The sequence below is a fragment of the Xanthomonas dyei genome, assembly GCF_002939865.1.
Lineage (GTDB): Bacteria > Pseudomonadota > Gammaproteobacteria > Xanthomonadales > Xanthomonadaceae > Xanthomonas > Xanthomonas dyei.
Genome location: NZ_MDEE01000017.1, coordinates 1 through 107,417, shown reverse-complemented (window position 1 = coordinate 107,417; position 107,417 = coordinate 1). Strand labels below are relative to the sequence as shown.

At 64.1% G+C, this 107,417-nt stretch carries 83 protein-coding genes, 1 other RNA gene and 1 pseudogene; 27 read left to right on the top strand and 58 right to left on the bottom strand.

Going from position 1 to position 107,417, the window contains the following annotated elements:
• Positions 1-298: 298 nt before the first annotated feature.
• The 3 genes and pseudogenes from XdyCFBP7245_RS24510 to XdyCFBP7245_RS12980 form a co-directional block, all read right to left on the bottom strand.
• Positions 299-487 (bottom strand): annotated as a pseudogene (locus XdyCFBP7245_RS24510) (protease); the annotation flags it as partial.
• A 1,017-nt stretch (positions 488-1,504) separates the two neighbouring features.
• A complete protein-coding gene (gene purL, locus XdyCFBP7245_RS12985; protein ID WP_104616012.1) occupies positions 1,505-5,623 on the bottom strand; it encodes a phosphoribosylformylglycinamidine synthase in 4,119 nt (1,372 codons plus the stop codon).
• A gap of 316 nt (positions 5,624-5,939) precedes the next feature.
• A complete protein-coding gene (locus XdyCFBP7245_RS12980) occupies positions 5,940-6,743 on the bottom strand; it encodes a DsbC family protein (RefSeq protein ID WP_104616011.1) in 804 nt (267 codons plus the stop codon).
• Positions 6,744-7,185: 442 nt separating this feature from the next.
• Between XdyCFBP7245_RS12980 and xerD the strand changes: the two genes are divergently transcribed.
• Positions 7,186-8,157: a site-specific tyrosine recombinase XerD gene (gene xerD / locus XdyCFBP7245_RS12975; protein WP_104616020.1), complete on the top strand. Its 972-nt coding sequence runs from the start codon at positions 7,186-7,188 to the stop codon at positions 8,155-8,157.
• Positions 8,158-8,484: 327 nt separating this feature from the next.
• Complete coding sequence (locus XdyCFBP7245_RS12970; RefSeq protein ID WP_104616010.1) at positions 8,485-8,958, top strand: RDD family protein; 474 nt, start codon at positions 8,485-8,487, stop codon at positions 8,956-8,958.
• Between the two features lie 166 nt (positions 8,959-9,124).
• On the opposite strand, the gene XdyCFBP7245_RS12965 is transcribed toward XdyCFBP7245_RS12970, so the two are convergent.
• The 3 genes from XdyCFBP7245_RS12965 to lptF form a co-directional block, all read right to left on the bottom strand.
• Positions 9,125-9,418, bottom strand: coding sequence for a hypothetical protein (locus XdyCFBP7245_RS12965; RefSeq protein WP_104616009.1), 294 nt, complete (start codon positions 9,416-9,418; stop codon positions 9,125-9,127).
• 138 nt (positions 9,419-9,556) lie between these two features.
• A complete protein-coding gene (gene lptG / locus XdyCFBP7245_RS12960) occupies positions 9,557-10,663 on the bottom strand; it encodes an LPS export ABC transporter permease LptG (protein WP_104616008.1) in 1,107 nt (368 codons plus the stop codon).
• Complete coding sequence (gene lptF / locus XdyCFBP7245_RS12955) at positions 10,660-11,742, bottom strand: LPS export ABC transporter permease LptF (protein WP_104616007.1); 1,083 nt, start codon at positions 11,740-11,742, stop codon at positions 10,660-10,662. The genes lptG and lptF overlap by 4 nt, the downstream gene beginning before the upstream one ends.
• Before the next feature lie 107 nt (positions 11,743-11,849).
• Between lptF and XdyCFBP7245_RS12950 the strand changes: the two genes are divergently transcribed.
• From XdyCFBP7245_RS12950 to XdyCFBP7245_RS12930, 5 genes are all read left to right on the top strand, one after another.
• Positions 11,850-13,322: a leucyl aminopeptidase gene (locus XdyCFBP7245_RS12950; RefSeq protein WP_104616006.1), complete on the top strand. Its 1,473-nt coding sequence runs from the start codon at positions 11,850-11,852 to the stop codon at positions 13,320-13,322.
• Positions 13,322-13,684: a hypothetical protein gene (locus XdyCFBP7245_RS12945; RefSeq protein ID WP_104616005.1), complete on the top strand. Its 363-nt coding sequence runs from the start codon at positions 13,322-13,324 to the stop codon at positions 13,682-13,684. The genes XdyCFBP7245_RS12950 and XdyCFBP7245_RS12945 overlap by 1 nt, the downstream gene beginning before the upstream one ends.
• A gap of 7 nt (positions 13,685-13,691) precedes the next feature.
• A complete protein-coding gene (locus XdyCFBP7245_RS12940; protein ID WP_005995970.1) occupies positions 13,692-14,117 on the top strand; it encodes a DNA polymerase III subunit chi in 426 nt (141 codons plus the stop codon).
• A 108-nt stretch (positions 14,118-14,225) separates the two neighbouring features.
• The gene (locus tag XdyCFBP7245_RS12935) at positions 14,226-17,066 is read left to right on the top strand and encodes a valine--tRNA ligase (protein ID WP_104616004.1); all 2,841 of its coding nucleotides are present in this window, start codon (positions 14,226-14,228) and stop codon (positions 17,064-17,066) included.
• A 428-nt stretch (positions 17,067-17,494) separates the two neighbouring features.
• Complete coding sequence (locus XdyCFBP7245_RS12930; RefSeq protein WP_104616003.1) at positions 17,495-18,760, top strand: multifunctional CCA addition/repair protein; 1,266 nt, start codon at positions 17,495-17,497, stop codon at positions 18,758-18,760.
• A gap of 428 nt (positions 18,761-19,188) precedes the next feature.
• On the opposite strand, the gene XdyCFBP7245_RS12925 is transcribed toward XdyCFBP7245_RS12930, so the two are convergent.
• Positions 19,189-21,765 (bottom strand): TonB-dependent receptor, encoded by a 2,577-nt coding sequence (locus XdyCFBP7245_RS12925; RefSeq protein ID WP_104616019.1) that lies wholly within the window; start codon positions 21,763-21,765, stop codon positions 19,189-19,191.
• Between the two features lie 566 nt (positions 21,766-22,331).
• On the opposite strand from XdyCFBP7245_RS12925, the gene XdyCFBP7245_RS23790 reads away from it, so the two are divergent.
• On the top strand, positions 22,332-22,598 hold the full coding sequence (locus XdyCFBP7245_RS23790; protein WP_146091672.1) for a hypothetical protein: 267 nt from the start codon (positions 22,332-22,334) through the stop codon (positions 22,596-22,598).
• A 318-nt stretch (positions 22,599-22,916) separates the two neighbouring features.
• Positions 22,917-22,993, top strand: a non-coding RNA gene (locus tag XdyCFBP7245_RS12920) — sX9 sRNA.
• A 107-nt stretch (positions 22,994-23,100) separates the two neighbouring features.
• Here the strand turns inward: XdyCFBP7245_RS12920 and nagA are convergent.
• From nagA to XdyCFBP7245_RS12825, 19 genes are all read right to left on the bottom strand, one after another.
• Positions 23,101-24,255, bottom strand: a complete 1,155-nt coding sequence (gene nagA, locus XdyCFBP7245_RS12915; RefSeq protein ID WP_104616002.1) for an N-acetylglucosamine-6-phosphate deacetylase — start codon at positions 24,253-24,255, stop codon at positions 23,101-23,103.
• Positions 24,256-24,257: 2 nt separating this feature from the next.
• Entirely contained in the window at positions 24,258-25,286 is a 1,029-nt protein-coding gene (locus XdyCFBP7245_RS12910; protein WP_055850722.1) for an SIS domain-containing protein, read from the bottom strand.
• 6 nt (positions 25,287-25,292) lie between these two features.
• On the bottom strand, positions 25,293-26,360 hold the full coding sequence (locus XdyCFBP7245_RS12905) for a LacI family DNA-binding transcriptional regulator (RefSeq protein WP_104616018.1): 1,068 nt from the start codon (positions 26,358-26,360) through the stop codon (positions 25,293-25,295).
• A 40-nt stretch (positions 26,361-26,400) separates the two neighbouring features.
• Positions 26,401-27,675, bottom strand: coding sequence for a sugar MFS transporter (locus tag XdyCFBP7245_RS12900; protein ID WP_104616001.1), 1,275 nt, complete (start codon positions 27,673-27,675; stop codon positions 26,401-26,403).
• Between the two features lie 43 nt (positions 27,676-27,718).
• Positions 27,719-28,441 carry a GntR family transcriptional regulator gene (locus XdyCFBP7245_RS12895; protein WP_211287694.1) on the bottom strand — a complete coding sequence of 241 codons (723 nt, stop codon included), beginning with the start codon at positions 28,439-28,441 and terminating at the stop codon, positions 27,719-27,721.
• Positions 28,442-28,843: 402 nt separating this feature from the next.
• Positions 28,844-29,560, bottom strand: a complete 717-nt coding sequence (gspN, locus tag XdyCFBP7245_RS12890; RefSeq protein WP_104615999.1) for a type II secretion system protein N — start codon at positions 29,558-29,560, stop codon at positions 28,844-28,846.
• Positions 29,557-30,015, bottom strand: coding sequence for a type II secretion system protein GspM (gspM, locus tag XdyCFBP7245_RS12885; RefSeq protein ID WP_104615998.1), 459 nt, complete (start codon positions 30,013-30,015; stop codon positions 29,557-29,559). The genes gspN and gspM overlap by 4 nt, the downstream gene beginning before the upstream one ends.
• Complete coding sequence (gene gspL, locus XdyCFBP7245_RS12880) at positions 30,012-31,100, bottom strand: type II secretion system protein GspL (protein WP_104615997.1); 1,089 nt, start codon at positions 31,098-31,100, stop codon at positions 30,012-30,014. Before gspL ends, gspM begins: the two co-directional genes overlap by 4 nt.
• A complete protein-coding gene (gene gspK / locus XdyCFBP7245_RS12875) occupies positions 31,097-32,089 on the bottom strand; it encodes a type II secretion system minor pseudopilin GspK (protein WP_104615996.1) in 993 nt (330 codons plus the stop codon). Before gspK ends, gspL begins: the two co-directional genes overlap by 4 nt.
• Positions 32,086-32,688: a type II secretion system minor pseudopilin GspJ gene (gspJ, locus tag XdyCFBP7245_RS12870; protein WP_104615995.1), complete on the bottom strand. Its 603-nt coding sequence runs from the start codon at positions 32,686-32,688 to the stop codon at positions 32,086-32,088. The genes gspK and gspJ overlap by 4 nt, the downstream gene beginning before the upstream one ends.
• Positions 32,685-33,062, bottom strand: a complete 378-nt coding sequence (gene gspI / locus XdyCFBP7245_RS12865) for a type II secretion system minor pseudopilin GspI (RefSeq protein WP_104615994.1) — start codon at positions 33,060-33,062, stop codon at positions 32,685-32,687. Before gspI ends, gspJ begins: the two co-directional genes overlap by 4 nt.
• On the bottom strand, positions 33,046-33,489 hold the full coding sequence (locus XdyCFBP7245_RS12860) for a GspH/FimT family pseudopilin (protein WP_104615993.1): 444 nt from the start codon (positions 33,487-33,489) through the stop codon (positions 33,046-33,048). The genes gspI and XdyCFBP7245_RS12860 overlap by 17 nt, the downstream gene beginning before the upstream one ends.
• A gap of 66 nt (positions 33,490-33,555) precedes the next feature.
• Positions 33,556-34,020, bottom strand: coding sequence for a type II secretion system major pseudopilin GspG (gene gspG, locus XdyCFBP7245_RS12855; RefSeq protein WP_104615992.1), 465 nt, complete (start codon positions 34,018-34,020; stop codon positions 33,556-33,558).
• A gap of 27 nt (positions 34,021-34,047) precedes the next feature.
• Complete coding sequence (gene gspF, locus XdyCFBP7245_RS12850) at positions 34,048-35,247, bottom strand: type II secretion system inner membrane protein GspF (RefSeq protein WP_104616017.1); 1,200 nt, start codon at positions 35,245-35,247, stop codon at positions 34,048-34,050.
• Positions 35,234-36,727, bottom strand: a complete 1,494-nt coding sequence (gene gspE, locus XdyCFBP7245_RS12845) for a type II secretion system ATPase GspE (protein WP_104615991.1) — start codon at positions 36,725-36,727, stop codon at positions 35,234-35,236. The genes gspF and gspE overlap by 14 nt, the downstream gene beginning before the upstream one ends.
• Before the next feature lie 4 nt (positions 36,728-36,731).
• Entirely contained in the window at positions 36,732-38,807 is a 2,076-nt protein-coding gene (gene gspD / locus XdyCFBP7245_RS12840) for a type II secretion system secretin GspD (protein WP_104615990.1), read from the bottom strand.
• A complete protein-coding gene (locus tag XdyCFBP7245_RS12835; RefSeq protein ID WP_104615989.1) occupies positions 38,804-39,625 on the bottom strand; it encodes a type II secretion system protein N in 822 nt (273 codons plus the stop codon). Before XdyCFBP7245_RS12835 ends, gspD begins: the two co-directional genes overlap by 4 nt.
• Positions 39,626-39,784: 159 nt before the next feature.
• Positions 39,785-42,439 carry a TonB-dependent receptor domain-containing protein gene (locus XdyCFBP7245_RS12830; protein ID WP_104615988.1) on the bottom strand — a complete coding sequence of 885 codons (2,655 nt, stop codon included), beginning with the start codon at positions 42,437-42,439 and terminating at the stop codon, positions 39,785-39,787.
• A gap of 78 nt (positions 42,440-42,517) precedes the next feature.
• Positions 42,518-44,002 (bottom strand): hypothetical protein, encoded by a 1,485-nt coding sequence (locus XdyCFBP7245_RS12825; RefSeq protein ID WP_170068634.1) that lies wholly within the window; start codon positions 44,000-44,002, stop codon positions 42,518-42,520.
• Between the two features lie 187 nt (positions 44,003-44,189).
• On the opposite strand from XdyCFBP7245_RS12825, the gene XdyCFBP7245_RS12820 reads away from it, so the two are divergent.
• Both XdyCFBP7245_RS12820 and XdyCFBP7245_RS12815 read left to right on the top strand, forming a co-directional pair.
• Positions 44,190-45,050: a 2OG-Fe(II) oxygenase gene (locus tag XdyCFBP7245_RS12820; RefSeq protein WP_104615986.1), complete on the top strand. Its 861-nt coding sequence runs from the start codon at positions 44,190-44,192 to the stop codon at positions 45,048-45,050.
• 192 nt (positions 45,051-45,242) lie between these two features.
• On the top strand, positions 45,243-47,288 hold the full coding sequence (locus tag XdyCFBP7245_RS12815) for a TonB-dependent receptor (RefSeq protein WP_104615985.1): 2,046 nt from the start codon (positions 45,243-45,245) through the stop codon (positions 47,286-47,288).
• 227 nt (positions 47,289-47,515) lie between these two features.
• On the opposite strand, the gene XdyCFBP7245_RS12810 is transcribed toward XdyCFBP7245_RS12815, so the two are convergent.
• Both XdyCFBP7245_RS12810 and XdyCFBP7245_RS12805 read right to left on the bottom strand, forming a co-directional pair.
• Positions 47,516-47,929: a VanZ family protein gene (locus tag XdyCFBP7245_RS12810; RefSeq protein WP_104615984.1), complete on the bottom strand. Its 414-nt coding sequence runs from the start codon at positions 47,927-47,929 to the stop codon at positions 47,516-47,518.
• Positions 47,917-49,170: a class I SAM-dependent methyltransferase gene (locus XdyCFBP7245_RS12805; protein ID WP_211287692.1), complete on the bottom strand. Its 1,254-nt coding sequence runs from the start codon at positions 49,168-49,170 to the stop codon at positions 47,917-47,919. Before XdyCFBP7245_RS12805 ends, XdyCFBP7245_RS12810 begins: the two co-directional genes overlap by 13 nt.
• On the opposite strand from XdyCFBP7245_RS12805, the gene XdyCFBP7245_RS12800 reads away from it, so the two are divergent.
• A complete protein-coding gene (locus tag XdyCFBP7245_RS12800; protein WP_055850677.1) occupies positions 49,169-49,906 on the top strand; it encodes a pteridine reductase in 738 nt (245 codons plus the stop codon). The genes XdyCFBP7245_RS12805 and XdyCFBP7245_RS12800 overlap by 2 nt on opposite strands.
• Positions 49,907-50,193: 287 nt before the next feature.
• Here XdyCFBP7245_RS12800 and folK read toward each other — a convergent pair whose 3' ends face one another.
• The 5 genes from folK to XdyCFBP7245_RS12775 form a co-directional block, all read right to left on the bottom strand.
• Complete coding sequence (folK, locus tag XdyCFBP7245_RS12795) at positions 50,194-50,703, bottom strand: 2-amino-4-hydroxy-6-hydroxymethyldihydropteridine diphosphokinase (protein ID WP_104616016.1); 510 nt, start codon at positions 50,701-50,703, stop codon at positions 50,194-50,196.
• Positions 50,704-50,792: 89 nt separating this feature from the next.
• Entirely contained in the window at positions 50,793-52,295 is a 1,503-nt protein-coding gene (locus XdyCFBP7245_RS12790) for an ATP-binding response regulator (RefSeq protein ID WP_104615982.1), read from the bottom strand.
• A gap of 3 nt (positions 52,296-52,298) precedes the next feature.
• Entirely contained in the window at positions 52,299-52,739 is a 441-nt protein-coding gene (locus XdyCFBP7245_RS12785) for a response regulator (RefSeq protein ID WP_104615981.1), read from the bottom strand.
• Positions 52,736-54,547: a sensor histidine kinase gene (locus XdyCFBP7245_RS12780; RefSeq protein WP_104615980.1), complete on the bottom strand. Its 1,812-nt coding sequence runs from the start codon at positions 54,545-54,547 to the stop codon at positions 52,736-52,738. The genes XdyCFBP7245_RS12785 and XdyCFBP7245_RS12780 overlap by 4 nt, the downstream gene beginning before the upstream one ends.
• 767 nt (positions 54,548-55,314) lie before the next feature.
• On the bottom strand, positions 55,315-55,686 hold the full coding sequence (locus XdyCFBP7245_RS12775; protein ID WP_170068633.1) for a BON domain-containing protein: 372 nt from the start codon (positions 55,684-55,686) through the stop codon (positions 55,315-55,317).
• A gap of 149 nt (positions 55,687-55,835) precedes the next feature.
• On the opposite strand from XdyCFBP7245_RS12775, the gene XdyCFBP7245_RS12770 reads away from it, so the two are divergent.
• The gene (locus XdyCFBP7245_RS12770; protein ID WP_104615979.1) at positions 55,836-56,894 is read left to right on the top strand and encodes an oxidoreductase; all 1,059 of its coding nucleotides are present in this window, start codon (positions 55,836-55,838) and stop codon (positions 56,892-56,894) included.
• Between the two features lie 340 nt (positions 56,895-57,234).
• Here the strand turns inward: XdyCFBP7245_RS12770 and gnd are convergent, their stop codons facing one another.
• The 8 genes from gnd to XdyCFBP7245_RS12730 all read right to left on the bottom strand — a co-directional run bounded on the left by gnd (position 57,235) and on the right by XdyCFBP7245_RS12730 (position 65,797).
• A complete protein-coding gene (gene gnd / locus XdyCFBP7245_RS12765; protein ID WP_104615978.1) occupies positions 57,235-58,176 on the bottom strand; it encodes a phosphogluconate dehydrogenase (NAD(+)-dependent, decarboxylating) in 942 nt (313 codons plus the stop codon).
• Positions 58,177-58,196: 20 nt separating this feature from the next.
• On the bottom strand, positions 58,197-59,510 hold the full coding sequence (locus XdyCFBP7245_RS12760; protein WP_104616014.1) for a hypothetical protein: 1,314 nt from the start codon (positions 59,508-59,510) through the stop codon (positions 58,197-58,199).
• Positions 59,511-59,686: 176 nt separating this feature from the next.
• Positions 59,687-60,064, bottom strand: a complete 378-nt coding sequence (locus XdyCFBP7245_RS12755; protein WP_055850660.1) for a glycine zipper 2TM domain-containing protein — start codon at positions 60,062-60,064, stop codon at positions 59,687-59,689.
• Between the two features lie 124 nt (positions 60,065-60,188).
• A complete protein-coding gene (locus XdyCFBP7245_RS12750; RefSeq protein ID WP_104615977.1) occupies positions 60,189-60,959 on the bottom strand; it encodes a DUF2242 domain-containing protein in 771 nt (256 codons plus the stop codon).
• 73 nt (positions 60,960-61,032) lie between these two features.
• Positions 61,033-62,097, bottom strand: a complete 1,065-nt coding sequence (locus tag XdyCFBP7245_RS12745) for a DNA methyltransferase (protein ID WP_104615976.1) — start codon at positions 62,095-62,097, stop codon at positions 61,033-61,035.
• Complete coding sequence (locus tag XdyCFBP7245_RS12740) at positions 62,090-63,190, bottom strand: hypothetical protein (RefSeq protein WP_104616013.1); 1,101 nt, start codon at positions 63,188-63,190, stop codon at positions 62,090-62,092. The genes XdyCFBP7245_RS12745 and XdyCFBP7245_RS12740 overlap by 8 nt, the downstream gene beginning before the upstream one ends.
• A 22-nt stretch (positions 63,191-63,212) precedes the next feature.
• Positions 63,213-64,616 (bottom strand): nicotinate phosphoribosyltransferase, encoded by a 1,404-nt coding sequence (locus XdyCFBP7245_RS12735; RefSeq protein ID WP_104615975.1) that lies wholly within the window; start codon positions 64,614-64,616, stop codon positions 63,213-63,215.
• A 125-nt stretch (positions 64,617-64,741) separates the two neighbouring features.
• Positions 64,742-65,797 (bottom strand): bifunctional nicotinamide-nucleotide adenylyltransferase/Nudix hydroxylase, encoded by a 1,056-nt coding sequence (locus tag XdyCFBP7245_RS12730; protein WP_104615974.1) that lies wholly within the window; start codon positions 65,795-65,797, stop codon positions 64,742-64,744.
• A 167-nt stretch (positions 65,798-65,964) separates the two neighbouring features.
• On the opposite strand from XdyCFBP7245_RS12730, the gene XdyCFBP7245_RS12725 reads away from it, so the two are divergent.
• Entirely contained in the window at positions 65,965-66,831 is an 867-nt protein-coding gene (locus XdyCFBP7245_RS12725) for an endonuclease/exonuclease/phosphatase family protein (RefSeq protein WP_104615973.1), read from the top strand.
• Positions 66,832-66,965: 134 nt separating this feature from the next.
• Here XdyCFBP7245_RS12725 and XdyCFBP7245_RS12720 read toward each other — a convergent pair whose 3' ends face one another.
• Positions 66,966-69,125, bottom strand: coding sequence for a carboxy terminal-processing peptidase (locus XdyCFBP7245_RS12720; protein ID WP_211287693.1), 2,160 nt, complete (start codon positions 69,123-69,125; stop codon positions 66,966-66,968).
• A gap of 489 nt (positions 69,126-69,614) precedes the next feature.
• Here XdyCFBP7245_RS12720 and XdyCFBP7245_RS12715 point away from each other — a divergent pair, with 489 nt between their 5' ends.
• The 4 genes from XdyCFBP7245_RS12715 to XdyCFBP7245_RS12700 are packed head-to-tail and all read left to right on the top strand — an operon-like array spanning position 69,615 to position 74,032.
• Positions 69,615-70,265: a TnsA endonuclease N-terminal domain-containing protein gene (locus XdyCFBP7245_RS12715; RefSeq protein ID WP_104615971.1), complete on the top strand. Its 651-nt coding sequence runs from the start codon at positions 69,615-69,617 to the stop codon at positions 70,263-70,265.
• The gene (locus XdyCFBP7245_RS12710; RefSeq protein WP_104615970.1) at positions 70,262-72,130 is read left to right on the top strand and encodes a Mu transposase C-terminal domain-containing protein; all 1,869 of its coding nucleotides are present in this window, start codon (positions 70,262-70,264) and stop codon (positions 72,128-72,130) included. Before XdyCFBP7245_RS12715 ends, XdyCFBP7245_RS12710 begins: the two co-directional genes overlap by 4 nt.
• The gene (locus XdyCFBP7245_RS12705) at positions 72,117-73,022 is read left to right on the top strand and encodes a TniB family NTP-binding protein (RefSeq protein ID WP_104615969.1); all 906 of its coding nucleotides are present in this window, start codon (positions 72,117-72,119) and stop codon (positions 73,020-73,022) included. Before XdyCFBP7245_RS12710 ends, XdyCFBP7245_RS12705 begins: the two co-directional genes overlap by 14 nt.
• The gene (locus tag XdyCFBP7245_RS12700; protein WP_158255511.1) at positions 73,019-74,032 is read left to right on the top strand and encodes a TniQ family protein; all 1,014 of its coding nucleotides are present in this window, start codon (positions 73,019-73,021) and stop codon (positions 74,030-74,032) included. The genes XdyCFBP7245_RS12705 and XdyCFBP7245_RS12700 overlap by 4 nt, the downstream gene beginning before the upstream one ends.
• A 25-nt stretch (positions 74,033-74,057) precedes the next feature.
• On the opposite strand, the gene XdyCFBP7245_RS12695 is transcribed toward XdyCFBP7245_RS12700, so the two are convergent.
• The 7 genes from XdyCFBP7245_RS12695 to XdyCFBP7245_RS12665 all read right to left on the bottom strand — a co-directional run bounded on the left by XdyCFBP7245_RS12695 (position 74,058) and on the right by XdyCFBP7245_RS12665 (position 81,440).
• Positions 74,058-74,903, bottom strand: a complete 846-nt coding sequence (locus XdyCFBP7245_RS12695) for a DNA adenine methylase (RefSeq protein ID WP_104615967.1) — start codon at positions 74,901-74,903, stop codon at positions 74,058-74,060.
• Between the two features lie 59 nt (positions 74,904-74,962).
• On the bottom strand, positions 74,963-76,255 hold the full coding sequence (locus XdyCFBP7245_RS12690) for a ParB N-terminal domain-containing protein (protein WP_146091671.1): 1,293 nt from the start codon (positions 76,253-76,255) through the stop codon (positions 74,963-74,965).
• 137 nt (positions 76,256-76,392) lie between these two features.
• Positions 76,393-78,117, bottom strand: a complete 1,725-nt coding sequence (locus XdyCFBP7245_RS12685) for a hypothetical protein (protein WP_104615965.1) — start codon at positions 78,115-78,117, stop codon at positions 76,393-76,395.
• A gap of 58 nt (positions 78,118-78,175) precedes the next feature.
• Positions 78,176-79,201, bottom strand: coding sequence for a lipoyl synthase (lipA, locus tag XdyCFBP7245_RS12680; RefSeq protein WP_104615964.1), 1,026 nt, complete (start codon positions 79,199-79,201; stop codon positions 78,176-78,178).
• A gap of 14 nt (positions 79,202-79,215) precedes the next feature.
• Positions 79,216-79,908 carry a lipoyl(octanoyl) transferase LipB gene (gene lipB / locus XdyCFBP7245_RS12675; RefSeq protein WP_104615963.1) on the bottom strand — a complete coding sequence of 231 codons (693 nt, stop codon included), beginning with the start codon at positions 79,906-79,908 and terminating at the stop codon, positions 79,216-79,218.
• Positions 79,896-80,174, bottom strand: coding sequence for a YbeD family protein (locus tag XdyCFBP7245_RS12670; RefSeq protein ID WP_046965075.1), 279 nt, complete (start codon positions 80,172-80,174; stop codon positions 79,896-79,898). The genes lipB and XdyCFBP7245_RS12670 overlap by 13 nt, the downstream gene beginning before the upstream one ends.
• A 276-nt stretch (positions 80,175-80,450) precedes the next feature.
• Positions 80,451-81,440: a CsgG/HfaB family protein gene (locus XdyCFBP7245_RS12665; protein WP_055850633.1), complete on the bottom strand. Its 990-nt coding sequence runs from the start codon at positions 81,438-81,440 to the stop codon at positions 80,451-80,453.
• Between the two features lie 303 nt (positions 81,441-81,743).
• Here XdyCFBP7245_RS12665 and XdyCFBP7245_RS12660 point away from each other — a divergent pair, with 303 nt between their 5' ends.
• Entirely contained in the window at positions 81,744-82,805 is a 1,062-nt protein-coding gene (locus XdyCFBP7245_RS12660) for a lipid A deacylase LpxR family protein (protein ID WP_104615962.1), read from the top strand.
• A 224-nt stretch (positions 82,806-83,029) separates the two neighbouring features.
• On the opposite strand, the gene XdyCFBP7245_RS12655 is transcribed toward XdyCFBP7245_RS12660, so the two are convergent.
• From XdyCFBP7245_RS12655 to XdyCFBP7245_RS12615, 9 genes are all read right to left on the bottom strand, one after another.
• Positions 83,030-84,235: a D-alanyl-D-alanine carboxypeptidase family protein gene (locus tag XdyCFBP7245_RS12655; RefSeq protein WP_104615961.1), complete on the bottom strand. Its 1,206-nt coding sequence runs from the start codon at positions 84,233-84,235 to the stop codon at positions 83,030-83,032.
• Positions 84,236-84,479: 244 nt separating this feature from the next.
• Positions 84,480-85,871 (bottom strand): septal ring lytic transglycosylase RlpA family protein, encoded by a 1,392-nt coding sequence (locus XdyCFBP7245_RS12650; protein WP_104615960.1) that lies wholly within the window; start codon positions 85,869-85,871, stop codon positions 84,480-84,482.
• On the bottom strand, positions 85,868-87,007 hold the full coding sequence (gene mltB, locus XdyCFBP7245_RS12645) for a lytic murein transglycosylase B (protein WP_104615959.1): 1,140 nt from the start codon (positions 87,005-87,007) through the stop codon (positions 85,868-85,870). The genes XdyCFBP7245_RS12650 and mltB overlap by 4 nt, the downstream gene beginning before the upstream one ends.
• Positions 87,008-87,440: 433 nt before the next feature.
• A complete protein-coding gene (locus XdyCFBP7245_RS12640; protein WP_104615958.1) occupies positions 87,441-88,832 on the bottom strand; it encodes a glycoside hydrolase family 28 protein in 1,392 nt (463 codons plus the stop codon).
• 317 nt (positions 88,833-89,149) lie between these two features.
• Positions 89,150-90,268 (bottom strand): rod shape-determining protein RodA, encoded by a 1,119-nt coding sequence (gene rodA / locus XdyCFBP7245_RS12635; RefSeq protein WP_104615957.1) that lies wholly within the window; start codon positions 90,266-90,268, stop codon positions 89,150-89,152.
• Positions 90,265-92,325: a penicillin-binding protein 2 gene (gene mrdA, locus XdyCFBP7245_RS12630; RefSeq protein WP_104615956.1), complete on the bottom strand. Its 2,061-nt coding sequence runs from the start codon at positions 92,323-92,325 to the stop codon at positions 90,265-90,267. Before mrdA ends, rodA begins: the two co-directional genes overlap by 4 nt.
• A 3-nt stretch (positions 92,326-92,328) precedes the next feature.
• A complete protein-coding gene (gene mreD / locus XdyCFBP7245_RS12625; RefSeq protein ID WP_104615955.1) occupies positions 92,329-92,814 on the bottom strand; it encodes a rod shape-determining protein MreD in 486 nt (161 codons plus the stop codon).
• Entirely contained in the window at positions 92,811-93,950 is a 1,140-nt protein-coding gene (gene mreC, locus XdyCFBP7245_RS12620; RefSeq protein WP_104615954.1) for a rod shape-determining protein MreC, read from the bottom strand. The genes mreD and mreC overlap by 4 nt, the downstream gene beginning before the upstream one ends.
• Before the next feature lie 172 nt (positions 93,951-94,122).
• Positions 94,123-95,169, bottom strand: coding sequence for a rod shape-determining protein (locus XdyCFBP7245_RS12615; RefSeq protein WP_003482734.1), 1,047 nt, complete (start codon positions 95,167-95,169; stop codon positions 94,123-94,125).
• A gap of 275 nt (positions 95,170-95,444) precedes the next feature.
• On the opposite strand from XdyCFBP7245_RS12615, the gene XdyCFBP7245_RS12610 reads away from it, so the two are divergent.
• From XdyCFBP7245_RS12610 to phnY, 8 genes are all read left to right on the top strand, one after another.
• Entirely contained in the window at positions 95,445-96,377 is a 933-nt protein-coding gene (locus tag XdyCFBP7245_RS12610; RefSeq protein ID WP_005990298.1) for a carbohydrate kinase family protein, read from the top strand.
• 493 nt (positions 96,378-96,870) lie between these two features.
• Positions 96,871-98,844, top strand: coding sequence for a sigma-54-dependent Fis family transcriptional regulator (locus XdyCFBP7245_RS12605; RefSeq protein ID WP_104615953.1), 1,974 nt, complete (start codon positions 96,871-96,873; stop codon positions 98,842-98,844).
• 1,196 nt (positions 98,845-100,040) lie between these two features.
• On the top strand, positions 100,041-101,006 hold the full coding sequence (gene aepX, locus XdyCFBP7245_RS12600) for a phosphoenolpyruvate mutase (RefSeq protein WP_104615952.1): 966 nt from the start codon (positions 100,041-100,043) through the stop codon (positions 101,004-101,006).
• Positions 101,003-102,220 (top strand): phosphonopyruvate decarboxylase, encoded by a 1,218-nt coding sequence (aepY, locus tag XdyCFBP7245_RS12595; protein WP_104615951.1) that lies wholly within the window; start codon positions 101,003-101,005, stop codon positions 102,218-102,220. Before aepX ends, aepY begins: the two co-directional genes overlap by 4 nt.
• An 8-nt stretch (positions 102,221-102,228) precedes the next feature.
• Positions 102,229-103,170, top strand: a complete 942-nt coding sequence (locus tag XdyCFBP7245_RS12590; RefSeq protein ID WP_228325245.1) for a diiron oxygenase — start codon at positions 102,229-102,231, stop codon at positions 103,168-103,170.
• The gene (locus tag XdyCFBP7245_RS12585; RefSeq protein WP_244907809.1) at positions 103,167-103,892 is read left to right on the top strand and encodes a phosphocholine cytidylyltransferase family protein; all 726 of its coding nucleotides are present in this window, start codon (positions 103,167-103,169) and stop codon (positions 103,890-103,892) included. The genes XdyCFBP7245_RS12590 and XdyCFBP7245_RS12585 overlap by 4 nt, the downstream gene beginning before the upstream one ends.
• A 10-nt stretch (positions 103,893-103,902) precedes the next feature.
• Positions 103,903-105,921, top strand: a complete 2,019-nt coding sequence (gene asnB, locus XdyCFBP7245_RS12580; RefSeq protein ID WP_104615949.1) for an asparagine synthase (glutamine-hydrolyzing) — start codon at positions 103,903-103,905, stop codon at positions 105,919-105,921.
• Positions 105,884-107,417, top strand: a 1,534-nt coding sequence (gene phnY, locus XdyCFBP7245_RS12575; RefSeq protein ID WP_342352090.1) for a phosphonoacetaldehyde dehydrogenase, incomplete at its 3' end; no start/stop codon positions are given. The genes asnB and phnY, both read left to right, overlap by 38 nt.

The following is a 107,417-nucleotide window of genomic DNA, read 5'->3' as shown; positions in this document are numbered from 1 at the left end:
GCGCTTGATCTGTTCTTCGTCCATCACTGCACTCATCGATGTCTCCTCTGAAAACTAACACCTGAGCAGAGTTTCAGTGGGTCATTACAGAATAGCCATGTCCGTTGCGGACAAAAAAAACCGCTGCGAGACGCCAGCGGGCTTGGTTGCGCAAAAATGCAGCAGGAATAGGTCAGTTGGCGGGTCAGCGCCTCGGGTGTCGGCACTGCCGCCTGGACGGCCCGCCAACCTCGGCGCCAGATGCAGGCGCGCCAAGGAAATGACGATCACCCGGGCATCGGTGCCCGGCGTCGACGCATTGGCGCGCCAACCGGCTCACGCCATCGAAGCTGGCACCCTCAAGCTTGAGTACGCAGGTACCTGTACGCGGCGCGGCGAAGCGCCCCGTCTGGCTGGTGCCGCTGCGCATGGAGACGGCGTCGTTATCCTCGACGCCGGGCACGCGGCACGCTGCCACGTACAACGATGCCTGTCCGCTGCCATCAAAGCATGGAGGCACGTCGTTGTCGTCTTCGGCCGGCATTGCCGCGTTGGACGAGAGCGTCGGCTCCACCGCACTGGCAACCGAACCCGTCGACGCGTCAGCGTCAGCGACAGCGGAGAACTGCGCGCACAGATGTGACCATCGACCACGCCCTACGGCGTCGCCGGACTACGCGCCTGTGCCATTGCGGTGAATGTGATGGCACTGCCAGCCAGCACTACGCAGATGGCAGCGCCCAAGCCGCGACACACAGGCAGACGACACCGCGCCGGCATGTTCGAGATAATCGAATAATGCATCGCCTTACCGCGGGGCGACCGCCACTCGAAATTTTCGATATTCTTCATTAAACACTCACCCTCCATTATGGCCTGGCGCGTGAGAACCGACCACCACACACCCGATTGACGCGCAGACGCCTGAGGTTTTATCAAGCGCAGTAGCGCCCCTTCACCGAGATTTATTCGGAAAAATAAGCGACACTGAGTGTTTAGAAGACGTGCGGCATGTGACGAAGATGCAACGCTGGGTAAATTTATTGAACACCCGAATAACTAAATTCAGAGCGCATCACGCACGCAAAAAATATTTTTATTCGAATAACTAAAAAATCTTACATTTACTTGAAGAAATCCTTATTTTTTACGGAACCTAGCCGTGACTGCACAGCCAAGTCGGCATGACCAGGCGCGACACCGTGCCCATCACCGAGTTGCTGCACAGCACGCGAGCCGCGTTGCCGCAACGCACCGCCGGGAACACATGGATAGACCGACCTGTACGCGCCAGCAGCCGGCCAGAACGCACGGGTTGCACACCTCTTTCAGCGACAGCATCGCCGCACCGCTGCATGGTGATGCGCGATGCAACCCAATCCCTCCAGACCGTCGCGCAGCCACCTTGCGACGCGGTGGCATCAGACCGGGGGCCTAAACGAAAACGGCCGCATGCATCGCTGCACACGGCCGTCAGGGAGACGCGTGACGCGCGCTTAGCGCGCGCGGCTCCGGATCACCTCACTCAACCGCACCACACCCGCGCATTACGGAACATGCGCAGCCACGGCGAGTCGTCGCCCCAGTCGGCCGGATGCCAGCTCAGGTTCGCCGTGCGCGGCGTGCGCTCGGGATGCGGCATCAGGATGGTGGCGCGGCCATCGGTGCTGGTCAGCCCGGTGATGCCGTCCGGCGACCCGTTCGGGTTAAGCGGGTACTGAGATGCCACCGCGCCGTTGCCGTCGATGAAACGCAGCGCCACGCGTGCGGCGGCCTGGTCCACGGCCGTGTCGAACTCCGCACGGCCTTCGCCATGCGCCACCGCCACCGGAATCCGCGAGCCGGCCATACCGCGCAGGAAGATCGACGGCGACTCCACCACTTCCAGCAGCGCGGTGCGCGCTTCGAACTGCTCGCTGCGATTGCGCAGGAAACGCGGCCAATGCCCGGCACCGGGAATGATGTCCTTGAGCTGGCTGAGCATCTGGCAGCCGTTGCACACACCGAGCGCGAACGTATCGCTACGTGCGAAAAACGCGGCAAACGCATCGCGTAACGCGGTGCGCTCCAGGATCGAGGTGGCCCAGCCGCGGCCGGCGCCCAGCACATCGCCGTAGCTGAAACCGCCGCAGGCGGCGAAGCCGGAAAACTGCGCCAGATCCACGCGCCCTTCGATCAGGTCGCTCATGTGCACGTCGAATGCACTGAAGCCCGCACGTTCGAAGTTGTAGGCCATTTCGATCTGCCCATTGACGCCCTGCTCGCGCAGGATCGCCACCTTGGGCCGCGCGCCGGTCGCCACGAACGGCGCGGCCACATCCTCGGACGGGTCGAACACCAACGTGGGACGCAGCCCGGGCGCCTGGAAATCGCGCGCCAGCGCGCGCTCTTCGTCGGCGCTGTCGGGGTTGTCGCGTAGCTTCTGCATGGCATGGGTCACCGACCACCACGCATCGAACAACTCCTCCCAACGCCACTCCGCCAGCACCCGCCCCTGCCCACTCACCCGCACGCGTGGCGCGCCGGTGGGCCGCGCGATGCGCTGCGCGCACTCGGTCAGTGCATGGCGTTCGACCAGATCGGCAAACGCGGCGCGATCTTCGCTGGCGATCTGCACCACCGCACCGAGTTCTTCATTGAACAGGCTGCGGAACGCGTCATCGCCCCAGGCATCCAGCGTGATATCCAGGCCCTGGCGCGAGGCAAAGGCCATCTCGCACAGCGCCGCAAACGCACCGCCATCGCTGCGATCGTGATACGCCAGCAACAGGCCGCTTTCGCGCGCATCGCGGATCAATTCGAAGAAACTACGCAGCCGTTGTGCGTCCTCCAGATCCGGCACGTCGCCGCCGAACGCCGGCAAGGCCGCATCGTCGGCATACACCTGCGCCAGCACCGACCCACCCAGGCGCTGCTTGCCGCCGCCCAGCCCGATCAACCACAGCTCGCTTTCTTCGTCGTTGCGCAACAACGGCGTCAGCTGCGTGCGCACATCGCCGACCGGTGCGAAGGCGCTGATGATCAGCGACACAGGTGAAACGCTTTTGTGGGTTTCACCGGGACCGGGGACCGGGGACCGGGGACCGGGGAAAGCGCCCTCTTCGGTGAGATCCAGCAAGGCGGCAGCTTGCTCTTCCCGGGTCCCCGGTCCCCGGTCCCCGGTCCCGGCCACAACCCACTGCGCCTGCATCGACAGCGAATCCTTGCCCACCGGCACGCTCAGCTCCAGCGCCGGGCACAGTTCCATGCCGATCGCGCGTACCGCGTCATACAACAAGGCGTCTTCGCCAGCGTGGCCGGCGGCGGCCATCCAGTTGGCCGACAGCTTGATGCTGTCCAGCGACTGCACCGGAGCGGCACACAGATTGGTGATCGCCTCGCCCACCGCCATGCGCGCGGACGCGGCGGCGTTCAACAGCGCCAGCGGCGTGCGCTCGCCGATCGACATCGCCTCGCCGGAAAACGTCTCGAATCCGGCCAGGGTGATCGCGCAGTCGGCCAGCGGCAGCTGCCACGGGCCGATCATCTGTTCGCGCGCGGTCAAGCCACCCACGCTACGGTCGCCGATGGTGACCAGAAAACTCTTGGACGCGACTGTGGGATGCGCCAGCACGCGCAAACCGGCCTGCTGCAGATCCAGCGTTGCGGTCTGCAACACCGGCCACTGCGGCGCCGGCGGATGCACCGCATCGCGATGCATCTTCGGCGCCTTGCCGAAAAGCACGTCCATGGGGAGATTGATCGGGAGGTCGGGACCGGGGACCGGGGACCGGGGACCCGGAACAGCGCTGCCAAGTGCTGCATCGAACGTGCTCTGCGCGTTTGTGGCATCGCGCTCACGCTGTTGCACTTGCTCCTCACCGGTCCCCGGTCCCCGGTCCCCGGTCCCGCCATCCAGCGTCCCGTATCCCACCACCAGCCGCTCCTCGGCCGTGGCGACGCCGACGGCGGCGAACGGGCAGCGTTCGCGGGCGCAGATGGCGGCAAATTCGTGCAGACGCGCCTGCGGCACGCCCAGCACGTAGCGTTCCTGCGATTCGTTGCACCACAGTTCCAGCGGCGACAACGACGGGTCGTCGCTGAGCACGCGGCCCAGGTCGATGATGCCGCCCACGCCGGAGTCGTGCAGCAGCTCGGGAATCGCGTTGGACAGGCCGCCCGCACCCACGTCATGGAACCAGCGGATCGGGTTGTCGATGCCCAGCGCCACGCAGCGGTCGATGACCTCCTGGCAGCGGCGTTCCATCTCCGGGTTCTCGCGCTGCACGCTGGCAAAATCCAGCGCCTCGGCACTGTCGCCAGCGGCCACCGAACTGGCCGCACCGCCGCCCAGGCCGATCAGCATCGCCGGGCCGCCCAGCACGATCACCGCATCGCCCGGCTGCAGGCGCAGCTTTTCGACCTGATTGCGATCGATCGCGCCCAGGCCGCCGGCCAGCATGATCGGTTTGTCGTAGGCGCGGGTCAGGCCCGGGCCTTCGGCCAGTTCGAAGCTGCGGAAATACCCGAGCAGATTCGGCCGGCCGAATTCGTTGTTGAACGCGGCGCCGCCCAGCGGGCCGTCGAGCATGATGTCCAGGGCCGGAGCCATGCGCGGATTCAGCGCGCGCGGCGCTTCCCACGGCTGCGGCAGGGTCGGAATACGCAGGTGCGACACCGTGAAACCGGTCAGACCGGCCTTGGGCTTGCCGCCGCGGCCGGTGGCGCCTTCGTCGCGGATCTCGCCACCGGCACCGGTGGCCGCACCGGGAAACGGTGCGATCGCGGTCGGGTGATTATGTGTTTCCACCTTGATGGCGAATGCCGACGGCAGCACCGCTTCGCTGCGGTACTGGCCGGTGGCCGGATCCGGGCGATAGCGCGCGGCCGGCACGCCTTCCACCACCGCCGCATTGTCGCTGTAGGCCGACAAGGTGTTTTGCGGGGTCTGCTGGTGGGTGTGCTTGATCATGCGGAACAGCGAGCGTTCCTGCGGCTTGCCGTCGATGGTCCAGCTGGCGTTGAAGATCTTGTGCCGGCAGTGCTCGGAATTGGCCTGCGCAAACATCATCAACTCGACATCGGCCGGGTAGCGCCCAAGCTCGGCGAAGCGCTCGCGCAGGTAGTCGATCTCGTCCTGCGCCAGGGCCAGGCCGAGGTCACGGTTGGCCTGCTCCAGCCCATCCAGCGGCACGCGCTGCAGATGGCCCGGGTCGGGCACGTTGAACAGCGCCTCGGCGGCGGCCGCAGAACCAAGCAGCGATTGCGTCATCGGGTCGTGCAGCAGCTTGGCCACGGCGCCCCTGGTCGCTGCGTCGTCCGGCCAACCGACTAGATCGATGCGGGTGCCGCGCTCCACGCGCTGGATCGGCTGCCCGGCGCCGCGCACCAGTTCGGTGGCCTTGCTCGACCACGGCGACAGCGTGCCCAGACGCGGCACCACGTAGTGCGAGGACGCCTGTTCGTCGCGCGGCGCGGGGTCCGCTTGCGCCTGCAGGATCCGCTGCAAGGTGGCCGGATCGGGCGACTGCCCGGCCTCGGCGCGGATGAAATACACGTGCCAGGCGCCGGTGATGCGCAGCGCGGGGACGAGGGTTTGCAGGCGGGTTTCGAGCCGAGCGCGGCGGAACGGCGAAAGGGCGGAAGCGCCCTCGAGGACCATCATGTCCGGGGAACCGTGTCAGAAACGGGGCCGATCATTGTAGCGGAGGTTGGTCGGTGCAGGCCGGGATTGGGGATTGGGGATTGGGGATTGGGGATTGGGGATTGGAGGTCGGAGGTCGGAGGTCGGCAATTAGCTTCGAGGTCGGAGGGGCTGCCTGGCATCGCGCCAGCCAGCCTCTGACCACTCTCTCCACACGGCAATCCCCCAAAACGACGAAGGGCCGGATGCCTACGCATCCAGCCCTTCCTCAACCGTATCCTGCCGTTGCGAAGCGCCTTACCCGCGCGCCACCGCTGCCAGGCTCACGTCTTCCCGCTTAGCGGCTGCCACCGGCGGTGGTGACGGCGCGCTTTTCCAACGCCTCGCGCAGCTGCGCCGGCGGGAGGTAGCCACCGAGCTGGGTGCCGTCCGGCGCAAAGATCGCCGGGGTGCCGTTGACGCCAAGACGCTGACCCAGTGTGTATTCCATCGACACCGGGTTCTTGCAGTCCTTGGAATTGACCGGCTGGCCCGACTTGGCCGCCGTCAAGGCCTGCTTGCGGTCGGCCGCGCACCACACGGCGATCATTTCCTTGTGGTCCTGGCTGCCCAGGCCCATGCGCGGGAAGGCCAGATATTCGACCGCGATGCCCTGCTTGTTGAGCTCGCCGATCTCGCTGTGCAGCTTGCGGCAGTAGCCGCATTCCACGTCGGTGAACACGGTCACGGTGTACTTGGGGTTGGCAGGAGCGAACACGATGCGGTCGGCCTTGGGCACGGTCTCCAGCTGCTTGCGACGATACGCCAGCAGGCCCGGGCTGGCCGCGAACTGCTTGTTCTGGATGTCGAACGGCTGCGCCTGGATCAGATAACGGCCGTCATCGCTGACGTACAGCACCTGCCCACCGACCACCACCTCGCGGAACCCGGGGAACGGCGCAGCGCCGATGTAATCCGGCTTGAAGTCCGGGTCCAGCGCCTTGAGGGCGGTGCCGACGCGCTGATCCACATTGCCGGTCGCGGCGGGGGCGGCAGCGGCGGCTGGCTTGGCGCCGGCGTTGCTTGCCGCAGGCTGCGACGATTGTGCGCAGGCGGTAAGGCTGAGCGCGCCCAGCAGCGCGGCGATAGCAAGACGATACATTCACGCATCCAGTCGAATCGGGTTACCCGATTCTCGCACAGGGTGGATGAAGCCTGGCAGCGGCCGCGACAGTTTATCGGTTGGCTTGCCGCTGGCTTGTTGGCGCTCCCAGTTCAGAGGAGCGGATTGTTACGCCTGGTGCAGCCAAGTCAGCGTTGACGCATTGAAGCGAACTGGCTGCGGCGGGACTCCCGGTGACGGCCGTCGTACCCGGGTGCGCTCCTACGTGTGTGATCCGGCTGCAATTCGCATGGTGGCTTGCGTGTAGTCGCCCTGGCCCGGGAGCCGGCCATTACGCTGTGGGCAGCCTCAGGCGGCGCGTGCGACTGCCTTTGGGAGCGCCAAACCTTGGGCGTGCTACGGCAGGGCACGCACTGGCGATACGTGGCCGATCACCAATGTGGCGCATCGCAATCCATGCGGCACGTTCTATGCTGTGGCGATGTCAGCCAGCAGCCCCGCCGAACGTCGCCAACTCACCCAACAGCTGCCGCCGGTGCAGGCGGCCGATGCCGCCGTCATCGAGCGCTTTCTGGATCGCTTGTGGGCCGAGCAAGGCGTGGCGCGGCAGACGCTGGACAGTTACCGACGCGATCTGGAAGGGTTGGCACGCTGGCGCGATGGTGCCGGCGGCGGCTTGCTGGGCATCGATCGTTCGGTGTTGTTCGATTACCTGCGCTGGCGGACCGAGGCCCGATATTCGCCGCGCAGCAATGCCCGGCTGTTGTCGACCTTGCGCGCCTTCTACGGCCTGTGTCTGCGCGATGGCGTGCGCAGCGATGACCCCACCGCCCTGCTCGACGCGCCACGATTGCCGCGATCGCTGCCCAAGGCGCTGACCGAAACCCAGATCGAGGCCTTGCTGGCGGCGCCGGATATCCAGACACCGCTTGGCCTGCGCGACCGCGCCATGCTTGAGTTGATGTACGCCGCCGGGCTGCGCGTCAGCGAGTTGGTGAATCTGCCGGCGGTGGGCGTCAATCTGCGCCAGGGCGTGCTGCGCGTGATCGGCAAGGGCAGCAAGGAACGCCTGGTGCCGCTAGGCGAAGAGTCGCAGCATTGGCTGGAGCGCTATCTGCACGAAGCACGCCCGCTGTTGGCCGATCACAAGGCCGTGGCGGCGGTGGACGGCCAGGTGCCGCTGTTCATCGATGCGGCACGCCAGCCGCCCAGCCGTCAGCACTTCTGGGCCTTGGTCAAACGCTATGCGGCGGTGGCCGGCATCGACCCGGCAACGGTCAGCCCGCACGGCCTGCGCCACAGTTTTGCGACCCACCTGCTCAACCACGGCGCAGACCTGCGCGCGCTGCAGATGCTGCTGGGCCACAGCTCGCTGTCGACCACCCAGATCTACACGCTGGTGGCCAGGCAGCACCTGCAGAAGCTGCATGCCACGCATCACCCGCGCGGTTAGCGCGCTTTGCCGGCAGACCTATCGCGCGCCCACGACCCAGCCATCCGCGCACATCAGACTCGTAGGAGCGCACCTGGGCGCGACGCCGTCGCCGAGAAGCCCGCCGCGCCCAAGCACGCCCCGAAACCCAAGCGCGACTTGGTAACGCGAGATGGGCCAATCCGTACATCAATTGCCTGAGAAGCTCCACCGCATCGGCGGCAGCCTCCACGCCAACTCCGCGCACCGGCCGCAGCCGCTTGGCGATTCGCACAGCCAGCGTCGGCCACGGCGTGTTCGATACGCCGTTAGCGTTGCTGGATCGCTGGCGCCAGCTATGCTCGCGCCATGACGTCGATCGCCGCATCCGATTCCCCACGGCCAGCCGCCTTGTTGCACTGGCGGCTGCTGTCCATGTGCTACGACGCCTGGCCGGTGCTGGCGCTGTGGATGCTGATTTCCGCCGGCTTCACGCTGGGCTTTACCCTGGCCGGGCATCCGGCACGCGAAAACATCGCACCGTTCAGCGCCTGGCAGTGGCTGCTCTGGCTATGCTGCTGGGTCGCCGCCGGCGGGTACGCCACGCTGAGCTGGCGCCGCGGCGGCCAGACCCTGGGCATGCGTCCATGGCGGCTGCAGCTGGTCGGCCCGCAAGCCTCCTGGCGTGCGCTGTGGATCCGCTATGCGGTGGGCACGCTGTCGTTGGCCCTGGGCGGACTCGGATTCTGGTGGGCATGGGTCGATCGCGATCGGCTGACCTGGCACGACCGCGCCAGTGGGACGCGACTGCAGCGCAGTCACAAGCCAATCCGCACCCATTGATTACCCGCACGCCAGGCTGCCATTGCATGCTGCACAGCATCGGTGTGTCATGAAAATCTGCAGTGCAAGCAAAGATCCCGTACTCAGCTCCAGCCCGCCAGCCATCGACACCCACACGCACGACACGCATCACCGCGTACCTGCGACGCCCTCACTGCAGAGCTGACTACAGATCCACAGACGGGCGTTCAATCAATACCTGAATGCAATAGCCAAGCAAATACAACGCCGCCAGCATCGGTGGGAACAGCAGCGCGTAGGCGCCTGCCCATGAGAGCTCGCTCAAAATGTGGGTGCTCCCGAAGCCACGCAATAACTCGTACTGCGGCGTCAGCGGCAACTGCAACATGACGAAGCGACCCTTGGGATCGGCACCGGTGTTGGCAATCCATACGCAAAGCATGGTCAATGCGAGGTAGGGCAGACACAACAGAAGCCCACCGATGCTCAAGCGACGCATACGATTCCTTTCGCAGATACGGATCATTGGATGCCGCAGAAGTGCCGTCGGGTTAGAAAGTGGCACATGCGCAAGTTCCGACACACTACAGGGCGCCCTACGGCGTCCCGCGACATCGAATCTTTTGACCAGCGGCGCCTAACTACTGCGCCGCCGGAACAACCACGCCGACACGCCCAGCATCACCATCGGCGGCAGTGCGTAGGCGATGCGATAGTCCAGCTTTAGCGCGCCAGCCATACGGCCGAAGAACAGCTGCAGCAGCCAGAAGCCGAGGGCGAACAGGATGCCCAAAAACAGGCGCTTGCCCAGGCCGCCGCTGCGCAGCGAACCGAACGAGAACGGGATCGCCGCCATGCACAGCGCCAACACGTTGAGCGGGTAGAACCAGCGGCTCCAGTACTGGTCTTCGTAATCGCGCGCGTCCAGTCCGTTGCGGCGGCGATATTCGATGCTCTGCTGCAGTTCGTGTGCGGAGAGATTGCGCGGCTTGGCCAGGCCGGACGCCAATGCCGCCGGGCTCAGCTGCGATTGCCATGGTAGCTCGGGGAAGGTTTCGCGCTGCACCGAACGTTCCTGGAAGGTATCGCGACGCACCTGGCGCAAGGTCCAACGGCCGTCGCGGTGCTCGGCCACGGACGCGTAGGTCAGCTGCTGCAGCCTGCCGTTGGCATCCAGGTGATACAGCCGCACATCGTGCAGATCGAGCGCGGTGCCGCCGCCGTCGAGCAGCTTTTCTTCGCCGCTGAGCGCGTTGAGGAAGGTGTCGCCTTCGCGTGCCCAAAGGCCCGAATAGCGCGAGGACGCCATGCTGTTGTTGTAGCGGGCGCTGGCCTTGAGGGTGTCGGCCTGGTTCTGCGCCCATGGCCCGACGGTTTCGCCGCTGATCACCATGCTGGCGGTCAACAGCGCCATCGCTGCCACCACCGAGGCGGACATGCGCTTGCGCGAGACGCCCAGCGCGCGCAAGGCGGTCAACTCGGAGGTGGCCGCAAGCTGGCCCAGACCCATCAGCGCGCCGATCACTGCGGCGGTGGGGAACAAGGTGTAGGCGCGACGCGGCACGGTGTAGGCCACATAGGCCACCGCGTGACCGAAGCTGTAGCTGCCCTGGCCGATGTTCTTGGCCTCGCTGGCGAAGGCGTTGACCAGGTCCAGACCCAGCAGCACCGCCCAGGTCAGCAGCACGGTGAACAACACCACGCGACCGACGTACCAATCATGGACCCGCGGGGTCAGCCTCATGCGCCCGCCCTCGGCCGACGCACGCGGCCATCGCGCGCATACGCCCACACCGCCACCGCCAGCAGCGGCAGCGTCAGCCACCACAGGCCCAGCGCAGCCGGCGTCTTGCCGTTGGCGATCCACTGGGTGCCGACGATCATCAGATTGGTGCCCACCATGTACGCCAGGAAGGCCAGCATGATCCTGCCGTAGCGCTGCTGCCGTGGCGCGCTGCGCGACAGCGGCAGGGTCAGTAGCGCGAAGGCCAGCGCCAGCAAGGGCGGCGCCAGGCGCTCATGCAGCTGCGCGCGTGCGGCCGGGCGCGCATCGGACAGCAGCTGGGTGGTCCACATCACTTCCGGGTCGTTGGCGTCGTGGGTGCGGGTGCGGTCGGGCAAGGCCACGTCGTTGCTGGCGAACTTCATCAAACGGTAGTCCAGGGTGTCGCCGGCAGCCGGGCCTTCGATGCGGTAGCCGTCCTCCAGGCGCAGGTAACGGTCGGTCTTGCCTTCGAAGAACATCGCGCCGCGCTGGGCAGTGACCACATCGAGGCGGTCGTCCTTCTGGCGCTGCATGAAGACCTTGCCCAGGCCCTTGCCATCGGCGGAGATGGTGGTCAGATAGACCACGCCACCGCCGGACAGCGGGGTGAACTTGCCCGACTCCAGGCCGGCCATCAGCACGCTGCGGTTGGCGTCTTCCAGCATGGTTTCGGCGGTACGGCTGGCCCAAGGGCCCAGCCAAAGCGAGCACAGTCCGATGATGATCACCACCGGCACCACCAGCATCAGCATTGGCCGCAGCATGCGCTTGGGGCCGACGCCAATGGCGGTAATGACCGCCATTTCTGAATCGCGGTACAGCCGCGCCAGCGCCAATAACAGGCCCAGCATCAGCGCCAGCGGCAGGATGATCGGCAGATAGGCCACAAATTGCAGGCCTACCTGCGACAGCAGCAAGCGAGCCGGGATGCGGCCGTCGGCGATATTGCCGAGGATATCCACCAGGACACCGCCGACGCTGACGACCAGCAGCACGATCAAGGTGGCCAGGAAGCTCTGGGTGAAATCGCTAAGCAGATATCGATCGAGCTTCGGCATAGGGTGGGCTTGTTTTAAACTCTCGGATTCGTTCGCGGCGTCGCCAGCCTAGTCAGGTTGGCGTAAACAGCCCGCGATTGTACGGATTTGCCTACGGAATCTGATCAATGGCCCTGCAATTCACCCTGAACCAAGACGCGCCGGCAAGCGCCGCCGTCGACTGCATCGTGGTTGGCGTGTTCGCCGACAAGACCCTGTCGCCTGCCGCGCAGGCGCTGGACAGCGCCAGCCAGGGCCGCCTGACGGCCCTGGTGACGCGCGGCGACGTGGTTGCCAAGACCGGCAGCACCACCCTGGTCCACGACCTGCCGGGCGTGACCGCCCCGCGCGTGCTGGTGGTCGGGCTGGGCGAGACCGCCAAGTTCGGCGTCGCGCCCTACCTCAAGGCCATCGGCGATGCGACCCGCGCACTGAAGACCGGCGCCGTCGGCACTGCCCTGCTCACCCTGACCGAATTGCCGATCAAGGCGCGCGATACCGCCTGGAATATCCGCCAGGCAGTCGTCGTCAGCGACCATGCGGCGTATCGCTACACCGCCACCCTGGGCAAGAAGAAGGTCGACGAGACCGGCCTGACCACCCTGGCGATCGCCGGCGACGACGCGCGCGCGCTGGCCGTGGGCGTGGCGACCGCCGAGGGCGTGGAGTTCGCTCGCGAGCTGGGCAACCTGCCGCCGAACTACTGCACCCCGGCCTACCTGGCCGACACCGCGGCCGCATTTGCCGGCAAGTACGCCGGTGCCGAAGCGCAGATCCTGGACGAGGCGCAGATGGAGTCGCTGGGCATGGGCTCGCTGCTGTCGGTGGCGCGCGGCTCGGCCAACCGCCCACGGCTGATCGTGCTGAAGTGGAACGGCGGCGGCGACGCGCGCCCGTATGTGCTGGTCGGCAAGGGCATCACCTTCGATACCGGCGGCGTCAATCTCAAGACGCAGGGCGGCATCGAGGAAATGAAGTACGACATGTGCGGTGGCGCCAACGTCATCGGCACCTTCGTGGCCACGGTCAAGGCCGAGCTGCCGATCAACCTGGTGGTGGTGGTGCCGGCGGTGGAAAACGCCATCGACGGCAATGCGTATCGTCCCTCGGACGTGATCACCAGCATGTCCGGCAAGACCATCGAAGTGGGCAACACCGATGCCGAAGGTCGCCTGATCCTGTGCGATGCGCTGACCTACGCCGAGCGCTTCAACCCCGAAGCGCTGGTGGACGTGGCCACGCTGACCGGCGCCTGCATGGTGGCCCTGGGCCACCAGACCGCCGGCCTGATGAGCAAGCACGACGACCTGGCCAACGAACTGCTGGCCGCTGGCGAGCACGTGTTCGACCGTGCCTGGCGCTTGCCCTTGTGGGACGAATACCAGGGCCTGCTGGATTCCACCTTTGCCGACGTCTACAACATCGGCGGTCGCTGGGGCGGTGCGATCACCGCGGGCTGCTTCCTGTCGCGCTTCACCGAAAACCAGCGCTGGGCGCATCTGGACATCGCCGGCGTGGCCAGCGACGAAGGCAAGCGCGGCATGGCCACCGGTCGCCCGGTGGGTCTGTTGACGCAGTGGTTGCTGGATCGCGCGGCCTGATGTCGCCACGCGCCGCGCTGGGGCTGATCGCCGGCTTCGCCGTCATCGACGGCGCCACCAGCGCGGTGCCGGGTTGGGCAGGCCTGGCCAGCGACCTGGTGCGGCTTGCGCTGTTGCTGGTGCTGATCTTCATCTGGCTGAGCGCTGACAGCCGCCGGCACGGCTATCGCCGCCATATGTGGCTCAACATGGGGATCGTGCTGGCCTGGCTGTTGTTCATCCCCATCTATCTGTATCGCTCGCGGCCTGCGGGCAGGCGCCTGCGTGCAACAGGCGGGTTCCTGCTGGCGATCCTGGCGTATGGACTGCTGTTCGCTCTCGGCAGTTTCGTCGCCGACTCCGTTTTCCCTTCCGTTTCGTGACCTGCCCATGCCCCGTGCCGATTTCTACCTGATCGCCAAACCGCGCTTCCTCGACGAACCGCTGCGGCTGGTCTGCGAGCTGGCGCGCAAGGCCAACGACGCCAACCTGTCCACGCTGATCCTGGCACGCGATGCCGCGCAGGCCGAGGCGCTGGATGACCTGTTGTGGGCGTTCGACGACGAAGCCTATGTGCCGCACCAGATCGCCGGCACCGATGAGGAAGACGAACTGGCGCCGGTGCTGATCGCCACGCCGGAGTTCGCCGCGCCCTCGCGCCCGCTGGTGATCAACCTGCGCGACGACCCGTACCTGGGCGCCTGCGACCGCGTGCTGGAAGTGGTGCCCGCCGACCCCGCCGCCCGCGAACCGCTGCGCGAACGTTGGAAACAGTACAAGGCCCTGGGCCTGGAACTGACCAAATACGATATGTGAATCGGGAATGGGGAATCGAGAATCGAACGTCGACTACCCCGTAGACCTTCACCTTTCAACGCACCCGCTTTCCCTATTCCCTATTCCCGACTCTCCATTCCCTGCCTTATGACCACCCTCGCCTCCAGCTACGAACCCTCTTCCTTCGAATCGCGCCTGTACGCGCAATGGGAGGCGGCCGGTTACTTCGTGCCGTCCGGCAAGGGCGAGCCGTACACCGTGTTACTGCCGCCGCCGAACGTGACCGGTACGCTGCACATGGGCCACGCGTTTCAGCAGACGCTGATGGATGCGCTGGTGCGCTATCACCGCATGCGCGGCTTCGACACGCTGTGGCAGGTGGGCACCGACCACGCCGGCATCGCCACCGAAATGGTGGTGTCGCGCAATCTGGCGCTGGAAGGCAACGGTGAAACGCGCGACTCGCTCGGGCGCGAGGGTTTCATCGCCAAGGTGTGGGAATGGAAGGCCGAATCCGGCGACACCATCGAGCGCCAGATGCGTCGCCTGGGCACCTCCAGCGATTGGTCGCGCAGCACCTTCACCATGGACCCGCAACCGTCGGCAGCGGTCAACGACGCCTTCGTGCGCTGGTACGAGCAGGGCCTGATCTATCGCGGCCAGCGGCTGGTCAACTGGGACCCGGTGCTGAAGACCGCCATCTCCGACCTGGAAGTGGAAAACGTCGAAGAAGACGGTTTTTTGTGGTCGATCTGCTACCCGCTGGCCGATGGCGTGACCTACGAACACGTCGAGCACGATGCCGACGGCAACCAGACCCTGCGCGAAACCCGCGATTACTTGGTGGTGGCCACCACGCGCCCGGAAACCATGCTGGGCGACACCGCGGTGATGGTGCACCCGGACGATGCGCGCTACGCCACGCTGCATAACGCGCGCATCGTGCTGCCACTGACCGGCCGGCACGTGCCGGTGATCACCGACGATTATGTCGACCGCGCCTTCGGTACCGGCGTGGTCAAAGTCACGCCTGCGCATGATTTCAACGATTACCAGGTGGGTGTGCGGCACGACTTGCCGTTGATCAACCTGTTCACCGTCACCGCTACCATCAACGACAACGCACCGGAGCGCTACCGCGGCCTGGATCGCTACGACGCACGCAAGCTGGTGCTGTCGGAGCTGGAAGAGTTGGGCCTATTGGTCGAGACCAAGCCGCACAAACTGCAGGTGCCACGCGGCGACCGCACCGGTCAGGTGATCGAGCCGTACCTCACCGACCAGTGGTTCGTGAAGATGGACGCGCTGGCCAAGCGTGGCCTGGAGCTGGTTGAAAGTGGCCAGATCAAGTTCGTGCCGCCGAACTGGATCAACACCTATCGCCACTGGATGGAGAACATCCAGGATTGGTGCATCAGCCGTCAGCTGTGGTGGGGGCATCGCATTCCGGCGTGGTTCGACGACGCAGGCAAGTGCTATGTCGGCCACGACGAAACCGAGGTGCGCGCGAAGCACGGCCTGGGCGCAGAGATCGCGTTGCATCAGGACAGCGATGTGCTGGAAACCTGGTTCTCCTCGCAACTGTGGCCGTTCTCCACGCTGGGCTGGCCGGATGCCGATGCAATGGCCGAGCGCGGTTTTGAGCGCTATCTGCCCTCCAGCGTGCTGGTCACCGGCTTCGACATCATCTTCTTCTGGGTGGCCCGCATGATCATGGCCACCGACAGCTTCACCGGCCAGGTGCCGTTCCGTGATGTCTACATCACCGGCCTGATCCGCGATGCGCAGGGGCAGAAGATGTCCAAGTCCAAGGGCAATGTGCTCGACCCGCTGGACATCATCGACGGCATCAGCATCGAGGACCTGGTCGCCAAGCGCACCAGCGGGCTGATGCAACCGCGGATGGCCGAGAAGATCGAAAAAGCCACGCGTCGCGAATTCCCCGACGGCATCATCGCCCACGGTGCGGACGCGCTGCGCTTCACCATCGCCGCACTCGCCACCCACGGCCGCGACATCAAGTTCGATCTGGGCCGCGCCGAGGGTTACAAGAATTTCTGCAACAAGCTGTGGAACGCCACGCGCTTTGTCCTGATGAACACTGAAGGCGCGCGCTTTGCCGGGGTACCGCAACCGCGTACCGAAGCGGAGAAGTGGATTCTGGCGCGGCTGGACAAGGTCACTGCGGAAACGCATGCGCATTACGCCAACTACCGCTTCGACCTGCTGACGCAGTCGCTGTACGAATTCGCCTGGAATGCGTTCTGCGATTGGTTCGTGGAGCTGGCAAAGCCTGCGCTCAACGGGGCCGTGCAGGACAACGACGCTGCCGCCAGCACACGCCACACCCTGCTGTATGTGCTCGAATCGCTGCTGCGCCTGCTGCACCCGCTCACCCCGTTCGTCACCGAAGAGCTGTGGCAACAGGTCGCTCCGCGCCTGGGCATCACCACCGCGACGATCTCCCTGCAGACGTTCCCGCAAGTCGGCGATGTGGACACCAGCAGCTACGCCAGCGCAGACGCCGATATCGAATGGTTGAAGTCGATGGTGTCGGCCTTGCGGCGCGTGCGCAGCGAGTTGAACGTGCCGCCCTCAAAGCAGGTGCAGCTGCTGCTGCAAGCCGGTACCGCCGACGACCGCACGCGCGTATCGCGCTTCGCATCGCAGTTGGCGTTCTTGCTCAAGCTCGAAGCCATCGACTGGCTGGACGCGGGCCAGGACACCCCGCCGGCCGCTGCCGCCATCGTGGGCGAACTCACCCTGCTGGTACCGCTGGAAGGCCTGGTCGACATGGAGGCCGAGCGCACCCGCCTGGACAAGGAGATCAAGCGCGTGGAAAGCGAGATCGGCAAGTGCAATGGCAAACTCGGCAATGCCACCTTCGTGCAGAACGCACCGGCGGCAGTCGTTGAGCAGGAGCGTGCGCGCTTGAACGATTGGACTGTGCAATTGACAGGTCTGCGGGAACAACGCGCCAAGATCTGACGCAGTGGAACGTCCAGATGCGCTGCAGCTGCACGGTCACGCGCCGTGCAAACGGCCACCGATTCGACGGCAGCAATTGACCTGGCACGTATCGCTCAGCTCGATGAAGCACGAATTGCGTTAACAGTGCACACCGACCATCGTGACGGCCCTTGCCCGCTCACCGTCGCGGGACCTTTGGCGGCATGGATGCCGCCAAAGCGCTGACATGGACGTACTTGCAGCGTGTCCCGCGATGGTGAGCGGGCAAGGGCCCTGCAGCGAACCGGCAGACCAGACGCCTTGCGCATCATCCATCTGCAGCCATCGCTTGCAGACGCCAGGATCTACGCGATACCCCCCCCGCCAGGCACCACATCCAAGCAAAACGCGACAGCGCACGCGGCAAGTTGTTTCGACGCGAGCACCGCATCGGGCATCATGGAGCGATGAAGATCTATCTCGTTGGCGGCGCAGTCCGCGATGCCTTGCTTGGCCAACCGGCCGGCGACCGCGACTGGGTGGTGGTGGGCGCCGACCAGGCGCAAATGCAGGCACAGGGTTTCAAACCGGTGGGCAAAGACTTCCCGGTATTTCTGCATCCGCGCAGCGGCGAGGAATATGCATTGGCCCGCACCGAGCGCAAATCCGGGCGCGGCTACCGCGGGTTCGTGGTGGATGCCGATCCGTCGGTGACGCTGGAAGAAGATCTGCTGCGCCGCGACTTCACCATCAACGCGATGGCGCGCGACGAAGACAGCGGCACCTTGGTGGATCCATACGGCGGTGCCCGCGATCTGCAAGCGCGCGTGCTGCGCCACGTGGGCCCGGCCTTTGTCGAAGACCCCGTGCGCGTCTTGCGTGCCGCGCGCTTCATGGCGCGGCTGGCGCCGCTGGGGTTCAGCATCGCACCGGAGACTGCCGCACTGATGCGCGAGATGGCCGCCAGCGGCGAGCTGGACAGCCTGGTGCCCGAACGCGTGTGGCAGGAACTGCGCCGCGCGCTGACGTGCGCGCAGCCCTCGGCCTTTCTGCGTACGTTGCACGACACCGATGCGCTACGCGTCATCCTGCCGGAACTCGATGCGCTGTATGGCGTCCCTCAACGTGCCGAATTTCATCCGGAAGTGGATACCGGCATCCATCAGGAAATGGTCAGCGACATGGCTGTGCGGCTGGCGCCTGGCGATGCGCTGATCGGCTTTGCCGCGTTGACCCACGACCTGGGCAAGGCGCTGACACCGCCGGACGAATGGCCGCGCCATGTGATGCACGAACAGCGCGGCGTTGCGCCGCTGCAGGCGCTGTGCGAACGGCTCAAGGTGCCGCAAGACTATCGCCAGCTCGCCGTCATCGCCTGCCGCGAGCACCTCAACGTGCATCGTCTGGCGGAACTACGCGACCGCACGCTGCACGAGCTGCTGGTGCGCTGTGATGCATTTCGTCGGCCGGAACGTATCGCGCAACTGGCGCTGGTCTGCGAGGCCGACAAGCGCGGCAGGCTTGGCAGCGAGCACACCGCATACCCGCAGGGCGCCGAACTCCAACGTCTGCATGCCGCCGCCCTGGCGATCAACGCACGCGACCTGGCCGCCGAAGGCTTGCAAGGCCCGCAGATCGGCGAGGCCCTGACAAAGGCGCGCATCGCCGCGATTGCGAACGCACGCAACCGCGACAAGCACAGCGGCAGCGAAGGGCCTTCTACACGCGCTTGATAAGCGGCTCTAGCGTGCGACGCGATATCCATGCGACTCAAGGGCACTGGCATGCAGCTGCGGCATCGCGGCGTTGCGTCCACACATTGCCATCTCTATCGAGCAAGATTGTGCGCGGTGTCGTTTGCGTTGCCGCGCTGCCCGTCGCCACCGACCTACACCTCATAGATGCCCGAGCGTGCCGAATCGTGACGCCCTGACCGCCAAAAGCAACGGACCGCTCTAGAACGAAGGACATCCTGTCGCAAGCGGTCGTCAGCTGGACGGCGCGGCGGAAACGTAAGGCAGGACGCGAACATGTCAACTTCGAGCACCGACCGCGCCAATCTGGCGGCCGCACTGTCGCCTGCTACCCAGTCGTAGTCGTCTATGTCGGCCAAAGCCTTCCCATCAGCGAGCGGCTGCATCGCGCAGCCGCTCGACATCCACTACATCTTGAAATTCAGACTCAGCATGAAGGAGCGGCCGTTTTTGTAAATGTAGTACGGCTGGTTCTTGTTGCCGATGTAGCTGAAGTAGGTTTCGTCCAGCAGGTTGGTGGCTTCCAGCGCCACGCGCAGCCGCTCGGTGGCCTGGTAGCCGAACGAGGCATCCACCTGGGTAAATGCATCGGTCATTTGCTGGCCATTGAGCCTGCCGATCTGGGTAAAGTACTCCGAGCGCCAGCCAAGATTGACGCGCGCACTCCACTTGCCCTGCTCGTAGTACGGGCTGATGTTGTAGGCATTGCGCGAGTTGTACGGCAGGCTGTAGTCGCCGTCGGTGTTGGAGTCGGAATACGTGTAGTTGGCGACCACGCCGAACCCGTTGCCGAAGTTGTGCTGCAGATTGAGCGCCACGCCCCGCACCTTGGCGTCGCCGGCGTTGGTCGGTACCGAGGTCTGATACGTGCTCGACCCGCCGGTAGCGTTGTTGAAGAACACGCGGTCCTGCACGGTGGTCAGGATGTAGTTGGAGATATCGCGCGAGAAGAACTCGCCGCTGAGCAAGCTGCTGTCGGAGAAATACCACTCCACCGACGCACCGAGATTGGTCGACTCGTAAGGACTCAACCCGGGGTTGCCGGTGGACGCGGTCAACGTGGTGTCGTCGGTGGCAACGTACGGCGTCATGTTGGTGTAGCGCGGCCGCGCGATGACCTTGGAGGCGGCAAAGCGCAGCATCAAATCATCGCGCAAGTCGTAGGCGATATTGAAAGCCGGCAACCACTTGCCGTAACTGCTGAGAAAATTCACCGGCGTGTAGCTGCCGCCCGGTGCATAGCTGAAACCATCGGTGGAGTCGCGCGTGTGCACGTAGCGCACGCCGATGTTGCCGCGATAGCGCTCGCCGGAGAAGTTGGCCTGCAGGAACCAGGCGCGATTCTGTTCTTCGATGCTGTAGTTGCCGGCGTAGCTGATCGGCAAACCGTCATCGCCCTCCAGGCCACCGATGTACTGACCGATGGCACCGCGATTGATGGTGGACCAACGCTGCATGTCGGCGCTGGTCGATAGTCCGTCCAGATAGCCGGACGGCGTGGTGCCCGGCGAGAAATCCGCCAGTGTGCTGCCGTCGTTCGGGTTCCAGGTGCGGCTGTACGACGATTGCCCGGTGGCATGGTTGGTGAGCTTGATGCCGGTGAGGAGTTGCGTAAACGGGCCCCACTCCACCGCATGGTCGAAGTCCAGCTGCAGGTAACGCTCTTTGTCGTACTGCGGGCTATGGCTGGCCGAGGCGTTATTGAGCTGCATCGCCGCTGCGTTGGTGGGATCGGTGCTGTAGTCCATCGCGGTGCGGCGCCCGTCGATGTTGTAGCTGTAGCCGGCAAGATTGCGGAACTGGATGCCGTAGATGCGCTCGGCACCGCCTTGCGAGCTGGTGTAGCCGACCTGGCTCGACGCATTCCAGCCATCGCCATGCCAGTCGGCACGCAAGTGGATGCTGCCGGTGGTGACGTCGCTATTGCGCAGGTAACCGTCCAGGAACGTGGTGGACTGATCGCCGAACGTGCCCGAGGTGGCCACGCCGTTTTCGAAGCCCAATGCCTGCGCATCGCCAGGGTTGGAACCCCAATAGCCGTAACGGCTCTGGTTGTAGTTGTCGAAACTTTCCTTGACGTACAGGCCGGTCAGGTTGAGCTCGAAGTCGGCATCGGGTTTCCACTGCAGCGCTGCGCTGACGCCATCGCGTTTGCGCGTCTGCTGAAACAACGCGGTGTTGATCGAAGTGGGAAACACGCCGGTGTTGTTGCCAACCACTGCAGGCGGAAACCCCGCGCCGGCGACATTGTCGTAACCGAAGATTTCCACACCATCGCGGCGCAGCACGCGCTGGGAATGCATCACCGAGGTGAGCACACCCAGGGTTTCGTCCTGGTTCTTCCAGCTATACAACGCCGATGCGTTGGGCTTGCCTTCCTCGGACCGGTCGTTGTAACCGTAGCTCACCGTGCCGGTCAGCGTATTGCGCTCCAGATCCAGCGGTTTGCGCGTATGTACGATCACCGTGCCGCCGATGGACCCTTCGTCGATGCGCGCTTCCGGCGTCTTGTAGACCTCCATCAGCCCCACGACTTCTGGCGCCAGCGTGCTGTAGTTGAACGAGCGGCTGTCCGGGTCGTTGGGATCGCCGCCCCAGCTTGTCGATGCGATGGTCTGGCCATTGAGCAACACGCGATTGAGTGCAGGGTCGGTACCGAGGATGCTGACCTTTTCGCCCTCGCCGAACTGACGGTCCACGGTGATGCCGGACAACCGCGACAGCGATTCGGCGACGTTGGTATCCGGGAACTTGCCGATGTCTTCGGCGCTGATCGCATCGACGATGGCATCGGCATTGCGCTTGACGTTAAGCGCCTTGCCCAGGCTGGCCTGATAGCCCACCACCTTGACTTCGTCCAGCGTCGAGACCGACGGGTTGGCTGGCGCCTGCTCCTGCGACGGCGCAGCGACGGGCTGTTGTTGTGCGGGCGCAGGTTCGGATTGTTGCTGCGCAGACGCGGGAAGCGCCAGTACGCCGCTCATTGCGGCGCCACCAATCAGCAAGCCGCGCACCGCTGCGCTCAATCGCGCGCGTCGCGGCCAATGCCTGGCTGCAGCAGTATTCAAGGAAGCGCTACGCGACTGCGCTGGATTGGCTTCCACAGCCTTGGTAAAGCGCGATTTAGAAGTGGCCTGCAACGCTGCGCAGAGACGATGGCGCACGTCGATTGATTGCGCGGTGGGTTGGCTTGTTGCGGAAACAGACAACGGGAACAGACGGGGAAACTGCATTACATTGACCTCGTGGCAGATACGTCAGGTCGCAACCGATGGGTTGCACTAAAGCGCGCTGCGCGCGCCATGCTGCGGTCCGTCCCCTGTGCCGGATCGCGAGCGGCGATCCGCGCGGCTCTATACAGCGCACGGATCGAAAGGCCACGCCGATGCACGGCTGGCTACAGTGATGTGATCGAGTGAAACAGGCTCCTGTTCGCTGACAACGTTATCAGCGAAGGTGCCTTCCGCAAGTTGCACTGTCAACTTGCTGCGAACTGTGTCTGCTTTTATGCGGAATGCATTACGACTGACGCAGATAATGGAATGACGGCATGACCGTAATCTCACTCTTGCTGACGCGCATGCAGACCACTGCGCCTTGCATTCACTTGCTGCAAGGCTGCGCAGCAAAATGTTGCGATGCAGAGTGTGATGTCTCCGTGGTGTGGTGTGGGCGTACGGCCGTCATGCAAAGCGCGATCCGGTGCGGTGCGACGGGCCTTGCATCCAACACGCAAGGCTTGCGCGCGATTGAACTGCCGGTGGATTGCTGCGTCAGTGCGACGCTGCCGAACGCACGCGAGCTCCGCATGGTGTGACGCGATGCGCCGTTTGACCTTGCATATGACGTCTTAATCAATGCATCGCATGTGGATTGGGATCAGCAGCGCCGTTGCTCTGCGCGCTTCATAGCGTCTGTGTGTATCGCCGTATGCGGCGCCGCCGCGCTGCGGCGTCACTGGCGTGTCTGCGTGCCCAGCACTCCGTCCGGCTGCAACACCCTCCACGCGCTGTCCGTTGCGATCCTGCGAACGGCACTGCGCGTCGAACCGCAGCGCACAGACACTCACCTTTAGAGCAGCTGACAAACCCACCAGGCTCACCGCCAGGCGGGCGTGGACGGTGCTCGGTGCGGCATGTACCACGCATCCACTCCGGTTCTGAGCGCGTCGTCCACACCCAGCTGACCGCTGCTCGCTACGTTCTGTTAGCCGCTCTTAGACTGAAAACTTCAGCTGCGCTCGCACGACCGCGAGCGCCGCCGCTTTCTTTGCCACAACGCCGCGTGATCGACGCGCCGATCCGTTGCTCGCGGCGCCCTCAGTCGCGCTGCCCGCCAACCCAGGTGCCCAGCACTTGCACGTTCGTATCCACCAGCACCAGATCGGCCTGGTAGCGGGGTGCGATGCGTCCCAGGCGGTCGCCCAGGCCGATGCATTGCGCGGGATAGGTGGAGGCCATGCGTGCGGCTTCGGCCAGATCCACGCCCAGCCATTGCACGCTGTTGCGCACCGCGGTGGCCATGTCCAGGGCGGAGCCGGCAAGTGCGCCGTCGGCATTGCGCACCACGCCGTCGACGGCGGTGATGGTTTCGCCGTACAAATCGAAGCTGGGGCTGTCGGCGCCGACCATCGGCATGGCGTCGGTGACCAGCAGCAGCTTGCCGCGCGGTTTGGCTGCCAGCGCCACACGCAGGCTGGCCGGGTGCACGTGCACGCCATCGACGATGACGCCGCACCACACCTGCGGGTCTTCCAGTGCGGCGCCGACAGCGTTGGGCTCGCGACCGGCCAGTTGCGACATCGCGTTGTAGACGTGCGTAAAACCGCTCACGCCGGCGGCAATGCCATCGCGCGCCTGCTCGTAGGTGGCCGCAGTGTGCCCGGCGAATACGATCGCACCACCGGCCACGAACGCGCGAATGTCGTCCAGCGGCACGCGCTCGGGCGCGAGCGTGATCAGGGTGACGCCATTGTCCAGCGAGGTGTCGACGGCAATTTCGTGCGCGTCCGGCAAACGGAACTTGTGCGCATCGTGGGTGCCCTTGCGTGCGGGGCTCAGGTACGGGCCTTCCAGATGGATGCCGAGCACGCCGGGCACGCCTTGGGCGATGGCCGCGCGGGTGGCCTCGATCGCTTCGGCCATCACCTGCGCGGTATCGCTGATCAGCGTGGGCAGCATGCCGGTGGTGCCGAAGCGACGATGCGCCGCGGCAATCGTGGCCAGTGCCTGGGGGTCGCGCGCGTTGTTGAACAACACCCCGCCGCCGCCATTGACCTGGATGTCGATGAAGCCCGGCAACAAGGTGGCGCCGCCCAACTCCACGCGCGTGTGCGCCTGTGCAACGCGCAGGTCGTCGGCCGGCACGACCGCCTGGATCTGCGCACCGTCCAGCAGCACGACCAGGCCCTCCTGCAAGCCGTCATCGGTGAGTACGCGTGCGTTGCACAATGCCTGAGTACGGGAAGCATCCATGTTCAAACGGTTTCCGTCACCTTGTTCAAATGCGGCGGTAAATCGGGATTGTGGCCACGCTGCAGCGCCAGCGCATTGATGGCGCGATAGAAGCTCTGCACGGTCAGCAGCGGCGCGCACGCCGGGTGCGCGGCATCGGCAAGCGGCAGATCGCCATCGGGCGCAGCCAGCCACACTTGCGCACCACGCGCACGGAATTCTTCGGCCAGTGCGCGCGTGCCGGCGCCGGTTTCGTCGGGCTGCGCAAAGACCAGCACCGGAAAGCCCGGGCCGACCAAGGCCATCGGCCCGTGTTTGACCTCCGCCGAGCTATAGGCTTCGGCATGCAGGCCGCAGGTTTCCTTGAACTTCAATGCCGCTTCCTGTGCCGCGCCCAGGCCCAGGCCGCGACCGAGCACGAACAGGTTGTGTGCAGGCGTCAAACCGGTGGTCAGTGCGGACCAGTCCGCCTGCCAGGCGCTGCGCAGTTGTTGCGGCAACGCATCCACTGCGGCGAGCAAAGCCGGGTCGTTCTTCCACACGGCGCCAAGGTGCAGCACCGCAGCGAGCGAGGCGAGATAGCTCTTGGTGGCGGCAACGCTTTTTTCCGGGCCGGCGCCGAGCGGAATCACCACATCGGCCAGCTGCGCCAGCGGCGAATCTTCCACATTGACCAGGGCCACCACGCGCGCGCCAGCGGCCTTGGCGGCTTCGGCATTGCGCAGCAGATCGGGGCTTTTGCCCGATTGCGAAATCACGATGTACAGCGCGCCACGCAGTTGTAGCGGCGCGGCGTACACCGAGCCCACCGATGGCGATGCGGAGGCAGTGACGATGCCCAGCTGCGTCTCGAACAGATACTTGGCATACGTGGCTGCGTGATCGGAGCTGCCGCGCGCGCAGGTCACCACGAACGGCGGCGGGTTGTCGCGCAACGACTGCGCAAGCGCAGCGATGGTGTCGGCGTTACGCGCGAACTGTGCGGCGACCACGTCGGCGGTCTGCGCCGCCTCGCGGAACATCAAGGTGTCGGTTTCCTGGGGGAGAGTCATCAGTACTCAGGCAGATTCGGGGGGAAGGGATTTGGCGGCCGGCGTCTGCGCCGGCGCGGTGGAACCGCGCACCACCAGCTGTGGCACGAAGCCGCGGTTCTGCAATTGCGCCGGCTGGTCGTCGTAGGCATCCTTGCGCAGCTGGCTGATCAACAAGCGTGCCGCGTGCCGCGCGATGTCTTCGGTGGCCTGCTTTGCGGTGGTCAACGCCGGCCAGGACTGCCGCGAGAACGGGCTGTCTTCGAAGCCGGCGATCGACAACTGATACGGCACATTCATGCCGGTGGACTTGGCTGCGGCCAGCACGCCGGCGGCGATTTCGTCGTTGCTGCCGAAGATGGCAGTGGGCGGCTCGCGCAGCGACAGCAACCGGCGCGCACCACGGAAGCCATCGTCGAAGGTGTAATCGCCGGGAATCACCAAGTGCTTGTCCAGCGGGATGCCGTAGTCCTTCAACGCCGCTTCGTAGCCGGCGTAGCGCTCGCCGCTGGAGCGATGCTGCGGGCCGCCCCACAAGAAGCCGATGCGCTGATGACCGAGCTGGATCAGATGCTCGGTGATTTCATATGCGGCATCGCGGTCGTCGATATACACGCACGGGCCGTCGCCGGGATCTTCGGTGGACGCGATGATGCGCACGCTCTTGATGCCGCGCGCGGCCAGGCCGGCGAGCAGCTCGGGGCGTTCGGACATCGGCGCGGTCAACACCACCCCGGCCAGACGCGAGCGCTGCACCCACTCGGCCAGTTCTTCGGCCAGCAACGGCGAAGTGGAATCGCAGGGATGGATCTGCAGGCCAAAGCCGGTTTCGCGGCAGGCGGCCAGCACGCCGTTCTGGATGCCGATGATGTGATACGGGTTGGGATTGTCGTAGACCAGGCCGATCACGAACGGCGTGCCGCTACGCAGATTGCGTGCGGACGGATCGGGTTCGTAATCGAGATCGGCGATGGCGCGCAGCACGCGCGCACGCGTTGCCTGCATCACCGAGGGCTCGTTGTTGATCACCCGCGACACGGTCTTCAATGAGACCTTGGCGCGCTCGGCGACGTCTTTGATGGTGGGCCTGCGCATGGAAGTGCCTTGTTCGTCGGAACGCATCATGCCGCGTCGCTCACTTGGCCTGGGCCGGAAGGCCCACGCGATGACCGCGCAGCGAATAGAACAGGATGTACAGATAGCACGGCACCATCAGCGCAGCGAACACGCCCTGGAAGTCGTAGTGCTGTTTGAGAATGGCGAACAGCTGCGGAATGATCGCGCCGCCGGCAATGCCCATCACCAGCAGCGCCGAGCCGATCTCGGTAAAGCGGCCGAGCCCGCGAATGGCCAGCGGAAAGATCGCCGGCCACATCATGGCGTTGGCGAAGCCGAGTGCAGCCACAAAGGCCACCGACACGTAGCCATCGGTGAGCAACGCGCCCAGCGAGAACAGCACGCCCAGCACCGCCGAGACGCTCAGGTAACGCGCCTGCGAAATGACGGTCGGGATCAGCACCAGGCCGGCGATGTAGCCCAGCAGCATCGCGCCCAGCGTGTAGGAGGTGAACAGCTTGGTGCTGTCCAGCGGCAGGTTGAAGCCATGCCCGTAGGTGCCGATGGCATCGCCGGCCATCACTTCCACGCCCACGTAGACGAACAGGCACAGCACGCCCAGCCACAGATGCGGGAACTGGAAGATGCTGGATTTCTGCACGTCGGCAGCGCCGGGCGTTGCGTTGGCTTCGGAGGCCTTGAGTTCCGGCAACGGCGAGAACAGCACGCCGATGGCCAGCAACAACAGCACGCCGGACATCACCAGATACGGTGCGTGGATCTTGGCGGCGAACGCAGTGAGCAAGGTTTCCTTGGTCGCGGCATCGGCGCTGGCCACCTGAGCGGACAGATCGCCGATCCCGTGCAGCACCAGCGAGCCAATCAGGATCGGCGCCAGGATGCCGGCGATCTTGTTGCAGATGCCCATCAGCGCGATGCGGCGTGCGGCGCTTTCGATCGGCCCCAGGATGCTGATGTACGGGTTGATCGCGGTCTGCAGCAAGGCCAGGCCGCTACCGATCACGAACAGCCCGCCCAGTGCGCCCGGATACCAGCGCTGGGTGGCGAACTGGCCGAACCCGGCCGCGCCCACCGCCATCACCACCAGGCTCAAGGCCAGGCCTTTCTTCATGCCGGTGCGCTTGAGAATCCACGACGACGGCAGCGCCAGAAAAAAGTACGACAGGTAGAACACCATCAGCACCAGAAACGCGTTGACCTCGTTGAGGTCGAACGCCAGCCGCACGAAGGTGATCAGCGGCCCGTTGATCCAGGTAAAAAAACCGATGATGAAAAACAGCACGCCGACGATGGCGATCGAGACAACGGGATTTGCGGGCCTGGCGGTAGTCATGGATCGGCTGGCTCTGAGGTTGTCGTAAGGAATGCCGTTGGCGTCAGCGGCGCAGTTCGGCGACGAAGTCGTAGAAGTCGTTATGGCAATAGGTATCGGTCAATTCGATTGCGCTGCCGTCGCGGGTGTAGCCCACGCGCACCACGTGCAGGATCGCCTCGCCGGTTTTCATGCGCAGATGTTCGGCCAGACGCGCCGGCAGATTGATCGCGCGGAAATACTGCAATGCGCGCACTACCGGCGTGCCCTGCGCATCCAGATAGCTGTAGAGCGAATCGCCCACCTGCTGCGGGTCGGCGACGATGCGTTGCGGCAGCACCGCGTGTTCGTAAGCCATGACGCGGTCGTCGGCGCTGCGCAGGCGCGTCAGCGAGGCCACCGACGCATCCGGCGACAGGCCCAGCCGCAGGATTTCTTCGCCATGCGCCGGGCGCAGACGCCGCTCCAGCCAACGCGTGCCGGGCTCGTAGCCCTTGATCCGCAGCGTCTCGCTGAAACTGGTCAGACCACTGAGTTGGTGCTGGATCTGGGTGGTGACGAAGGTGCCGGCCCCCTGGCGACGCGAGACCAGGCCCTGTTCGACCAGCACATCGACTGCCTGCCGCAGGGTGACCCGCGAGATCTGCAGGCGCTCGCACAGCTGGCGCTCGGCCGGCAGCGCTTCGCCGGCCTTCCACTGACCGCCACGGATGGCATCGGTGAGCTTGCCGGCCAGCTGCAGATACAGCGGGGTTGGCGCGGACGCGTCCAGGTGCAGGTCGTCCAGTCGCTTGTCGGCGTCCGCCTTGGCCTTGGCCATTGGTTTAGTCCCATCTGCCCGAATTCGATAGGTCCAATATAGTACCAATCGACGGCGACGCACCAGCCCTGTGCTGTGCCTCCACACGTGGACTGGTCTGGCGGGCATTGGGGTGGCCTGCGGGTGTATCTGCGGATTGGCCGATGCATGCCAGCGCGGCGAGGACTGGTCCGCATCGGACGGGCCGTCCTATCGGCAGCGGCCCTGGCAAGACGTGGTGGCGACCGGCCGATGTGTGGCCGGGTAGATCAGACCAATTTCGCCCGCGCCGAGGTCGGCAGCCGAGCAGTTCCGTTGCGCAGGTCGAAGTATTGGGCCATGCCCAACTGCAGCAACCCGGCCCAACGGCAAAGGCATCAGGCGTCTGCGCTACAGCTGCCCCTGATCGACACGCACCAGCCAACGCTCCGGCGTCTGCACGAAGCCGAGCAGTTGCAGGCCCAGCTGCAGCGCGGTGTCGTTGCCGGGCTCGACCTGGGTGCGCCACTGCCAGCGACCATCGCGCTGCAGGCGCAGCTCGGCGCTGAGGTCGACGCCTTCGGGCAGGCCACCATCGGGCGTCAGTGCCAGCACCACGGCATCGTCCATGCATCGCGGGCTACCGCGCAGACGCAACGGCAGCAGCCCGGCGGCTTCGCCACCGGCGTTGGGCAGCACCTGCACGGCCACATCGCCGCCGGCCTGCGTGCAGCGTGTGGCGTCAAACACCGCATGCACCTCGCGCAGGTCGATCGACAGGTCCAGCAAGGCCACCCCACCCGGCTTGCGCAGCAACAGGCGACCGTTGGCCTGCTGCACACCCTGCTGCGCGCCCTGCAACGCCACCAGCTGCGCGGTGGCCGAACGCAGCTGCACCTGGCGTTGCCCGCGCAACAAGGGCAGCGGGCGCACACGCACACCGACATCGCCCACGTCCATGCTGGTCCAGGTCACGCCACGCAGGGTGCCATTCCAGATCGAGCCCTGCGCTTCCAGCGCGGCAAACGGCAGCGTGTCGATCGGCAACACCAGGCGCAGCGGCAAGGTGGCGATGACGCCGATGACCAGCAATACGCTGCCCAGCAACAACCAACGCACTGTCCTCATGGCGCGATACCCGAGAACGTGCAGCGCACCTGCAGTTGCCCGTCGCGGCGGCTGATTTCAAGCGCCGAAGGCGTCAGACCGTGGCGCTGGCGCAGCTGTTCCAGCCAGGCGAACAAGACGGGGCTGGTGACGGTGTCGATCTGCAATGCAAGTGTTCCCGTCGGACTGCGCTGTTGGCGGGTGATGGTGATCGTCGCATCGCGCGCGCTTTGCGTGATGCGCGCCAGCGGAATGGCGGCCACGGTAGCGCCGGGCTGCGATGCGCGTGCCATGAGCAGCACCTGCGCAGCATGGTCATAGCGTGCCTGCGCGCTGCTGCGCCAGTGCCGCAGCGGCACCAGCAGCGCGTACCAGCCGATGAATGCAGCGATGGCAGCCACCATCACCGACAGCATGAGGCGCTCGCGTGGTGCGCGGGTCTGCCACCACACCGGCATGCGTTGCAGCGTACTCATTGCGGCGGCTCCAGTTCCAATGAAGTGGCGAGTCTGTCATCGCGGGGCTGGCCTGCGCCTGCGCGCACCTGCCAACCGGCGCGACTGAGCGGGGCAGTGACGTGTTGCAGTTGCGCGGCGTCGTTGTGCAGCAAGGTGACACGCAGCGGACCTTGCTGCTGGTAAGCGAGCGCGTCCAATTCTGCACCAGGTACCGCTTCGACTGCCGCGAACAGTGCGGCCAGTTGCGGGGCGAATGCGTTCTGCGAGGCGGCGGTTTTCCGGGTTGTGTCTGCGCTGGGCGTCATCACCATCTTGTCCAGCAGCTGTGCGCTGCGCCGCTGCAGAAGCTGCGCGCCGATCTCGTAACGCAGGCTCTGCGCCACCAGCAGAAACACCGGCGACAGCACCAGCAGCGCAAGCAACCACGCAAGCGTGCATGCGCTCAGCTGCGCACGCTGGCGCGTTGGCGCGGCGAAGCCTTGCTGGCGCAGATTGATCGGCGCGGTGGCGGCATGCCGGGCAAACTGCGCGATGGCGGGCGTTGGACCCGGATCCGGCGGCAGTGCCGGTGCGACCGGGAGTGTTGCAATCAGCATCTGCGCAAGCTGCGGCTCCAGGCTGCAGGCGATGCGTGTACCACGCACCACCCAGCGGCCATCCCAGTGCAGCAGCGTCGGCGGTTGATCCGCCGCCGCGTCGGGCAGCAGCAGACAGTCGGGCACCACTGCATCGGGCACCATGCCCAGGGCTGCTGCACGGTCAAGCCACTGCCGCATCACCGACGCATCCACTGCGGCAACCAGGCGCATGCCATCGCTCTCTGCATGGTCGGCGATCACCACATGCAGCGCCTGGGCATCGCCCGCCAGATGCTCGGCCAGCTGCAGCCGCGCCGCAGCCAGCGACTGCGCGACGCTGCGCCCAGGCAAGGTCATCCAGCGCAGATGCACGTCCATGCCTGGCACCACCAGCACCGTCTGCGTTGTTTGCGCCGGGCGCTCATTCGACGCGTCCTGCGCCAGCACATGGCCGTGTGCATCTACGCGCACGGCGATGGGCTGCGTTGTGGCATCGGCCGGCAACAACACCAGGGTGCTACTCATTCGTCGGGGCTCCATTGGCGTGCCACCAGCCGCACACGGCCGGCAGGGTCCTGTTGCAGCAATGCCTCCAGCAGAACCTGCGCACCGGCATGGTCCACCTGGCTGTAGAGGGAAAAATAGGACGTGCGTAATGCGATCTGCTGAAACACCGCGTCGGGCAACTGCGCCTGCATCAGTGCAGGTTGCTTCCAGAACGCCGCTGCATCGCTCCAACCTCCGACCGGCCGTGCGGCGATGATGCGGCGTGCCGCCGGCAACTCCACGGCGCCTTCGGTCAGGGCCACCAGCACCGGTGCATCGTCGGCGCGCAGCGTATTGATGTTGATCGGCGACAACCGCCCTTCGGGCAGTGCACACACATAGGGCTGCAGCTGCGCGACGAGCGCCGGCGTGTAACCGGCGATGGCGCGCAGCTCGCTGACGCCAGCCAACAAGGTCGCGCCAGTGCGCAGCGGCACCGGCGCTTGCAGATAGCGGTCGTCTTCGGCACCTTGCGCGCCCGGCTGTGCATCGCTATCGATCCAGTCCACCAGCGCATCGGTCAGGGCCTGCGACTGTTGCGGCGCGATGCCCAACGCGTCCAGCAAGGCCAGATACTGGTTGGCGCCATCTTCGCTACGTTGCCATTGCTCGGGTGCGCCCATCACCACGCTATTGAGGTTGAAGCAGCCGCCGCGATCGCGCAGCCGCACGCTCACCATCCCATCGTCCAACGGGAAGGTGATCGGTTGGTCGTTCCAGCCGCCCTCCAGCGTGGTGCGCAACGGGTCGCGCTTGACCAACGCCTGCAAGCGTTGCCGCGCGACGGTTTCGCTGCCCAGCGCATACCACTGCGCCTGCGTCATCGCCTCTGCGTTACCGCTGCGGCGCAGGCCAAAGCGCAGGTCGTTCAAGACCGCCACCATCAGCAGCGTCATCACCGCCACCAGCAACAACACCGTCAGTAACGCGACACCGCGTTGTTGCGCAGGCGCCTGCAGCGTTTTCATGCGCGTCCCTCCGGCAGCAGGAACAGCTGACGCACGCGGCCCCAGTGTTCCAGATCCAGTTCCAGCGACAGCGCATCCGGCAGTGCTTCCAGCCCGCCGCTCCAGCCATCGCTCCACTGCGCGCGATAGTGAAACGCCACCTCGGCCGAACGCACCCCACGCAGCAGCACCTGCGGCGCCCCGGCCACCGCACCATCCAGCATCGGCCGCGCACTGCGCTCCAGGCGGCCATCGACGATGCGGTACTCGACATATTGCAGCGACGCACGCGGCGCCTGATCCGGATTGCTCCAGCCGCGCCGAACAAAGCCGAACAACGGCCCTTGCGTTCCGGGCGCACGCGCAACGAACGCAGTGCGCGCGGTGCTGCCATCGCTGTTGCGGGTGCGGCGTACCACAGCCTGTTGCAGATCGCTGCGCAGCAGGCCATGGGCCAGTTGAAGATCGCGCACCTGCTGCAGGCGTGCACGCACCGCATCGCGCTGATCGATGCTTTGCCGCATCACCACCACTGCGGCGCTGGCCACCAGCGCGAAGACCGCCAGCGCCACCAGCAGTTCGATCAAGGTGAAGCCCTGCATGCGGCGCGTGCAGCTCATTGCACACTCCGTAACGTGCTCAGGGTGGCGATCTGCTGCACTTGTCCTGCGGCGCGCACGCGCACCTCGATACGCACCATGCCAGCGCTTGCCGGCACCGCCTGGCGCTGCCAGTCCCAACCACGGCCGCCCAGTGTGTCCTGGCCTTGCGCAGGCGCTACTGCGGCGTTGGCCGGCGCCAGCATCGCCTCGATCGCCTGATTTTCTGCAACCAACGCGGCCAACATGCGTTCTTCCAGCACCACCGCGGTGCGCGTGCTTTCGCCCGACAGATTCAACAAGCCGACCACCGCCATGCCGAAGATGGCCAAGGCGACCATCAACTCAAGCAGCGAAAATCCGGCACAGGCGCGGTGATTATCGATGCGGCGCATCGACCTGTACCACACCGGCGGCATCCACCGTCACCTGCAACTGTTGCTGCCCATCGGCCAGCGCGATGCGTTGCGGCGTGGCCGCGCCGGTCGGGTCGAAGCGAACGCTCAGCTGAGTGCCGCCAGCCGGAAACTGCGCCTGCACGCCAGCAGACCAGCGCGTTGCGGCGAACGGCGTGTCGTCCAGTGCCACCCAGCGCTGTTGCGCCTGGCGACGGAACGCATAACCGCCCGCATCGATGGTCACCTCGACCATGCGCAGGCTCAGGATCGCTTCGTCGCGGGCATTGGCCAGCGCGCTGGCCAGCATGTCCGCCTGATCGTGCAGATCCCGCCGCGTGTCCGGCAAGGTCATCACCACCAGGGTGCTGGCAAGCGCAGTGATCACCAGCACCGCCAACAGCTCGAGCAGGGTGAAACCGCGCATGCGTGCACGCCCACTGCGTAACGACGCGCGTTGCTCGCTGGGTGACGCAGTCAGCACAGCGGCACCTCAGCGCCAGTTGCCGATGTCGGCATTGTCGGCATCGCCACCTTCGGCGCCGTCGGCACCGAACGAGTAGACGTCGAAGCCGCCGTTTCGGCCCGGGCGACAGTACTGATACGCGTGGCCCCACGGGTCTTCCGGCAACCGGCGGATGTAACCGCCCTGCCGATAGCGCTCGGGCCGGGTCAGGCCGCTCGGCGGGTTGAGCAAGGCCTGCAAGCCCTGCTCGGTGGTCGGATAGGTCAGGTTGTCCAGGCGGTAGGTTTCCAGCGCCTGCTCCAACACCGCGACATCGGCGCGTGCCTTTTCGACCATGGCGCGGTCCTGGCTGGGCATCACGTTGATCATCACCACGGTGGCCAGCAGGCCGATGATGACGATCACCACCATCAACTCGACCAGGGTAAAACCGCGCACGCCACTGCGCGAGACAGGCGAGCCGGCGAGTGCACGAGATTGGGTGGACTGCATGTGGATCTCCGAAGAAAGCGACCGCGCTCAGCCAAGCGCGAGGGTGTTGAATTGCAGGATGGGCAACAGGATCGATAGCACGATCACCGCCACTACACCGCCGAGCAGCACGATGATGGCCGGCTCCAGCAGGCTCATCGCCGCAGTGGTGAAGGATTCGAACTCGCGCTCCAGATACTCGGCGGCGCGTTCCAGCATCGGCGCCAGGCGCCCGCTGTTTTCGCCGCTGGACGCCATGTACAGCAGCGTGGGCGGAAACACGCCGGCGCGCTTCATCGCCGCAGCCAGGCTGCCACCCTCGCGGATGGCGGTGACCATGTTGTCGGTGGCCAGCCGCAATGCGCGGTTGTCGACCGTGCGTGCGGCGATCATCAAGCCTTCCATCAGCGGCAGGCCGCTGTTGACCATGATCGCCAAAGTACGCGCCATGCGCGCGGCGTGCAGGTCGCGGATCAGCCGGCCAAGCAAGGGCGCGCGCAGGACTGCGCGATCCGCCGCCAGCCGCAACGCCGGGCGTTTGAGCAACCTTAGCGCTGTAAGTACCGCAATCACCAACGCAACCAATAACGGAATGCCGGCTTGCAGCAGGAAGTTCGACACCGCGATCACCGCGCGCGTCAGCCATGGCAAGGCGCGGCCCATCGAATCGAACTGGTCCACCACCTTGGGCACGACAAAGGTCATCAACACGATCACCACCGCACCGGCCGTCAACGCCAACGCGGCCGGGTAGACCAGGGCGGACTGCAGCTTGCTGCGCACCTGCGCCTGCCGCTCGAGCAGATCGGCTAACCGCTCGAGCACCTGCGGCAACGCGCCAGCGCTTTCGCCTGCGGCCACCATGGCGCGATACAACGGCGGAAACGCCTTGCCCTGGCGTGCCATCGCATCGGATAGGCGAAAGCCTTCGACCACCAAGCCATGCGTCTGGCTGGTGACGCGGCGCACGCCGCGACGTTCGGATTGCGTGCCGATGGTGCGCAAGGCTTCTTCCAACGGCGCGGTTTCCACCAGCGTCGACAGCTGGCGTGTGAACAACACCAGATCCTTGCCGCTGAAGCGCGCCGCCTGCACGGCGGTCGATGCAGCTGCTGCGGCAGCGATCCGCACCGGTACCCATTGGCGCTGCTCCAGCTGGGCGCGCGCACTGTGCACGCTGTCGGCGCTGATCACGCCCTGGCGGCTGCGCCCCTGCAGATCGAGCACGGTGTAATCAAACCGCGGCATGCGCATCGTCCTGCTGGCGAGTGACGCGCAAGGCTTCTTCCAGCGTGGTCAGCCCCTGCAGCACCGCAGCGCGTGCGGCATCGCCCAGCCGCGGCGCGCGTGCAAACGCGACTGCCGCCAGCGCATCTTCGTCGGCGTTGTCGCCGATCAGGCGGCGCAGCGCATCGTCCACCGCAATGGCTTCGTAAATGCCCACGCGCCCGGCATAACCGCTGTGATGGCACACCGCGCAGCCCACCGCTGCATAGACGGTTGCACTGTCATCGTCGTCGACCGCAAGCAGGTGTCGTGCGGCTGCATCCAGTGGCCGCGGCGTGCAGCATTGCGGGCACAGCCGCCGCACCAGCCGCTGCGCCAGAATCAGGCGCAGGCTCGACGCCAGCAGAAACGGTTCGATGCCCATGTCACGCAGGCGCGTGACCGCGCCCACCGCATCGTTGGTGTGCACGGTGGACAGCACCAGATGGCCGGTAAGGCTGGCCTGCACCGCGATCTGCGCGGTCTCGGCATCGCGGATCTCGCCGATCATCACCACGTCCGGGTCCTGCCGCAGGATGGCGCGCAAGCCGGCCGCGAAGGTCATGCCCACGCGCGCGTTGACCTGGGTCTGGCCGACCCCGTCGATGGCGTATTCCACCGGGTCTTCGACGGTGAGGATATTGCGCGAGCCATCGTTGAGCAGGCTCAACGCAGCGTACAAGGTGGTGGTCTTGCCCGAGCCGGTGGGGCCGGTCACCAGCACGATGCCGTTGGGCACCTGCAATGCGCGCTGCACGGTGTGCATCACCGCCGCCGGCATGCCCAACTGGGTCAACGACAAGCTGCCCTGCTCCTTGTCCAGGATGCGCAGCACCACGCGCTCGCTGTTGCGCGTGGGCAAGGTGGACACGCGTACGTCCAACGCCTTTGCGCCCATCACCAGCGACACCCGGCCGTCCTGCGGAACACGTTTTTCCGCGATATCCAGGCGGGCCATCACCTTGACGCGCGACACCAGCAGCGGTGCGATGCGTCCGGGCAACGTGGCCGCTTCGCGCATCACCCCATCCACGCGCATGCGCACCCGCAGCCGCGATTCGTAGGATTCCAGATGCACGTCGGACGCGCCCAGGCGCGCGGCCTCGGCGATGATGCCGTTGATCAGGCGAATGATCGGCGCATCGTCCTGGCTGTCGAGCAGATCGGCGGTGGGAATATCGTCGATCAACGCATCCAGGCTGCCATGCAGATCCAGCGCCTCGACCTGTGCGCCCTGCTCCATGCCAGCATCGGCATAGATCTCCGACACATGCCGGTCGAATACCGCCGGCGCCAGCGTGCGCACCTGCAACGGCCTGCCCAGCGCACGACGCAACTCGATCAAGGCCTGCACGTCGGCACCATCGCGCAGCCCGATCTGTGCAATGTCGTCGGCGCCAAGCAGCACCACGCCATGGCGCTTGGCGAACGCATAGGAAATGCTGGCGCGCGCAGTGCTCATGGCATCAGCGCTGCACGGGGCGTGCACTGGGTGCAGGCGTGGCTGCAGGTGCCGGCGCTACCGGCGATGGCCCGGCCGGCAACTGCGGCGGCTGCGCGCGCAGGTAGTCGCGTACCAGGGCATCGAGCGCTGCTTCCGGGTCGCCGTCGGCCAGCTGGCGGTCGCGTAGATAGCTGTAGCGTGGTGCGGTCATGCGCTGCGCATCGGCGGCATCGCGAATGATGGTGGGGCGGATGAAGACCATCAGGTTGGTCTTGTCGCGGTTACGCGACTTGTGCCGGAACAGTGCGCCCAGGCCCGGCACGTCGCCCAGCAGCGGCACCTTTTCCACGGTCTGGCGGTCGTTTTGATCCAGCAATCCACCGAGCGCAACGATGGCGCCGTTTTCCACCACCACCCGCGTTTCGATCTGGCGTTTATTGAAGACCAGCTCCGAGGACTGCGCGCTCACCGGCCCGGCAATGGCCGAGACTTCCTGCTTGATCGCCAGCGTAATGCCGCCGGCGGTATTGATCTGCGGGCGCACTTCCAGCTCCACGCCAACGTCCTGGCGCTGGATGGTGCGGAACGGGTTGTCGTTGGCCGCGCCCAGCACTTCGCCCGTGGTGATCGGCACTTCCTGGCCCACCAGAATGCGCGCCTGTTCGTTGTCCAACGTCATGATCGACGGCGTGGACAACAGATTGGAGCCGGTATCGCTCTTGACCGCATCGATGATCATGCCGAACACCGCATCGTTGCTTTGCCCGGCCAGGCCGATCAGGCCGCCGCTCAACCCCAGCAGCGATTGCGCGGCCACATTGCGCGCCTGTTCCAGCACCGAATCATCGTCGTCATTGCCACTGCGGGTACCGGCCGCTGCGGCGGCAAGCGGCACGATGCCCGGCGCTGCACCGCTGTACTGCGTGGCGATCAACGGCACGGTGCCGTTGCGGCCGGCCAGCAGCAGCTGCACGCCCAAGCGCTTGGCCGCGGTGTCGGAAATCTCCACCACGATCGCCTCCACCAGCACCTGCTCGCGATGCACGTCCAGCTGGCGGATGACATCCATCAAGGCGCGCTGGGTTTCCGGGTCGGCGTTGATGATCAAGGCATTGGAGCCGGGGTAGCGCACGATCACCGGGCGCTTGCCGGCGGCAGGCGCAATCACCTGGGTCTGTGCGGTGCCGGCGGCTGCCACATCCACGGCAGTGGAGCGCGTGTCCTGCCCGGCTTGCGCCTCATTGCCCGGCGTCTGCCCGACCAACTGTTGCAGCACCGGCAGCAATTGCTCGGCGCTGGCGTGTTGCAACCGCACCACGCTGACATCGCCGCGACGCTCGGCGCGCCCATCCAGATCCATCGCGGTGCGCACCACGCGCTGCACCAGCGCCGGGTCGCCACGCACGATCAACGAATTGCTGCTGTCCACCGGCAACACCGACAACACCGCGCTGCGTTCGCCTGCCTGGCCGAACAGCGAGGTCAATGTGCGTGCCAGCTCCTGCGCAGAGCTATTGCGCAAGGTCACCGTATCGATGGCCGCACGGTCGGTATCGATCTGCGCCACCAGCCCGCGAATGCGACGCAGGTTGTCCGCGTAATCGGCAATCAGCAAGCTATTGCCCTGCGGCAGCGCCATGATCACACCGCCGCGCCCGATCAGCGGCTTGAGGATTTCTGCCGCGCTGCGCGCATCCACGCGCTGCAGCGTAAAGACCTGTGTGGCAAACCCCAGGTTGCCGCTGACGGCACTGCCCGGCTGTTGCGCAGCGGTGTCGTCGGGAATGATGCGATACGTCGAGGGACCACTGGACACCGCAATCAAGCCATTGGCGCGCAACACCGCCAGCAGCATGCCGAGCAGATCGGCTTCGCTCATCGCCTGCGCGCGCGCCACGTTCACCGTGCCCTGCACGCGCGTGTCCACGATGAAGGTGATGCCGGTAGCGCGCGAGACGTCCTGGATGAAGGCACGCAGGTCCACATCCTGCAGCCGCACGGCAGGCGCATCGGCGGCCTGCAGCGACACCACCGGTGCGACGGCACACATGCACAGCAACGTGGCCGACAACAGCCACAAGGGGCGAACAGCGGTCATTGCGGGCGCTTCAAGGTCATGGTGTGGGTCTGGCCGTCGCGGCGATAGGTCAGCGTGGCCGCCTGGCCATCGCGTAGTTCGTCCTGCAACTCGCGCAGGTGTTCTGCATCGAGCGTGCGGCCGTTGATCTGGGTCAGCACATCGCCCGCTGCCAGCCCGGCCTGGCGCAACAGCGCGCCATCGCCGCGCGGCATGATGGTGAAACCGCTGCCGTCCGCGCTTGCGCGCAGCCCGGCGCTGCTCAGCAGCTGCTGCGGGTCGACTGCGGTTGCGCCTGCTGCTGCCGTCGCATTGCCCACGTTGGACATCACGCCGGATGCGCTGCCTGCTGCCGCTGCGTTCGCTGACGATGGCGTTGTTGCAAGCGCCGGCACTGCCGCATCGCGTAGTGCCAGGCGGCGCACGCCGCTGCCGGTGCGCAACAGCACATGGTCGGCGGCGACCGCTTGCAACACCACGCCGGGCACCACCGTATCGCCGACGCGGTAGGCACCTTGCCGGCCATCGCCAAGACTCAGGTAGGCCGCTGCCTGCGCAGCACCTGCGCGCACACCGTGCAGCACCACACCGTCGCTATTGCTATTGCTGTCGGCAACGCTGCGATAGAACACGTCGCGGCGTAATGCAGACAGGTCGGACGCCGTGGCAACGCTCGGCGGTGCATGACCCACCGGACCGACCGGCGTCAGCACCAACCACAGCAATCGCAGCCCTTGCAGTGCCAGCAACGCGACCAGCGCACAGACCAGTGCCGTGCGTGCGGCATGCGACGACATGACGGTGGTCAACGGGGGCAAGGCGCGGTGCAAAGCGGACATCCGTCTGGAGGATTTCGATCGGATGACAGAATGCGGCAGCAATGTGTCAGTTAGAAGAAATCGATGACACAAGCCGACACACTCCGACATGCGGCAAAACGCAAACGCCCGCCATGCGAAGCACAGCGGGCGTTTGCGTTTCTGCAGGCGTCTGAGGGATCAGAAACGCGCTGTCACACTGATGTCATAGCTGATGCCGGGCTGGTAGGTGTACAGATCCACCCGGTTGCTGCCCACGCGCTGGAACTCCTGGTATTTGGTCTTGAGCAGATTGCGTGCGGCAAAGTTCACCGACAGCGTATCGCCCGACCACACCAGGCCCTTCTTGATCACCAGATCCAGCGATGTACCCGGCTTGTCGATGTAGTCCGGCTGACCCGGACGACCGCGTGCAGAAATACGCTCGCCCACGTAGTTGGCGATCAAGGTCGCCTGGCTATGCGTGCTCTCGCTTTCCACACCGATCTGCAGGTTGGCGATATCGTCCGACTGCCCCTGCAGTGCCGACCCGTCGCGAATGAACAGGTTGGCCTGCACCGGTGCGCTGAAGCCGAACGGCTGCACGGTATCGCCGGCACTCGCGCTCACCTCGGACTTGGTGCGCGTGTAGTTGCCGGACACGAACAGGCGCTTGTCGCCCCACCAATCGGCTGCGACCGGCACGTCCAGATACTTCTTGGCTTCCAGCTCGATGCCGTACAGCGTGGCCTTGGGCGCATTGATGAAACTCTGCACGATGCCGCCGCCGGGTGCATCGTTGACGATGGCTTCGATCGGCTTGTCGATGTCCTTGTAGAACGCACCGACGGTGACGTACTGGCCCGGCTCGAAGAACCATTCGTAGCGCGCATCCAGATTGACCAGTTCGCTGTCGATCAGGAACGGGTTGCCGAAGAACTGGCGGTCGATATCCGGGTCCAGATACTGCTGCGGTGCCATTTCGCGGAATTGCGGCCGCGCAATCGTCTTGGACGCACCGAAGCGCAACTGCTGATTGTCGGCAAAGTTCCAGGTCACCGTGGCCGATGGCAACGCATAGCTGTTCTGCAACGGCGCCACGCTGTCCTGGCGTGCGCCGCTGAAGATGTCGTACGGATGCACCGCCTGGGTGGCGTCTTCGTAACGCACGCCAACGGTGGCGCGCAGGGTCGGCACGATCTCGCCTTCGGCCTGCAGATAGGCTGCCTTGACCTTCAACGTCGCGTCGTACGCAGCCGCACCGAAGCTGCCGGTGGTTTCGCGTAGCCGCAGCAGATCGTTGCTGAGGTTGTAGTCGGAGATCAGATAATCCACGCGCTGATACTGGTTCAAGAACGGCAACGGGCCGTCCAGCGCCAGAAAGCGGAACTCGCGGCTCCAAGCAGTGCGGTCGTTATCCAGATAGGCCAAGCCGCCCTTGATGGTGAGGTCGTGTTCGATCGGCAGCCGCCAGGTCATATCCACCCCGCCACTGGCGACCTTGTCATCGACCTTGCTGAAGCGTGTGTAGTTCTGCACGCGCGAGGCGTCGTGCGCCCAGTAGCCATCGAGCAACTCGTAACGGATGCCGGTTTCGTACGGCACATCGCGGCTGGCGTTGGCAACCGCAGCACGCCACTCGATCTTGAGGTCGTCGTACTCGCCGAACGCATGCGAACCAAGCAGCTGGTTGTTGATCAACTGACGCGCATACCACTCGGTGTTGTCGTCGCGCACATCGAACCCGGCCAGTTCATCGCGGCCGGCGCGGCTGCGCGCTACCTTCAGCGTGTCGTGCACATACAAGGTGGTCCAGCCGATCTTGTGGCGGCCATACTCCCAGCCCAGGCCGAGCATGCCGTTGGTGCGCACGTTGTTGCGCGTGGTCGCAAAGTCGTAGTTGGAATTGAACTCCACGCTATCGCCGACAAAGATGCCGTCCTGCTGCTTGCCGGTGCGCGTGCGCCACTCGTTGTCGTAGCTGGCCACGGCCAGAATGCCCAGCTTGGCCTCGCCGATGTCCATGCTGTAGCCGGCGCTGCCGCCGACATTGACGTCCGGGTCGATGCTGTCCTTCTCCTGCAGCACATACAGATTGGCGTTGTTCATGCTGCGGCCGATGCGGCGGATGTCCTCGCGCGAAAAACTGCCCAGGTCCACGCGCCGCCCGGTGCGGATCGCATCGCGCAACGCGGCAGGTTGCTTTCGCGTGCCATCGTCATAGCCCCAGTCGTCATCGCTGGAGCCGTAGTAGGTCAGGCCCTTCTCGCCGGTGCTGACGCTATTGGCGCCGCCGCCCACGGTGAGCGACAGAAACGGTTTGTCCGGCACCGTCATGGATTGCAGATCGATCACGCCGCCGCCGAATTCGCCCGGATAGTCGGCCGAATACGTCTTTTGCACGGTCACGCTTTGCAGCACATCGCTGGGAAACAGATCCAGCGGCACCACGCGCTGCATCGGCTCCGGGCTGGGCAGTGGCGAGCCGTTGAACAAGGCCGACGAATAGCGCTCGCCCAGGCCGCGTACGTACACGTATTTGCCGCGCGACAGGCTCAGCCCGGTAACACGCGTCAGCGCTACCGCAGCGCTGCTGTCGCCGGTGCGCTCCATGTCCTCGCGGGTGATGAACGAGGCCACTTCGGAGGTTTGCAGCATCGGTTCGGGAATGTATTCGCCGCGCACCACGACCTGGTCGAGTTGCTTGGGCGCAATGGCAGCAGCGCTGGAACTGCTGCTACCGCCAGCGGCATCGCTGCTGGTCGACTGCGCCATGGCGGCGCCGGACAGCAGCAAGGTGGAAATGGAAAGAGACAGGCCCGTCCGCGAAAGACGGGCAACAGCGAAGGTTCGCATCGTGGGAGCCCTGACAACAGAAAGATGAAGCTGGACGCATCACACGGCGACGCGATGGCCGCCGTGCGATGCCGTGCCTCAGCAGGGGCGATCGGCGGTCAGTCCGCAGGTCCAGCCCTGCCACCAGGTGTCGTTGAAATCACGCACGCCACCGATGTAGTTCACCTGCTGGAAGAAGCTGCTCACCCCGTTCAAGCCCTGGAACGCCGGCACTGCAGTTTCGTTGGCGCCATTGATGAAGGTGTTCTGCAACGTGGACACGCCGTTGGCGACATTGTTGGTGCCGGCGGCGAACTGGCTGGTCGCACGCGGGTCGCTGCCGAACGCGGTCGGGCAGGCGAAGAACACCGAGTTGAACGTCCCCACGGTATCGGTATCGGCCAGGTTGAAGCACACCAGACCATCGCCGGTGCCACCGGCCGGACGGGTGAACACCGAGTTGTAGAACGCGGCCTGCGTGCCCTGGTTGAGCATGATCGCCGCACCCGTGCGGGCATTGCCCACGTAAGTGAAGTTGGCCACCTTCGGGCGCGAATACGGCTGACGACGCAGGCTGCTCCACTCGTTCATGCGGTCGCCGCCGCCAGCACGCTGGACCACGATGCCGAACTGCAATGCGCCGCTCCAACCGGCATCGGTATCCAGCGAATCGTCGTCGGCGCCGGTGATGACCACGTGGCTACCGTTGACCGTACCGCCGAACCATTCGATCCCGTCGTCGGAGCTGTTGTGGATCTGTACGTAGTCCAGACGCGTGCCGCTGCCCACGCCGGCCAGGGTGATGCCCTGCAGCTCGTTGTTGGGCGAGATTTCGAAACCCGAATACATCACGCGCAGGTAGCGCATCGAGCCGCTGTTATCGGTGGCGCTATTGCCGCCGTAGAACGCGTTGGTGCCTTCGACCTGCGCCTGACATTCCGGCGTGCCCGACACGGTGGTGCCCGGGCAGTTGTTGATCGCTGCACGGCCCAGCACCACGATGCCGCCCCACAGGCCGATGGTGTTGGCGCTGACCGTGCCATCCAGCGCCTGACGCGCAGTGAAGACGATCGGCGCAGTCGCGCTGCCTTCGGCAAAAATCTGCGAACCGCGATTGACCACGATGTAGTCGCTACCCGCCGAGCCATACAAGGTGACGCCCGGCTCGATGGTCAACACGCCCTGCGTGCTGCCGGCCGCCGGCGCGATGGCGTTGCCGCCGCGATCGGTACCGACGTTGACGCGGCCGCTGATCGAATACGCGGTACCGGCGCGCGCGGGCACCACCAGATTGCCGTTGATGGTGTCCGGCAGCTGGCAAGCGCGCAGCGTGTTGTTGGCGATAGTGCCCACGTTGGAAAACCCGGTCGGGCAATCCGCAGCCGGGCCGCTCGGTGTCGGTGTCGGTGTCGGTGTCGGAGCCGGGGTTGGTGCAGGCGTGGGCGCCGGGGTCGGTGCCGGGGCGGGCGGAAACGCGCCTTCGCCGGGCGAAGCGACACGGTCGGCACCGCCACCGCAGGCAGACAAGGCCAGTGCGGTGCTAAAGGTCATGAGAAGTGTCTTGCTGCTGTTGCGAACGGACATACGGCTGATCTCCAGGTCAAAGGGTCCGGTATGAAGAGGAGTCGTCAAGAATTGGTTGCGTTCCGCTCACTGCAGTGGCGAGCACGTTCAAGATCCCCGTCACCTTTATAGGGGCCGTCTGTTGCATTTGTCTTACCACGACACATTTGACACATAGATGCCACACGTTGGCATGCACTGTAGCGGGATGACACTCACCGATATCCCCAGCGCCCTGGCCGACTGGATCGTGGCGCAGGCCTTGGCCGGCCAACCGCCCGAGCACGCGCTGCAACCGCTGCTGGATCGTGGCTGGAACATGCAGGACGCCATCGATGCAGTCGAAGCGCTGGTGCGTGCGCACATCCAGCAGCACGCGCAAACACATGGATTGCCGATGCCGGTGCGCGTGCCGGCGCTGCTGCAGGACAGCGATGCATCGCTGCTGGATCTGGGCGATCGCCAGGTGCGCGTGTTGATGTGCATGCAGTTGCCGCGCGTGATGGTGCTGGGTGGCTTTTTATCCGATGCCGAATGCGATGCAGTGATCGCCCTCGCGCAGCCGCGCCTTGCGCGCTCGCGCACGGTGGACAACGCCAACGGTGCACATGTGGTGCACGCCGCACGCACCAGCGACAGCATGTGTTTGCAACTCGGGCAGGATGCGCTCTGCCAACGCATCGAAGCACGCATCGCCCGTCTGCTCGACTGGCCGGTGGATCACGGCGAAGGCTTGCAGGTCTTGCGCTACGGCACCGGCGCCGAATATCAGCCGCACTACGATTACTTCGACCCCGACGCAGCCGGCACCCCGGTGTTGCTGCAAGCCGGCGGGCAACGCGTCGCCTCGTTGGTGATGTACCTCAACACGCCCGACCGCGGCGGCGCCACGCGCTTTCCCGATGTGCATCTGGACATTGCCGCGATCGAGGGCAACGCGGTGTTCTTCAGCTACGACCGCCCGCACCCGATGACGCGCAGCCTGCATGCCGGCTCCCCGGTCCTGGCCGGCGAAAAGTGGGTGGCGACCAAGTGGCTGCGCGAGCGCGCGGCGTGCCTGCCGGACTGATCGAGCATCACGCCCAACAGCCAGCTTCATCGCCCGACGCATCGCCCAGCGCGCCCATTGCGGTGCGCACCGCGTCCCGTCATGCCACCCGCTCCAGCGCGCCGCGAGGAGCACGCTTATCATATGTTATAATATTTCATTAGCTGGCACATGGGGTGATCAGCTCCTTTTCGCATCGGTGTCGTTCGATCCATGAAGATCCATATTCTCGTGGCGGCAGTGGCTGCCGTCCTGTTTGTCGCCGAAGCGCGTGCGCAATCGTCGGATTCGGCGCTGACGCTCGGCAAGGTCGATGTCCACCAGCAGGGCGAAGGCCAACTCACCGCGCATCAGGTGCTGACCTCGGTGGACGTGCTGGGCGCCGACCAGATCGAAGACAAGAACGTGTCCTACAGCTGGGAGCTGCTTGGGCAGATGCCCGGCATCCAGCTCACCGAAACCCGGCAAGGCGCCGAATCCGGCAAGGTCAGCTTTCGCGCGTTCAATGGCGAGGGCTACCTCAATGCGATCAAGACGCTGATCGACGGAATCCCCAGCAACGTCAACAGCGGCAACCAGCGCTTCATCGACATGCTGTTCCCGCTGGAAATCAGCTACATCGAGGTGGTGCGCGGCACCAACGATCCGCGCTACGGCTTGCACAATATTGGGGGCAACATCAATTTCGGCACGCGTCAGGGCGGCAATGACACCGATGTGCGCCTGACCTACGGCAGCTTCAATACCCGCGATGCACAGCTAGCCGTGGGCCGCGAGCGCGACGGCTTTGCGCAGAACTATTTCATCGGTGTGCAGGCCTCCGATGGCTACCGCGACCACGACACCTCCAGCAAATACTCGCTGGGCGGCAAATGGTTCTACGGCAACCTCGACGACGGCATGCGCATCGGCCTGACCGCCCGCATCTACCACAACCAGGCCGACGAACCCGGCTTCATGACCGCTGCGGAAATGCAGGCAGACCGTCGCAGCTCGGACCTGCGCAACCGCAACGACGGCGACGACCGCGACATGCGCCAGCTCGGCGTGCACATGGACCTGAAGCTGGCCGAGCACCTGTTCCTGGGCACCAAGCTGTACTACAACAGGTACGAAGACGACCGCAAGGTGACCTTCAGTGACCTACCCACCGGCAACGCACCACGCCAGCGCCGCAGTTGGGACGAAACCCAGGTCGGCATGCTCAACACGCTGACCTGGCGCAGCAGCGACACGCTCACCCTGGAAGGCGGCGTCAACTACGAGCATCAGGACAACGCCTACCGACGCGAACGCTTCCGCTATGCCGAGCCCACCAACTTCAACGCCACGCCGGCACGCATCCAGAACGACGACCGCCACACCTTCGACAACTGGGGCGCCTACGTGCAGGCGATCTATCAGCCGATCGAGGCGCTGAAGATCGTACCGGCCTACCGCGTGGATCGCTTCGATGGCGACACCCAACTGCCGGGCGGCGTGCATGCACCGCTGCAGCGCTACGGCACCATCGAGCAGCCCAAACTGAGCCTGGTCTACGCGTTCACCCCGACCACCAACGTCTATGCCAACTGGGGCCGTACCTTCCAGGTGCTGACCGGGTCCACCGCACCGGCCTACCTCACCGTCGGGCAGCCGGACGTGCGCCCGTCCACCAATACCGGCATGGAACTGGGCATGAAATTCAGTCCATTCCACGGCAGCCAGGCGCGCATCGCGGTGTGGCAGCAGGACGCGGCCAACGAAGTCTCCAACATGCCCGCCACCGGCACCACCGTCACCCTGGGCAAGACACGCCGGCGCGGCGTGGACGCGCAGATCAATGCGCAGCTGGGCGACAAGTGGACGCTATGGGCATCGCACGCCTATCAGGAAGCGAAGATCGAACGCGACGACCGCGATGCCAGCGTGTCGCTGGTCGGCCGTGAGGTAGCGGCAACGCCGCGTTACATCAGCAACATCGGTGTCGAGTACCGGCCAACCGATGCGCTGCGCTTAGGCCTGCAGGGCCGCGCGCAAGGCGATTATTATCTGGAAGAACGCAATATAGCCGGCAAATACGGCGGTTTCGCCACCCTGGATCTCACCGCCAGGTACACCATCACTCCTGCCTGGAGCGTGGACCTGCAGGTTCGCAACGCCACCGGCCGCGAGTATGCCTACGTGTGGTACGACAGCTTCTTCTGGAGCCAGGCGCAGCCGATGTTTTCGCCAGCGGCAGGACGCCAGCTCTATCTCGGTTTGAACATGAAGCTGTAACTCGCAGATCCAACGGCTGGGACCAGCGCCGCATCCGATGATGGTGGCATGGCTGCTGCGCAACGCAGCAGCCATGCACCGGATCTGAGAGTTGAAATATGCACTCGGCTGCTACAGCGATTCGGTGCGCGCTACCAACGCGTCAATGCGCCATCGCCAGCACATCAACCTGATAGCGATAATGCTTCACGCACGCGAGCGTTCGTACACGCAGGCGCACACGCAACTCAACGCCGCGCAAACAAGCGTTGATCGATCCGCAACATCACAAAGCGCAACGGTGTCCACGCCAGGCATAAACCGGCCACGATACCCAGCGTATCGGCCAGTGCGTCGTACGGGTCGGCGCTTCGATTGGTCGTCAGTGCGCCCTGCGCGATCTCGATGCCGATCCCCAACCCCACCAAACCGATGGCTGCAACGAGCTGCGTGCGACGGGTAGCAAACAACTGCACCGCGCCCCAGCACAACAAGGCAAATGTCAAAAAGTGCTCGCCCTTGTCGCTGTTATCCGGCAGCTCCGGAATCACCGGCGGCGGCCCCATGCAGACCGCAATCACCACCACGATCGCAGCGATCCACAACCCCACCCACAACCGCGGCCGATGAAACGGGCGCAGCGCCCGCGTTACAGCCGCCATGTAAGATCGCCGGCCAAAAATGCGGGCGCAATATCCACATCGCGTACGAAGCCCATCACCTGAAAACGCTCGCCCATTTCGCTGGGCAAGGTCAGCCGCTTGATCTGCTCGCGCAGGCGCATGCGCCCCACTTCATCGGTGCGCGTATCGGCCTGCGTCAGCAACGCATCCAGGCCGTTGCCCAGCAGGAAACTGGCCTGCGTGCAGTAACCCGCCAGCTCGAAACCGGCACCGGTACCGGCCTCCGCCAGCGCGGTGAAATCCACCGACGCGGTCAGGTCCTGCAGGCCGGGCCAGCGATATAGGTCCTCATGCATGCGATGGCGATAGAACGCACGCAAGGTGCCGTCCTCGCGCTGCGCGCGATAGAACTCGCCGCGCGGATAGCCGTAGTCGACAAACACCATCGCACCGCGCTTCAAACCGCCGGCCACCGCCTGGATCCAGTACGGCAGCTGCGGCAACAACTCGGAGCGATAACCATCGGCGAAGGGCTGCTCCAGATAGCGCTCCAGATGCCGCACCGCCGCGCTCAACAATGCATCGGCCGGCTGCTCGCCACGCGCAAATTGCTGCTGCGCATCGAGCACCACGGTTTCTTCGTAGACCTCGCCCTCGCGGATCGCAAAGCGCGGCGTGGGCAATGCATCGATCACCTCGTTGGCGAACAGCACGCCGTCCCAATCGTCAGGAAACGGGCCATCCAGCCATTCGACCAGATCGAACACCGGCGGGATCAGGCTGCGCCCCAGGCGCTCGCGCTGACGCTCGCGCAGGTCCGCACTGGGTTCGAGAATCGCGTAGCGCTCGGGCAGCGCATCCAGCTCCAGCAGCCGCTTGAGCGTGACTTCGGCAAATGCGCCGCTGCCGCCACCCACTTCCAGCATGCGCGCCTGCGGCCCAAGCTGCTGCAATACCGGCGCCAGCGCACCGGACACGGTGGCGGCAAACAACGGACCCAGCTCGGGCGCGGTGACGAAGTCGCCGGCCTCGCCAAACTTGCTCGACCCGGCGCTGTAATAGCCAAGACCCGGCGCATACAACGCCAGCTCCATGAAACGCGAAAACGGGATCGCACCGCCGGCGGCCTGGATTTCGGCGCGCACATGCGCAGCCAGTCGCTCGCTGTGCGCCAGCGCGTCCGAATCGGGGGTGGGAAGGTCGGCGTGCATGCGGGCACCGGTTGCGGGGACAATGCACAGGATAGCCGAGCCCTTTGCAACGCCGAGCGAGTACGCCATGACAGACAGTTCCAAGGTGGTGTTGATCACCGGCGCAGGCCGCCGCATCGGCGCGCAGATCGCCACCACGCTGCACGCCGCCGGCTACCGGGTTGCCCTGCATGCGCATCAGTCCGCCGACGCGCTGCGCGCACGCGTGGCCGAGCTGTGTGCGCAACGCGCAGGCAGCGCGCAGGCCTTGCACGCGGATCTGCGCCTGCCGCACGCACCGGCGCAACTGGTCGCCGCGTGCATCGACGCATTCGGCCGCCTGGATGGCGTGGTCAACAACGCCTCGGCGTTTTATCCCACCGCAGTGGGCGAAGCCACGCCGGCGCAGTGGGACGAGCTGTTCGCGGTCAATGCGCGCGCACCATTCTTCATTGCCCAGGCCGCTGCTGCGCAGCTGCGTCAGCACCGCGGCGCCATCGTCAATCTCACCGACCTGCATGCACAGCAGCCGATGCGCAACCACCCGCTATACGGCGCTTCCAAGAGCGCGCTGGAGATGCTGACCCGCTCACTGGCGCTGGAGCTGGCACCGCAGGTGCGCGTCAATGCTGTCGCGCCTGGCGCCATCCTGTGGCCGGAGGAAGGCAAATCATCCGACGCCAAGCAGGCGCTGCTCGCCCGCACGCCGCTGGCGCGCATCGGCACGCCGGAAGAAATCGCCGAGGCGGTGCGCTGGTTGCTGGACGACGCCAGCTTTATCACCGGCCAGACCTTGCATGTGGATGGCGGCCGTCAACTCAGTTGAGAGCCGCTGATAGCACGACCACGCGCACCGTCAGGCGGGCGCAGCCGGTGCGCGGTGCGCGACGTAACATCCGTAGATTCCGATCCTGAGTGCGCTAGCCACATCCAGCTGGCGACTGCCCGCGATGTTTCGTTAGACGCTCTGACACGAACATCGTACGAACGCACGCGTGTGCGGCATGCTTCGTCAGTGATCGGCATACGCATGCGTACAAGCCGATCCGCGCCGAACATGACGTCACTTTCGCGACGGTCATGCAGCACCGCCAGCTGCACCACACACCGGCACTACTGCGCAGCACTCAGCGCAGGCGCATCCAGCTCCACCGTGGTGAACGCACTGCCGTAGTGCGGATGCGCCTGCCAAAGCGCAGCCAGCGTCCGTCCGCTCAGCGGGTCGACGAAGTCCGGCGCGATGTCGGCCAGCGGCTTGAGCACGAAGGCATGCTTGAGCTCGGGACGCGGGATGCGCAGATGGCCGGGCCCTTCGACGATGCAATCGCCGAAGAACACCACGTCCACATCCAGGGTACGGTCGCTGAAACGCGGCCCGCTGCGATCGCGCCCGTGCGCATCTTCCAGCGCATGCAACCACTGGTCGAGTGTCAGCAGGTCCAGATCGGTCTGCAAGGCCACGGCGTTATTGACGAAGTCCGGCCCATCGAAGCCCACCGCCGGCGTGCGATACGCCGGGGAGACGTCGAGCTGGCCAAAGCGCGCGCGCAAGGCGGCGACGGCCAGGCGCAGGTAGTGGGTCGGCTGGACATTGCTGCCGAGGCTGAGAAGCACGGTGGTCATGCGGTATTCGCGCATGCGGCCGGCCTCAGCGTCAACTGTTGCTGCGCGCTGCAGGCGCATCGCTGCACGCGCAGCGTACATGCGTGGCCTCAGGCCACTTCCAGCGCGTGCGCCACCGCGCGAAACACACGGCGCATTTCCAGCGGTTTGCGCAACACGTGCACCGGGATGTCGGGCGGAAAATGCGCACGCTGCAACGGCGCGCCGACATCTTCCAGTACGATCGCCGGCCCCTGGTAGCCCAGCTCCTGCATGCTCAGCAGCACGCTCACCGCCGACAGCAGAATGATGTCGCTGTCGATGATCACCAGATCCGGCATTGCGTGCTGCTGCACCAGTTGCAGCGCAGCGGCGCCGTCGGTGGCCAGTTGCGGCTGATAGCCCTGGCTGGACAAGGCATTGCCCAGCAACGACAGCCGGGTGGCCTCGCCGTCTACCAGCAGGATGCGCTGCCCATGGCCCAGCGCCAGCGGCGGCTCGCTATCGGCAACTACCGTGGGTGCCCCACGCATCGGTACGATCATGTCGAAGCGCGTGCCTTCACCCAGCCGGCTGTCGACCTGGATGTTGCCACCGTAGCTTTCCACGATGCGCTTGCACGAAATCAGGCCCAATCCGGTGCCATCGGCCTTGGTGGTAAAGAAGGGGCTGAACAGACGTGCGCGCGTTTCATCGGTCATGCCCACGCCGGTGTCGGCCACGCTCATGCGCACGCGCGTGGCATCAAAGCGATCGGCCGACAGCACCAGGGTGCCGCCACCCGGCATCGCCTGGATCGCGTTCAAACCGAGGTTGAGCAGGCACTGCTGCAATTCGGTGTAGTTGGCTTCGATGGTCAGATCCGAGGCGATCGTGTCCATCTGCAACCGCACGCCATCGGGCAGGCTGCTCCGCAGCAGCATCTGCACCGCCTGGAACAGATTGGCGATGGACACCTGCTCGCGCGGCTTGTTGGAGCCACGCACGAACGACAACATCGACTCGGCCATCTCGTGCCCGCGCCGGCCGCATTCGGCCACCACGTTGGCCAGTTGACGCAGCTGCGGGTCGTCGGTGCGCCCAGCCAGCAGGTCGGGCACGATCAGCAACGGCTGCAGGATATTGCGTAAATCGTGGCTCAGGCCGGCTGCCAGCATCGCCAGGCTTTCCAGCCGCTGCGCACGCATCAGCTCGCTCTCCACACGCTGGCGTTCGAGCTCGGCACGCGCCTCGCGGATGGCGCGCATCACCGCGCTCGGTAGCCGCGTGGGGTTGTGCTTGATGATGTAGTCGTTGGCGCCGTCCTGCAGCGCCTTGACCGCAGTCTCCTCCCCCATGGTGCCGGAGACGAAGATGAAGGGGGTGGCGCCGTTCTGACGCACCAGGCGCAACGCCTGATAGCCGGAAAATCCGGGCATGCTCAGATCCGACAGCACGATGTCCGGGTGAAACGTCTCCAGCGCGCCGCGCAGCGACGGCTCGCTGTCCACGCGCTCGAATGCCGCATCGATGCCGGCATCGAGCAACTGATCGGACAACAGCTCGGCATCTTCCGGTGAATCTTCCACCAGAAGGATCTTCAGCTGCTCCAGTTTGCCACCCTCATGCGGCATGGGTCAGTCCAGCTCCGGTGCCTGATTGATCACCGCCCAGAACGTGCCGAGCGTCTTGACCGCAGTAAAGAACTGATCGACATCCACCGGCTTGACCACATAGGCGTTGACGCCCAGGTCCCAGCTGCGGGCAAGATCGCTCTCTTCGCGCGACGACGACAGGATCACCACCGGAAGGCGCTTGAGTGCCTCATCGCTACGCACCTGCTTAAGCACTTCCAGCCCATCCAGGCGCGGCATCTTGATGTCCAGCAGTAGCACCGCCGGCAGGCCTTCCTCGCGGTCGGCATACGCGCCACGGCGCAATAGGTAGTCCATGGCTTCCACGCCGTCTTCGACGTGCACGATCGGGTTGGCCAGCCGGGCGTCGCGCAGGGCGTCGACCGCCATCTCCGCATCGGCCAGGCTGTCTTCTGCCAGAAGAATGGTACGAATGGCGGTCATACAGTGAACTCTTTGTTGGGCGCTTCAAGCGCAGGAGGAAGCTCGAAATAAAACGTGGCGCCTTCATCGACGACGCCTTCAGCCCAGATGCGGCCACCGTGACGCGTCAACACGCGACGCACGCTGGCCAGACCGATGCCGGTGCCAGCGTATTCGCTGGCCTTGTGCAACCGCTGGAACACGCCAAACAGCTTGCCGCTGTACTCCATGTCGAAGCCTGCGCCGTTGTCGCTCACGCTGAACTGATGGCCGCCGTCGGCCATCGGCGTGTAGCTGACCTCGATCCTGGCCACCTCGCGCTTGGCGCTGTACTTGACCGCATTGCCCAGCAGATTCATCCACAGCTGGCGCATCATGTTTTCGTCGGCCACCAGCACCGGCAGCGGAGCGATCTGCCAGTCCACACGGTGGCCGGTATTTTCGCTCTGCACGTTCGAATCCAGGATCGCACGCGTCTCGGCCACCAGCGATTGCATGTCCACCGCCTGCAAGCGCAGCGCGCTGCGTCCCAGGCGCGAATACACCAGCAGGTCGTCGATCAGCGACGCCATGCGCCGCGCCGAGGAACTGATCACTTCCATGTAGTGACGCGATTTTTCGTCCGCCGCATCACCCAGGTGACGCGCCAACTTGTCCGAAAAACCGGCCACGTGGCGCAACGGCGCGCGCAGGTCGTGCGATACCGAATAGCTGAAGGCTTCCAGCTCGCGGTTGACCTCCGACACCTGCTCCACCTTGCCCTCCATCTGCCGGTTGAGCTCCTGGATGCGCAGTTGCGAGGCCTTTTGCAGGCTGATGTCGCTGACCGTCATCAGCACCACGTCTTCGTCGACGGTATCCGGCAACGGCATGCGGCGGGCGTTGATCAGCATGGTGCGCAACACGCCATCGGCGGCGCGCTGTTCATGCTCGAAGTCCCACAGCTCGCGGCCGCGCAGCAACACGTCGGCCAGGCGCTGATGGAACAGCGGATCGCGCCAGACCCCGTGGCCCACATCTTCCAACGCCATCAATTCGTTGCCGCGCTCCTCCAGGCCGTACAACTCGGCAAAAGCCGGGTTGTGCAGCACGATGCGTTGATTGGCATCCAGCAGCACGATCGGCTCGCGCACGGTCTGCAACACCGAACTGGCACGGCCGTTGGCGCGCAGATATTCCTGCTCGGCGGCAAGACGGCGGCGGATTTGCCGCTGCAGCAACCAGATGACGGTCGCCAGCAACAGCAGCTGCACCGCCAACGCGGCCCAGCTCAACACCGCATAGTGCAGGCGCTCGGTGTCTGCACGCCCGTTGCGCAGGGCCAGCAACCGGCCCTCGGCGCCTTGCAACTCGTCGATCAGCACGCGGATCGGGTTGTTCACGGTCATATCGTCGATCAACGCGCGGATCTGATCCTGCCCGGTGGTCACCGCGATGCGCTCGGCCAGCAACAGCCGGCGCTCGATGGTGCTCTGGATACGCCCCATGCGCACCTGCTGCGCAGGGTTGTCCTTGGTCAGTTCGATCAGCCGATCCACCGCGGCCAGCGACTCGCGCCGGCCACGCCGCATGCGTTCCAGCAAGGCCGGGCGCTCCACGCCATGCGAGCGCATCAACGCGGCCGATTCGGTGTCGCGCATCGCCGCTTCCAGCCGTTGCGCGGTCTCCTGCACTTCCTGGCTATGCGACACCCACACCGCGGCCTGATTGGCGTTGCGCGCCATCTGCTGCAGCAGCAACGACGGCACCACCACAATCAGGCACACGGCAACCGCCAACGAGGGCAGGCGCCAGCGATCCCATTTGTCTGCTTGGATCGTTGTCTGCATTGCTAGGTCTGTATCCGCTCGCTGCACGTGCCCAGGACGAGTCGGCATTGTCTCCGATCACGCCCCGAGCGAGATTAATGGTTCAGACATGCCGTGATCGCCATGACATAGCTGAATGGGCATATCATAAGTGCAGCAACGGTGAAAATGGCGCGAGAAACCCGCCGTTTGTCGGCGTCATGGCGAGCGATAGGCCCTGAGCGACACCAGCGGCCGGACAAATCGACACGCCCCGTTGCAGCCAGACTACGCCTACACCACAGCTGAGCACCTGCACACCTGGCTGTCTCCGATCCTGCGCGCCGCCACGCATAGGCGCTCACCCAATGCGATCGCGCGTCGATAGGTAAGTGAGTCGATAGGCACGTGACACGAAGCGATCCCCGCCAGTACCGAAGACATCCTTGCAGATCACGCCGATGGCGCGGTCGTCTTCGACGATCCGAGTCACGGCATGGCCTGATACCCACCCACTGCATCGCTGTAGACCGTGACCGCCGTGTCGATGTCCGTCACCGACAAACAAATCACCGCACGACGACAAGCCGCGTCGCTGATCCGAGCGGCCAGCACCACGTCGCGGGCAGGGGCTGGGCATCGCATCGAATCAGCGCCTGCCGGCAACGCACGGCAAGCCATCTTCCACCGCTGATCGCGCAAGCGCGCCGAGTAAAACGCCCCAATAAAAAAGCGCACTCCGTAGAGTGCGCCTGGTGCCCGGTTCAGCCGCCTCGCCGCAGCTGGCCCGGCATTCGCAGCGGCTGCGCTTACTTCTTCGCAGCGACGACCTTCAGGCCGGTCGACTTTACGCTCTTGACGCCTTCGATGCCCTTGGCGACAGCCACGGCCTTGTCGTGCTCAGCCTGGGTCGCAACCGAACCGGTCAACATCACGATGCCGTTCTTGGTCTCCACCTTGACGTCGGTGCCGGACACATTGTCGGTGGCCAGCAGATCGGCCTTGACCTTGGTGGTGATCCAGGTATCGGTAACCGGCTTCTTGGATTCATTCATACCGGCGGCGTGATCTTTGTGCGCGCCCATGTCCTGCGGTGCGGCGAATGCCTGCGAAGCACCCAGGGTCAGGCCGAGCGACAACGCCAGCGCCAACAGCTTACGTGCATGCATCATGTTCTTCATTCGAATCGCTCCTGTTGAATGTGGCTGCAGCTTGCGGTGGTGGTCGTCGCGTACACGTGACCGTTGCATGCAGAGGTTGTGAACCCGGCGCACACGGGTGTGTGCAATAACATGCACACTCCTTCGTTCGTTGCGATGAACCGTTTTCAATGGCTAAACCGTTCAATCTGGCTGTCGTCGGCTACGGCTATGCCGGCCACACCTTCCATGCGCCGCTGATCGCCAGCACGCCAGGGCTGCGCTTGCACAGCGTGGTCTCTTCCAAATCGCAGCAGGTACAAGCCGATTTCCCCGAGGTCACCGTCGTTGCCGACCTCGACAGTGCGTTGGCCGACCCCGCGCTAGACGCGGTGGTGCTTGCCACGCCCAATCAAACGCACGCGCCCTTCGCGTTGCAGGCGCTGGCCGCGGGCAAGCATGTGCTGGTCGACAAACCCTTCGCCCTGGACGCCGCGCAAGCGCGCGCCATGGTCGACGCTGCAGCAGCTGCCGGGCGCATCATCAGCGTGTTCCAGAACCGACGCTGGGATGCCGACTTTCTCACCGTGCGACGCCTGATCGACGAAGGCCAACTCGGCGAGGTAGTGGAATTTCATTCGCACTTCGACCGCTATCGGCCGCAGGTCCGCGACCGCTGGCGCGAAAGCGACATCCCCGGTGCCGGCCTGTGGTACGACCTGGGGCCGCATCTGCTCGACCAGGCTTTGCAACTGTTCGGCGCACCGCAGGCGATCGCTGCGGATTTGCAGCGCCAGCGCAGCCAGGCGCGCAGCGACGATTATTTCCACGTCACCCTGCACTACCCGCGGCTGCGCGCGATCCTGCATGCCGGCTCGCTGGTCGCCAACAACCGCCTGCGGTTTGCCGTGCATGGCACACGCGGCAGTTATCTCAAGCACGGCCTGGACACCCAGGAAGACCAGCTGCGCGCCGGGCGACGCCCGGGCACGGTGGGCTGGGGCGTGGATCCGTTGCCGGGCACGCTCACCCGCGTGGATGAAGAAGGCCGCGTACACACCCATCAACCCGAGAATCAGGCCGGCGATTACCGGCAGTGCTATGCGGCCTTCCGCGATGCGTTGGCAGGCACCGGCCCGGCACCGGTCGATGGCGCAGAAGCGGTACAACTCATGCACTTGCTGGAACTGGCGCAGCACAGCGCTGCGACCGGGCAGGTGCAATGGCTGGATGGTAAGCGCACGCTTTGATGACAAAGGCATCGGCTGCTTGCGCGCGTAAGGCGTGCAGCCGATGCATGACAATGTTTGGCCATCGTGCGCTGCCGACTTAAAACCGTGCCATACGCGTGACGCATGCACACGCAGCGTCGCTGCATCGCATTGGCGCACCGCGCCATGGCTTTTAGCCGCCGAACACGCGCTACATCAGGCACGCAGATCTGAAATAAAACCGTGGCCGCTGAGGGTCGAGCGACACACATCGTGAGCAGCATCGCCCACGCGTAGAACGCGCAGGCGGATCGAGCGCATTCCAATCGAGCAACGACCGCGATGCCGGTCGGCAATCGCGGCCATCTGTGCGACGCGCTTACGCGTCCTTGCTGCCGATCGTCGGCGCTGCAGCGGTGGTGGTCTTCACTGCATGGCCGCCGAACTGGTTGCGCATGGCCGCCAGCAATTTGTCGGTAAACGAATCCTTGTCGCGCGAACGCAGCCGCTCCATCAGCGACAACGTGATGATCGGCGCGGACACTTCCAGGTCGATCGCCTCGGCCACCGTCCAGCGACCCTCGCCCGAGTCGGCTACGAACGGCGCGATACCGTCCATGGTCGGGTTGTGTTGCAGCGCATCGGCGGTCAGGTCCAGCAACCACGAACGCACCACGCTACCGTCGCGCCAGATCTCCGAGACCTGGTGCAGATCCAGCGCAAAATCGGTCTTGTGCTGCATCAGTGCGAAGCCTTCGGCGTAGGCCTGCATCATTCCGTACTCGATGCCGTTGTGAACCATCTTGGTGAAGTGGCCGGCACCGCTCGGGCCCACCCGCCCCCAGCCCTTGTCCGGCGCAGGCGCCAGCGTGGCCAGGATCGGATGCAGCGTGGTCACTGCAGCCTCTTGCCCGCCCACCATCAGGCTATAGCCTTCCTTCAAGCCCCAGACGCCACCGCTGGTGCCGCAGTCGACGAACGCAATAGCGCTTTCCTGCAATTGCGCCGCGCGACGCTGCGAATCCTTGTAATACGAATTGCCGCCATCGATGACGATGTCGCCGGCCTGCAACAACGGCAGCAGTTGCGCCAGCGTGTCGTCGACGATCTTGCCCGCCGGCACCATCAGCCACACCACGCGCGGGCTCGGCAGCGCAGAGACCAGCGCTGCCAGCGCATCGGCAGTGACAATGCCCTTGGCCTGTGCGCCGCTACGCGCGCTCGCGCCCGGATCGTAGCCGTGCACACGATGCCCGCCGTGCACCAGACGCTCGGCCATGTTGGCCCCCATGCGACCCAACCCCACCATACCCAGTTCCATAACCACTCCTCATGATCTGATCAGTGCAGGGTGCCACGCCGGGCGTACGCCGGCGTGGCGGAATTTTCAATGGATTGTTCCGTGACGGTGCTGGCGCCGCACTGTTGCAGTTGCCAATCGATCCATCGCCAGTACAAGGTGGTGCGCAGAGTGTGCAAGGTCAGCTCGATTGCATACGGCGTGCGCGGGTTGCGATCGAGCAGGCGCGCGACGTGATAGCCGATCGGCTTGGTGCCTTTGGGGTGCACGTACACCAGAAAGCCTTGATAGAACGGGTCGTCCAGCAACGTCTGCAGTTCCTGCAAGCGCGCCTGTTGCTGCGGGTCCAGCGTTGCCCGCAACGCCGCGTCGCGCTCGTACAGCAACCGCTCGAACCGTCGTTTGCCGGGCCCGCGCAGCTGCCTGGAAAGCTCCCAGATCTGCCGGTTGAGCGCGTCGTAGTGCGCAAAGCCGCCGTGCCGGGCAAGCGCCTGCGCCGCCGCATCGCTGACATCCACCACCACAAAGTTTTCGGCCTGGTTATGGATGTCGTCCAGATATGCCTTGTCGAATACATGCGCGATGAAGCCGGGTGCACCGACGAACGCCTGGCGTCCGAGCCGGGAGGTCTTCACCGCCTTGCCGTCGGCAAAAAATTCGCCGGCATGTGCGCCGAGCAGGATGCTGTCGGTGTCGTGCAGGGTCAAAAATGTACCGATCGACAGTTCGCCTGGGGTGAATACCTGATCGAATCCGGCATCGCCATACAGCTCGCGCTGCGTGGCGAGCTGGGCGACCTGCCGCCCCACGCCGCATTCGGAACGCACCTGCCCGCGATAGAACGCGTCCAGCGCCTGCGCATTGCTGCCGCGTGGCTGATAGCCGCGGCCGAAGCTCTTGAATCCACTCCAGCCCTGTGCAGCGGCGCCACGCCAGCCGAAGCCGATCCAGCCCAGTTGCAGCGCAGAAAACCGGTAATGCGGATTGTCTTGCAACTGGGCGACGGCGCGCCGTGTGGCAGCGCCAACGTCGAATCCGTAGGCGCACTGGCTGGCGGTATCGTCCAGCAATGCTCTCAGCGCTGCGCCGCGTTGCTGCGTGTCCCAGCCGGCCGGCAGTGTGATCTGCAGATCGCCCGCTGCGCGCGCCTGGTCAAGCGAGCCCCGCGTGCAGGGTGCGCCGCGCTGGATCATTGGCGCGCTGACCGCCGCACTGTTGATGCTCCACCCCAATCGCCGCAACAGCGCTTCCACGCAATCGGGTGCGGCCGCGCTGGCCGTTTGACTTGGCGCAGCAGCGGCCACTTGCGACAGCTGCAGACCGCACAGCGCCACGGCACAGAGCAGCACGGTCATGCGGCGGCCTGCCGCCTGCGGCTCACGCACTGCGCGCGCCGGTCGCGGCAGCCATCGTCTGCTCTGCACCCGGGATGCACTCATTGATCGGAGAGGTGGATCGGCAGCACGGCGCTGCTCCTGCAATACAAGAAAGCCCCGGCAGGGCCGGGGCTCGTAGCGTCACTTCATCAAGCTCAGCGGCGTTCGCAGACGCGCTCGACCTGACGATTGCCATTGGCCTGCTGACGATTGCCCTGGATGGTGCGGCCTGCCGCGCCACCAGCCACCGCGCCTGCCACGGTAGCGAGCTTCTTGCCGTTACCGCCACCAACTTGGTTACCCAGCAGACCGCCGATGGCCGCACCTGCAAGCGTGCCACCAATGCGATTCGGGTCGGTGGAGTTCTTTTGCACCTCGACGTTCTTGCAGCGCACGCGGGTGCCGTCATTGAACCTGCGGCCTTCGTCTGCCGTCGTATAGCGGTGCTGCGAGTAGTTCTGCGCTTGCGCGAAGGTGCTCGTCGCCATCAGAGCGATCAGGGACATACCCATCAGGGAATTGCGCATTTTCATCGTACGTCTCCATCGTTCTCGCCGATTCGGCGAGCCATGGTTGCACTCTGGCCAGTCGGTCGAGAACACAACGTGAAGCGCAAACCCCTCTATTCAGGCTTTGGACCGGTGCGTGAATCGCGCGTCACGGCTGCGTGGCAGGTTCCTGCGGCACGTTGGCCGGCGCCGGCGGCGGGTCCTGCGCTTCGACCGGCAACGGCGCGACCGGCGGCTGCTCGACGGTGGTTGGGCTCGGTGCTGCAGCGGCTGGTGTACCAGGCGCGCTGACCGCCGGTGTCGGCGATGCGGCTGGTGCCGCCGCCGGCGGGTGCGGCGCTGCCGGTACCGGCGCAGGCATCGCGGTGGCGGCAGCAGGCGCCGCTTCGGTCACCTTGGGCAGATACGAATTCAGCCGTTCGAAAAAGCGCTTGTAGAAGGCCGCGTCCTGCACCGTGGTGCTGGACACGCGCACGAGCGAATCGCCGCTGCTGCCCACCGGCAACGACAACGAGCCGAGCACGCCGACACCGACGCTGGCCGAGGTCGAGCTCTTCTTCAATGCGTATCGATCCTGCAGCGCGCTGACGAAGATCTGCGCCTTGCCGCCATCCTGTGCCGCGCAGGAAATGCGCAGATTGAGCTGCTCGCTCTGGTCGGCTTCCTTCAGCTGGAAGTTCTTGCTGCCTTCCACCGCCGCAGCGTCGGCACGCGTCACGGCGTAGCCCTGGCTCAACAGCACGCGTCGTGCGGCTTCGCAGGCTTGCGGCGAACTGGCCGCCACGCTGCGCGAATAGGTGTCGTCGGAGTTGAACGACTCGCGCATCAGCATGCTGTCGCCCTTGCTGCCGCCGCAGCCGACCAGGGTTGCCAACGCGGCAAGCAGCGCGCCGCGCGCGATCAGGGAAGTACACGACATGGGAAGACTCCGGCATCCAAAACCGGCCAAAGCATAGCCGCAACCGATGTGCGCGCGGCGTCGCGTTACCGGCTCAGGGCATCGGCGGTTCATCCGTTGGCAGTTGCAGGTCGACCTGCAGGTGGCTGCCATTGGCGCCAATGCGCTCGGCGCGCAGGTAGTGATGCGCGCGCACCGCCGCCAGCGCCACTGGCGCGCGGCAAGGCTCGCCCCACAGGCTCAGGCTGAAGCCCTGCATCTGCAACCAAGCGGTCAGGCGGTCCCACAGCGGCTGCTCGGCGCGCAGAATCAGATCCAGATCCGCCGGGCCTTGCGGCACCAGCGCAGGCGATTGCAGCCAACGCGCATAACTGCCGTGCACCACCACCGGCACGCCAAGCGCCTGCACGGCCTGTAGCAGCTGCGCCGCCTGCCGTACATCCAACCGGACGCGGCGGTGTTGAAAAATCAGCGCATATTCGTGGCTACGATTGCTGTCGGTGCCTGCAAATGCCAATCCAGCAGCAGGACGCAGGTAACACAGCACCCGCTCCTCGTACAGGGTGAACAGGCTGCCCAGTATCCGGCCCAGATCCCAGGCCTGCGGGATCACGCGCCCGCCCACACGGACATTTTCGACCATGGCCACGCCGAACGCGCCCGGAAGCAACTGCCGCCGCAGCGCGTGAAACACCGCGCGCATGCCGGCCTGATACCCCGCGTAGTCCGCGCTGGCATACAGTTGCTCCGCCACCGTCGCACCGCGCCACTGGCAACCGAAATACGGCACGTTGGTCAAGCACAGATCGATCGGCGCAGCGGGTGCGGTGTGCACCAGGCTGCCGACCACGATTGGCGTATCCACGCCGTGCCGCTGCAACCGCGTACGCGCCAGCTGTGCACGCGCCGCATCGATCTCCATGCCATGGGCGTTGCGGCCTTCGAGGGACGCGGCCAGCAACGTACTGCCGAATCCGCAGAACGGGTCGAACACCTGCTCGCCCGGCTGGCTGAAATGGCGCACGAACGGCCGCATCTGATTGACCCAGCCACAGTCGCGTCCGTTGAGTGGGTCGCGCGCACGCAGGTCGTCGGGCAGTGCCCAGGCCGCATCATCGGCTGCCGGCGTCCACCAGCTGCGCTGATCGAACTCATCCATCTGCTGCGTCCCACAGCACATCGGCATCCGGGTCCCACCCCGCGCACAACCGACCATTGGCGAAGAACACCAGCTTGTACACATCGCCGGTGGCATGGCGCGCGTGCATCGCCGCGTAGTCGGCGCTTTCGAACACCACCTGCATGCCATCGTCGCTGCGCATCCGCACATTCCAGAAGTAATACCCTTCCGTCATGCCGTCCAGCTGCCAACGCGACCACCACGGCTGCTGCATGCACTCGGCCAGCAGGTGCTCCACACCGATGCGGTGCTGCTCGATGTAACGCAACGTGCCGTTGTTGCGATACGCATCATCCAGCCGCGACAACTCGCGGAAGATCACCTGACCTGCGCCGCAGCTGCGCGCCCACGCGATATACCGCGCGATCTCCTCTGCGCTGCACACCCCATCCCGTTGCACGATGCACACCAGCCGCACCGGCAGACGTGCAGCAATGCGACGTGCGGTCTGCACGAACGTCGTGGCATCGGCGATGGGCTCGCCCGCACGGAAGCGCATGATCGCGTCGTTGCGCGCCTGCAACGGGTGGTGACGCGACAGCTCGATCCAGGACACGCCGAAATCGACCAGCGCATCGAGCAGACGCTCAGCGTGCGCACGCGCCAGGCCTGCACCATTGCTGTACAGCACGCGCTGCTCGACGCGCGGGCCATTGGCGGTAGTGGCCAAGGTGTGCAGCAAGGTCAGCAGCCACTGCGCGTCGTCGGTCATTTCCAGGCCCGACAACGAATACGACAACGGCACCGCATGCAGCAGCTGCAGTGCGCTGCGCAACTGCGCGAAATAGTCCGGGCCCGGACGCAGCATCGCCCCCGCCAGACCGCCCGCGTGCTGCCGCAGATTCTCCGAACAAAACCCGCAGCGCGCCGAACAGGGCCGCACCGAGGCGTACGGCGTCAACGTGATCGGCAACGCAACCCGATAGCGGCGTGCGCCGACCTGCAAGGCATGCCATCGATTGCTGTCGCCCTGCAGCGGCACGCGCCGCTGCAGGTTGGGTGCCGTGGCGCGCAACTGTGCCAACAGCGGTGAGGCCGGCAGCAGCGGCACAGCGTCGATGGAAGCGGGCATGGGCATGCCTGCACGCAAGCCGTCAGCGCCGGGCGGCATCGGCACGCGCGCGCACCTGCTCCAACGTCCATTCCTGCTGCATCGCGCCGTTTTCCCACACCGTCACCAACGCATCTTCGCTGTCGGTGCTGGCAGCTACCTCGTCGAGCAACGCACTGCGGTAACTGCCATCGCGACGGTCGCGCAGCAGGGTCAGCCGACCACGCTTGCTCTGCTTGCCCTGGTCGGTGATCGGGTCCTTGTAGACATCGATCCACTGCCCATCTACACGCACCGCCGAGCACTTCAACGCGAACTTCTGCGTGTCGCGATCCACCTTCTGCAGCAACGCACCGCCCATGCCGAAGGCGACGTTGTCGGCGGCATAACCGGCCGCAGTGATGCGCTCCAGAATGGCACGCAACGACTGCGGATTGATGCCGTCGCCCTGGATCACGCGCACATGGTTGAGCACCTTGTAGCCCTTGCCGTTGACCTGATGCCCGAAGGCCTCGTCCAGCAATAGCAGGCACTGTTCGACCACATCCACCGGGTCGCCGGAATCGGGGCGGATCACCACCGTCGCGCCGGAGGCGATGATCTCTTCGCGCAAGGTGGTGCCCCAATGCTCGCGAATGGCGCGATAGATGTCGTAGCTGTCGGACACCACGGCCACGATGGAACCCGGCCGCGCGAATTGCGTGAGCATGTTGCGGTAGGCATCCACCTCGCGCTCGCGGCCCCAACTGGTGATGGTGCTGTGCTCGGCGGCGGGAATCGAAAACCCCGCCACCGGCGTGTGGTAATGCGCGCGTGCCAGCAGCAAGGCAGACAACGTATCGGTGCCGAGGAAGTTCACCAGATGCGCGGCGCCACCGAGGGCTGCCGAGCCCAGGCTGGACACGCCGCGCGCGCCGAAGTCATGCAGCTTGAAGGGCAGCTGGCCTTCCGGATCGTCGCTGGTGCGCTCCAGGTAATCGCGCACGATCTGCTTCACCTGCCAGCTCACCGTGGCCACCGTCACCGGGTACCACACGCGCAGCAACAAGGTTTCCAGATACGACGGCACCCAGAACGCCTTGGAGTCGGTGGATTCGATGGTCATCAACACGTTGTGCGTGGGCACCACCGCACCTTCGGGCACCGCACGGATACGGATCGGCAACTGTCCGCCAAGGCGGTCGACGATATCGCGCCAGCCGGCTTCGTTGAACGGCTCGCCATGCGCGGCCAGCAAGGCCTTGGCATCGTCGATGTCGGCGTGGGTCACCGGACGGTTGATGGCTTCTTTCAGGATCGACTGCAGACCGAAGAACACGGTCTGGTCGTACACGCCGCCGCGCGATTCGACATAGAAGAACGAGGCATCGGTGCCGGGCGGATACTGCAGCCAGTGGCTGGCCTTGTAGCTGTCGGTATTGATTAGCAGGTTATCGAGGTAATGCATGACGGAAGCTCCTTCGCGTCGGGGAAACCAGCGGTCTGTCCGCCAGTGGGAGGTCGTGATTCAAGCAAGACGCATCGACGTGACCGACGCCGGTCGGCAGCGGCACGCAGGCGATGACGTCGCGCTCAGCCACGACCCAGGAAGAATTCAAGAATATGCAGGTGGTCTTCGTACAGGCGTGGCCCCATCGCCATGACTTCGGCGATCGGAATCCAGCGCGCCTTGTCGGCATCGTCGCCACCGCGCACCGCGGGCAACTCGCCGGCCGGAAATTCGAAATGGAATGCATGGGTGATGGTGCGCCCGCGCAGGCTGCGCTCGGGGTGGTCGAACACCTGGCGTCCACGCAACGAGCCCTTGAGCACCGGCACCGGGACCTTGAGCCGTGTTTCCTCGCGCAGCTCGCGCAGGCAGCTGTCCAGCAGCCCCTCTTCCTGGGCAACGAAACCGCCCGGCAGTGCCCACAGCCCCTTGCCCGGCTCGGCGCGCCGCCGCACCAGCAGCACATGCCCGGAATGCACCACCACCGCATCGGTGGTCACGAAGGTCGGTGCGTACGGCGCGTCCTTCCAGGCGGCGCGGTACTGTTCGATGAAGCGGTACTCGGCCACCAGTTGCGCGTAGCTCGGCGAATTGCGGCGGAACGCTTCCAGCATCTCGTACACCGGCGCCGGCACATTGCCGCGCAGCATCAGCAACCCGCCATGAAAACCGATGTCGCCAGCCTCGAACAGATAACGGCGCAACTCGGTGGCCGACAACGTGGCGGTATGTTGCACGTCTTCCAGCGGCCACTGCGGAAACTCGCGCAGGTAATAACTGCTGGCGTCCTTGTCCATGCCGATCAGGCCGATGCGCGCATCGAGCGTGCCACCATCGGCTTTCACCACTTCGGCAACCTGGCGCTGCACTTCGGCAATCCACAGGCTTTCGTTGTACAGATGGTCGCGCAACGGACGCAGGATCAAACGCTCGCTCTCGCCCGGCAATGCGGACTCGATCATCACTGCGCGTTCGGCGACGGTCCAGGGGTTGCGGATGGTGCGTGGCGTGTCGGCCGAGCCGATCAACACAATGAGCTTGTTCGCTTTGCCCAGCGCGTGGCGGGCGACGGCAGCGTGGCCGTTATGAAAAGGCTCGAAACGCCCGATAAACACAAGATAGTCGTACTGTGTTGCCATGAGAATCCCTCACGGTTAAGTGGTCAGTCAGCGGTCTCTCCGCTGGCTTGATGCAAATGCTACGCCGATAGATGGCCACGTCAAGCGTGTTTGTTCAATCGCGCGCCGACACAATATGTCATGCACGCGGACTAGACTTGGCGGCTGGCCATTCCGGAATCCATCGCATGCCACAGCAGTCCATTCGCGCTGTCTCTCGGCCATTGCTCGCTGTCATCGCCGTGCTGTGCATGACGCTGTCTGCATGGGCTGCACCTGCACCTGCGCCATTGCGGGTGATGTCGTTCAACGTGCGTGTGCCGGTAGACACCGACGGCGACAAGCGCTGGTCGGTACGACGCACGGCCATGGTCGAGCTGATCAAGCACACCCATCCCGATGTCTTCGGCACCCAGGAGTTGGTGCAGGAGCAGGCGCAGTATCTGGCGTCGCAGTTGCCTGCTTACCGCTGGTTCGGCAAGGGCCGCCGCGCCGATGGCAGCGATGAGCATATGGGCGTGTTCTACGATAGCCACGCGCTGTCGGTCGTGGAATCGGGCGATTTCTGGCTGTCCGACACCCCCGACGTGCCCGGCAGCAGCAGCTGGAACACCGACCTGCCGCGCATGGTCACCTGGGCCTTGTTCGAGCGCCGCAGCGACAAGCGCCGCTTTTATTTGTTGAACACCCATCTGCCGCACCGCGACCAGGACGAGGCAGCGCGCGAACAGGGTGCGCGCGTGATCCTGTCGCGTATCGCAAGCTTGCCGGCAGATGTTCCGGTGGTACTGACTGGCGATTTCAACAGCGATCCCGATCAGGGCACCTACCGCACGCTCACCGCAACGCTTAAGGACGCACGCGCCAACGTGGCGACGCCGCAAGGTCCCGAAAAAACCTTTCAGGACTTCAGCACCCGCCCGACCCGCCGTATCGACTGGATCCTGTTCCGCGGTCTGACACCCACGCGTTTCTCTACGCTGGATATGCGCCCTGGCGGCATCCTGCCGTCGGACCATTACCCGGTGCTGGCCGAATTCGACTGGCCGCGCTGAGACCGCCAGGCGGCATCCGTACACGCCCGCAAGCAACGGGGCACGTAAACACCTCATTCGCATCTCGACGCATCTTTCGCACAAAAAAAAGCCACCGCATGCGGTGGCTTTTTTGTTTTGCAGTCTTGCTGTGATCAGTCAGCCCAACGTCCAGGCGCTGTGGACTGCGGCAACACCTGCGCCGACAGCGGCTGATCCTGCGCAAGCAGGCTCAGCGCATCGGCAAGAATCGCGGCCGATTCGTGCAGCAGCGGATCGGGACGCTTTTCCGCCGCCTTCTCGCGTGCCGTGTCCTTGACGATGTCGCGCTCGTTGCCGGTCAGGCCGTCGTCGCTGTCATCGGCAAGCGGGTCCAGCGGCAAGCCCAGCTGCTTGCGCACCTGCTGGCGGTCCTTGCGCTGCTGGTCCTGCTTCTGACGCTCGGCCACGCGCTCGGCTTCGTTCAACGAGATGTACTTCTTGGCCTTCTCGTCGCGGAACTGCTTGACGTCCTCTTCCCACCACTGGAACTCCTTGTCGGCAGCGATGCGCGCAGTGTGCAGCGTCTGCAACTTGGGCAGCAGCGGTGCGAAGTTGCCGTACTGGGTGTGCGGCGCGGCAGCGATACGCGTCCACGGCAGCGCGTTGTCGTAGGTGCTTTCGCCAAACTCGGTGGCATCCACGCTGGCCGGGAACGCGATATCCGGCACCACGCCCTTGTGCTGCGTGCTGGAGCCGCTGACACGGAAGAACTGCGCAATCGTCAGCTTGACCTGACCATAGCGCTGGCCTTCGGCAGCCGGCCAACGGTCCAGATCCACGATGTTCTGCACGGTCCCCTTGCCGAAGCTGGTTTCACCGATCACCAGGCCGCGGCCGTAATCCTGGATCGCACCGGCAAAGATTTCCGACGCCGAGGCCGAGCCACGGTTGATCAACACGCCCAGCGGACCATCCCAGGCGACCTTGGGATTGCTGTCGCCGTTGACGGTCACGCGGCCACCGGATTCGCGCACCTGCACCACCGGACCCTGCTCGATGAACAGACCGGTGAGCTCGATCGCTTCGTCCAACGAGCCGCCACCGTTGTTGCGCAGATCCAGTACCACGCCGTCGACCTTGTCGGTCTTGAAGCCAGCCAGCAGCTTGGCGACATCGCGCGTTGCGGACGCGTAATCGGTCGCATTGCGGCGACGGCCTTCGAAGTCCTGGTAAAAGCCCGGCAGCTTGATGATGCCGATACGGCGTTCCGGCTCGCTGCCCTTGGCCGGCAGGGTGATCGTCTCGCCCTTGGCCGCCTGTTCGGCCAGGCGCACCTTCTGACGGGTCAGGGTCACCGTGCGGTGTTTGCCATCGATGCCCGACTCGGCCGGGATGTACTCCAGGCGCACCTGTGTGTCCTTGCTGCCGCGGATCTTGGCCACCACATCGTCGATGCGCCAGCCGATCACATCTTCGATGGCGCCGTTCTTGGCCTGCCCCACGCCGACGATGCGATCGCCCGGCTTGAGCGTGCCATCCACCGCTGCCGGACCACCCGGGATCACCTCGCGGATCACCACCATGTCGTCCTGCTTCTGCAGTTGCGCGCCGATGCCTTCCAGCGACAGCGACATCTGCTGGTTGAACGTTTCGGCGGTGCGCGGGGTGAAGTAATCGGTATGCGGGTCGACGGCGTTGGTGTACGCGTTGACGAAGAACTGGAACACATCCTCGCCCTTGAGCTGCTTCACCGAATCGGCGAGCGCGGCGTAGCGCTTGTCCAGCGTCTTGCGAATGTCGTCGGGCTTCTTGCCGGCCAGCTTCAGGCGCAACCAGTCGTTCATCACCGACTGCCGCCACAACACATCCAGCTGTTTGTCGTCCGATGCCCACGGCACGTCCTTGCGGTCGTACTCGAACTTGTCGCTGCCGGTGAAATCGAAATCCTGTTTGAGCAGGTCGCGCGCGTATTTGACGCGCTGATCGACGCGCTTCTTGTAGATCGCAAACACCTGGAACGCCGGCTCCAGATTGCCGCCGCGCAGCGCGTCGCCCACCCCGGATTGCAGCGGCGCGAAGCCGTCGATGTCGGCCTGGGTGAAGAATTGTTTGCCGCCGTCCAGCGTTTCCAGATAACGCTTGAAGACGTCCTTGGACATCGCTTCGTCCAGCGTCCGCGGACGGTAGGCATAGCGGCTGTCGGACAGCAGGCCGTAGACAAGTTTGGTCGCCGTCGCCTGGTCCGGCGTGGCGGCCGCCGGCAGCGCTGTGTCGGCGCGTGCGAGCAAGGCCATCGGAGTGGTCAACACCAGCGCCAGCAGGCCGGCCTTCATGGACGCAGAAACGTTGTAGGTCATCGAATGGCTCTCGGCACAAGGCCGACGAAAGAAAGGCGGTGAACGGATCAGACAGCATGACAGTGCCCAAAGTTGCTGGCGTTGTCATCCGCTGGCTGAATCAGCCTAGCGCCGGGCCTGTATCGGATTGTGAACGCGACCGTACCTTGCGCCGGCAGCGCGGCAACCGGAGACGACACGGCCCCGTGCACTGCACAGGGCCGGCAATGAAACGGAGGGTTTGGCGACGCCGTCGCAATGGGGCGTCATGCGGACTTTGCGGCCGCGCGCGGCGTTGGCCACCGCGTGCCGCTGCTGCAGGGCGCGTGGAGCGCCGGGCCTGGCTCAGGCAGCGATGTCAATTCCAGCGCTTCCTTGTACTGTCGGGGCAATCTGGGAGCTATCTTACAACGCTCCATTGGACTGAGCGATACGGTTTTACAGGATCAGATGCGCCATCACAGCTTTCAATTGGACTGATTTGTCATGCCCGTCCGTAGGATTCCCAAAAATTATCGCAGCGTGACCGGGATTGCCGCCGCCAAGGCTGAAGGAGCGGCAGAGTTCGAATCCACCCTGGAACGCGATCTGCTGACCCTCTTGGAATTCTCCCCGGAGGTTCGACGGTTTGAAGTCCAGCCCATCACTCTGACCTGGGACGACGACGGCAGGGAACGTCGCTATACACCTGACGCCCTCGCCCACTTCCAGCCCGTACGCGGGACAGAACCTCCCCCGCAGCTCTACGAAGTGAAGTATCGGGCCGACCTCCAGACTAGCTGGGCGGAACTACGGCCGAAGTTCAAGGCCGCCGTCCGTTTCGCCAAAGCCCAAGGCTGGCGATTCAAACTCATCACCGAGCGGGAGATCCGCACGTCCTACCTCGCCAATGCCCAATTCCTGCTGCCTTTCGTGCGGCAGGGGCCACCTGCTGTCGAGGACATGGATTTGCTGGATGGCACCATGCTCGATCTACGGGAAGCCGATGTCGACGGGCTGCTACAGGCCACCTGCCGTGACGAGTGGAACCGCGCCCGATTGATGCCAGCGCTGTGGTACTTGATCGGAACCTTCCAGTTCGGCACCGACCTGCATATGCCGCTGACCATAAAAAGCCGTATTTGGAACAAGGAATGAGCCGGACACCTACCACTTTCGACATTCACCCCGGTGCAGAGGTGCTACGCAATGGCCGCCGCGCCTTTATCACCCATGTCCTCGACCTCGAATCGGTCCTGATCAAAGATGCCGAATCAGGTGAAGTCATTCGCGCACTTCTGGCCGAATTGGCTTCACCAGCTGCAGCTTCAACCCCGCCGCCTGCTGACCTCGAAGAGATTCCCGACGAAGACTGGCAAACCGCTCAGCGCCGTCTCGACATCATTCGCCCCTTGGTCGGTCGTAGAGACAGGACGCGACAGGAGGTAGCCGAGCGAGGCAAGGCATCCGGGATGTCGGCGAACACGCTGTACAACTGGCTCGCTGCCTATGAGGCAAGTGGACGTCTGACAGCACTGATGCCTCAGTCGCGACGCGATAAGGGCAAGTTGAAGTTGTCCTCCGAGATCGAGGCGATCATCAAGTCCGCCATTGACGATGTCTATCTCTCAACGCAGCGCAGGCCGATCACCAAGGTCTGCGATACGGTACGCCAGCGATGCATGACCGCCGGGCTGGAACCGCCGCACCCAAATACCATCCGCAACCGGATATCCCTACTATCCGAGTCGTTCCGGGTCCGGCGTCGCCAGGGCGCGAAAGTTGCCGAGCACATCTTTTCACCTATCGACAGCGAATTCCCCGGTGCAGACTGGCCGCTCGCCATCGTCCAGATGGACCACACCAAGGTAGATATCATCCTTGTGGATGACCTGCACCGTCGCCCGATCGGCCGTCCATGGATCACCCTAGCCATCGACGTCTTCAGCCGAATGATCGCCGGCTTCTACGTTTCGTTCGACCCTCCTGGGGCGCTCTCCACAGGGCTCTGCCTAGCGCAGGCGATACTGCCCAAAGAGCAATGGCTGGCCAAGCACGACCTGGACGCCGAATGGCCGCTGTGGGGCATCCCAAAGATGCTGCATCTCGACAATGCCAAAGAATTCCGTGGCTCTATGCTGCAACGAGCCTGCTCAGAATACGGCATCGACATTTCGTGGAGGCCGGTGGCACGACCGCACTTCGGGGGTCATATCGAACGACTGCTGGGCACGCTGCTGAAAGAAATCCACACGCTGCCAGGCACCACCTTCTCCAACCCACGTGAACGCGGTGACTACGACTCCGAAGCCAAAGCTGCGTTGACGTTGAGCGAATTCGAGGCATGGTTAGCCACGTACATCGCCAAGGTCTATCACCAGCGCAAGCACTCCTCCATCGGAATGCCGCCCTTGGCCAAGTATCGCGAAGGTGTGTTCGGCACCGCGCAGCGCCCCGGCGTAGGGTTACCTGCAAGGATCACCGACGAGCAACGCTTGCGCCTGGATTTCACCCCGTATGTCGAGCGGACCATTCAGGACTACGGTGTCGTCATCGATGAGGTCCACTACTACCACGATGTGCTACGCCGATGGATCGGCGCCAAGACCGGCAGCAGCAAGCAGAAACGCAAGTTCCTGTTCCGCAGGGATCCACGCGACATCAGCGTCATCTGGTTCTATGACCCGGAGCTTCGCGCGTACTTCGACATCCCGTACCGCGACACTTCCCACCCGGCCATCAGTATCTGGGAGTTGCGTGAGGCTGAACGCGTGGTCAAAGAGGCAGGCAAGCCGATCGACGAGCGGACCTTATTCGATGCGTATGACCGGATGAGGGAAATCGAAGCCTCTGCTGAAGCCAAGACAAAGGCTGCGCGTCGGGCCCAACAGCGTCGCCGCGACGGTATTGGAGCTGAAAAGCCGTCCACACCTCCCGCAGCGACTGTGTCCACTGCAAACGATCCTGTCGCAGAGATCGCGCCATTCGAAGAACTGGATGACCTGTCCGATGACCGCCGCTGATCGCTCTTCACACCTCAGCGTGTCGGCCGCTGAATGGCTGGCGCTACCGAACGTCGAGCGGATCGAACGAATCCGCGCTCCGAGATGGATTGGTTACTCCCGCACCCAAGCCATCCTCGCAAAGCTCGAAGATCTCCTGGTGTGGCCGAAGTCACATCGCATGCCGAACATGTTGCTCGTGGGCGATACCAACAACGGCAAGACCATGCTGGTTCAGCGATTCCGTACTCGGCATCCTGCACATGACAACCCTCAAGGTCAGGGCGTCCGCGTACCTGTACTGATGATCCAGGCACCACCCGTCCCGGACGAGGGGCGGTTCTACAATGCCATCCTTGAACTACTGTTCGCTCCCTACAAGCCCAACGACCGAGTCGACAAGAAGCAAGCGCAGGTCATCAAGTTGCTCCGCCACGTCGATCTGCGCATGCTGGTCATCGACGAGATTCACCACATCCTCGCCGGCAACCTGAATCGCCAACGCAGTTTTCTCAACGTGATCAAATACCTTGGCAATGAGCTGCAGGTTCCAATCGTCGGCATTGGAACAAAGGATGCGTTTCGCGCCATCCAGACGGATCCGCAACTGGCCAATCGCTTCGAACCGGCCCTGCTGCCGCGCTGGACATTCGATGCCGACTTCTTGCGCCTTCTTGCCAGCTTCGAGCGCATGTTGCCGCTGGCAGAACCCTCGCGCCTGCACAACACAACCCTCGCCACCCGCCTGTTCTCTCTGAGCGAGGGCTACCTCGGCGAACTGGCGACGCTGTTGAATCAGGCTGCGAGCGCCGCCGTAGAAACTGGCCGCGAACGCATCGACCTCAAGATCATCGACAGCCTCGGCTGGGTGTCGCCGTCGGAGCGGCGGCGGGCGGCGGAACGGATGACGTGAGCCCACTCACCGGCGAGCTCTGGCCAGCGCATCCCAAGCCCCTGCCGGATGAGCTGCTTACGTCCTGGATCGCCCGCGTCGCCAAAGCCAACGGCCTCAAACTGCAAACCTTCTGTGATCGAGTATTCGGTAAGGAACACCAACTCTGGAACCGCGACATCGATCGCTCAGCCCCGGACTGGCTTCTCGACACCCTCGCTCGCCACTCTGGCACACCGACCGATGTGGTACTTCACACGACCTTGGGTGTCTACCGCGGTCGGCTGTTTCGTGAACGCCACTCGTCCGGACAACTTCGCTGGATCCTACCGATGGGTATCTACCATCGCACTCGTCGCCGCTTCGGCCTGCAGTTCTGTCCGCAATGCCTAGCCGATGATGCAGAGCCCTATTTCCGAACCTGTTGGCGTGTCGCCGTGTTAACGTTCTGTCCCAAGCACCAGCTATACCTATATGACCGCTGCCCGAACTGCAGTGCCCCTGTCGCCTTTCACCGACGAGAACTCGGCCATCCGAAAGTCACCGACCCAGGGCCACTCTGTCTATGCCATGCCTGCGACTATGACCTTCGCAACGCCGAACGTAGGCCCTTCGTAGCCTATGAGACCAGCATCGCCACCGAACTGGCTCAACTGGTGGACTACATCTCTGGCAAGGATGACGTCTTCAGTATCGATCACACCGATGTACTGCACCAACTGTGCAAGGTTATGGTCGGAACTCGAAAATCATCGAACCTTGCCGCCTTCGTGATGAACACCATCGGCGCCGAGAACTTGGCCGTCTCGCACCGGCGCCAGACATTTGAGTCACGGCCCATCGAGCACCGCGCGCACATCATCCAGTTGGCAATCTGGCTCCTGGCCGATCCACAGGTGCGCATCCCTATGGCTTGGCGAGCGAAGGCTGTGCGTTACAACCACCTCGTCAGAGACTTTCCATCATCGCCTGCATGGTATCGTGCCATCACTGGGCCACTGAAACGGGAATGGATTCAACTAGGCGCGTGAACGACGCTGTTTCGTTTTCCGGCGATCAGGCCGCCTGCATAGCGACAGGAAGCTTCAGATGTTTCGGCGTCACCAACAATTCGACACCAACGCGCTTGGTTTGAGCTGAGTAGTTCAGTGCTTTACGAGCACAGCGGAACCGGCTGTACAGTTTGGCGATTTCGGGCGTGTCGTCATAGGTAACCATCCATGGCTGACGGATGCCGCCAACGGCACGTGCCAACGCGGCATGGTCATCATGCTGGTAGAAGCTGCAGTACAACTCCGGACCACGCCGGTAGTACGGTGGATCGATGTTGACCAACGTATTGCCGGGTAGTCCCGGCAATACGTTGCGGATGAAATCCTCCGCATCCATACGACTGAGGTGAACGCTCTCCCGATTGTCGGCGATGCGCTTTATCTTACGGATCAAGTCACTCTTGTTGAACCGACAGTCAATCAGGTAATTACCATCCTGTTTCAGGCCACCGATTACGCCCCCCTTCAAGATGCCTGAGCGGTTGGTTCGGTTCAGAAATAGAGTCGAGAAACCCAGGTCCAGCAAACGTGGGCGCGTCGCGTTCTGCACGGCTCGTTGCCGATGCCATTCCTCCAAAGTCACAGGCGTGCGTTCGATACGCTCGCACAAGTCATCGCTGTGCTTAAGGACACTAGCCCAGAATGCGTAGAGGGCCGGATCGATGTCGTTGATGTAGATCTCGGTGATATAGGTGTTCAAAAGCAGGGTCCAAGCGATGCCGCACCCACCGGCAAACGGCTCCACGTAGGTACCGTACAACAGGTTATTGGCCCGCAATACGTCGATGACGAACGGGGTCAATTGGGACTTTCCACCCGGATAACGTAGGGGGGAATCAGTTACGGGCATGGCCGTGCTCCAACTCTACTTCACCAGACTCTAGGCGAAAAGCAAGGCTTTGGCCAGCCCTACTTGAGGCCATCGATCAGCAGGTTGAATCCAGGCTCCAACGTGTCCCACCGGCTTTTTATTTCAGCGGACGTTGGGATGATGCTGCCATGCACCCAAGCACCGATTGTCTCCGGCGACAATCTGCTATCCCTGTCGCTGACCATGACGCGCCAAGGCTTCAGCAGATTGGTCAACTTCCTTTCGGTAAGCTGATCAATCAGACCTTGGTCTTTTGCCATATGCTCAACGCAGCGACTGATGACCTGATGTAGTTCGCCACCTTTCGAAAGGTTGTTATCTGTGGCGTACTGATGCACCAACTGTTCAAGGAATGCACGGAACAGGTAAGCGCTTGCGAAATGGAACTTTGGATCAATATCTCGCAGTTCGTCAAACACCCGCTTCAGCACTTGGTTTCTCAGTTTGGCCTTGAACGTGCTTGGGACAACATGGGCACCACGCATGAAAGGGGAGCGACTGTTACGCTCAGGTCGTGCCTTTTGCGGCGTCGGAATGACTGGAGTGCCCAGCTTGGTTTTGGGCGCCAAACCTCTGACCCTCAAGTTTGAAGCGTAGTTTTCACGTTCCTTGCCATTGCTCCGGGAATGGACAAGTGCATCTGATGCAGGAACTGCATCTGTCAGGAAGGTTTTGACAGCAACATTAAATTCCTCCGTCGGTACATCAATCAGCAATTGACCATTGGATGCAATACCCAATGTGTTTCGCATGACGGGGCTACTCAGATATCGCGTGAGAGTAGTGAGCTTCAGCACGGCTTGCTGATCCGGTGTAATCAGCCCGCTGTTGCTGGCATATTGCAACAGTTCGACAGCCAAGTTGTTGGGTGCAGGCCGATTACCCTGCTTGGCATTGCGGTTCTTTCCGGCTGTGCTCCAACTACGGGTACCTACACCGCCTTGAGCTCCTTCATGCCGTACTGCCTTCCAATGCCGCGCCTCCTCTTTGTCCGTCAAGATCACCACATTCAACGACTTAGGCAATTCGGATTTTGATTTTTTGGACAGCTCCTTGAACAGTTCGCGATGCTGGGCGGGTGCCTTGTCCGGATCATGCAGGAGATGTAGCGCACAAACTCGTCGATTTCCTTCCGCTATGACGAACTTTCCACGAATACTCGGGTGGGGTAGGACGCCGACGACCTCTAAGGGATTAAGTTGTTTGCGCGCTGCGATGTCCTTCGCAAGCGGAATTACCTGCTCCTTGGCGATCAAGGTGGCGATGATCTCAGCCTCATTATCGATAGGGTCATGCCGCGGATTTTCGTTGTCCAGCAGCATCTTGGACAACTGGATGTCAGCTCGTTTTGACACAGCCCACTCCCCTGATTGTTTTGCCACAGTGAACTCCCCTGTCAGTGCGCATCCCTGGCGCTCCGCCCATAAATTCGGATAGGTATGATTTCAAGTGGATAACTTGCAACTCACTACACGACCTTTCGCATCGCGTCACGAAGGTCTGCGGCAAATTTAGCCGCAGACGGACGACTATGGTTGAACAACTCTAGCCTTACATCTGTCGGATACGATTTCAAATTCACCCATACACCCTCGACTGCGACCAGCCCATACAGCAGCCGAATCAAGATACTCTCCGGCACCTGACCCGATTCTCGCGGCACGAAAAGGGCTATACGACTGCGCTCGCTATCGCGACGTTCGTACTCAACCAAGCAACCGAGCACGCCGTCGCAGTCGATATCAATGACCATCACCCGGCGACGGGTACGGCGAGCCGAATCCAAGTAGCTCCATTGCCTGTGGCCAGAGGGCTTAGTCAAGCGCAAGAATTCAGTACTTCCAGATAACTCACGAACATGCGCCTTGGTGCCACTATGATGGTTGAGCGCATCCACCACGGCCTGCAAGGATTCGAACGACGCAGGGAGCGATTCGCTCCGCTTAATCTCGCGCTGCCATTCGATGCTTGCTGGCGCACCGCCTTCTGCTGTTTCACTGCCCGATGGATCACCCGTCCCCAGCACGTCGACCTTCTCGGTACCCGGCACAGCTGCCTTCTTGTAACGGCATTGATCTTTTGGCGTCTTGATGATTTCCTTGCCCCGCAGAGCAGAAAACCGCTCTCCCGCAGAGGGAATAGCGACAGCCTGTAGATCGGCTCGCGGTGGATCATCGCTTTGGACTTCCGTCCCATTGGTGGTCTTTGTCGCCTTTTGTACCAGCGACCAAGCCGGTCGTTTCTCGTCGTCAGGAAGATCCGACTCCGGATCGGCCATGCGCCCATCGTTGTCGCGGACAACTTCCATGCTATCGAATGGGAACGGCGCGGAGCAGCCGGTCAACTCGTAGATCAGCCAGCGATGGCCCTTGCCGTCTTCTTTTGGGACTTCGATACCACGTGTCGTCCAGTTCGTGGTGCCAGCAAACGGCAGGCCACACTCGGCAAAAGCCGTCTTGTAGTTCGCCGTGTCTCGCAGTAGGGAGTTATATATCCGGTCGATTCCGTCCTTGGCATTTGCGTCCGCAAGAACGCGGCCGATCACCCACGCGTCGTCATCCGCCAACCATTGGCGCAAGTGGAGCACCATCCGGCCCGAATCGTGCAGGCGACTGTCTACTGTGCTCTGCGTATTGATGACGCTATCCAGATCGAGCTGCAATGTCCCATTGAACGCGATATGAGCCATATCGCTCGAAACCACATAGTAGAAGCGGATCACCTCGATCATCGGCAGCAGAATGCCATAGGGATCGCCTTCGTGTTTTATCGCGAACAGAGGGGAGAACCAGCAGGACCTGTCAAGTTGATGACAAAATTTGGGAATCAGCCAGCGTGTGTCGGGTTCCTTCTGCACGATCAGACCGGCAGTCGTCGTACCTACCGTCTCCGGGATATTGATGTTCCGGAAATTGCGGGGGTACCCGAAATCCTTACGCTGCCGCCTCCCATTTCGCCACAGGGATCCGATAACTAGGAACGGCAGCAGACCTACGCCAACCCGGAGCTTGACTGTTGCATGGGCATCGAAGTCGCTCTGTTCCCGCAAGAACATAGTCTCCTTGCGGGCAGGACTGAGATGCACATCGATCAACGCCTCCGCCGAGGTCCGCTCCACTCGTCCGAGCCAATCGACCCGCCAGATCCTGCCGTCCTTTGGGAACTCCTGGATAGGTGGAACTCTGGTCGGCATTGGCTGATCAGTCCAATTAAGTGATGTAACAACTCACTAAAGCGTTGTAGAGTCCAATTTATCGTTGGAATTCACAAGCGACGCCCGCGCCAGCGGCCTGGCGATCGGCGTGATACGACGAGCGCACCATCGGGCCGGAGGCCACGTGGCTGAAGCCCAGCGCGTTGCCGTAGTCTTCCAGCGCCTTGTATTCCTCCGGGGTCCAGTAACGCATCACCGGGTGATGGTGCGGCGTCGGCTGCAGGTACTGGCCGATCGTGATCATGTCCACATCGTGCGCGCGCAGATCGCGCAAGGTGGCCTGCACCTGCTCCATCGTTTCGCCCAGGCCGAGCATGATGCCGGACTTGGTGGCGATGGACGGATGCTGCGCCTTGAAGCGCTGCAGCAGTGTCAGCGACCACTGGTAATCCGCACCGGGGCGCACGTTCGGGTACAGGTCCGGCACGGTTTCGATGTTGTGGTTGAACACGTCCGGCGGGCTCAGCGCCAGAATCTCCAGCGCACGGTCCATGCGGCCCTTGCCGCGAAAATCCGGGGTCAGGATCTCGATACGGGTCTTGGGCGAACTGGCACGGATGGCCGCGATGCAGTCCACAAAGTGCTGGGCACCGCCGTCGCGCAGGTCGTCGCGGTCCACGCTGGTCACTACGACGTACTTCAAGCCCATATCGGCCACCGTGGTGGCCAGGCTGGCCGGCTCGTTCGCATCCGGCGGCTTGGGCCGTCCATGCGCCACATCGCAGAACGAGCAGCGCCGCGTGCACACCTCACCCAGGATCATGAAGGTGGCGGTGCCGTGGCTGAAGCACTCGTGGATGTTCGGGCAGCTGGCCTCTTCGCACACCGTGACCAGGCGGTTTTCGCGCAACTTGGCCTTGAGGTTCTGCACCGCGTTGCCGGACGGAATCCGCACGCGGATCCACGACGGTTTGCGCAGCACCGGCGCATCCACAAACTGCACCGGCGAGCGGTTGATCTTGTCGCCACCGATCTGCTTGACGCCGGTCTGCAGCGGCGCAGGTGCGGCGGCGTCGCCGGAGACGACCTGCAAGGGGATGGAACGGGCGATAGGCTGGGTCATGGCGGTACGGGCGCTCAGGCCGGAAGCGAAAGGTCGGGCATTGCGGAGGCGGGGTGCAGCGTCAGGCCGAACTGGCGGGCCAGCTGATCGAGCAGTACTGCCTTGACGGCATCCATCCCGGAGGGGCCACCCAAGTCTAGCACCGAGGTCACCCGCAGGCCCTCGTAGCCGCACGGGTTGATGCGGTGGAACGGTTCCAGGTCCATGGCCACGTTGAACGACAAGCCATGGAAGGTGCAGCCCCGGCGCACGCGGATGCCGAGCGCGGCGATCTTGGCGTCGCCGACATACACACCCGGCGCGCCTTCGCGACGTTCGGCCACGATATTCCACTCGTCCAGTGTGTCGATCAGCGCCTGCTCGATCTTGCAGACGTAATCGCGCACGCCGATCTTGAGCCGGCGCAGATCCAGTAACGGGTAGACCACCAGCTGGCCGGGGCCGTGGTAGGTCACCTGACCGCCGCGATCCACCTGCAACACCGGGATATCGCCCGGGGCGAGCACGTGCTCGGGCTTGCCTGCCTGGCCAAGCGTAAACACCGGCGCATGCTCGACCATCCACACCTCATCGGCGGTCTGCTCGTCGCGTGCATCGGTGAAACGCTGCATTGCACGCCACACCGGTGCGTAGTCTTGCTGGCCGAGGTCGCGCAGCTGCGCGGGCGCAGTCGCAACCAGCGCGGATTCGGCCGCTAAAGCGTCCACTTCACTTCCGGATGGTCGCGCAGCGCCTGATGCGCGGCGTCGAACTGCTCCCGGCTCTCGGCACGGAAGCCGATCTTGACCGAGACATATTTGCCGTTGGAAGAATGCTTCCAGCTCACGCTTTCCTGCAGCAGCTCCACGCCGGTGGCAGCGAGCAGGCGCGGCAATTCGGTTTCCAGGCCACGCTCGGCCGCGCCCATGGCGCTGAGCTCGAAGGTACCGGGAAACTGGAAGCCGTGATCGGGGTTGTCGGTGCTGATATCCATGATCCCATTATCGGGCCGGTGGTGCGCAAACCCAAGTCTGCATTCCCCGAAACCACAAGCGGAGCCACGTGCATGGCACGGGCTCCGCGTGTCCCGCCAGGCAGTGGGCGACTGGCGGGGTTATTCAAAGATGGCGTTCGACAGCGAAGCGATACATCAGCTAAATCAGACCGCGCCCGAAGCCCAAGTGCACGCACGGCACATCTGGATTTGGAACGCCAGCCTGACGCTCTGAGACAGGGCAATCAGCCGAAGAGATCCGGCCGAGGCCCGCGCTTACTTGGACAGTTCCAGCATGGCCGACGACACCCAGCCGCGATTCCCCATCTCGTCTTCGACTTCCCACATGACGCCTTCCTTGGTGCCGGTGGGGTACAGCATCATGCCCGGCTCCAGCGTACGCACTGCTGCGCCGGAGCCCTTGGCGTTGGCCAGCAAACGCCCTGCACGGGTCACGGTAACCGCCTGCTGGGTGTTGGACGCCGCCGCATTGCCGGACAGCCCGCCAAGCTGGGTAACGATGTCGGTATAGGCCTGCAGATACGCCAGCGTGATTACCTGGCCAATTTCGGTATTGGCATAACCGCCAACGCCAGCCGCGCCTAAACCGCCGCCAGTGAACAGGCCGCCCGCCCCGCCCCAGCCCATGTCGGTCTTCTTGGCGTTACCTTCGGCCATGGCCACCTGTTCGGAGGAGCGCACATCGGTGACGGTCAGCGCGACGTCAGCAGTCTTCTTGGTGAAATTCAACCCTCCCACCAGAGCGCCCGCATTACCGCCCACCAGGCCGCCCAGCAAACCTGCAACCGCGCTGCCGCCAGCATTGCTGTTCTGCGAAATGAGGTCTGGCGTCATTACATAGTCGGCCGCGCGGATCTGACCTTTACCGATGTTGGAACGCGCACGCAGATCGCCACTGGCCGCCATCTCGCGCTCGCGCTGCGATGCAGCCATGCCCGCGCCACGGTCCACCAGGGTGAAGCAACGTGACTTGTTGACAAACACCTTGATCAACTTGGATGGCGCCGGCAACTGCTGCCCCGTCCACCAGTTGACTGCGTCTTCCGGCTCGATGACCGACAGGCTGCCCAGCGGCTTGGTGCACACCGGGATCTCCGCAACGCCTTGTTTGCGTTGGTCCTGCGCTGAGCCCTTGCCCTTGAAGGCATCCTTGAAGCCGGCCGATGCCGGCGCGCTGACGCTGGCCAATGCAATGCCCAGCACGCCGGACAGTACTGCTGCGCTCACAGAAATCGTCTTGCTCATGTTTAGTCCCCTGACACCTGCGCTGCCGTCGGCGAACGCGATCCGTTGGTGATGAAATGGCCTGTGAGGGCCGCCGTTCCTTGGGGCTTCTTTCCCCGGGGGCGGATCATATGCTATTCGCGCGCGCTTTTCATCGCTACTAGGTCGCAGTGTCGGCATGCCTCGGACGGAACGGACCGGTGCCTGGGACAGCGTCGCCCAAGTGCAGCCCCCGGGGCATCATGACCGGTACGTTCACGCGGCGCAGCCGCAGGCGCAGGCACCTTTGCCCATCCCGTCCCTCCTTACTCCCCCAGGCCTTCCATGCTCCGACCGCGCGCGCTGTCTGCTGCCTTGCTGTTCTCTCTCACCGGACTTTCGATGCCGGCCTTCGCGGCGGATCAGTGCGATTCCAGCCGGCTGGGTCAAACGCCGCCGGCGGTCAACTTCCGGGTCGACAACGACTTGTTCGGTGGGGAGGACCAGGATCAGGGATATTCCAACGGTGCGGTGCTGACCCTGGTTTCGCCCAATCTGGTCGACTACACCGACGACCCGTGCCTGCCGCGCACCGCACGCTGGGTCAATAGTTATCTGGAGCGGCTGCATCCAGGCGAGTTCGACCAGCAGAACATGGTGTTTTCGATCGGCCAGGCGATCTTTACGCCCACCGATTACACCCGTCGCGACGTGATCCCGGAGGACCGTCCATATGCGGGCATCCTGCTGGCAAGTTTCGGCTACAACGCGCGTAACGAAGCGCACCTGCGGACCACCCAGCTGCAGCTGGGCGTGGTTGGCCCGTGGTCGTTCGCACAGGAAGCGCAGGATGCGATTCACGACGTACTGGGCGACGAGAAATTCCAGGGGTGGGACAACCAGCTGCATAACGAGCCGCTGATCAACCTGGTGCACGAACGTATGCGCCGGTGGCCGGCCGATGCCAGCGGCAATGCCGATGGATTCGGTTGGGATTTCATCTCGCACTGGGGTGGGGCGGTGGGCAATATGGCCACGCATCTGAACGCCGGTGGCGAAGCGCGTTTTGGCTGGAAACTGCCGGACGACTTCGGTAGCACCCCCACCCGCCCGGCGGGCGAAAACACCGCCCCGAGCCGGTTGGGACGTGCCAATGGCTGGTCGGGTCATCTGTTCGTGACCACCGACGCGCGCTGGGTGATCCGCGACATCACCCTGGATGGCAACACCTTCCGCAGCAGCCACAGCGTGGATAAACGCCCGTTCGTGGGCGATGTGGGCTATGGCCTGGCGGTGATGTACGGCCGCTGGAAGTTCGCCCTCGCCCGCTACCACCGCACCCGCGAATTCGAAACCCAGCGCGAAACCCCGGTGTACGGCAGCTTCACGATCAGTCGGATGCTTTGAGGGCTGGGATTGGGGAGTTGGGATTGGGGATTCGCAAGAGCGGGCTGCTGGGGATTTGCGATGGTCGGTAGCCCGATCAAGGGCGCGGATTAGGGAGTCTGGATTAGAGATTCTTTAGAGCGAGCTGCTGGGGCCTTGCACCTGCTCCGTCTTTTGCGAATCCCGAATGCCTGATTTCTAATCCCACAAACAAAAAGCCGGCTTTCGCCGGCTTTTTGCTGCACTTATTCCGATTCCCACCACATCCAGAACGCATCCCAGAGGCGCTTGAAGAAACCGCCCTCCTCCACTGCGTTGATGGCGACCAGTGGGGTCTGGGCGATGATCTTGCCGTCGAGGCTGACCTTCACGGTGCCGACCTGCTGGCCCTTCTTGATGGGCGCTTCCAGGTTCTTGGCCACGTCCATGCTGGGCTTGAGGTCGTTGTAGCGGCCGCGCTGCAGGCTGACCTGCAGCGGCTGCGCCACCCCCAGCTGCACTTCGTCCTGCGCACCCTTCCAGACCTTCTGCTTGGTCACGACCTTGCCGGGCGCGTACAGGCTGTGGGTTTCGAAGAAGCGGAACCCCCAGTTGAGCAGGGCCAGGCTGTCGGTGGCGCGTTGTTCTTCGGAGCTGTCGCCCATCACCACCGCGATCAGGCGCTGGTCGCCGCGCTTGGCCGAGCTCAGCAGGCAGTAGCCGGCCTCGGAGGTGTGGCCGGTCTTGATGCCGTCCACCGCCGGGTCGCGCCACAGCAGCCGGTTACGGTTGCTCTGCTTGATGGTGCCGACCTGGAATTCCTTGATCTTGTTGTAGGCGTAGGTTTCCGGGTAATCGCGTACCATCGCACGGCCCAGCATGGCCAGGTCGTAGGCGGTGGAATGATGGCCTTCGGCACTCAACCCATGCGCGTTGACGAAGTACGAATTCTTCATGCCGATCTTGGCGGCATAGCTGTTCATCAGCGAGGCGAAGGCTTCTTCGCTACCGGCCACATGCTCGGCCAGCGCAATCGCCGCGTCGTTGCCGGACTGGATCGCCATGCCCTTTTCCATGTCTTCCAGACGCGCGGTCTGGTTGACCGGGAAGCCGCTATAGCTGCCGTCGGTGCCGGCACCGCCCTCGCGCCAGGCGCGCTCGCTCATCATGACCTGGTCGTCGCGCTTGACCTTGCCGTTCTTGATTTCCGCAGCCACTACGTAGGAGGTCATCACCTTGGTGATGCTGGCCGGTGCCAACTGCTGATGGATGTTTTCGCCGGCGAGCACCTGCCCGGTGGCGTAATCCATCAGGATCCAGGATTTGGACACGGCCGGCGCGGGTGCGGGCGGAACCGGCAGTGCAGCCGGCGCGGCAGCCACAGCGGGAGTCGGCTGCGGCGCAGGTGTCTGGGCGCAGACCAGGCCGAAGGCGAACGTGGCCAAGGCAGCGGCGGCGAAGCGGAATTTCATTGAAGAACGACTCCTGACGGGCCCGAAGGCTGGGTAATACGAAATTGTAAGGCGCGATGAAGATTCAGGCGACGCGCGCCGGGACGGACGCGCCTGCGCAGTTCAGTGTTGCGGTCGGCTGATCGGGCGTATGACGTCCCAAGCCGCCGACTGCGGCCCGTACTTCAAAGCGGTTGGTAGCGCCGGCGCCGCGCATCGGGTCGCTGACCTCGATGGCGGCGCATGACGGCACGACGGTTTGCGCTCAGTTGGCAACGATCTGCGGACGTCCAAAACCCAGGCCGGCGATGCGCTGGGCAATCTCCGATGCATTGGCATGGTCGCGTGCGTTGACGCGCAGGCGCCACAGGGTGCGGCCACCGCTGACGATGTCGCTGACGCTGGCACCGGCGATGCCAGCCGAGGCCAGCTGCGACAGCGCGCGGTTGGCGTTTTCGCGGCTGGCAAAGCTGGCGACCTGCAACAGGATGTCGCCAAGCGCAGCCTCGGCCACGCTCGGCGCCTTGGCCGGCATCGGGTCCGGCTTGAGCGGACGCGATGCCACGCTTTCTGGTGCCTTGACCACGGCAACGGCCACCGGGGCTGTTGTCGCGCCTGCCGGTCGCTGCTGCACGGCAGCGGCGGGTTTGCCGGTGGCCACACGCACGCCCTGCGTCTTCATCCAGGCATCGAAGTTGTCGGCATTGCCAGGCTGGCGGGAATCGGCCACGCGGTAGCGCCAACGCTCGCCGGCCGCAGTGACCGGTGCTGCGGCAGTTGCTACTGCAGCCGTGGCAACCGCTGTGCCCGCAGCTGTCGCCACCGTGCGCGGCGGAACCGTGCGCGTGGGCAGACGCTGCACCAGGCCATCGATCTGGCTGCTACCCGACGCCGGCCGCGCGGTGGCAACCGCCGAAGTGGCCGGCACCTGGCCTCGATTGCGCTTGGCCAGCAGGTTGCCGTTATCGGCTTCGGTCAGCCCGCGCACTTCGACATTGCCGGTGCCTTTGCCGGTGATGCCCAGCTTGACCGCGGCGGCGTAGCTCAGATCGATCACGCGGCCATCGTGAAACGGGCCACGGTCGTTGACGCGCACCACCACCGAATCGCCGGTGTCGGTATTGGTCACCAGCGCGAAACTGGGCAGCGGCAGCGTCTTGTGCGCGGCGGTGAAGGCGTACATGTCGTAGACCTCCTTGTTGGAGGTCAGGCGGCCGTGGAATTTGCTGCCGTAATACGAAGCGGTGCCGCGTTCGACATAGTCGCCCGGGTTGTCCATCACCACGTAGCGCTTGCCCAGCACTTCATAGGGCGAGCGATTGCCGACTGCCGAGCGCGGCTCGTCGGTGACCAGCGGTTCGGGGATGCAGGCCACATTGGGGACGTGGTCGGGCGTGGTGTCCTTGACGCCGGGTTTGTACAGGCCGCCGGCGGTGTAGTCGCCGCGCGTGGACGGGTCTTCCTTGGCGGCCGCATACGGCGAGGTCGACGGGCATCCGGTGGCGACGTACGCCGGTCCCTTGCCGTCAACCTTGACGCCCTTGATGGCGCCGCCACCCTTGGCACCGACGTTTTTCTTCGGAGCGCTGCTACAGGCCGCCAAGCCGAGCATCAGCGCCATCGGGATCAGCCACTTGGGGCCTGTCATGCTGTTCATGCCGGGGGTAACTCCTTACCGGCGATGGCCTCGGACAACTGGAACACGGCCATCGCATACATTTTGGAAATGTTGTATCGGGTGATCGCGTAGAAGTTCTGGAAGCCCAGCCAGTACTGCTTGCCGTTGGCGTCGTCCAGGCTGATCGGCGTGGCGGTGCTGCCGGCCACCACCGGCGCGCTGGGGTGATACCCGCGCGCGGACAGATCGGCCAGCGTGTATACCGGCGACCAGTCGGTGGGATTGAATTCTTCTTGGCCGGCAGTCAGCGTGGCTGGTACGGCGACCTGACCGCCGCGCACCCAGCCGCCCTTCTTGACGAAGTAATTGGCGATCGAGGCGAACACGTCGTTGTAATCGGTGAACAGATTGCGCTTACCATCCGCATCGCCATCGACACCGAACTGGCGGTAGCTGGAAGGCATGAACTGGCCCATGCCCATCGCGCCGGCGTAGCTGCCGATCAGGCTGGTGACATCGAGTTGCTCTTCCTTGCCGAGCGCGAACAATTGGCCGAGTTCGTCGCGGAAAAACAGCTCGCGGCGCACTTCGCGCTCGAGCTTGGCCGGGTCGCCGCTGCGCGGGTAGCGGAACGCCAGCGTGTACAACGCATCCAGCACGCGGTACTTGCCGGCATTGCTGCCGTAACTGGTTTCCACCCCGATGATGGCCACGATCACCTGCGCCGGCACGCCGGTAGCGGCTTCGACCTTGCTCAGCTCGGCGCGATGCTGGGCCAGGAAGCTGCGGCCGCCATCTATGCGCGCCTGGGTGATGAACATCGGTCGGTATTCGTTCCACGGTTTGACCCGCTCGGCCGGCCGCGACATGGCAGTGACGATGGCATCCTTGAATTGCGCCTGCGCCAGCACCGCTTCGATCTGTGCGGCGTCGATGCCGTATTTGGCGGCGGTGTCGCGCACGAAGTTGGCGCGTGCGATCTCGAACGGGACCGGCGTCAGGTCGACCGGCGGTAACGCGGGCGCTTCGGCGGCGGCGCTTGCAGGCGCGACCGGAGCCACTGGCGGCTTGGCCGGAGGCGCGCTGGCGGCCGGCGGCGGGGACGGAGGGCTGGGCTGGGTCGCGCAGGCGACAAGGCCGAGGGTGAGCAGGCAGGTCAGGGTGCGTCGAATCATCGGCCGAGGGTAACAGACATCAGATGAACTTCTGGCAATAAGACCATGAAACGAAAAGACTTTAGCCAAAATCAAGGTCTGCCGCAGCAGGTGGGGGCAGTTTGCTGGCTGAGGAATCGGGATTGGGGCCGACGGCTGGCAGCAGCCGCCTCGCGGCCACACGGCGCGGTAGCACGATGACCGCCACTGGCATGCCGGCGTTGCGCGAAGACACTGGATGCTCGACGGTGATTGCGATCAGCTGATCGCGAGCGATATCGCCGCGCCGGCGTCAGTGCCGCGAAGCCGGCCGTCGCCACCTTGGAAAGTGCCAGGCCAGCTAGCCGGCTTGGCAGCTCATGGAATATCGAAGCCAGTTGCCAGCGGCTGCATCGACTGAGCAGCCGTGGCAACAAACCAGGCGCGGCCGCTAGGGTCAGCCGCGCCTGTCGTCTCACAGCGCCGGGAAGCGCGGCGCGCCCGAGCAGGTCGGTATCGCGCCGCCCAGTTGTAGCTGTGCAGTAGTGACGCCGGTACCGGTCGGTGTCAGCGCGCTGTTGCTCAGACCGATCTGCGCGTTGCTCGCATTGACCGATGTGTTGCCGGTCACCACGTTGGCCAGCACCAGATCAAGACGGGTCTGCGCATCGTAGCCACGCAGGATCCAGCCCTTGCCGCCGGCATCGTTCGTACTACGCAGCCCGTCGACGACGATTTCGCTGAAGGTCGGCTTGGTGCCGCTGCTACCGCCGGCATAGAACGGGTTGATCACCAGCGGGCTGGTCACGCCGTACAGGCAGGTGTTGCGATACGTGACCTGGCTCACCGGCCCACCCTCGACGATGCTGGTCTTGATGCGCAACCCGTTGTTGTCGGTACTGCGATTGCCTGCGTCGTCGGTAGACACCAGCGCGTTGTTGTCGACCAGTACATTGCTGACGCCGGACATCACTTCGCTGCCGATGGAGATGCCATGCGTGCCATAGCAGCGCGTATTGCGCACGGTGATGTTGGCCGACTTGGAAGCGATGGTCTTGATCGCCACGCAATCGTCGCCGCCCATCACATCGTTGTCGTAGAGGGTGGCATTGACCAAGCTGTCCAGATCCAGGCCGTCGGTATTGGGACTGGTGGCGGGCGACTTCACCCGCACGCCCCAGATGGTCAGGCCATCGACGATATGCGCGAAGAAATGGAAGTACGCCGCGTTGATCAGGTTGATGTCGTACAGCGTAAATTCCGTTGAATTCTGCACCTTGATCAGATCCGGGCTGTTCTGCACCTGGCCGGCCGCCTTGGCATCTTCGCCCAATTGCCACCAGGTGGTGCTCTTGCCCAGCATGGTCAGATCGCCGCGGCCATCGATGGTGCCCTGACGCCCGCCGGTGCGGATGCCCATGACGCCCGACTTGGCGCCCTTGACGCTGATCAGCGGCGCGCAGCCGCCGCTCTTGGGACCTGCCACGCCGCAGCTGCCGCCGTAGTCGACCGGATTGCGTGAGCCGTACAAGGTGACGCCCTGGTCGACCACCAGCGTGACACCCGTGGGAATGGTCAGCGGTCCGGTCAGAAACGCGTCACCGCTGCCGCTGGTCAACAGCACACTGCCGTTTTTGCAGGCATTGAGCGCGGCCTGGATGGTCTTGGTGTCGGGCGGCGAGCGCTCCAACGCATCATCGAATTGACGCCCGGTCGGGGTCAACCCAGCCTTCAAGGACGGCGCACACGTGGCTGGAGGTGCGGGTTGCGCGACAGCGCGGGTATCGCCGGTGGCGAAAGTGACGGCACTGGCCTGCGCGGCAAGCAGCAGACAGACACCGCCGATGGCGGCGGTTAGAAATTTCATGGAAAGAGGCACCAGAAAGAGGAATGGCGCGCACCTGCAGAGGCAACGCGACGCGGCCGCTATCACTGCGGCAGCATGGCGAACTCTACGGAGCGCGGCCATCACATGCAGAACGCGAGCGAACCCGATGCCGCGCGCACGAAGCCGGCCTGCTTCGCTGTGCCGTCATTGCAATGCAGCGCGCAAAACGCGGCGTTATTTGTGCTTTGTCAGCGCGCTGACACACGCGTGTCGCATCCATCAGGGTTGCACTGTCACGCATGCCGCTGGCGCGTCACGTGCGACGATGCAATGCGCCGCTGCGACACCGCCACGCCTCAATACCCATGGACCGGTCGGTGCGTCTTTACTGCCATCACCAGGCCCAATCCGGCCAGCAACGACACCGCCGAGGTGCCGCCGTAACTCATCAAGGGCATGGGCACGCCGACCACCGGCAGCAGGCCGGAGATCATGCCGCCGTTGACCAGCACGTAGACGAAGAACGCCAGACCGGTGGCGCCGGCGACCAGGCGCGAATAGGTATCGCGCGCCTGCGAGGCGATCCACAGGCAGCGGCCGATGACGATGAGATAGAGCGTGAGCACGGTGGCCACGCCGATCCAGCCGAATTCTTCGCTGAGCACCGAAAACGCAAAGTCGGTGGTCTGTTCGGGAATGAAGTTCAGATGCGATTGCGAGCCCAACCCCCAGCCCTTGCCATCCAACCCGCCGGAGCCAATCGCGATCTTGGACTGGATGATGTTCCAGCCGGCGCCGAGCGCGTCGTTCTCGGGGTTGAGGAACATCATGATGCGGTCCTTCTGGTACGGCCGCAGCAGCCAGAACCAGGCGATCGGCGCCGCCGCCGCCACACCGCCCAGACCCACGGCCACCCACCACCACGGCAGACCAGCCAGCAGCAGCACGAACACGCCGCTGGCGGCGATCAGCACGCCGGTACCGAAGTCCGGCTGCAACATGATCAACGCGGTAGGCACGCCGATGATCATGCAGGTGACCAGCACGGTGGAGATGCGCGGCGGTAGCGGCATGCGATGCAGATACCAGGCCGCCATCATCGGCAGGCTGATCTTGAGCAACTCGGCCGGCTGCAGATAGAACACTTTCAGATCCAGCCACTGCCGGCCGTATTTGCCGGTGCCCAGCGCAAACACCGCCAGCAACGGCAGCATCGACAAGCCATACACCCACGGGGTCCAGGCGCGCAGGCGCAGCACCGACATGCGCGAGATGCCCCACATCGCGGCCACGCCGATGACGAAGCGGATGCCTTGCGCCATCACCAGATGATCGCCGTTGGCCGTGCCGCCGGCACTCTTGAGCACCGACAGGCCGATCACCATCAAGCCGCCCAGCGCCAGGCACAACACCCAGTCCAGGCTGCGGGTAAAACGCGCGGCCATGTCCGCCAACCAGCGCAGGATGTCACTCAATGATCGGTCTCCTGCACCGCATCCGGCACATCCGGTACCACCGGCTGCGCGGGCGTGCTGGGATCCAGCGCAACGGCGGTCTGGCCGATCACCACCGGCAATTCTTCCAGCGTGGCGGCGGCCGCATCACCGGCCGCACGTGCATCGGTTGCACCGGCTTCGAACTGGTTGATGCCCACGGCGGTCATGCCCAGTTCGCTGTCCAGCGGCAGGATGCCCGCAGGCATCTTGCCCAGCAGCCAGGCGTCGAAGATCTTGCGTGCGATCGGCGCTGCCGAGCTGGTACCGAAGCCTCCGCCCTCCACCGCCACCGCCACCGCGATGACCGGGTTGTCGGCCGGCGCAAAGCCGACGAACAGGCCGCGGTGGCGCAGGTGCATCGGCAGACTGCGCGGGTCCACGGCGGCCACGCCCTTGCGGCTGACCACCTGCGCGGTGCCGGTCTTGCCGGCCATCTGATACGGCGCGCCGGGCGTGATGGCGTAGCCGGTACCGCCGGGGCGCATGGTGTCCATCATGCCCTCGCGCACCACTTGCAGATGCGCCGGATTCGGGCTGATCGGCTTGCCCGGCGGCTGGATCATCGGCTGCCAGGGGTGATCGAAGCCGGTGCGTTCTTCCAGCACCAGATGCGGGCGCAGCAGCAGGCCGCTGGCGATCGCCGAGATGCCGCGGACCAATTGCAACGGCGTCACTTTCCAGTCGCCCTGGCCGATGGCGATGTTGACGGTGTCGCCGGGGTACCAGCGCTCCTTGCGGGTCTTGTACTTGTAGGCCGGCGACGGCAGGATGCCGCCGATTTCGCCCAGCAGATCCAGCCCGGTGGGCGCGCCGAAGCCGTACCCGCCCATGTAGTGGTCGAAGCGCTCGATGCCCATGTCCACCGCCAGGCGGTAGTAGTAGGTATTGACCGATTGGGCGATGGATTTGCGCAGATCGGTCCAGCCGTGGCCGCCACGGTGCGAGTCGCCCCAGCCGCGGCTGACGCCGGGCAGATAGAACATGCCGGTGGACAACACCCGGTCTTCCGGCCGGCGCAGGCCGCTATCCAGGCCGGCCAGGGCGATCAGCGGCTTGAGCGTGGAGCCCGGCGCCACGCCACCGAGCACCAGCCGGTTGAACTGCGGCCGCGACGGATTGTCGTTGAGCATCTTGAAGTCGGTATGCGAGATGCCGTTGACGAACAGATTGGGGTCGTAGCTGGGCAGGCTGACCATGCCCAGGATCTCGCCGGTGCGCGGATCCATCGCAATGGCCGCACCTTCGTGTTCGCCGAACGCCGCCACCATCGCGCGCTGCAGATCGGCATCCACCGACAGCCGCAGATCCGCACCCGACTGCGGCGCGACCCGGCCGACGGTGCGGATCGCCCGCCCCTGCACATTGGTCTCGACCTGCTCGTAGCCAACCTGCCCGCGCAGGTCCTGTTCGTAATAGCGCTCCAGGCCGGACTTACCCATATGGGTGAGCGCGGCGTTGCCCTCGCCCAGCACCGCCAGATCTTTTTCGTCGATGCGGCCGACGTAGCCGATGATGTGCGCGAACAGCGGCCCGTACGGGTAGCGCCGGGTCAGATATGGCTCCAGCTCCACGCCCGGGAAGCGCCAGCGCTCCACCGCAAAGCGCGCCATCTCTTCATCGCTCATGCGCAGCTTGAGGGTGACCGGCAGGAAGCTGCGGCGCGCGCGGCGCTCACGGTTGAAGCGTTCCAGATCCTCCGGCGCGATCGGGATCACCTTGCCCAGCGCGGCCAGCATGGCGTCCATGTCGGCGACCTTGTCCGGGGTCACGTCCAGCCGGAACGCCGGCACGTTTTCGGCCAGCAACCGGCCGGTGCGGTCGTAGATCATGCCGCGCCCGGGTACCACCGGTTTGGGCTTGATGCGATTGGCTTCCGAGCGCGTGGCGTAGACCTCGTGGTCGAGCACCTGCAGCTTGAAATACCAGCCGCCCAGGCCGACCAGGCAGATCACCACCATCACAAACCCCAGCACCGCCCGGCGGCGGAACTGCTCGGCCTCGGCATGCGGATTCTTGGGTTGGCGCCGACCGTGCATGGACTACTTCTTGCTCCGCTTGCCCAGGCGCACCGCATCCAGCAACACGAACAGCGGCGGCCACAGCGCCATGCCCAGCAGCGGCGCCCACCAGTAACTCCACGGCAGGGTCGGCTCGCCGACCGCCAGATGCACCGCCGAAGACACGATACGGTCGTTGAGCAGCAGCCCGCCGATCGCCAGCGCCTGCTGCGACACCGGGAAAAACCGCATCCGCGCGCGGAAGCGCTGCAGGATGAAGGTCATGATCACCAGCCGCAGCGCCTGCTCGCCCAGCAGCCCGCCGTACAGCAGATCGGCCAGCACGCCGGCCACGAAGGCCACACCCAAGCCCACCCGATCCGGCTCCTCGATCACCCAGTAGGCCAGCACCAGCGCCACCCAGTACGGGCGCAGCGGCTGCACCACCTCCGGCAACGGCAGCAGACCCAGCACCAGCGCGATGAGCAGGCTCACCGGCAGGATCCAGGTGTTGCGCATGCGGGTCATTGGTCCGTCTCCGGTGGAGCCGGGACCGGGGACTGGGGACCGGGGACCCGGGAAGAAGCGCTGGACGTCGCGGCTGGCGCGGCATTCTGGGGAGCCGGGACCGGGGACCGGGGACCGGGGACCCGGGAAGAAGCGTGGGGCGCGGGACTGCTACCCGCCGCCGCTCCATTACCGTCCTCGCTGCCGCTGCTGTTGCCGTTGCTATTCCCGGGTCCCCGGTCCCCGGTCCCCGGTCCCGACTCCGGTCCCGACTCGGGTCCCGACTCGGGTCCCGACTCCGGTCCCGGCACCACCCGCAGCGGCTTGCCGGCGCGCAACAACAGCACGTCGCGGCCCCGGTCGAGCTTGGCGGCCGGGGTCAGCTCGCCGACCAAAAAGGCATGGGTGTCGTCGGGATGCAGTTCGGAGACCTTGCCCACCGGGAAGCCGGCCGGGAAGCGGCCGCCCAGGCCGGAGGTGACGATTTCATCGCCCACCTGCACGCCGGCGCTCAGCGGGATGTCGCGCAATTCGAGCCGGTCGCCGCGGCCGTAGACGATCAGGCGCACGCCGTTGCGCGCCACGCTCACCGGCACCGCGTGGTCGGGGTCGGTCAGCAGCAAGACGGTCGAATGCAGCGGGGTCACTTCGATCACCTGGCCCATCAGGCCGCCGGCATCGATCACGGCCTGGCCCATCAACACGCCATCGCGGCTGCCGGCATCCAGCAGCAGACGCTGGCGGGTCGGGTCCAGGTCGATATCCAGGATCGGCGCCAGCTGCACGTCCAGGCCACGGCGCTCGGCCACGTTGAGCAGCTCGCGCAGCTGCGCGTTATCCAGCGCGGCGGTCTGCAGCCGGGTCAGGCGGGCGTTGGCGACCAGCAGCTGATTGCGCAGGTCGCGGGTTTCTTCCACCAGTTGCGCATGCGTGGCGGCGTTGTCGCGCACCTGCGACCCGATACGCCCTGGCAACCCCGCCACTGCCCAGATCGGCTGGATCAGCAGATTGGCCTGCATTCGCACCTGGCTCAGCCAGCTGCCGCGGCTATCGAGCGCGATCAACGTGATCGCCAGCACCAGATAGACCAGCAGCCGCAGCGTGGAGGTGACTTCGCCCGGACGGGAGGCGACGGGAGGACCGGCGTAGGAGGGCACTTTCAGGGCCGGGAATGGGGAGTCGGGAATGGGAAATCGGAGAGCACTTGGCTGCCCGCGAGACGGCTGAGGCGAAAACTCACTTTAGCGGGACCGCGTCGCAACCGCGCAGGAGCATCGGCAGGGAATGCTTTTGCGATTCCCAAATCCCGATTCCCGATTCCCGAACGCATCACTCCGGCGCGAAGAACTCGTTGCCGTGCATGTCCACCAGCTCCAGCGCGCGGCCGCCGCCGCGGGCCACGCAGGTGAGCGGGTCGTCGGCCACCTGCACGTGCAGGCCGGTTTCTTCGGAGATCAGACGGTCCAGGTCGCGCAGCAGCGCGCCGCCACCGGTGAGCACGATGCCGCGCTCGGCGACGTCGGCGCACAGTTCCGGCGGGGTCTGCTCCAGCGCCAGCTTCACCGCCGACACGATGCCCGACAGCGGCTCGTGCAGCGCTTCGAGCACTTCGTTGGAGTTGATCTTGATCATCTTCGGCACGCCCTCGGCGAGGTTACGGCCGGAGATTTCCATCTCCTGCACCTCGTCCTGCGGGTAGGCGCAGCCGATCTGCAGCTTGATGCGCTCGGCCGTGGCTTCGCCGATCAGCATGCCGTGGTTGCGGCGCACGTAGTTGGTGATCGACTCATCGAAGCGGTCGCCGCCCACGCGCACCGACTGCGAGTAGACGATGCCGTTGAGCGAGATCACCGCCACTTCGGTGGTGCCGCCGCCGATGTCGATGACCATCGAGCCGCGCGCTTCGGTCACCGGCATGCCGGCGCCGATGGCAGCCGCCATGGGTTCTTCGATCAAGTAGACATCGCGCGCACCGGCCTCTTCCGCAGATTCCTTGATCGCGCGGCGCTCCACCTGGGTAGAACCGGCCGGCACGCACACCAGCACGCGGGGGCTGGGGCGCAGGAAGCGCGACTTGTGCACCTTCTTGATGAAGTGCTTCAGCATTGCTTCGGTGTAGGTGAAATCGGCGATGACGCCGTCTTTCATCGGGCGGATCGTGGTGATGTGGCCGGGGGTACGACCGAGCATCTGCTTGGCCTCCGCGCCGACGGCAGCCACCGAGCGCGTCCCGCCGATTGCACGGTCCTGACGCACCGCAACCACCGATGGCTCGTTCAGCACGATGCCCTGTCCGCGCACGTAGATCAGCGTATTGGCCGTGCCCAGATCGATGGACAGGTCGTTGGAGAACATGCCGCGCAGTTTCTTGAACATCGAGGGAGTTGTTCCTGGGTAAGTCGCGTGCCCACCGCCAGAGTGGCGAAATTTTGGGCAGAAAACGAAGTCCACTAGCCTAGCAATCCCCCCCGGTGCGAGCAAGGAAAAATCGGTTCTCCCGGCCGGATTTTCATGTGACGGTCACGCCGGGCATGGCACGCGGTTGTGGCCCTGATCGATCACAGCCGTTACCCTTTGCGCCGCGGCGTTGGCGCCGTCCCGCCGCCATGCCGGCAACTGGCGGGTATTTCCTTACGTAAAGGCCTGACTCGATGTCCGCACTGATCTGTGGTTCCCTCGCCTACGACACCATCATGGTGTTCCCGGACCAGTTCAAGAATCACATCCTGCCGGACAAGGTGCACATCCTGAATGTGTCGTTCCTGGTGCCGCGCATGCGCCGCGAGTTCGGCGGCTGCGCCGGCAACATCGCCTACAACCTGCATCTGCTCGGCGGTGCGCCGATTCCGATGGGCACGGTGGGCCAGGATTTCGGGCCGTACCGCGAACATTTCGAAACGCTGGGCATCGACCTGTCGCGCGTGAAGATCATCGACGACCTGTTTACCCCGCAGGCCTTCATCACCACCGACCACGACAACAACCAGATCACCGCCTTCCATCCGGGCGCGATGATGCGCAGCTACGAGAATCACGTGCGCGACGTGCCGGGCGTGACGCTGGGCCTGGTCGGCCCGGACGGCCGCGAAGGCATGATCCAGAACGCGGAAGAGTTCGCTGCCGGCGGCATTCCTTTCATCTTCGATCCTGGCCAGGCGATGCCGTTGTTCAACGGCCCCGAGCTGCGTGAATTCATCGAGCAGGCCGATTACGTGGTGGTCAACGACTACGAGTCCAACCTGTTGCAGGAACGCACCGGCTGGAACGAGAAGGACATCGTCTCGCGCGTGCAGGCCTACATCACCACGCAGGGCCCGAAGGGCGCGCTGGTACACACGCCCGAAAAGACCTACGACATCCCGCCGGCGCACGAACGCCGCGTGGTCGACCCCACCGGCTGCGGCGATGCGTTCCGCGCCGGCCTGATCTACGGCATCCAGCACAACTACGACTGGCTGACGATCGGGCGCATGGGCAATCTGATGGGCGCGCTGAAGGTGGAACACCCCGGCACCCAGAATCAGCGCTTCGATTTCGCCGAATTCAACGATCAGTTCAAGCAACAGTTCGGCTACGCGCTCTGAGGCTGTGCTGAGCGGCAGCGGTGCGGCAGCGGTGCGGCAGCGCAGCTGCGCACCGTACGCGCAACGCCACCCGTGCGCCGTGCCTGGCCCGCGTTGGTGACGCGGGCTCTGGCGAGCGATGCACCCTGTTCCTTCTCCCGTCGGCAGAAGGTGCCCCGCATTGACGGATGAGGGGACGCGCGTAGCGGCACCGCACAAGCGCGTCGAAACGACCCTCCGCATCAGCCCACGCGCCGCCCGCGCCTGCTTTTTGCTCCCCCGGCGCTCACGCCAACCGCCGAGCTCGCCTTCTCACACAGCCAAGAGAAGGGCATGTCAGCCGCGCTGGAAACTGCGCGCGCAGCAACCGCTACCGTCCCGGACACGCTCTGGCCGCCGGCCATAAAGACCCCGCATGACGCGACGCGCGACGCAGTTTGCTGCAATGCAGTTTGAGCATACGGCCGGTTTGTGCGTCTACTGACGTCTCGCGCCCACTGAGGAACGCTGGCCCATGTCCGAGCCAAGCGTTGTCGCCGCTCCCTCCATCGCCTTGCCGGAGATCGAACCGGATGTACTCCGGCAGATCAGACGGCTGCGCGACATTGCGCCATTGGCGGCGCCGCTGGCGCGGTCGTGGCGGCGTTGTCTTGAGGACTACGCGCTGCTGCCCGAGGCGACGCCCGAACCGCTAGTGCACGACGCCCTGCACGTGCGTGAGCGCCAGCAGCGCCTTGGCGAGGTGCTGCGCATCGCCAAGGTGGAAATGGAAAACCTGTACGAGCAGATCGCCGGCAGCGGCTACGCGGTGATCTTTGGCGATGCCGATGCCACCGTGCTGCACAGCGTGCACGACTCCACCCTGCTGCGCGAGTTCCGCCAGGCGGGGCTGTTCTGTGGCGCCAGCTGGGCCGAATGCCATCAGGGCACCAACGGCCTGGGCACCTGCGCGGCCGAGCGCACGGCGGTCAGCGTGCATCGCGGCGAACACTATCTGACCCGACACCTGCCGCTGTCGTGCAGCGGTGCGCCGATCCTGGACCCGCACGGCGGGCTACTGGCGGTGCTGGATGCGTCCACCCCCAACGCACAGGACAGCAAACAGATCCAGCGCCATACCGTGGCCCTAGTGAGCATGTCGGCCGCACAGATTTCGCGCTCGCATTTCCTCAATCAGTTCGGTCATGCCTTCATCCTGCGCTTTCACAGCCGACCGGAATTTGCCGGGTTGTTGCACGAGGCATTGATCGCCATCGGTGCCGATGGCCGCGTGCTGGCGGTCAACGAAGCGGTGCTGGAGCAGTTGGGCAAGATCGATCGCAGCCAGCTCGTAGGCCGCGACATCTCGCAGGTGATGCAGCTGGACTTCGACACCATCGAACACCGTGCAGGCAGCGACGCCGGCACCCTGTGGTCGATCCGCTGCGCCTGCCACGGGCGGCGCTTCTATGCGCTGGTGCGCCCGCCACGCGCCCGCCCGGTGCTACCGGCGGTGGGCGGGCCGGCGCAGGCCGCACCGGATTCGGACCTGCAGCCAGGCGAGCACGTCGGCTCGGACCCGCGCATGCGCCACAACCTGGCCAATGCGCTGAAACTGGCCGCGCACCGCGTCTCGATCCTGCTGCGTGGCGACACCGGCACCGGCAAGGAGGAATTCGCCAAGGCGGTGCACCGTGGCTCGCCCTGGGCCAGCGGTGCGTTTGTCGCGATCAATTGCGCCGCCATTCCCGAGGCGCTGATCGAAAGCGAGTTGTTCGGTTATGCGCGCGGTGCCTTCACCGATGCCGCGCGCGAAGGCCGGCATGGCAAATTGCTGCAAGCCAGCGGCGGTACGCTGTTTCTGGATGAAATCGGCGACATGCCGTTGCCACTGCAAAGCCGCCTGCTGCGCGTGCTGGAAGAACAATGCGTCACCCCGCTGGGGAGCGAACGTGCGGTGCCGCTGGAGCTGCACGTCATCAGCGCAAGCCATCGCGACCTGGCGCAACGCGTAGCCGCAGGCGAGTTTCGCGAGGACTTGTATTACCGGCTAAACGGTGTGGTGTTGCATCTGCCCCCACTGCGCGAGCGCAGCGACAAAGCCGAGTTGATCCGCACCCTGATGCGCGAAGAAAACGCAGAGCACAGCGTACGCATCAGCGAAGAGGCAATGCACAAACTGCTCAGCTACGCCTGGCCAGGCAACCTGCGCCAACTGCGCAATGTGCTGCGTACCGCGGCAGTGCTGTGCAGCGACGGCGTGATCCGCCTGCCCAACCTGCCGCAGGAAATCGTCGATGCCGGCAGCGCGCCGTGCCTGGTCGATGGCCGTGCCGTGGCCGCCGACGACATGCCTGGCCGGGTGGCGCTGGATCAGGCCGAACGCCTGGTATTGCAACAACAACTCGAACGCCACCGCTGGAATGTCAGCCGTACCGCCGACGCACTGGGCATCAGCCGCAATACGCTGTATCGCAAGCTGCGCAAGCATGGGTTGGATACGGGCTGAGCGCTGTACTGCCTGTGGCTAATCGCTGCATCCTGCAGGCAAATGCAGGTGTTGGCCCGAGTGATCACTCGCTGCGATCGGACGTATCGCTCGACATCTGCGTCCTACACACTGATTGCGCCATTTCGATACGCATGCTTGGGTTAGCGCCGCGTTGCTGCGCTCTTGAAGACATCCTGGGGCTGGCTTGGATCGACATGATCCCGATCCGCTCGGGTCGCTTATGCGAAACCTCACCAGCGCGCCCGGAATCATGTCATCGACTGGCAAATAACAATGACCACCAATTTCAATTGGGTTGTCAATCCAAAAAATCTAGACCCTAGTCGCAATAGAGAGATTCTCGCCCGATTTGACTATCTTTCTGTTGACAGTTAGGTGACAGAAGAATTATCAATAACTCATCGAGCACATCCATACGGCACCAACAGAACCTGAACAGATCAGGACGATGGACAAGAGCAAAGACCGCATTTTGAATAAAAGTACTTGCAAGAGTGCCATCGGTTTCTGCTGATATCGGCACCCGTATACACAGGATATTTCCGTGCAACTCCTGATTCCACTGTGGTCGAGTCGAAACGCCATGAAAATATTCACAATGGCCTTCAGCGATGCGCGTACAGCAATGCACGCTCGACATCGACACAATTATTAGGATGTGTGTGCAACTTTGCGCATGCGATGCCTGAGAGTGGACAGAGACTGCAAGGCACGCGGCGTTTTGACCAGCCGTTCCACATACAGGCGCTCGGCCTCCATACCCTAAAAGTCGCCTTCATTTTCTTCTGAACTACAAAAACGCTCCATTGAGCGTGAATGATTCGGGCCAGGCAACCTCCTGACCGAGCCGGGCGACTGCGTTCGCACCACGCATAGCGGCAGATCCGTATCACTACGCCATTCACACGGCAATCGTGACAACTCGCACTGATTTTAATTCGCCATTGATACGTTTTTATTTATTCAATTATTCAAATTTTTAGGAAAAAAAAGATGCAACATAAATCACGAATTTTTTAGTTGCGCAGCCGATGGCGCTCACCGCCATTATTTCAGCGACCCGTAAAATCCTGAAAGAACCTGATCGACCTCCCCTTTGATGCCCTTCGCCAATGCGACAAGTGGCGTGGGAGGTTTTCCCCACGGTCTGCATATATAACAAACATAACCAATAAACATATGGAGTTCACTCCTTGAACACCTCAACTCAAAAAATCGATGGACGTCATCGCGACGCATACCTGGCTTCGAAGCTGCGCAGTCTGCTCACCGGACAGAGCACTTCGTTCCTGATGGAAGCGCATAACGGCTTATCTGCGCGCATCGTTGCCGAAGCCGGCTTCGAGGGGATATGGGCATCGGGCCTGTCCATCTCAGCCTCGTTGGGCGTCCGCGACGCCAACGAAGCCTCCTGGACGCAGACATTGGAAGTGGTCGAGTTCATGACCGACAGCACCGATCTGCCGATCCTGCTGGATGGAGATACCGGCTATGGCAACTTCAACAGCGTGCGCAGGCTTGTCCAAAAACTCTGCCAACGCAACGTCGCCGGAGTCTGCCTCGAAGACAAGCTGTTCCCCAAGACCAACTCTTTCATCGGCGACGATCAGGAACTGGCGGACCCTTCCGAGTTCGCGGGCAAGATCAAGGCAGCCAAGGATAGCCAGAGCAACGACGCATTCTGCGTCGTTGCGCGGGTCGAGGCACTGATCGCCGGCCGTGGGCTCACCGAAGCGTTGAGCAGGGCCGAGCAATACCACGCCGCTGGAGCCGATGCGATCCTGATCCACTCCAAGAAAAGCGACGGGGCGGAGATCCTGAAATTTGCCGAACACTGGCAGGACCGCTGCCCCCTGGTGATCGTGCCGACCACGTATTACGCGGTGCCGACTCAAGCATTCATCGACGCAAAGATCTCCAGCATCATCTGGGCCAACCACAACCTGCGCGCATCCGTGGCCAGCATGCGCAAGATCTGCGCGACCATTCACCGGGAGCGTTCGTTAAGCGGCATCGAGAAGGAACTACCACGAGTGAAGGAGATATTCGACCTGGTCGATCAGGATGAACTGACACAGGCCGAAAGCATCTATCTCCCCAAGAAGGAGAAAATCGCCGTCCTGGCGGACAACAGCTATGACGCAGGGGCTGCACGATGATCAACGGCAAGGAATTTGTCGCGACGGCGTCGCGGCTGGGGTTCGATTTCTACACAAGCGTGCCTTGCTCCTATCTGACACCCCTGCTCAATGGAGTCCTCAGCGACCCGCATATACATCATGTCACCGCAGCCAGCGAGGGCGAGGCCATTGGCATCGCGGCCGGCGCCTATCTTGCCGGGCGACTGCCAGTAGTGATGTTGCAGAACTCGGGCTTGGGTAACGCTGTCAATCCATTGACCTCGCTCAACCACGTGTTTCAGATTCCCTGTCTGTTGATCTGCAGCTGGCGTGGCTCCCCCGGTGTCGCAGACGAGCCTCAGCACGCTGTCATGGGCGAGATCACCCAGAGTCTGCTCGATGTGTTGCGCATTCCGCACGCACGCTTCCCGTCCGAACCGGATCAGATCGCGTCCACGCTACGGGCCGCCCATGCCTGCATCCAGCAGACACGTTTGCCGTACGCCCTGATCGTGGAACCCAACGTCCTCGAAGACGAGCATCTGCTGGCGCAGGCGGTGATCCGAGCCCCGGCAGCGACGCGGTCGCAGTTCGGGCAATCCGAATTGCCGCTGCCCAGCAGGGAGGACGCGCTGCGCACCGTGGTCTCCATGACACCGAATAACACTGCCCTCATCGCAACCACGGGCAAGACCGGGCGGGAACTCTTCTGCGTCAGCGACGATGCACGCAATCTCTACCTGGTGGGATCGATGGGATGCGCCAGTGCGCTAGGTCTGGGGGCTGCGCTCAACACCGATTATCCCGTGATAGTGCTCGATGGCGATGGCGCTGCGCTGATGAAGCTCGGCAACCTCTCCACCATCGGCCGCTATCAACCGGCCAGGTTCATTCATGTGCTGCTGGACAATGGCGTGCATGACAGTACGGGAGGTCAGCCGACCAATTCGGGAAACATCGATTTCCCCAGCATCGCTGCAGCCTGCGGCTATCGGGCCACCTACGCTTGCCACGGAGATGCAGCGCTGAAACAAGCACTGGGAATCGCTTTACACAGTGCCGGGCCGCACTTCATCCATTTGCGCATACGACCCGGCTCCATGCATCCGTTACCGCGCCCCACCGTTTCGCCAAGCGAAGTCGGCAGACGATTTGCAGCGCACCTACAGCAGCGCAAGGTGTCCACATCCGACGCGACCGCCCACCCTGCCGTTGCACGCGCCAACACAACCGAGCGGTCGGCGGCGTTATGAACTACCCAATGCCGTTCAAAGAATGGGCACGCTACGCGAAGGTGCGCGGCCCGCTACCGATGTACGCACCCGCCGCCAATGACTGGCAAAACGGATTGCTTTTCACACCCGAGCTGGTGTCGTGTCATCGCCATCCTCTTGTGCAGGCGCAGGGTCCGGATGCCTTGCGCTGGCTGTTGGCGCAGGCGCTGTACAACAACCTTGAGTTCACGCAGGTGTTGGAGCATCAGGTGGTCAACACAGCGGTATATCGGATCGCGCGCGGCGACAGCGGATTCGAACTTCCGCAGGACATGGTCATCGACGCCTGGAACATTCTGGTGGACGAGTCCTACCACGGCAAACTCACCGCCGATCTGGCACGCCTGGTGCGGGCCCACACCGCAATCCCCGCCACATCGGCCAAGATTCCTGCGTTCTATCAACGCCTGCAACGCGAGTTCGCGCGCGCCGATCCCTCCACCGCCGAGCTGCTGCCACTGTTCTTCTGCTCGATTTCCGAAACACTGATCACCAGGAATCTGGTCGAAATCCCTCGCGATCCGCGGGTGATCGACGCAGTACGTCAAGTCATGAAAGACCATGCGGAAGACGAGAGTAGACACCACCGTTTCTTTGCGAGCTTCATCGCCCAGGTCTGGCCGCAGTTGAGCGAGCGACTCAAGCGTCGCATCGGCCCGCTGTTACCCTCGTTCATTGCAATCTTCACCGATCCCGACCTGGTCGCCGTGCGAGGTCAGTTGCACGATATCGGCTTGAACGAAGCGCAGACCGATGAGGTGATCAACGACTGCTACTCGCCGCAGCAGTTGGCGCAGGTCCGGCGCGAGGCGGCAAGGGCCTGCATCGGCACGCTACGCAAGGTCGGCATCCTGGAAAATGCGCAGGTCCAGGACGAATGCGCGCGCCTGGGCTTGCTGGACCTTCTTCCTGAGGAGACGTTGCCATGAGGGCGATCATCCTGGCCGCTGGGACAGGCAGCCGGCTCAGAGCGCATACCGAGCTGCCCAAGTGCCTGCTGACACTGGGAGACAAGCACCTGATCCAGCATCAGATCGATGCGCTCGTAACGCTTGGCGTCGATGACATCCACGTGATCCTCGGCTACCGCAGCGACGACGTGGCCCGGGTACTGCCATCGTATGTTCACCGTCACGTGTATCCCGACTTTGCGGACACCAACAACCTGTGGACCCTGGCCGCCTTCGCATCATTGCTTTCCGGCACATGCGTGATTCTGTTCGCCGATGTCTGGGTCGACAGCGATGCGCTGCGCGATCTGGTCAACACCGAGGCGGAGATCGCTGTGCTGGCCGATGGGCGCGCCTGCCTTGAAGGCACGATGCGGGTGCTGGCACAGGGCGAGCGACTCGTCGACCTGGGTAGCCATATCGCAGTGGAGCAGGGCGATGGCAATTTCATCGGCATCGCCCGCTTCAGTGCGCGCGCCGCGTCCGCGCTGAGCGAACGCATCGTCGACCGCGTCCGTCGGGGTGAGTTACAGCAGTCGTATTACACCAGCGTCATCCCCGAACTGCCGGTGGCATCTCCTGCGCTAATCGTGTGGATGGGCGGTCGTCGCTGGGTCGAAATCGACTGTGAGGACGACCTGCGCAAGGCCAATCGGCTTCCCATCGCATCCTCCACGCCTGCGCCTGCAGTGCCTGCTTAAAGGAAACACCATGTGCGGATTCGTAGGCATCTTCCATCGTGACGGTGCACGTTTCGAGCAACACGACATGCTGCATGCGATGAACCAGACCATCGTGCACCGTGGTCCGGACGACGCAGGCATCCATCTCTCCGGCCCGGTCGGTCTGGGCTTCCGGCGGCTCAGCGTGATCGACGTACCGGGCGGCCATCAGCCCATGATCGACGAGCACACCGGCGTGGCGCTGGTGTTCAACGGCGAGATCTACAACTACAAGCAATTGCGCCAACAACTCGAAGCGCTGGGCGCGCAGTTCCGGACGCGTTCGGATACCGAGGTGTTACTGCGCAGCTTCATTCAGTGGGGTGCACAGTGCGTGGAGCGGTTGTCGGGCATGTTCGCATTCGCCGCCTGGGATCCGCGCACCTGCACACTGACACTCGCGCGCGACCGGCTGGGCGTCAAGCCGCTGTACTGGACACAGATCGGCTCGGATTTCGTGTTCGCCTCGGAGGTCAAGGCATTCTTCCAGCATCACGGATTCGAACGGCGTGCCGATCTGGACGGCATTTCGAGTTACCTGAGCTTCCGTCAGCCGGTGTGGGACAACACCTATTTCGAAGGCGTCCACAAGCTGCTGCCGGGCGAGATGCTGGTAGTGACGCTGGCACAGCTGCACCGGCACCGGTATTGGGCGCTGCCAACGCCCATGCCGGAGCAACGCAGGAGTGAAGCCGATTGGCTGGAGACGCTCTCCGAGAAGCTCGACGCGGCAGTGCGGCGATGCCTGGTATCGGATGTTCCACTCGGCGCCTACCTGAGCGGCGGGTTGGATTCCAACATCATGGTGGCGCTCATGGCCCGCCATATGACATCGCCCCCACAGACCTTCTCGGTCGGCTATGGCACGCATGGCTACGACGAAGGCGCTTATGCGGCCGAGGCCGCCGCCGCAGTCGGCGCCGAACACACGCATCTGGTGATCGACCGGAAGGAATACATCGACGGCATGGCGCCACTGATCGTGCAATGCGATGCACCACTGATGATTCCGCAGATGGTGGCCGGACTGAAGCTGTCGAAGGAGATTCGTCGCCACGTCAAAGTCGCCCTTAGTGGCGATGGCGCGGACGAACTTTTCGGTGGCTATGGGCGAGTCATGCGCTCGCCATTCGACTGGAAGAAGATTGCAGCGGCGCAGCGCGTACTGGGCCCGGCGGCGCAATGGTTGAGCAAGCTGGGCCGCGACCCATACGGCCCCGTCAGCAACCTCGGTTGCGCACGGCAGATAGAGCACTTTTTCAACGTTTACCACTGGATGCCGTTGGACGAGAAGATGGCACTGTTCTCGCCTGACGTGCGCAGCCGTCTGAACGGCGACCGCAAGACGCTGGCCCCGTTCGAAGAAGCCTTCGAGCAGACTCGCGATTGCGATCCGCACGACAGGGTGCTGCACGTGTTCCAGAAAATCCATCTGGGATGCGTGCTGGACAAGGTGGACACCATCGGCATGCTCGCGTCGTTGGAAGGACGCGTACCTTTTGTCGATCATGAGCTAGTGGAGACGTTCGTCCATATGCCGCATCGTCTGAAGATGAAATGGCGCTCCCCGCTCGCGCTGATCCGCGCCCTGGGCACTTCGGCCTTCAACGCCTCCGAGGTGCTGGACCAGAACAAGTATCTGCTGCGCACATCCGCCCAACGCCTGTTGCCGCCGCATCTTGCGCAGCGCAAGAAGATGGGATTCCCAACTCCGCTGGACGACTGGCTGAAGGCCGGCATGCTCGACGACGCGAAGGCGATCCTGCTCGATCGGCGCTCTCGCGAGCGCGGCCTATTCGATGCCAGGCGGCTGGAGCATTTCCTGTCGCATCCGCAATCGTTGGACTACGACTTCTACGGCAAGAAGGTGTGGATGCTGATGAACGTGGAGCTGTGGTTCCGGGGCGTGGTCGAAGCCGTGCCGGCTGCAAGCGCCGCGTCGCCGCTGCACACAGCGCCGATCACTGCTGATGCAGATGCCCACAGCGCCCATGTGCAGATGCATTGACCGAGACGAAGGAGCCGACGTGGGCAAGATGCAATTGCGACATGAGCAATGGCGCATCGCCGGTGCACGGGTGGATGGCGCTACCGATCGGCTGGAGGTGCGCTTCCCGCACGACCGGACGCTGGTCGGAACGGTACCGCTGGCGCAGGCCGAAGACGTGCGCTATGCGCTCGCGCAGGCGTACGCTTACCGTCCGACGCTCACCCGCCATCAGCGGCATACGATCCTGTTGACCGCGCGCGATCTGTTGATCGCACGCACCGCTGCGTTCGTGCAGTCGATCGTGGCCGAGAGCGGGTTATGCGTGCGCGATGCCAGCTACGAAGTCGGCCGTGCCGCAGAGGTGCTGCGCACGGCCGCGCATCAGGTGCTGATCGACGATAGCGACATCTACGCGTGCGACATCACCCAGAGTGGACAGCAACGACGCGTCTATACACAGCGCGATCCGTTGCTCGGTGTGATCGTGGCGATCACCCCGTTCAACCACCCGCTCAACCAAGTGGCACACAAGATCGCGCCGTCCATCGCGACCAACAACAGGATGATCCTCAAGCCAAGTGAGAAGACTCCGCTGACCGCCTTGCTGTTTGCCGATCTGCTGACAGATGCCGGACTTCCCGGACCGATGCTGACGGTCATCACCGGCAAACCGGCGGTCATCGGGGACACGCTGCTGACCAGCGAACAGGTGGATATGGTGACCTTCACCGGCAGCGTCGCCGCAGGCAAGCAGATCGCTGCCCGCTGCGTCTACAAACGACAAATACTGGAGCTCGGGGGCAACGACCCGATGATCGTGATGGAAGATGCCGATCTCGACGAAGCTGTCTCGCTGGCAGTGGCCGGCGCCTATCGCAACAGCGGGCAACGCTGCACCGCGATCAAGCGATTACTGGTTCATCGGCAGGTCGCAGACGCGTTCGTAGAGCGCCTGGTGGAGGCCACGCGGCGACTGAAGGTGGGTGATCCGTTCGATCCACAGATGGATATGGGTACCGTGATCGACGATGCGGCAGCCGCGCAGATCGAACGCCGTGTCGATGCAGTGGTAGCTGCTGGCGCCCAGGTCCTGTCCGGACATCGGCGCAACGGCGCGCAGTACCTGCCCACGGTCGTCGACCACGTCACGCCGAGCATGGAGCTGGTGCAGCAGGAGACGTTCGGACCGGTGGCACCGATCATTCGCATCGATTCGATCAACGATGCAATCCGGATCGCCAATGCCAGCGACTTTGGACTGTCGTCGGCACTGTGCAGCAACCGCTGGGACTACATACAGCGCTGCGTGGCCGAGTTGCAGACCGGATCGGTCAATATCCGCGAGGTGCCAGGCTTTCGACTCGAGTCCACGCCGTTTGGCGGCATCAAGAACTCCGGGCTGGGCTATAAGGAAGGGGTTCTGGAACTTAGGTATCCCCACGTTTTTAAGGTACCAGGCTCATCTGCTCGCGCACTGCGTCGGGCAGGGTGCGCAAGCGTTCTAGCCAGCGTGA

Bases quoted from the DNA above. Each gene is read 5' to 3' on its own strand.
- purL (WP_104616012.1), bottom strand. From the start codon at position 5,623: ATGATGGTCCTCGAGGGCGCTTCCGCCCTTTCGCCGTTCCGCCGCGCT.
- XdyCFBP7245_RS12980 (WP_104616011.1), bottom strand. From the start codon at position 6,743: ATGTATCGTCTTGCTATCGCCGCGCTGCTGGGCGCGCTCAGCCTTACC.
- xerD (WP_104616020.1), top strand. From the start codon at position 7,186: ATGTCAGCCAGCAGCCCCGCCGAACGTCGCCAACTCACCCAACAGCTG.
- XdyCFBP7245_RS12970 (WP_104616010.1), top strand. From the start codon at position 8,485: ATGACGTCGATCGCCGCATCCGATTCCCCACGGCCAGCCGCCTTGTTG.
- XdyCFBP7245_RS12965 (WP_104616009.1), bottom strand. From the start codon at position 9,418: ATGCGTCGCTTGAGCATCGGTGGGCTTCTGTTGTGTCTGCCCTACCTC.
- lptG (WP_104616008.1), bottom strand. From the start codon at position 10,663: ATGAGGCTGACCCCGCGGGTCCATGATTGGTACGTCGGTCGCGTGGTG.
- lptF (WP_104616007.1), bottom strand. From the start codon at position 11,742: ATGCCGAAGCTCGATCGATATCTGCTTAGCGATTTCACCCAGAGCTTC.
- XdyCFBP7245_RS12950 (WP_104616006.1), top strand. From the start codon at position 11,850: ATGGCCCTGCAATTCACCCTGAACCAAGACGCGCCGGCAAGCGCCGCC.
- XdyCFBP7245_RS12945 (WP_104616005.1), top strand. From the start codon at position 13,322: ATGTCGCCACGCGCCGCGCTGGGGCTGATCGCCGGCTTCGCCGTCATC.
- XdyCFBP7245_RS12940 (WP_005995970.1), top strand. From the start codon at position 13,692: ATGCCCCGTGCCGATTTCTACCTGATCGCCAAACCGCGCTTCCTCGAC.
- XdyCFBP7245_RS12935 (WP_104616004.1), top strand. From the start codon at position 14,226: ATGACCACCCTCGCCTCCAGCTACGAACCCTCTTCCTTCGAATCGCGC.
- XdyCFBP7245_RS12930 (WP_104616003.1), top strand. From the start codon at position 17,495: ATGAAGATCTATCTCGTTGGCGGCGCAGTCCGCGATGCCTTGCTTGGC.
- XdyCFBP7245_RS12925 (WP_104616019.1), bottom strand. From the start codon at position 21,765: ATGAGCGGCGTACTGGCGCTTCCCGCGTCTGCGCAGCAACAATCCGAA.
- XdyCFBP7245_RS23790 (WP_146091672.1), top strand. From the start codon at position 22,332: ATGACCGTAATCTCACTCTTGCTGACGCGCATGCAGACCACTGCGCCT.
- nagA (WP_104616002.1), bottom strand. From the start codon at position 24,255: ATGGATGCTTCCCGTACTCAGGCATTGTGCAACGCACGCGTACTCACC.
- XdyCFBP7245_RS12910 (WP_055850722.1), bottom strand. From the start codon at position 25,286: ATGACTCTCCCCCAGGAAACCGACACCTTGATGTTCCGCGAGGCGGCG.
- XdyCFBP7245_RS12905 (WP_104616018.1), bottom strand. From the start codon at position 26,360: ATGCGCAGGCCCACCATCAAAGACGTCGCCGAGCGCGCCAAGGTCTCA.
- XdyCFBP7245_RS12900 (WP_104616001.1), bottom strand. From the start codon at position 27,675: ATGACTACCGCCAGGCCCGCAAATCCCGTTGTCTCGATCGCCATCGTC.
- gspN (WP_104615999.1), bottom strand. From the start codon at position 29,560: ATGAGGACAGTGCGTTGGTTGTTGCTGGGCAGCGTATTGCTGGTCATC.
- gspM (WP_104615998.1), bottom strand. From the start codon at position 30,015: ATGAGTACGCTGCAACGCATGCCGGTGTGGTGGCAGACCCGCGCACCA.
- gspL (WP_104615997.1), bottom strand. From the start codon at position 31,100: ATGAGTAGCACCCTGGTGTTGTTGCCGGCCGATGCCACAACGCAGCCC.
- gspK (WP_104615996.1), bottom strand. From the start codon at position 32,089: ATGAAAACGCTGCAGGCGCCTGCGCAACAACGCGGTGTCGCGTTACTG.
- gspJ (WP_104615995.1), bottom strand. From the start codon at position 32,688: ATGAGCTGCACGCGCCGCATGCAGGGCTTCACCTTGATCGAACTGCTG.
- gspI (WP_104615994.1), bottom strand. From the start codon at position 33,062: ATGCGCCGCATCGATAATCACCGCGCCTGTGCCGGATTTTCGCTGCTT.
- XdyCFBP7245_RS12860 (WP_104615993.1), bottom strand. From the start codon at position 33,489: ATGCGCGGTTTCACCCTGCTCGAGCTGTTGGCGGTGCTGGTGATCACT.
- gspG (WP_104615992.1), bottom strand. From the start codon at position 34,020: ATGCAGTCCACCCAATCTCGTGCACTCGCCGGCTCGCCTGTCTCGCGC.
- gspF (WP_104616017.1), bottom strand. From the start codon at position 35,247: ATGCCGCGGTTTGATTACACCGTGCTCGATCTGCAGGGGCGCAGCCGC.
- gspE (WP_104615991.1), bottom strand. From the start codon at position 36,727: ATGAGCACTGCGCGCGCCAGCATTTCCTATGCGTTCGCCAAGCGCCAT.
- gspD (WP_104615990.1), bottom strand. From the start codon at position 38,807: ATGACCGCTGTTCGCCCCTTGTGGCTGTTGTCGGCCACGTTGCTGTGC.
- XdyCFBP7245_RS12835 (WP_104615989.1), bottom strand. From the start codon at position 39,625: ATGTCCGCTTTGCACCGCGCCTTGCCCCCGTTGACCACCGTCATGTCG.
- XdyCFBP7245_RS12830 (WP_104615988.1), bottom strand. From the start codon at position 42,439: ATGCGAACCTTCGCTGTTGCCCGTCTTTCGCGGACGGGCCTGTCTCTT.
- XdyCFBP7245_RS12825 (WP_170068634.1), bottom strand. From the start codon at position 44,002: ATGTCCGTTCGCAACAGCAGCAAGACACTTCTCATGACCTTTAGCACC.
- XdyCFBP7245_RS12820 (WP_104615986.1), top strand. From the start codon at position 44,190: ATGACACTCACCGATATCCCCAGCGCCCTGGCCGACTGGATCGTGGCG.
- XdyCFBP7245_RS12815 (WP_104615985.1), top strand. From the start codon at position 45,243: ATGAAGATCCATATTCTCGTGGCGGCAGTGGCTGCCGTCCTGTTTGTC.
- XdyCFBP7245_RS12810 (WP_104615984.1), bottom strand. From the start codon at position 47,929: ATGGCGGCTGTAACGCGGGCGCTGCGCCCGTTTCATCGGCCGCGGTTG.
- XdyCFBP7245_RS12800 (WP_055850677.1), top strand. From the start codon at position 49,169: ATGACAGACAGTTCCAAGGTGGTGTTGATCACCGGCGCAGGCCGCCGC.
- XdyCFBP7245_RS12805 (WP_211287692.1), bottom strand. From the start codon at position 49,170: ATGGCGTACTCGCTCGGCGTTGCAAAGGGCTCGGCTATCCTGTGCATT.
- folK (WP_104616016.1), bottom strand. From the start codon at position 50,703: ATGACCACCGTGCTTCTCAGCCTCGGCAGCAATGTCCAGCCGACCCAC.
- XdyCFBP7245_RS12790 (WP_104615982.1), bottom strand. From the start codon at position 52,295: ATGCCGCATGAGGGTGGCAAACTGGAGCAGCTGAAGATCCTTCTGGTG.
- XdyCFBP7245_RS12785 (WP_104615981.1), bottom strand. From the start codon at position 52,739: ATGACCGCCATTCGTACCATTCTTCTGGCAGAAGACAGCCTGGCCGAT.
- XdyCFBP7245_RS12780 (WP_104615980.1), bottom strand. From the start codon at position 54,547: ATGCAGACAACGATCCAAGCAGACAAATGGGATCGCTGGCGCCTGCCC.
- XdyCFBP7245_RS12775 (WP_170068633.1), bottom strand. From the start codon at position 55,686: ATGAAGAACATGATGCATGCACGTAAGCTGTTGGCGCTGGCGTTGTCG.
- XdyCFBP7245_RS12770 (WP_104615979.1), top strand. From the start codon at position 55,836: ATGGCTAAACCGTTCAATCTGGCTGTCGTCGGCTACGGCTATGCCGGC.
- gnd (WP_104615978.1), bottom strand. From the start codon at position 58,176: ATGGAACTGGGTATGGTGGGGTTGGGTCGCATGGGGGCCAACATGGCC.
- XdyCFBP7245_RS12760 (WP_104616014.1), bottom strand. From the start codon at position 59,510: ATGACCGTGCTGCTCTGTGCCGTGGCGCTGTGCGGTCTGCAGCTGTCG.
- XdyCFBP7245_RS12755 (WP_055850660.1), bottom strand. From the start codon at position 60,064: ATGAAAATGCGCAATTCCCTGATGGGTATGTCCCTGATCGCTCTGATG.
- XdyCFBP7245_RS12750 (WP_104615977.1), bottom strand. From the start codon at position 60,959: ATGTCGTGTACTTCCCTGATCGCGCGCGGCGCGCTGCTTGCCGCGTTG.
- XdyCFBP7245_RS12745 (WP_104615976.1), bottom strand. From the start codon at position 62,097: ATGGATGAGTTCGATCAGCGCAGCTGGTGGACGCCGGCAGCCGATGAT.
- XdyCFBP7245_RS12740 (WP_104616013.1), bottom strand. From the start codon at position 63,190: ATGCCCGCTTCCATCGACGCTGTGCCGCTGCTGCCGGCCTCACCGCTG.
- XdyCFBP7245_RS12735 (WP_104615975.1), bottom strand. From the start codon at position 64,616: ATGCATTACCTCGATAACCTGCTAATCAATACCGACAGCTACAAGGCC.
- XdyCFBP7245_RS12730 (WP_104615974.1), bottom strand. From the start codon at position 65,797: ATGGCAACACAGTACGACTATCTTGTGTTTATCGGGCGTTTCGAGCCT.
- XdyCFBP7245_RS12725 (WP_104615973.1), top strand. From the start codon at position 65,965: ATGCCACAGCAGTCCATTCGCGCTGTCTCTCGGCCATTGCTCGCTGTC.
- XdyCFBP7245_RS12720 (WP_211287693.1), bottom strand. From the start codon at position 69,125: ATGAAGGCCGGCCTGCTGGCGCTGGTGTTGACCACTCCGATGGCCTTG.
- XdyCFBP7245_RS12715 (WP_104615971.1), top strand. From the start codon at position 69,615: ATGCCCGTCCGTAGGATTCCCAAAAATTATCGCAGCGTGACCGGGATT.
- XdyCFBP7245_RS12710 (WP_104615970.1), top strand. From the start codon at position 70,262: ATGAGCCGGACACCTACCACTTTCGACATTCACCCCGGTGCAGAGGTG.
- XdyCFBP7245_RS12705 (WP_104615969.1), top strand. From the start codon at position 72,117: ATGACCGCCGCTGATCGCTCTTCACACCTCAGCGTGTCGGCCGCTGAA.
- XdyCFBP7245_RS12695 (WP_104615967.1), bottom strand. From the start codon at position 74,903: ATGCCCGTAACTGATTCCCCCCTACGTTATCCGGGTGGAAAGTCCCAA.
- XdyCFBP7245_RS12685 (WP_104615965.1), bottom strand. From the start codon at position 78,117: ATGCCGACCAGAGTTCCACCTATCCAGGAGTTCCCAAAGGACGGCAGG.
- lipA (WP_104615964.1), bottom strand. From the start codon at position 79,201: ATGACCCAGCCTATCGCCCGTTCCATCCCCTTGCAGGTCGTCTCCGGC.
- XdyCFBP7245_RS12670 (WP_046965075.1), bottom strand. From the start codon at position 80,174: ATGGATATCAGCACCGACAACCCCGATCACGGCTTCCAGTTTCCCGGT.
- XdyCFBP7245_RS12665 (WP_055850633.1), bottom strand. From the start codon at position 81,440: ATGAGCAAGACGATTTCTGTGAGCGCAGCAGTACTGTCCGGCGTGCTG.
- XdyCFBP7245_RS12660 (WP_104615962.1), top strand. From the start codon at position 81,744: ATGCTCCGACCGCGCGCGCTGTCTGCTGCCTTGCTGTTCTCTCTCACC.
- XdyCFBP7245_RS12655 (WP_104615961.1), bottom strand. From the start codon at position 84,235: ATGAAATTCCGCTTCGCCGCCGCTGCCTTGGCCACGTTCGCCTTCGGC.
- XdyCFBP7245_RS12650 (WP_104615960.1), bottom strand. From the start codon at position 85,871: ATGAACAGCATGACAGGCCCCAAGTGGCTGATCCCGATGGCGCTGATG.
- mltB (WP_104615959.1), bottom strand. From the start codon at position 87,007: ATGATTCGACGCACCCTGACCTGCCTGCTCACCCTCGGCCTTGTCGCC.
- XdyCFBP7245_RS12640 (WP_104615958.1), bottom strand. From the start codon at position 88,832: ATGAAATTTCTAACCGCCGCCATCGGCGGTGTCTGTCTGCTGCTTGCC.
- mrdA (WP_104615956.1), bottom strand. From the start codon at position 92,325: ATGCACGGTCGGCGCCAACCCAAGAATCCGCATGCCGAGGCCGAGCAG.
- mreD (WP_104615955.1), bottom strand. From the start codon at position 92,814: ATGACCCGCATGCGCAACACCTGGATCCTGCCGGTGAGCCTGCTCATC.
- XdyCFBP7245_RS12615 (WP_003482734.1), bottom strand. From the start codon at position 95,169: ATGTTCAAGAAACTGCGCGGCATGTTCTCCAACGACCTGTCCATCGAT.
- XdyCFBP7245_RS12610 (WP_005990298.1), top strand. From the start codon at position 95,445: ATGTCCGCACTGATCTGTGGTTCCCTCGCCTACGACACCATCATGGTG.
- XdyCFBP7245_RS12605 (WP_104615953.1), top strand. From the start codon at position 96,871: ATGTCCGAGCCAAGCGTTGTCGCCGCTCCCTCCATCGCCTTGCCGGAG.
- aepY (WP_104615951.1), top strand. From the start codon at position 101,003: ATGATCAACGGCAAGGAATTTGTCGCGACGGCGTCGCGGCTGGGGTTC.
- XdyCFBP7245_RS12590 (WP_228325245.1), top strand. From the start codon at position 102,229: ATGCCGTTCAAAGAATGGGCACGCTACGCGAAGGTGCGCGGCCCGCTA.
- XdyCFBP7245_RS12585 (WP_244907809.1), top strand. From the start codon at position 103,167: ATGAGGGCGATCATCCTGGCCGCTGGGACAGGCAGCCGGCTCAGAGCG.
- asnB (WP_104615949.1), top strand. From the start codon at position 103,903: ATGTGCGGATTCGTAGGCATCTTCCATCGTGACGGTGCACGTTTCGAG.